Source organism: Pseudolysinimonas kribbensis, assembly GCF_030161895.1.
Classification (GTDB): domain Bacteria; phylum Actinomycetota; class Actinomycetes; order Actinomycetales; family Microbacteriaceae; genus Pseudolysinimonas; species Pseudolysinimonas kribbensis.
This window is the reverse complement of record NZ_BSVB01000001.1, coordinates 1,679,377-1,791,311: the sequence shown is the minus strand read 5'-3', so window position 1 is coordinate 1,791,311 and position 111,935 is coordinate 1,679,377. Positions and strand designations below refer to the sequence as shown.

Here is a 111,935-nt window from a genome sequence, read left to right as displayed (position 1 = left end):
CCGGGTCAGGCCGTACCTCTCGAAGCCGCCGCGGAGCTTCGACGCGATGAGCGCGAGGGGGCTGCCCTCGGTCAGGTCGCCGTGCGCGTCGGCGCGGTCGAGGTCGTCGATCACCGGCAGCAGTGTGCGGATCACCTCGGCGATGACCGCGTCGCGATTCGCCTGACGGTCGCGTTCGACGCGGGTGCGGAAGTTCTTCAGCTCCGCCTCCGCGCGGGCCGCGCGCTCGCGGTACTCGCCCACGAGGTCGCGCTCGGCCTCGGCGAGCAGCGCCAGGTCGTCGTCGCTCAGCTCGACATCCGCGTCCTCGGCCTGGACCAGGTCCTCCGCCGACTCCACGTCGGCGGGGGACCCGTCCTCGGCCTGCGGCTCACGGACGTCGCCCGTCTCGGGGTCCACCCTCCGCTTGTCGCGGAAGCGGGGCTCCTTCTCGTGCTCGTCCTTGTCGGCCATCTACTTCTTCGGCTCCTCGTCGTCGACGATCTCGGCGTCGACCACGTCCTCGTCGTTCGACGACGCCTCCGGCTCGGCGGTCTCGCCGGCCCCGGCCTCCGCGGCCTGGCCGCTCTGGTAGATCGCCTCGCCCAGCTTGGTCTGCGACGTGTTGAGCTTGTCGAACGCGGTCTTCACGGCCGCGTCGTCCTCGCCCTGCAGCGCCGTCTTGAGCGCGTCGACGTCGGCCTGCACCTCGGTCTTCACGTCATCCGGCAGCTTGTCGTCGTTGTCCTTGATGAGCTTGTCGATCGAGTACGCGAGCTGCTCGGCGTTGTTGCGCACCTCGGCGCTCTCGCGCCGTGCCTTGTCCTCCGCCGCGTGCTCCTCGGCCTCGCGCACCATGCGCTCGATGTCCTCCTTGGGGAGGGACGAGCCGCCGGTGATCTTGATGGACTGCTCCTTGCCGGTGCCCTTGTCCTTCGCGGAGACCTCCACGATGCCGTTGGCGTCGATGTCGAAGGTCACCTCGACCTGGGGCACGCCGCGCGGCGCCGGCGCGATGCCGGTGAGCTCGAACGTGCCGAGCGCCTTGTTGTCGCGCGTGAAGTCGCGCTCGCCCTGGAAGACCTGGATGGCGACCGACGGCTGGTTGTCATCGGCGGTCGTGAAGGTCTCGCTGCGCTTGGTCGGGATGGCCGTGTTGCGCTCGATGAGCTTGGTCATGATCCCGCCCTTGGTCTCGATGCCGAGGCTCAGCGGGGTCACGTCGATCAGGAGGACGTCCTTGCGCTCGCCCTTCAGCACGCCGGCCTGGAGGGCGGCGCCGACGGCGACCACCTCATCCGGGTTGACGCCCTTGTTGGGCTCCTTGCCGTCGGTCTCCTTCTTGACCAGCTCGCTGACCGCGGGCATGCGGGTGGAGCCGCCGACGAGCACGACGTGCGCGATGTCGGCCACCTTGATGCCGGCCTCCTTGATGACGTCCTGGAACGGCTTCTTGGTGCGGTCCAGGAGGTCGGAGGTCATCTGCTCGAACTGGGCGCGGGTCAGGGTCTCGTCGAGGTTGGCCGGGCCGTTCTCGGTGAGCGACAGGTAGGGCAGCTGGATGCTCGCCGACATGCTCGACGAGAGCTCCTTCTTCGCCTGCTCCGCGGCCTCCTTGAGGCGCTGCAGGGCGATCTTGTCCTTCGAGACGTCGACGCCCGTGGTCTCCTTGAACTTCTTGATGAGCCACTCGACGACCCGCTGGTCCCAGTCGTCGCCGCCGAGGCGGTTGTCGCCCGCGGTCGAGCGCACCTGAATGGTCGAGAAGTCGTCGTCCTTGCCCACCTCGAGCAGCGAGACGTCGAACGTGCCGCCGCCGAGGTCGAAGACGAGGATGAGCTCGTCCTCCTTGCCCTTGTCGAGGCCGTAGGCGAGCGCCGCCGCGGTGGGCTCGTTGATGATGCGGAGCACGTTGAGGCCCGCGATCTCGCCGGCCTCCTTGGTGGCCTGGCGCTCGGCGTCGTTGAAGTAGGCCGGCACGGTGATGACCGCGTCGGTCACGTCCTCGCCGAGGTACTGCTCGGCGTCCCGCTTGAGCTTCTGCAGGATGCGCGCCGAGATCTCCTGCGGCGTGTACTTCTTGCCGTCGACCTCCGCCTTCCAGTCCGTGCCCATGTGGCGCTTGACCGAGGCGATGGTGCGGTCGACGTTGGTGACGGCCTGGCGCTTCGCGGTCTCGCCGACGAGCACCTCGCCGTCCTTCGTGAAGGCCACCACCGACGGCGTCGTGCGGAATCCCTCCGCGTTCGCGATGACGGTCGGCTCGCCGCCCTCGAGGACGGAGACGACCGAGTTGGTGGTGCCGAGGTCGATACCGACGGCTCGTGCCATGTTCTTGCTACTCCTCAGGTTCGTGGTGTCCGGAGTTGAGCCGGACCGCATCAATTCTGCGACCTGTGGATAACCGCTGTCAAGTCGAGTTGAGTCGAGGTCGCTCAAGTTCTTCAACGGCCGGCCGCCGCACTTCCTTCCCGCCGAGGGGGCCGGATGCCAGGATGGCCGCATGGATGACGCAGCGCTGCCCGTCCCCGAGCCGCACGCCCGCCGGTGGTGGCAGGTGATCGGATCGCTGCCCATGGCGGTGACGCTCCTGGTGGCCGTGAACGCCGCCGACATCCTCCTCGTCGCACTCGGCAACATCACCGACTACGGCACGAACTTCGCCTTCGTGCAGCACGTGCTCTCGATGGACACGACGAACCTCGGCGGCCGGCCGGGCGTCGGGCTCGACCCCGACATCATGTGGCGCGCGATCACCGACCCGGCGGCGTGGAACGTCGCCTACGTCGCGATCATCGTGTGGGAGTCGGCGGCCGCCCTCGTGCTCATCCTGGCGACCGTGCTCCTGATCGCCGGCATGGTGCGAGGCGAGTTCCGCACCGCCCGCTCGGTCTCGAGCATCGGCCTCCTGATGCTCGTCGCGCTGTTCTTCGGCGGCTTCATCGCCGTCGGCGGCGAGTGGTTCGGCATGTGGCGCTCCACGCAGTGGAACGGCCTCGACGCCGCGTTCCGCACCGGGATGCTCGCAGCCGTCACGCTCATCCTGATCCACGTGCCGGTGGCCGGCTGGTCACGGCGTTCCGGTACGGTGCGCGCATGACGACGGAACTGGTCCGCGGGCTCGACCTGCAGCGCGGCACACGGGTGCCAGGACGGCGCATCGTCGCCTGGGCCTTCTGGGACTGGGGCTCGTCGGCGTTCAACGCCGTCGTCACCACCTTCGTCTTCACCGTCTACCTGACGAGCACGAAGGGCTTCGGCGAGACCGACGTCACGTCCTCGGTGCTCGGATGGGGGATCGGGCTGTCCGGACTCGTGGTCGCGCTGATCGCACCCGTGACGGGCCAGCGCTCCGACGGATCCGGGCGGCGCAAGTTCTGGCTCGCGGTCAACACCGCCATCGTCGTCCTGTGCATCGCGGGGCTGTTCTTCGTCTCGCCGAGCCCCGTGCTGCTGTGGCTGGGGGTGGGCCTGCTGGCCGTCGGAACGGTCTTCTTCGAACTCGCCGCCGTGAACTACAACGCGATGCTCGTGCAGGTCTCGACGCCCCGGACGGTCGGCCGGGTGAGCGGGTTCGGGTGGGCGATGGGCTACTTCGGCGGGATCGTGCTGCTGCTCATCCTCTACTTCGGCTTCATCCACCCGGACGTCGGCCTCTTCGGCGTGACGAGCGCGGAGGGGCTCGCGGTGCGGGTCTCGATGCTCCTGGCCGCGCTGTGGTTCCTCCTCTCCGCGCTGCCGGTCCTGCTCGCCGTGCCGGAGTACCACGTGCCCGGGCAGGTGCAGCGCCCGCGGGTCGGGTTCTTCCGCTCCTACGCGGTACTCGGCCGTGACGTCGCGGCGCTCTGGCGCGAGAGCCGTCGGACGGTCTGGTTCCTGCTCGCGAGCGCCATCTTCCGCGACGGCCTCACGGGCGTCTTCACCTTCGGCGGCGTCCTCGCCGCGGGCACCTTCGGGTTCTCGGCGGGCGAGGTGATCATCTTCGCGGTCGCGGCCAACGTCGTCGCGGGTCTCTCGACCCTCGTCGTCGGGACCCTCGACGATCGCGTCGGGCCGAAGCCGGTGATCGTCACCGCGCTGATCGGCCTGCTGGTGAGCGGGCTCGTCGTGTTCTTCCTGCACGACGGCGGTCAGATCGTCTTCTGGACCGCCGGGCTCGCACTGTGCCTCTTCGTCGGGCCCGCGCAGTCCGCGAGCCGCACCTTCCTGTCGCGCCTCGTGCCGGCCGGCCGCGAGGGCGAGGTGTTCGGTCTGTACGCGACGACGGGACGGGCGGCGACGTTCATCGCGCCGAGCCTGTTCGCGCTCTGCATCACCATCTTCGGCCACCAGTACTGGGGCATCATGGGCATCCTGCTCGTGCTGGCCGTCGGGCTGGTGATCCTCATCCCCGTGAAGTCGCCCGACCGGGCGCCGGCCGAGATCAGCGGATCAGCGCCCACCAGATGAGCAGCAGCGTCACGAGGAACCCGGTGGCGTAGTTGATCCAGAGGAACCGGCGCCAGCCCCGGTTCGCGCTCGCGGCATCCGCGTCGCTCACCGACCACCACGGCGCGACGTTCGCGGCGTAGGGCAGGGCGAGGAACGCGGCGAGCGGTCCGGGCCAGGGGGTCGCGAGCAGCAGCGCGCCCGCCGCGACGTAGAGCACGAGGGCGAGCCGGACGGCGCAGCGCGTCCCGATGACGGTCGCGACGGATCCGATGCCGGCATCCCGGTCGGCCTCGATGTCCTGCACCGCGCCGAACGCGTGCGACGCGCAGCCCCAGAGGACGTACCCGGCGAGGAGGGCGGCGAGCGGCCAGGTCGGCGTGGCCCCGGCGAGCGCGAGCCCGAACACCGCGGGACTGACGAAATGCGTGGCCGAGGTGAGCGAGTCGAGGAACGGGCGCTCCTTGAACCGCAGCCCGGCGACCGAGTACGCCACCACCGCGAACAGGCTGATCGCGAGCACCAGGTCGCTGACCCACGAGCCGACGACGACGAGGTAGACGACGAACGGCAGGGGCAGCAGGGATGCCGTCCACAGGGTCGCGCGGTGGTGGGCCGGCCGCAGCAGTGCGCCCTCGACACCGCCCTTGCGCGGGTTGCGCAGGTCGGACTCGTAGTCGAACACGTCGTTGATCCCGTACATCGCGAGGTTGTACGGGATGAGGAAGAAGACCGTGCCCACGACGAAGGTCGCGTCGAGCCGGCCGCCGCCGCCGCCGCCGCCGCCGAGGAGATAGGCGGCAGCGAACGGGTAGGCCGTGTTGACCCAGCTGAGCGGGCGGCTGGCGACCAGGAGCGCGCGGATCACGGCGCGGGCCTCCGCCGGGGGCGAGCAGCGACCAGAGCGACGGGAGCAGCACGACGGCGGCCAGCGCGTACGCGAAGTCCTCGATCGGCATGACGCCGAGCCGGATGCCGCTGATGCGGTCGGCGTCGTACGCGACGATCCCCGTGCCGACGATCACGTTGTCGAACACGGCGGTCAGCAGCACGAGCGGGATCGCGGCCAGGCCGACCGCGCGCCACCGGGGCGCCCGCCGCGCGAGCCCGGCGGCGAGTGCGACGAGCGCGACGGCGCAGAGGAACGGGAGGTTCAGGAGGAGGTACGTCATTCGTTCCCTCGTTTCCCGACGGCCGAGACGGCCGTCGGCGCTGACGCCGCGGCGAAGGCCAGAAACGGCCTTCGCTCCAAGCGGAGCACAGCGCGTAGGCGTTCATCGTCGTGTAGCACAGCAGCGCGAGGAAGAGGACCTCCTCCACCGGCAGGCCCGGCGCGAGCAGCACGCCAGTGACGATCGTCGCGTGCCCGGGGAAGAACACGCCGAGACCGATCCCGGCCAGGTCCCAGACCAGGAAGAACGCGACGCCGGCGGCGAACACGATCGCGGCCCGCAGCGGCGCGCGCCGGAAGAAGAGCCGGAAGCGCAGGTCGAGCACGACCATCCCGGCCAGTCCGACGAGCAGCCCGCCGAGGTAGAGGAGGGTCATCGCAGCGGCTCCGGCAGCGGTCCGGCGCTCGTGTCGCCGCGCAGGCGCTTGACCACGAGCTCGGCGCTGATGAGGCACATCGGCAGTCCGACGCCGGGGATCGTCGAGGAGCCCGCATAGAACAGGTTCGCCACCGTGCGACTCGCATCCCCGGGCCGGAAGAACGCGCTCTGCCGGAGCGTGTGCGCGAGCCCGAGCGCCCCGCCCCTCCAGGCGTGGAACTCGCTCTCGAAGTCGGCGGGCCCGATCGTGCGCCGCACGACGACGCGCTCGGCGAGATCGTCGATGCCGGCCCACGAGCCGATCTGCGCGATCACCCGGTCGCCGAGCGCCTCCAGGAGCGCGGCGCCCTCGCCGTCGACGCCGCCCCGGCCGAGGCAGGGATCGGCCGGTAGCGGCACGAGCACGAAGAGGTTCTCCGCGCCCTCGGGCGCGACCGTCGGGTCGACGCCCGACGGCTTGCACACGTACAGCGAGGGGGTGTCGGGGATGCGCGTCGGGTCGTCGAAGATCGCGGCGAAGTTGGCATCCCAGTCGCGCGAGAAGAAGAGGGTGTGGTGCTGCAGCTCGGGCAGTTCGCCGCGCACCCCCAGCAGGATGAGCAACGCGCTCGGCCCGGGGTTGCGGCGGCGCCAGGCGCGATCCGGATGCGTGCGGTGCGCCGCGTCGAGCAGTCGCGTCTCGGTGTGGTGCAGGTCGGCCGCCGAGACGACGGCGTCGACGTCGAGCCGCGCGCCGTCGGCGAGGTCGACCCCGGTCGCCCGGCCGCCGTCGACGCGGATGCGCACGACCTCCGCCCCGGTGCGCACCTCGACGCCCTCCGCCTCGGCGAGCCCGGCGATCCGGTCGATGATCGTGCGGAACCCGCCGAGCGGATAGCGCACGCCGTCGGCGAGGTCGAGGTAGCTCATGAGCGAGTACAGGCTCGGTGTCGTGTCGGGCGCGGCGCCCAGGAAGACGGCCGGATAGCCGAGGATCTGCCGCAGTCGGCGATCCCGCACCGTGCGGCGGGTGAGCGCACCGAGCGGCTCGAGCAGCAGCCGGCTCAGCCGGGTGCTCTTGCCGAGCACGCCGCCGCCGAACACCGGGCCGAGCCGCACGAACGTCGTGTAGAGGAAGTGCTCCTTCGCGATCGCGTAGAGCTCGGCCGAGCGTGCCAGGTACGCCCGCAGGCGGGCCCCGGCTCCGGGCTCCTCCCGCTCGAAGACCGCGACGTTCTCCTCCGCGTCCGCGTGCAGATCGAGGGGATCGGCATACCCCTCGGCGTAGACGCGGTAACCGGGATCGAGTGGCACGAGGTCGAGCTGCTCGGTCGCGCTCGTGCCGAGCAGCCGGAAGAAGTGGTCGAACACCTCGGGCATGAGGTACCACGACGGCCCGGTGTCGAAGCGGAAGCCGTCGCGCTCCCACAGGCCGACGCGGCCGCCGACGGCGTCGTTCTTCTCCAGCAGCACGAGCTCGTGCCCTCGCGGGCGAGCAGGGCGGCCGTCGCCAGGCCGGCGATCCCGCCGCCGATGACCGCGATCCTCACGCGGACCTCACCGCAGCGCCGCGACCGCGGCGATGCGCAGCTTCACCGGATCGGGCACCCGCACGCGCGACACGAGCAGCGCCGGCGCCGGGGTCGCCCGCAGCCGGCGCGACAGCTCCGCGAACAGCCCGTGCGCGAGCGCGACCGCGCGGCGCGAGTTCGCGGGCAGCCGCGGGATGGCGCGGGCCGCGACGGCGAGATCGGTGTCGATGTCGTCCAGCAGCCGCACCTTGTCATCCTCGCCGAACGTCGCGGGGTCGACGCCGGGGAAGTAGCTGCGGCCCAGCACCTGGGCATCGGCGTGCAGGTCGCGCAGGAAGTTGACCTTCTGGAAGGCGGCGCCGAGCGCGCGGGCGCCGTTCTCGAGCTCCGCGCGCTCGGCCTCGCCGCGGGCCGGACCACTGTGGGCGCGATCGTCGGCGAGGAAGACCCGGAGGCACATGAGCCCCACCACCTCCGCCGAGCCGTAGATGTACCGGGCGAGACTCTCGGCGTCGTGCGAGCTCTCGTGCAGGTCGGTGCGCATGGAGGCGAAGAACGGCGCGGTCAGGTCGCGGCCGAAGCCGGCGAAGCGTGCGGTGCGCGCGAATGCGTGCACGACGAGGTCGCTGCCGTAGCCCTCGGTCACGGCACGGTCGGTCTGGGTCTCGAGGCCGTCGAGCAGCCGCTCGGCGCCGTCACGCCCGAGGCCCGCCTCGGTCGCGGCGCCGTCGACGATCTCGTCCGCCACCCGGACGAGCGCGTAGATCGCCTCGACGTGCGGGCGCACGCGGGCGCCGAGAAGGCGCGACGCCATCCCGAACGACGTCGAGTACCGCCGGATGACGAGCGCCGCCGCCTGCTGCGCGACGTCGTCGTAGAGCCCGAGCCGGGGCGAGCCGTCGCCCCCGCGGTCGCGGCGGTCGGCCGTCACGCGCGGCGCGCCAGGACGGCGTCGGCGATGGGGTGCAGCTCGGTGCGCAGGGCTACCGGCACGTGCGGCTCGAGCAGGCGCGAGAGCGCGCGGTTCGCGTAGTAGCGGGCGAGCCCCTCGGCGAAGCCGCGCGCGCCGACCGCTTCGAGGTGCCGGCGCAGGCGCTCGGCGCCCTCCTCGGTGAGATCCGGATCGCCGAACAGGGGCGCGACCTCGTGCCACCCCTCGAGCGCGCTCGCGTACGCGATCAGCACCGTGCGCTTGCCCTCGCGCAGGTCGCCGACGACGGTCTTGCCGGTCTCGGACTCCTGCCCGAACACGCCCAGCAGGTCGTCGACGACCTGGTAGGCGATGCCGAGGTCGCGGCCGAACTCGGCGAGCGTGGTGATCGTCTCGTCCGGCGCGCCGGCGAGGATCGCGCCGGCCTGGAGCGGGCACTCGAACGAGTAGACGGCGGTCTTCAGGCGCTCCATCCCGAGGATCTCGTCGACGCCCGGCAGCTCGGGCATCCAGGCGAAGTCGACATCGATGAGCTCGCCCGCGGCGCTCGCGAACAGGGCGTCGTCCATGACCTCGAGCAGGCGCGCGCGCATCTCGTCGCCGACGCCGCTGCGATCGACGAAGCGGTAGGCGTTGAAGAGCGCGAGGTCGCCGGCGATGACCGACGCGCTGAGGCCGCGGTGCTCGGCCACGGCATCCGGAGCGCCCGCCGCGCGCGCCGCATCGCGGTAGCTGCCGGCGATGTTCGGGGCGCCGCGGCGCACGAAGTCGTGGTCGATGACGTCGTCGTGCACGATGAGCGCGGTGTGCAGCAGCTCGAAGGCGGCGCCGATGCAGGCGGCCGCCTGCAGGTCGAGGCCGCCGAGGGCCTGGTACGCGGCGAGCACCATCCGGGGACGGAAGCGCTTGCCACCGACCGTGTTGGCCTCGAGCCGGTCCCAGAGCCGCACGTATTCGGCGCCCAGCGGCTCCGCGCGGCGCCTGGTTACGCTGAAGAACCGCGCCAGCACGGCATCGACCCGCGACTGGTGCTCGTCGGCCACGGCCGTCGGACCGCCGGCGGACCCTAGACGCGCGGCATCCATCTAGAAAGACTAGCGATCGACATGTCGACCCCCGATGGGTTCCTCAGCGTTCCCGCAGCCAGCACCGGCGACCCCGAGGCGGGCGAGCTGGTCGTGCTCGTGGATGCCGACGGCACCCCCACCGGGACCGCGCGCAAGTCCGCCGTGCACGGGCTCGCGACGCCGCTGCACCTCGCGTTCTCGTGCCACGTGTTCGACGCCGGCGGCCGGGTGCTGATGACCCGGCGCGCGCTCGGCAAGCTGACCTGGCCGGGCGTCTGGACCAACTCGTTCTGCGGGCACCCCGGACCCGACGAGACGATCCCGGATGCCGTGCGGCGTCGTGCGGTGCGCGAGCTCGGTCTCGAGCTGGGGGCCCTCGATCCCGTGCTGCCGGACTTCCGCTACCGCGCCGTCGACGCATCCGGCATCGTCGAGAACGAGATCTGCCCGGTCTACCGGGCCGTGGTCGAGGTGGATCCGCGCCCGGCCGTCGACGAGGTCGCGGAGTGGGCGTGGGTCGGGTTCGACGACCTGCGCGCCGCCGTCGCCGCGACCCCGTTCGCGTTCAGCCCGTGGCTCGCGCTGCAGCTCGCGGCCTGGCCCCGCCTCCTCCCCTAGCCAAAAACGCCCAGTGCCATCGCCCGGAAGTGGGCGTTTTGGCTAGGGACGGTCAGGTGCCGGAGGCGCCCGCCTCGGAGGACCAGACGTCGGCGCGATGGAAGTTCTGGAACGACCGCGAGGCCGTCGGGCCGCGCTGGCCCTGGTAGCGCGAGCCGTACGCGCTCGTGCCGTACGGGTTCTCGGCCGGCGAGCTGAGCCGGAAGAAGCACAGCTGCCCGATCTTCATCCCGGGCCAGAGCTTGATCGGCAACGTGGCGACGTTGCTGAGCTCGAGCGTGACGTGCCCCGAGAATCCGGGGTCGATGAAGCCGGCGGTCGAGTGGGTGAGCAGCCCGAGCCGGCCGAGCGAGCTCTTGCCCTCCAGCCGCGCGGCGATGTCGTCGGGCAGGGTGACCAGCTCGAACGTCGAGCCGAGCACGAACTCGCCCGGGTGCAGGATGAACGGCCGATCGTCATCCACGTCGATCAGCCGCGTGAGCTCCGGCTGGTCCTCGGCGGGGTCGATGAACGGGTACTTGTGGTTGTCGAACAGCCGGAAGAACCGGTCGATCCGCACGTCCATGCTCGACGGCTGGATCATGCCCAGGTCGAGCGGGTCGAGCCCGATGCGCCCCGACTCGAGTTCGGCCTTGATGTCCCGGTCGCTGAGCAGCATGGGTCGAGGCTAGCCGAGCGGCGTCAGTGCGATGCCCGCTCCGTCGGACCGTCATCGCCGGCGCGTCGGGTGGCGAAGGCGAGCAGCAGGACGATGCCCAGCAGCACCGCGATCCCACCGGCACCCAGCAGTCCCGTGACCGGGATGTCGGCCCCGCTCTCGGCGAGGGCGGCGGGGGCGGTCGCCGGGGCGATCACGATCGTCAACGGCACGAAGGTCGGGTCGTCGACCGCGACGGTGAACGAGGTGGTGCCCGCCGCGGTGGGCGTGCCGCTGATGACGCCGGAGGCGGAGAGGGTGAGCCCGTCCGGCAGCGAGGAGCCGTCGGCGAGGGCGAACGTGTACGGGGCGCCGAGCCCACCGGAGGCCTGCAGCGTCGTGCTGTACGGCTGACCGACCGTCCCCTGCGGAAGGACGCTCGGGGTCACGACGAGCGGCGGCTGGCCGAGCTCGACGGCGCCGATGTCGCATCCGGAGCCCTGCAGGCGGGGCTCGCCTCGCTGGTCGGTCGCGTCGGATGCGCATCCGGCGGTGCCCGAGGGGATCCTGTCGACCGCGTCGCCGGTCTTCGCCGGGAGCCGGGTCTTCGTCGGGCCGCCGTTCTCGGCGAGGTTCGCGAGCGAGGCCGTTCCGCCGCTGATCGAACCGGTCGCGGAGAAGCCGCACGACGCCGTGTCGGAGAGGTTGTATCCGCCGTCGCCGACGGTGCCCGAGCAGTTCGGCGCGACGTTGTCGCCCACGATGGTCGCGGTCAGCGTGAGCGAGCCGCCCTGACCGGTCTTCGTCGCCCCTCCGGAGGGGATCGCGTCATCCTGACCCGGCTCGGTCCCCGCGATCGTCGACGCGCTCACGCTCGCCGTGCCCGTCTCGAGGACGAGCACGCCCTGGCCGGTGTTGCCGTCCAGCGTCGACCCGGTGACCGTCGCCGCGCCGCCGGGGAGCACGAGGACCGCGGCACCGTAGTAATCGGGCACCCCGTCGGAGAACGGATCGGTGTTGCTGATGGTGGAGTCGGTGACGGCCACGGTCGCCGATGCGGCGGCGGCCACGGTCCCCGCTCCGAGGTTGCCGTCGAGCGTGCTCGTATCGATCGTCGCCGAGCCGTTCAGGACGACTACGCCGCCGCGGGCGTTGTCGTCGACCGAGCTGCGCACGAGGTGCGCGCTCGCGTCACCTTCGACCAGGATGCCCTCGTCGAGGTTGCCCGACACGGAGGAGTCCTGGACCGTCGCGCTCGCCGACGTGCCCGTCACCCGGAGGCCCTCCTCGTCGTTGTCCACGACCGTGCTCGCCTCCAGCACGAGCGTCGCGGCGTCGACGGAGACTCCGCTGGCGCCGGCGACGTGCGAGACATCCAGCGACCCGATCGTGACGTCCGGAGCCCCGTCGGTGTCGGTGCCGTCGATCGTGATGCCCGCATCCGCACCGTCGCCGGTGACGCTCGTGCGAGACGCGCCGCTCGTGCCCGCGCCCAGCAGGGTCAGCGACATCCGGATCTGCACGCTCTCGTCGTAACTGCCGGCACCGATGTGGATGGTGTCGCCGGAGTCCGCCTGCAGCACCGCGTACTGGATCGTCCGGCACGGCGCACTCGCGTCGGTGCAGTCGTTCTCCGCGTCGCTGCCGGAGACCGCCACATAGCGATCGGTGCCGGCGGCGGCGGCGGGAGCGGCCACCGCGAGGCTCATGCCGATCGCCGCGGCGAGGAGCACGGCCAGCCCCGCCGCACGACCCCTCGACGATCCTGCACTCACGTTTCGACGCATGCTGCCGCCCTTCGACTCGCCCGGCACCTTATCGCGAACCGTGCGCTCGCCGACAGGAGATCCTGCCGTCGGCCCGGCCGGGGCATGTAGTCTCGATGACTGAGCGCGGCCCCCGGGGCGCGTCGTGCGGATGTAGTTCAATGGCAGAACTTCAGCTTCCCAAGCTGATAGCGCGGGTTCGATTCCCGTCATCCGCTCCACGTCAGTCGTCCGTGCGACGGCCCGGCCTAATATGTTGTTCGTGACAACATACACAGCGACGGACCGGCTCGTCGCCGACCTGATCGAGAAGCACGACGACGTGCGCGCGCAGTTCGCCGGGGAATGGATCCGGTACCGGGACTCGCCCGCTCTGCAGGAGCTGTCGTGGCACGCACAATCGACCTGCGCCCGCATCAACGCGCTCTTCTACGACGACCCGGACGAGGCGCGCCGGCTCTTCCATGAGCTCATCCCCGGTGCCGGCGCCGGCATCGACTTCCGGCCCCCTTCCGCCTCGACTACGGCGTCGGCCTCACCATCGGCGACCGCACCTTCATCAACAAGGACTTCCTGGTGACCGGAGGCGATCGCATCACCATCGGCAGCGACTGCCTGATCGGTCCGCGCTGCAGTGTCTACACGCCGAATCACGCCGAGGATCGGGAGCGGCGCCTCGAGGGCTGGGAGCGCGTCAGCGCCATCACCATCGGCGACAACGTCTGGATCGGCGGCTCGGTCACGATCCTCCCCGGGGTCACGATCGGCTCGGACAGCATCATCGGCGCCGGGTCCGTCGTGACGCGCGACATCCCGGCCGGGGTCGTGGCGGTCGGCAATCCCTGCCGTCCGGTGCGACCGATCGCGTCGTCGGCCTAGCGGAACCCGGCCGCGCGGAGGGTCACGTCGTCGCGGCCGCCAGCTCCGCGGCGATCCGGCGCACGCCCATGTCGACCTCGGCGAACGACGTGCTGAGCGGTGACAGCCCCAGCCGGATGCCGTCGGGGCGCCGGAAGTCCGGGATCACCCCCGCCCTCCACAGCGTCGCGATCAGTTCCGGGAACGCCGGGTGGTCGACTGTGATGTGCCCACCCCGCAGCGCCGGCTCGCGCGGTGTCGCGAGCGTCGCACCCCGTGGCGCGAGCAGCTCGTCGGACAACTCGATCGCCAAGCCGGTCAGCGCCAGCGACTTCGCGCGGATGGCGTCGATGCCCGCCTCCTCGATCAGGTCGAGCATCGCCACCATCGGCAGCATCGCGAACACCGGGGGCGTGCCGCTGACGAAGCGCCGGATGCCGTCGGCCGGCGCGTAGTCCGGGCCCATCACGAACGGGTCGCGGGCGCCCATCCACCCCTGGATCGGCTGCGACGCGCGCTCGATGAGCTCGGCGCTCACGTAGAGGAAGGCCGGCGAACCGGGACCGCCGTTGAGGTACTTGTATGTGCATCCGGTCGCGAAGTCGACCCCCACTCGTCGAGCCGGATCGGCAGCGCACCGACCGAGTGGCAGAGATCCCAGACGACGAGCGCGCCGGCCTCGTGCGCCGCCGCGCTGATGCCCGGCACGTCGGCGACGTAGCCCGAGCGGTAGGCGACGTGGCTCAGCACCACGGCCGCGGTGTCGCCGGTGAGCACGCCGCGCACGTCGTCCACCGTGACCCCGGATGCCGGGTCCGGGTCGAGCCAGGCGATCGACGCGCCGCACTCGGCCGCGATGCCCTGCACGACGTAGCGATCGGTCGGGAAGTTGCCGCGATCCACGACGATCGTGCGCCGCCCGGGCTGCGCGGCGAGCGCCGCCCGGATCAGCTTGTACAGGCTGACCGTCGTCGAGTCGCCGACGATGGTCTGTCCCGGCGCGGCGCCCAGCACGACGCGGCCGAGGCGATCGCCGAGCGTGAGCGGCTGATCGAACCAGCCCTCGTCCCAGCCGCGGATGAGCCGCTCGCCCCACTCGTGCTCGACGAAGCGCGTGAGGCGCTCGGGCAGGTCGCGCACCGGCCGGCCGAGCGAGTTGCCGTCGAGGTACAGGATGCCGGGGTCCTCGGTGCCGACGAAGCGCGCCCGATACGCCGCGAGCGGATCGCTCTCATCGAGCGCCGCCGCATCCCGGGCGGCCGCGCTCACGACGCCTCGATCTGGGTGCGCAGCGCGAACAGCTCGGGGAAGAACGTGAGGTCGAGGGCCCGTCGCAGGAAGTCGACGCCGCTGGACCCGCCGGTGCCCTGCTTGAAGCCGATCGTGCGCATGACGGTGCGCATGTGCCGGAATCGCCAGAGCTGGAAGTTCTCCTCCAGGTCGACGAGCTCCTCGCACGCCTCGTAGACGTCCCAGTGCTCGTCGACCTTCTCGTAGATCCGCGCGAGCACGTCGCGCAGCTCCGGGTCGAAGACGTGCGCGACCGTCACGTCGCGCTCGAGCAGTCGCTGCGGGATCGGCACCCCGCGCCGGGCCAGCAGCCGCAGGAACTCGTCGTACAGGCTCGGGGCCTCGAGCGCCTCCCGCAGCATCTCGGCGTTCTCGGGTTCGCCGCGGAACACCTCGAGCATCCGGGCGTTCTTGTTGCCCAGCAGGAACTCGACGGCACGGTACTGCGCCGACTGGAATCCGGATGCCTTGGCCAGGCTGTCGCGGAACTGCACGTACTCGGTCGGGGTGAGCGTGGCGAGCACCGACCACTGCTCGATCATGGAGCGCTGGATGTGCTTGATCCGCGCGATCTTCTTGAGCGCGTCCTTGAGGTTGTCGCCGGCGAGCGCGGCGCACGCGGCCCGCAGCTCGTGCAGCACGAGCTTGAGCCAGAGCTCCGTCGTCTGGTGCTGGATGATGAACAGCAGCTCGTCGTGATGCTCGGGTCGGCTGAGCGGGTGCTGCGCCCCCAGCAGGGTGTCGAGGTCGAGGTAGTCGCCGTACGTCATCTTGTCGCGCAGGTCGGTGACGAGCGTCGCCTCGAACTCGCGCGTGTTCGACTCGGTCATGGGCCCACTGAATCACACGGAGTCGATGCACAGCAGCGGTCGCCTCACGCAGCTCGTCGAGCACGGCGACGCTAGCGTGGGCACATGGCGGGCGCGTTCGCGGGACTGACGGCGGTCGTGACGGGCGGATCATCCGGCATCGGAGCCGCGATCGCCGAGCGGCTGGCCGGCGGCGGTGCCCGCGTCGCCGTGCTCGACCGCGATCCGGACCGTGCTGCGGACGGCGTGCTCGCGGTCGCGGCCGACATCTCCGACGACGCGTCGGTCCGCGCCGCGATCCAGCGCGTCGTCGACGAGCTCGGCGGCATCGACATCCTCGTCAACAACGCCGGCATCGGCGCGCAGGGCACGGTCGCCGACAACCCGGATGACGAATGGGCGCGGGTGCTCGACGTCAACGTGGTGGGCACCGCGCGGGTGAGCCGCGCCGCCCTCCCGGCGCTTCGCGCATCGCGGCACGCGGCGATCGTCAACATCTGCTCGATCGTCGCCACGGCCGGTCTGCCGAATCGCGTGCTGTACAGCGCGTCGAAGGGGCGGTGCTCGCCATGACGCGCGCGATGGCCGCGGACCATCTGCGGGAGGGGATCCGGGTCAACTGCGTCCACCCCGGCACCGCCGACACCCCTGGGTGGGACGCCTCCTCGCCGATGCGGATGATCCCGCAGCCGAGCGCGCGGCGCTCGAAGCACGGCAGCCCCACGGCCGGCTCGTCTCACCGGACGAGGTCGCCGAGGCGGTGGCCTACCTCGCCGATCCGCGCAACGGTTCGACCACGGGCGCGAGCATCGCGGTCGACGGCGGCATGCAGGAGCTGCGGCTGCGGCCTGCCGGCAGCTAGCCAGCCCGGCGGCGCCGGCCTCACGCGCTTCGCCAGTACTCGCCGTCGGGGTAGCTGAAGCGCTGCACCGACGCGTCGTGCATCTCGGCGCTGTATCCGGGCGCGCTCGGCAGCACATAGGCGCCGTCGTGCACGATGCACGGATCGACGAAGTGCTCGTGCAGGTGGTCGACGTACTCCGTGACCCGGTCGTCGAGGCTGGCCGAGACGGCGACGTAGTCGAAGATCGACAGGTGCTGGACCAGCTCGCACAGCCCCACGCCGCCCGCGTGCGGGCAGACCGGCACTCCGAACTTCGCCGCCAGCAGGTACACGGCGAGGATCTCGTTGACGCTCGCGAGCCGCGCCGCGTCGAGCTGGCAGAAGTCGATGGCCTCGGCCTGGAACAGCTGCTTGAACAGCACCCGGTTCATGCCGTGCTCGCCGGTCGCGACGCCGATCGGATGCACGGCGCGGCGGATCGCGGCGTGGCCCAGGATGTCGTCCGGGCTCGTCGGCTCCTCGATCCAGTGCGGACGGAACGGCGCGAGCGCCCCCATCCATTCGATCGCCTCCGGCACGTCCCAGACCTGGTTCGCGTCGATCATGAGCTTCGCGTCCCAGCCGATGACCTCGCGTGCGATGCCGAGGCGCCGCACGTCGTCGTCACGGTCGGCGCCCACCTTGAGCTTGACGTGCCGGTAGCCGGCGTCGACCGCGTCCTGCAGCAGGCGGCGCAGGGTGTCGTCGTCGTAGCCGAGCCATCCGGCGCTCGTCGTGTAGCAGGGGTAGCCGGTGCGTTCGAGCTCGGCGATCCGACCGGCGCGGGTGGGCTCCTTCGCCGCGAGCAGCGCGATCGCCTCGTCGCGCGTGATCGCGTCGGAGAGGTAGCGCAGGTCGGCGACGTCGACCAACTGCTCGGGCGTCATACCGGCGAGCAGGCGCCAGAGCGGCACGCCCGCGACGCGGGCCGCGAGGTCCCACATCGCATTCATGACCGCGGCCATCGCGAGGTGTTCGACGCCCTTCTCCGGTCCGAGCCAGCGCAGCTGGGTGTCGGACGACAGCTCGCGGTACACGGCGCCGAGGTCGGCGACGGCCTCCTCGACCGAGCGGCCGACGAGCGGCAGCGCGCGCTGTCGGGCGGCTTCGGTGCACAGGTCGTTGCCGCGGCCGATCGTGAACGTGAAGCCGTGCCCGCGCAGTGCCGGGTCATCGGTGTGCACCACGACGTAGGCCGCCGAGTAGTCGCCGTCCTTGTTCATCGCGTCGGAGCCGGCTGCCGTGAGCGAGGTCGGGAACCGCACGTCGTGCGTGGTGACGGCGGTGATCGTGGTCATGCGGAATCCCGTCGGGATGGTGGGCGGTGCCCTCATCGTATGGTCGCCGCATACGATCGGTGCAGCGAGCGACGACGACGCGGAGACCCATGGAGATGCCGACCGGATGAGATCGCCCAACCGCCTGCTCGGCACCGTGCTCGGCGCGGTGCACCTCGTCGTCGGCGTGGCCGGCTTCTTCGTGCCCGGATCGACCAGCTTCTTCGATCGGCACGGCGGCCTGCTGTTCGGGCTGCTGCGCGTGAACCCCGCGCTCGACGTGCTGCACGTGCTCGTCGGCGCCGCCCTGCTGCTGGCGGCGCTCACGCGGCTTCGCGCCGCGAAGGCGGTGAACACCATCGCGGGGCTGATCTTCTTCGTCGTCGGCGTCGCCGGACTGTTCATCGTGGGCAACGGCGCCAACGTGCTCTCGCTGAACGGCGACGACAACGTTCTGCACTTCGCGAGCGCGGCGATCCTGCTCGCCGTCGGCCTCGGGGTCGACCGCGACGTGCACACCCCCGTCACGGGCTGACGTGGTCGGCCGGATGCTGGCCGGGCTCGCCGCCGTCGGCGCGGGCCTCATCCACCTGGCGTCCGCCATCGGATCGCCGCCCGCGGTCGCCGCGGTCGTGGCGGTCATCGGCGTGGCCGAGCTCGGCTGGGGCGTCATCGCCGTCGCCGGGCGCGGCATCCCGCTGCCGAACGCGGCCCGGGTCGGCGCGCTCGTGCCGGTCGTGCTCTGGGTGCTCGTGCTGCTCGTCGCCGGACCCGCGCAGCTCGGACCGTTCACGAGCGCGCTGCGACTGGCCCCGATGCTCGCGGCGAGCGCGCTCGACCTCGTGGTCGTCGCGTGCGTCGCGGTCGTCGGCCGCCGCGCGGCCACCCGGCGATCGCCCTCGCGCGGTCCGGCAGGCGGCCGCGGCGCCGTGATCGCCCTCGCGCTGTGCGGCGCCGCCATCGCCGTGCTCACCGCGGCCGCTCTCGGCGCGACCGAGGTCGGCGATCAGGCGCGCACCGGCACGGGATTCTTCGCTCCGCACCAGCACTAGGCGGGTCGTTCAGGCCGAGATCGCCTTGATCGCCGTCGCGCCCGCCATGAACTCGCGCACCCGGTCGTCGACGATGATGTCGCTCGGGCGCAGCGGCCGCGTGAGGTACAGGCCCTCGAGGGCGGTGATCCGGCTGAGGGCGACGTAGGTCTGGCCGGGTGCGAAGCTGCGCGATCCGAGGTCGACGATGGCGCTGTCGTAGGTCTTGCCCTGCGACTTGTGAATCGTGACCGCCCACGCGAGCCGCAGCGGGAACTGCGTGAACTCGGCCACGACGTCCTTGTGCAGCGTCTTGGTCGCGGGCGAGTAGCGGTAGCGGTAACGCTCCCAGGTCGCCGGGCGCACCTCGTGCCGATCGCCTGCGACGTCGACCGCGACGGTGCCCTCGCCGATCTTGGCGACCTCGCCGATCGTGCCGTTGACCCAGCGTCCCTCCGCGCCGCTGTCGTTGCGCAGGAACATCACCTGCGCGCCCACCTTCAGCTCGAGCCGCTCGTCGGCCGGGTAGGCGCGGCCGGAGAACTCGCCCTCGATCTCGGCGACCGCCGACAGCGCCCGGCCGGGCAGCCGCCCCAGCGCGGTCGCGTTGATCCGGTTGACGGTCGCGTTCGTCGTCGCGAGCGTGATGGCGCCCTCGGTCGGCGCCGGGCGGGCTCCCGTGTCGTTGAGCACCTTCGCCATCTCGGCCGTGACCGCGCCGTGCCGCACCGCCGTCAGCAGCCGCTTGAACTCCAGCTCGTGCTGGCGGTGGATGGTCTGCAGCTCGAAGATGCGCAGGTCGGTCTCGTCCCACACCCGTGCGTCGAAGAACCATGCCGAGCGGTACCGGTCGGCGAAGTACGCCTGCTCGTCGGGGTCGCCCGGCACGGGCGCGAGCTGGAACGGGTCGCCGAACAGCACGAGCTGCACGCCGCCGAACGGCTCGTGCGGTCGCTGGCGTGCCTGCCGCAGCGCCCGATCCATCGCATCGAGCAGGTCGGCGTTGACCATCGAGACCTCGTCGACGACGAGGGTGTCGATGGAATTCAGCAGCTTGCGCAGCGGCTCGCCCTGCTCGATCGGGTGGTCGGCGATCACGCCGGTCGGCAGCCGGAACAGCGAGTGGATGGTCTGCCCGCCCACATTCAGCGCCGCCACGCCCGTCGGCGCGCAGATCACGATCTGCTTCGAGGAGTGCGACGCGAGGTGCTCGAGGAGGGTCGACTTGCCCGTGCCCGCGCGGCCGGTGACGAAGATGTGATCGCTCGTCGTCTCGATCCGCGCGTAGACCGCCGCCTGCTCCTCTGAAAGCTCCGGGACGGCCACCGCGTCAGGTTACCTAGGATTCAGGGGTGCGACGGGTGGTGCTGCGGTGGGTGGCGGCATGCGCGGCCGTCGTGCTCGTCGGGGTGGGATCGGTGGCGGTCGTGATCGCCGTCGGATTCGGTCCCGGCTCGTTCGTGACCACCTACCTCGACGCGCTCGCCCGGCGCGACGCCCCGAGTGCGCTCTCGCTGCCGGGGGTGGATGCCGCGGGCGGCAATCCGGCGCTGCTCACGTCGGCGGCGCTCCCGGGACTGCACGACATCCGGATCACCGACGACGTCGAGCACGACGGCGGCGTTCACCGCATCACCGCGAGCTGGACCTCGAACGACACCGCCGGGCAGTCGACCTTCGAGGTGGAGCGGATCGGCACGCGGTTCGGCGTGTTCCCGGTGTGGGGTTTCGCCGAGAGCCCGGTGGCGCGACTCTCGCTCGACGTGCGCAACTCGCGCGAGGTGACCGCCGGAACGCAGCGCGTGCACACCCCCGGCGTGGGTCCGCACGAGTACGCGGTGCTCGTGCCCGGCGACTACCGGTTCGTCGAGAGGACCGCGCTGCTGGTCTCCACGGAGCGGCCCGTGCTCGCCGACACGGTCGGGCAGCGGTTCGGGGCGACGATCGACGTCGAGGCCTCGCGCAAGCTCGTCGACCTGGTGTCGACCCAGGTGAACAAGCTTCTCGACCGCTGCGCGACGCAGAGGGTGCTGTTCCCGGCCGGATGCCCCTTCGGGCAGCAGATCGAGAACCGCGTGACCGGCACTCCCGCCTGGTCGATGAAGCGCTACCCCGACATGCGGCTGGTGGGGGCGGGAGACGACCGCAGCTGGACGATCCCGCAGGTGCCGGGCACGGCGCATCTGAAGGTGCCGGTGGAGTCGCTCTTCGACGGATCGGCGTCGACCTTCGACAAGGACGTGCCGTTCACGATCCGCGCCACCGTGCGCGTGAGCGGCGACGGCGAGCTGACGATCCGCGACGTGCAGTGACCGGCCGGCTCGGCGCTCAGCCCTGACGGGCGCGCTGCGCGAGCATCCGGTTGTACTCCTCGAGCTCGACGTCGCCGTCGCGGTCGGCGCGACGGTCGCGGCGCTTGGCCTCCCGCTCGTCGCTGCGGCTCCACAGGATCGCGACGCCGATGGCGAGCAGGACCGTCGGGATCTCGCCGACGCTCCACGCGATCCCGCCGGCCGCCTGCTGATCCTCGAGCGGTGTGGCGCCCCACGTGCGCCCCATCGCCCCGTACCAGTCGGCCAGCAGCAGGCCCTGGTTCGAGATGAGCGCGAGTCCGAAGAAGGCGTGGAACGCCATCACGATCAGCAGCAGCATGAGCCGGATCGGGTACGCGGGCCGGCTCTTGACCGGGTCGATGCCGACGAGCGTCTGGATGAAGAGGTACCCGACGATCAGGAAGTGCAGGATCATCCACTCGTGCCCGACGTGATCGATCGTGGCCCAGCGGAACAGCGGCGTGTAGTAGAAGACCCAGAGCGAGGTGATGAACAGCCCGCCGGAGACGAGGGGATTCGTGAGCACGCCCGCGGCCTTCGAGTGCACGGCGAGCAGGATCCACTCGCGAGCCCCCGGCTGCCGTCGTCGCGCCGGTGGATGGCGCGCGCCGCGAGCGTCACGGGCGCCGAGAGCACGAGCAGGAGCGGCACGGCCATGGTCAGCAGCATGTGCTCGAGCATGTGCACGCTGAACAGGTACTGCTCGTAGACGTTGCTGACGCCGCAGGTCACCCAGAACAACGACCCCATGCCGGCCAGCCAGAGCACGGTGCGGTACCAGGGCCACCGGTCTCCGCGGCGCCGGAGCCGGAGAACCCCCACAGGTAGAAGACGACCCCGAAGCCGATGATGAGCACCCAGAGCAGGTCGAAGTTCCATGCGGTGAGGTACTTCAGCGCGGTGATCGGCGGCGGCAGCGGCGTCCCGGTCAGGATCGCCGCCGGGCTCGCGTCGTCGTTCTGGCTCTGCGCGACGGCGACCACGGGCGGCGCCGACACCGCGAGGCCGGCGGCGACGCCGGAGGCGATCCCCATGAACGCCAGCTCGGCGGTCGCCATGATCCAGAAGAACCGGCGCTGCGCGGTGCGGCGCAGGCGATCGATGAGCACCCGGCGCTGGAAGACGCCGAACAGCCCGAGCGCGCCGAGGGCGGCGACCTTGAGCAGCACCAGGACGCCGTACGGCGTGAGCAGCGCCTCCCACGTGCCGACGCGCAGCTGCGCGCTCACGGTGCCCGAGATCGCGACCACGATGAAGCAGACCAGGGCGATCGTCGAATAGCGCTCGAGCACCGGGACGAGGCGGTCGGCATCCACCCGGCCCGTGGCGGCCGTCCTTCGCTCCCGCCAGCCGATCGTCGCGAGCACCAGCAGTCCGCCGATCCACAGGCTCGCGAAGATCACGTGCAGCCAGATCGCCGTGATCGCCGCCTCGTGCGTCGACGAGTCGCCCGCGTGACCCTGCTCCTCGAGCGGGATGAGGCCGAGCACGGCGAACGCGGCGACGAACACCAGGGCGGTCTGGGATCGCACTGCGAAGCACAGGACCGTCACGACCGCGCCGACGAGCACCGTCGTCAGCCACGCGCGGCCGGGGATGTTCTGGGTGAGATAGTCGCCGAGGCCGACGCCGAACCGCTGCCCGAGGTCGGGCGCCTTGCCGGTCTGGGAGGAATAGGAGAGCACGCTGCTGACGGCGGCCGCGATCGTCCACACGGCCGCCCCGGCCGCCGCGACATCGAGTGCGCGGCCGTAGCGCTCGTCGCTCGACGCGAACGCGAAGACGGCGATCGCGAGGCCGCCGATCGCCGTGGCGATCCCGAGGTCGAGCACGACCTGCGCGAACGGCACCCCGAACCGCACGGCGACGCCGGGGTCGAGCGCGATCGGCGCGTCCGCGCCGTGCCCGATCGCGAGCGCGACGAGAAGTGCGCCGAACGCGACGAGGATCAGGACCGCGGGAGAGACGATCCGCGCGACGCGGAGCATGAGACCAGGCTAGGCCCGGCCGGATGTGAGCGGGTCGAGTGGTGCCGCGCCGGGGCGGGGAACGCGAAAGGCGCCGACCCCGGGGGATCGGCGCCTCACGAGTCGCTTACTTGGCGGCGGCCTTGAGCTTCGAGCCCGCGGTCACCTTGACGCCGTAGCCGGCGGCGATGTGGATCGCCTCGCCCGTGGCGGGGTTGCGCCCCTCGCGGGCGGCGCGGTGGGTGCGCTCGACGGCGAGCCAGCCCGGGATCTGCACCTTGGTGCCCTCGCCGACCGACTTCGCCAGGACGCTGAACAGCGAGTCGACGATGCCGGAGACCGTGGCCTGGCTCTGTCCGGAGTCGGCAGCGATGGCGGCGACCAGATCGGTCTTGTTGAGTGACTTGTCAGCCATGGGATGTCCTCCTCGGACCTCGTATTCGGAACGACCCGGTCGGCGTCGCCGCCGTCGGGCCGAGCACGAAGGTACCAGTAGTTCCCCGTGATTCCGGGGATCTTCGCGGTGTGGGGAGGTTCCTCTTTACCAGCTCGACTTGGTGATGCCGGGGAGCTCGCCGCGGTGCGCCATGTCGCGGAACCGCACACGGGAGATCCCGTACTGGCTCAGCACGCCGCGGGGGCGTCCGTCGATGGCGTCGCGGTGACGCAGACGCACCGGCGACGCGTCGCGCGGGAGCTTCTGCAGGCCGACGCGAGCGGCCTCGCGGCTCTCATCGCTGCCGTTCGGGTCGACGAGCTGCTTCTTCAGCTCCAGCCGCTTCGCGGCGTAGCGCTCGACGATGACGGCGCGCTGGTCGTTCTTGGCGATCTTGCTCTTCTTGGCCACGCTTTAGCGCTCCTCTCGGAACTCGACGTGCTTGCGCACGACCGGGTCGTACTTCTTGAGGACCAGACGGTCCGGGTCGTTGCGGCGGTTCTTGCGGGTCACGTAGGTGTACCCGGTGCCGGCCGTGGAGCGCAGCTTGATGATCGGACGGACGTCCTGTGCCTTCGCCATGTCAGATCTTCTCCCCGCGAGCCAGGATGTCTCTCACGACCGCGTCGATGCCGCGGGCGTCGATGACCTTGATGCCGCGTGCGGACACGTTGATCGTCACCTTCCGCCGCAGCGACGGCACGTAATAGGTCTTGCGCTGCACGTTCGGATCGAACCGGCGCTTGTTGCGACGATGCGAGAACGAGATGCTGTGGCCGAAACCGGGAACGGCTCCGGTCACCTGGCAGACGGCTGCCATGATTCCTCCATATCGGGACGACGCGAATCGTCCGGCTACCGTGCCGCGGCTGGATTCCTCCAAGACCACGGCACCCAAGGTCACTTGTCGGCATGCGGATCCGGGGTGGCCCCGGTCGCACACAAGAAGCGCCCTCGCGGGCACAACCTCTCGATCGTACCCGATGCCGGGCTGGTCCGTCACCCGCCGTCAGTAGGGTGACCGCATGGCATCCGCTCCGCGTCCCTGGCGCGCGCTCTGGGCGCTCGTCGTCGGGTTCTTCATGATCCTCATCGACTCGACGATCGTGAGCGTCGCCAACCCCAGGATCCTCGAGGGTCTGCACACCGACATCGACTCGGTCATCTGGGTCACGAGCGCCTACCTGCTCACGTACGCGACCCCGCTGCTCATCACCGGGCGCCTGGGCGACCGGTTCGGGCCCAAGAACCTCTACCTCGTCGGGCTCACGATCTTCACGCTCGCCTCGCTGTGGTGCGGCCTGTCGGGCGATATCGGCTGGCTCATCACGGCGCGTGCCGTGCAGGGCCTCGGCGCAGCGCTCATGGCGCCGCAGACCATGGCGGTCATCACCCGGGTGTTCCCGGCGGAGCGCCGCGGCGCCGCGATGGGCGTCTGGGGCGCGGTCGCCGGCGTCGGCACGCTCGTCGGGCCCATCGTGGGCGGCCTCATCGTCGACGCCCTCGGATGGCCGTGGATCTTCTTCGTCAACGTACCGATCGGCGTCGTCGCCTTCGCGCTCGCCGTGATCCTGGTGCCGAGGCTCGAGATGCACCCGCACCGCTTCGACCTGCTGGGCGTCGTGCTGAGCGCCGTCGGGATGTTCCTGCTCGTGTTCGGCATCCAGGAGGGCGAGCGCTACGACTGGGGCACGATCGCGGGGCCGATCTCGGTCTGGCTGCTCATCATCGTCGGCGTCGTCGTGCTCGTCGCGTTCGTCGTCTGGCAGCGGTTCAACCGCGCCGAACCGCTCCTGCCGCTGCGCCTGTTCCGCGATCGCAACTTCGCGCTCGCCAACATCGGCATCACCGCCGTCGGCTTCACCGTGACGTCGTTCGCGCTGCCGCTGGTCTTCTATCTGCAGCTCGTGCGCGGCATGACGCCGACCCAGTCGGCCCTCATGTTCGCGCCCATGGCCGTGTCGATCTTCATCTCGCCGTTCACGGGCCGCGCGCTCGACCGCGTGCACCCGCGCACGATCGGCGCGGTCGGCATGGTGCTGCTGGCGCTCTCGCTCGTGCTCTACGCGGTGCTGCTCACACCCGATCAGTCGGTCGGCGTGCTCCTGATCCCCGCGTTCGTGCTCGGGATCGCGCAGGCCGGCATCTGGGCTCCGCTCTCGGTGAGCGCGACCCGCAACCTGCCGCTGAACCTCGCCGGCGCGGGCGCGGGCGTGTACAACGCGACCCGGCAGGTCGGCGCGGTGCTCGGCAGCGCCTCCATCGCCGCGCTCATCCAGTCCCGGCTCGTCGCGGACCTGCCCGCCGCGGCGGGCGGTTCGGTGTCGCAGGCCGGGTTCGGCGGGGGCGCGCTGCCGGCCCCGTTGCACGACGGCTTCACGGCGGCCATGGCGCAGAGCATCCTGCTGCCGGCCGCCGGCGCGATCATCGCCTTCGTCGTGGTTCTGTTCCTGGTGCGACCGGGCGGTCCGGCGCCGGTGCCCGTGCCGGCGACCGCACCCGCTGCTCAGCCGGTGGACGAGGCGCGCGCCGCGGAGCACTCCGCGCAGTAGCCGAACACGTCGACGACGTGCTCGGGCTCGGTGAACCCGTTCGCCGCCGCGACCTCGCGGGCCCAGGTCTCCACCGGGTCGGCCTCGATCTCCACCGCCCGGCCGCAGCGCCGGCAGATCAGGTGGTGGTGATGCCGCCCCGGGGTGCACGCGCGGTAGAGCGACTCGCCCTCCTGCTGCAGCGAGTCGGCGTCCCCTCGGTCGCGAGGTCGGCGAGGGCACGGTACACGGTCGCGAGCCCGACCTCGGATCCCTGCTCGCGCATGGTCTGATGCAGCGACTGGGCGCTCACGAAACCCGCGGTGTCGCCGAGGGCCTCGCGCACGGCCTCGCGCTGCCAGGTGTTCCGCTTCATGCGAGCCTCCGCTCCCTGCGCCTCACGGTACGCCGCGCACCCGCGAGCCGGCAGACCAGGTAGATGAGGAACGAGATCGTCGTGACGTAGGGGCTGATCGGCACGCTGGCCCCGAGGGCGAGCAGGATGCCGCCGACGAGCGACACCACCGCGAACGCGGTCGAGAGCACGGGCACCCAGACGGGCGACGCCGAGATGCGCAGGGCCGCCGCCGCGGGGGTGACGAGGATCGACAGCACGAGAAGCGCGCCCACGATCTGCACGCTCACCGACACGGCGAGCGCGAGCAGGAGCATGAAGACCAGCGAGAGCGCGCGCACCGGAACGCCGCGGGCGGCCGCGACCTCGGCATCCACGCTCGCGAACCCGAGCGGACGCCAGACGACCGCGAGGCCCGCGAGCACCACGACGGCGATCACGGCGAGCGAGCCGAGACGCGGGTCGTCGACCGCGACGATCTGCCCGGTGAGCAGGCCGAACTTGTTGGCATCCCGCCCGGGATACAGGGCGAGGCACAGGATGCCGAGGCCGAGGCCGAACGGCATGAGCACCGCGGTGATCGAGTTGCGCTCGCGGGCGCGGGCACCGAGCACCCCGATGATCGCGGCCGCGACGACCGACCCGACGAGCGACCCCGCGACGACCCCGATCCCGAGCAGCAGCCCCGCGGCCGCCCCCGCGAAGGAGAGCTCGCTGATGCCGTGCACGGCGAAGGCGAGGTCGCGCTGCACGACGAAGACCCCGATGAGGCCGCCGACCAGGCCGAGCAGGATGCCGGCGTACACGGAGTTCTGCAGCAGCTGCAGCAGGTCGCCGTAGTCCGAGAAGTCGAAGAGGGTCGACCACCAGTCGGTCGTCAGGAGCGCGCTCACGGCAGATCCGCCCCGTGATCGTGCTCGTGCTCGTGCGCGTGGGTCTGATCGGGAGCGCCGACGATGATCACGCGCCCCCGGGCGCGCACGACATCGACGGGCGCGTCGTAGAGCTCGCTCAGCACGTCGCTGCGCAGCACTTCGTCGGGCGTGCCGACCCGGAACCGGCGGCCGGCGAGGTAGAGCACCCGGTCGACCATCCCGAGCACCGGATTGACGTCGTGCGTCACGAACAGCACCCCGAAGTCGCGCGCGCGGCGGGTGCGATCGATGAGCTCGCTGACGACACCTTGAGCGCGCAGGTCGAGCGAGAGCAGCGGCTCGTCGCACAGCAGCAGGCGCGGATCGCCGGCGAGCGCCTGCCCGATCCGCAGTCGCTGCTGCTCGCCGCCCGACAGGCTCGCGACCGGCACGCGCGCGTAATGCGCGGCGCCGACCGCGTCGAGCACCTCGTCGACCTTCTCGCGCCGGGCGCGGCTCGGCCATCCGACGCCCCAGCGGTGCCCGTCCAGCCCGAGGCCGACGAGGTCGCGGCCGCGCAGCGGCGTGCCCTCATCGGCGAGGCGCTGCTGCGGCACGTAGCCGATGCGCCGATCACCGTGGCGCAGCGGCTCCCCGAGGAAGGTCGCCGACCCGGCGCTCAGCCGGTGCTGGCCCAGGATCGCCTTGAGCAGGCTGGTCTTGCCCGACCCGTTCGCGCCGAGCACCGCCACGAACTCGCCCGGGGCGACGTCGAGGTCCACGCCGCTCCACAGCACGCGACCGCCGAGGGTGAGCTCGGCGGCGCGGAGGGACAGCAGCGGGGGCGTCATCCGGTGACCGCCTGGGCGATCGCGGCGAGCACGCCCTCCTGCCACTCGATGTAGTGCAACCCCTCCGGCAGCGTCTCGGAGACCGGCACGGCGGGCACGTGATGCTTCTTCGCGGCGGCGAGCACGGCCTCGGTCTGCGGCCCGCCGGTCTGCACGTTGTACACGAGCACCTTCACCCTGCCGTCGGCGTACTGCGCGAGCGTCTGCTGCAGCACGACCGGGGCGACGTCGGTGCCGTCCTCGATCGCCTTGCTGAAGGCGGGCGGCGTCACGATGTCCATCTTCAACGCCTGGAGCACGTAGTCCGGCACGGGCTCGGTGATGCCGGCGCCGACGCCGGTCGTCGATGCCGCGAGCGTCGCCTCGGAATCCTCGAGCCGGGTCAGCTTCTGCTGCAGCGCCTCGGCGCCCGCGCTGTACGCGCGGGCGTGCTTCGGGTCGGCGGTGTGCAGCGACGCGGCGATCGCGTCGACGACCTTGGACATGGTCGGGTAGTCGTACCAGACGTGCTCGTTGAGGTCGGCGCCGGAGAAGCCGGACAGCTTCACAGCGTTCACCACGAACGCCTTCGTGTTCTTGGAGGCCTTGAGCATCGTGTCGACGAAGTCGTCGTAGCCGCCGCCGTTCTCGATCACGACCTTCGCCCGCGAGATCGCGAGCTGCGTGCGGGCGTCGGCCTGGTACTCGTGCGGGTCCTTGTCGGGATCGTCGATGATCGACGTGACCGTGACGTGCGCGCCGCCGATCGCCTTCGCGATGTCGCCGTAGACGTCGGTCGACGCGACGACCGGCACGGTGCCCGCGGCTCCGGAGGCGGAGGCGGCGGCACCGCCGCTGCATCCGGCGAGTGCCGCGAGCACGGCGAGGGCGGCGAGTGCGGCGAGTGCGCGTCGGGGCATGCGGACGACCCTAGCCGCTATTGATAATCATTGTCAAAACCCGCGCGTCCGCGCGGTGCCCGACCGACCCAGCCATAGCGATCGGCGCGACCGCGCTCGTGCCGATCGCGGAGCGACCCGCGCCGCAGCAGCGGCGGCGCGGTCAATCGAGCAGCAGCGCGGGCTCCTCGAGCACCGAGGCGATGTCGGCCGTGAAGCGGCTCGCGACATCCCCGTCGACGACGCGGTGATCGAAGCTCGCACCGACGGTCGTCACGAACTCGGGCCGAACGACCCCATCGACCACCCACGGCTTCTGCTTGAGCGCGCCGAGGGCGACGATGCCGACCTCGCCCGGATTCAGGATCGGCGTGCCGGTGTCCATGCCGTAGGAGCCGAGGTTCGTGATGGTGACGGTGCCGTTCGCCATGTCGGAGGGCTGCGCCCGCCCTCGCGCGCCATGATCGTGAGCTGCTCGAGCGCCTTGGCGAGCTCGAGCAGCGACATCGACTGGGAGTCCTTGATGTTCGGCACGATGAGTCCGCGCGGCGTCGCCGCCGCGATGCCGAGGTTCACGTAGTGGTGCACCACGATCTCCTTGTCGGTCCACGTCGAGTTCACCGTGGGATTGCGCTGGCAGGCCCAGATCACGGCCTTCGCCATCACGAGCAGCGGGCTGATCCGGATCCCCGCGAACTGCGGCGACTTCTTCAGTCGCTGCACGAGCTCCATGGTGCGCGTCGCGTTGACGTCGGTGAAGACGCTCACGTGCGGCGCCGTGAACGCGCTCGAGACCATCGCCGACGCGATCGCCTTGCGCACGCCCTTGACGGGGATGCGCTCCTCGCGATCGGTCGGCCACTCCGGTGTCTGCAGGTTCTGGAACACGCTGGCCTGCTGCGCGTGCCGGATGACGTCGTCGCGCGTGACCTCGCCCCCGAGCCCCGTGCCCGAGACCGTGGCGATGTCGACCTCGAGGTCCTTCGCGAGCCGGCGGATCGGCGGCTTCGCGATGACGGAGCCGACGGTGGAGGGGCCGGATGGGCGGCGCGGCACGGCGCGCTGCGGGTCCGGCGCGGCGGGCGCACCGTTGGCGGGCTTGCGACGGCGCGAGGCCACGTGGCCTCCGGTCCCGTAGCCGACGAGCACGGCGCCGCCGACCTCGCCGGGCACCTCGGGCGCCGTGGGAGCCGGTGCGGCGTCCGCGGCGGGTGTCCCCTCGGGCCGGTGCACGCGACCGCCGCCGATCGTGGTCATCGTGTCGGCGACGACTCCGAGGGTGTCGCCCTCGTTGCCGGGGGCCTCGAGCTCGATCGTGCCGCCCGCGGAATCCACCCGGATGATGGGGGCGCCGACCTCGACGGTCGCGCCCTCCTCGGCGAGCAGCTCGGTGACGGTGCCGGCGAACGGCGACGGCAGCTCGACGAGCGACTTCGCGGTCTCGATCTCGACGAGCACCTGGTTGACCCGCACCTGGTCGCCGGGCGCCACCTTCCACGAGACGATCTCGGCCTCGGTGAGACCCTCGCCGACGTCGGGGAGCGGGAACTCTGACTGCGCCATCGTCGGTCCTCTCAGTAGGCCAGCACGCGGTCGACGGCGTCGAGCACGCGGTCGGCGTCCGGCAGGAACACCGCCTCGATCTTGGCGGGAGGGTACGGCACGTCGTACCCGGTGACCCGCAGCACGGGTGCCTGGAGCGAGTAGAACGCCCGCTCGGTGATCGTCGCGGCCAGCTCCGACCCGATGCTCGCATTGCCGGGCGCCTCATGCGCGACGACGACCCGGCCGGTCTTCTGCGCCGACTCCACGATCGGCCCGTAGTCGATGGGCGAGAGGGAGCGCAGGTCGATGACCTCGAGGCTCGTGCCCTCCTCCGCGGCGATCTCGGCCGCCTGCAGCAGCGTCGCGATCATCGCGCCGTGCCCGATCACGGTGGCATCCGATCCGGTGCGGATCACCCGGCTCGCGTGCAGCGGCGCGGCCGTCGCCTCGCGATCGACCTCGCCCTTCTGCCAATAGCGGCTCTTCGGCTCGAAGAACAGCACGGGATCGTTCGAGGCGATCGCCTGCTGGATCATCGTGAAGCCGTCCTGCGCGGTCGCGGGACTCACGAGCCGCAGGCCGGGGGTGTGGGCGAAATACGCCTCGGGGCTCTCGGAGTGGTGCTCGATCGCGCCGATGTGGCCGCCGTAGGGCACCCGGATGACGACCGGCATCTGCAGGAGACCCTCGTGCCGCGCGGTCATCTTCGCGAGCTGCGTCGTGATCTGGTCGAACCCGGGGAAGATGAAGCCGTCGAACTGGATCTCGCACACCGGCCGGTAGCCGCGCATGGCCAGGCCGATCGCCGTCCCGACGATGCCCGACTCGGCCAGCGGCGTGTCGAGCACGCGATTCTCGCCGAAGGCGTTCTTCAGCCCCTCGGTCACACGGAAGACCCCGCCGAGCGTGCCGATGTCCTCGCCCATGAGGAGCACCTTGTCGTCGGCGGACATGGCAGCGTGCAGGCCGGCGTTGATGGCCTTCGCCATCGTGAGGCTCTCGATCACGCCCGGGCCTCCCGGGCCTCATCGGTCTCGCCGAACGACGCCTCGTAGGCGGCGAGCCACTCGCGCTGCGCCTCGATGACCGGGTGTGGCTCGCTGTACACGTGGGCGAACATGCTCGCCGGCTCGGGCACGGCGAGCTCGAAGATGCGCGTGCGCAGATCGGCCGCGGCATCCTCCGCCTCGGTCGCGACCTCCGCGAAGAACCCGTCGCCGACGCCGCGGGAGCGCAGGTAGTGCTCGAACCGGGTGATCGCGTCGCGCTCGCTCCAGACGTCGACCTCGTCGTCCTCGCGGTACTTGGTCGGGTCGTCGCTGGAGGTGTGGGCGCCCATCCGGTAGGTCATGGCCTCAATGAAGCGCGGCCCGCGGCCCCGCGCGCCTCATCGAGCGCGATGCGCGTCGTCGCGTACGCGGCGAGCACGTCGTTGCCGTCGATCTGCAGCGACGGGATGCCGTATCCGGCCGCCCGCTCGTACAACGGCGTGCGCGACTGCCGCGAGACCGGCACCGAGATCGCCCACTGGTTGTTCTGCAGGAAGAAGACCTGCGGCGTCTGATAGCTCGCGGCGAACACCATCGACTCGTGCACGTCGCCCTCGCTGCTGGCGCCGTCGCCGTAGTAGACGATCACCGCCTGGTCGCTCTCCGGATCGCCGCTCGCGATCGCGCCGTCGAAGCGCAGCCCCATGGCGTATCCGGTCGCGTGCAGCGTCTGCGAGCTCAGCACGATCGCGTAGAGGTGGAAGTTGCCGTTGGCCGCCGCGTCCCAGCCGCCGTGGCTGTTGCCCCGCAGCTGGCGGATGATCTCGAGAGGGTCGAGCCCGCGGATCCGGCCGACGACGTGCTCGCGGTACGACGGGAAGATGTGGTCCTGCGGCCGGGCAGCGTAGCCCGAACCGACCTGGGCGGCCTCCTGCCCCATGCTCGGGATCCACAGGGCGAGCTGACCCTGTCGCTGCAGGTTGCCCGCCTCGAGGTCGAATCGCCGGATGACGACCATCTGCCGATGGAAGTCGAGCAGCTGCTGCTCGTCGAGGGCGTCGATGACCGGCAGGTACCGCTCGGTCGCCTCGCTTCGGAGAAGGGTCCCCTCCGGCGAGAGCAGTTGGACCGTCGCCGACTCCTGGGACATGGTGACCACCCTATCCGCGGTGTTCAGGCCCCTTCTCGGAGCATTGCGACAACCTCCGCGGCCGACCGTAGGAGCGGATCGACAGATGCCTCCTCGCCGATCGACACCCGGATGCCGTCGGGCGCGAAGACCCGCGCGACGATCCCGTGGCGCTCCAGGATCTCGGCGGCGCGGGGGTGTCGTCGCCGGCGGCCAGCCAGACGAAGTTGCCCTGCGGCTCCGGGACGTCCCAGCCGGCCGATTGCAGGCCGTCGCGCACCCGGGTTCGGCGCTCCACGATCGCGTCGACCCGATCCCGGAGCTCGCCCTCGTGATCGAGCGCGGCGAGCGCGGCGCGCTGGGCCGGCTCGGTGACCGACAGCGGGATCGCGGCCGAGCGTGCTGCGTCGAGGATGTAGGCGGGTCCGGCCGCGTAGCCGACCCGCAGGCCGGCGAGCCCGAACGCCTTCGAGAACGTGCGCAGCACGACGAGGTTCGGGTACCGGTCCAGCAGCGACAGGCCCTCGACCGCGTGCGGGTCGGTGACGAACTCGCGGTAGGCCTCGTCGAGCAGCACGAGCACCGTCTCGGGCACCCTCGCCATGAACTCCTCGAACTCGGCGGTCGTGACGATCGTGGAGGTGGGATTGTTCGGCGTGCAGACCAGCACCGCCCGCGTGCGGTCGGTGATCGCCGCCGCCATGGCATCGAGGTCGTGCCGCCCGTCGGCCAGCACCGGTACGGTCACGCTGGTCGCTCCCGCGACCGTCACGAGACCCGGGTACGCCTCGAACGACCGCCAGGCGTAGAGCACCTCGTCGCCGGCACCGGCGGCCGCCGAGATCAGCTGCTGCAGGATCGCGACCGACCCCGCCCCGACATGCACCTCGTCGATCGAGACGCCGATCCGCTCCGCGAGACGCTCGCGCAACGCGACCGCGGCGCCGTCCGGGTACCGGTTGATGCTGGCTCCCGCGATCGCCTCGAGCACCGCCGGATGCGTCTCGAACGGATTCTCGTTGGACGACAGCTTGAACGCGTCGGGTGCGGCCGGCCGACCCTGCCGATACGGCACGAGCGCGGCGATCTCGGGACGGAGGATCACGGCCACGCCATGAGTTTAAGCGCCACGGCTCTGCCCGTTCCGCCGGCGGGGCCCTCGCGCCATGATGGGGTGCATGGGACGCCTCCTCCTCCGCCTGCTCATCTCGGCGCTCGCCCTCTGGCTGACGACGCTCATCATGAGCCCGCACGTGTCGATCAAGTCCTATGACGCCGACCCCGGGAACGTCTTCGCCTACATCGTGACCCTCGTGCTGGTCGCGCTCATCTTCGGCATCGTCAACGGCGTCATCGGCGGCATCATCCGCGTCGTCGCGTTCCCGCTCTATGTGCTCACGCTCGGTCTGATCTCGCTCGTGGTCAACGGGCTGCTCCTGCTGCTGGTCGCGTGGATCAGCAGCCTCCTCGGCTTCGGTCTCGCCGTCGAGAGCTTCTGGTGGGGGTTCTGGGTGCGATCATCATCGGCGTCATCAGCTGGCTGATCGGCATCATCGTGCGACCGTTCACGCGCTCGGTCGAGCGGCGCTGAGCCTCGCCGCCGGTCATCCTCCGCTCCCGTCGCGTCGGACGGCGTGATAAAGGGATGCCGTGATGGTCGATCCCGGCCGCCGGGCGTAGTCGCCGGCGAAGTCGTCGAGAGCCCGGGACTGGGCGCGCACGTCCTCGGAGCGGGCCGCGTCGATCGCCTGTGCCGTCGCGGCGTAGGCGACCCGCTGATGGCCCGGCGCCGCCTGATCGGTGGGCATCGTCGACGGATCCGCATACACCGTGCGCTCCACCTGCAGCAGATGGTGATCGGTCTGCGGTCCGGCCAGCGCCGGGATGAAGTCCTCCCGGTTGCGCACCGCCATGCCCTGGACGCCGTCCGGCAGCACCACGTTGCCCGACGGTGCGCCGAAGGTCTGCAGGCCCACGGCGTTCCAGTCGCCATCCGCCGCGATGCGGGCCGCGACCATCCCGCCCTGCGAGAACCCGACGAGCTGCACCTGGCTGGCGTCGGTGATCCCCGCATCCCTCATGGCGAGCTCGGTGGCGCGGATCGAGGCGACGTCCTCCCCGCCGACGCCGCCGACGTTGCTCGCCATGTCCCACGGCTCGCCCTCCGGCCGCGGGTCGAAGGTCTCGGTCGGTCCGACGTAGACGACGAACCGATCCGGCGATCCCGGCGCCGTGTACCGCTCGATGCGCACCTGGTCGCCCTCCGGCACCCGCTCCAGCCGCTGCGTCGCGCCGGAGGGTGCCGTGTCGACCCGTTGCCGGTCGACCCGCTGCACGTCGACGGGCGACTCCTCGAGCAGCCCGAGCCGTGGGCCGATCGCCATCAGGGCGTCGGCACTCGTCGCCATACCGGTCCGTCCGGTCGCGCCGAGCGCGACCGCGATCACCGGCGGGACGCCGGCGGCGGTCAGCATGCCCTCGTCCATGCCGTCCGCCACTCCGCGCACCGCCGCGACGAAGGTCGGATTGCCGGTCAGCTGCGGGTGCTGCTCGAGGAATCGCGCGAGGGCCGCCGGGTCGAGCTTGCGTCCGGTGAGCGCCTCGCCGCCGGCGATCCCGGCCAGGGCGCCGAGCACGAGCGCCGGGCCGCCGAAGAGGGCGCCCATCCGGAGCTGGGTGCCGAGCAGGGCACCGCCGACGCCCGCGAGTGCGTCGAACAGACCGTTGGCATCACGGCTCGCGGCGCTGTAGCGCTCGACGGCACGCGTGAGCCCGTCGTGCAGCCGCTCGGCCGTCGAGATGGCGGCGCGCAGGGCCTGCTCCACGGCGCCCAGCGGCGGGGCGTGGGGCACGAGCTCGGCGCGATGGATGGCGGCGAGGCCGTGCCGCAACCGCGAGGTCAGCGCGGCCGCCTGGGCGATGGCGGCCCGCATCCCATCCGTCGCGACGGTCGTCGAACCGGCCGCGGTCACGACGAGCGGACCCCGAGCTGCGGCGTCGGCGCGAAGTGCGACGCATCGGGAGGCGGCGGCTGGTTCGTGCCGGGCGCCAGCGGGGGCAGCAGTCGATCCGGCCCCGGGTCCGCGGGCCGCACCGGCGTGAGCGGCGACGTCGCGTGGTCCGGCGAGGGAGGCGGCGGGATCACGATGCCCCCGACACCCGCGCGCGGGCGCGATCCAGCTCGCCGAGCAGCACGGTCAGCCGCCCGCGCAGCTCGGATTGGAGCTGATCGCACGCCTGTGACGCCGGTCCGAGCCAGTCGCCGCTCGCCACGCGGGGCGGGTCGACGACCGCCGCCGCCACGTCGTCGACCACGGGTGAGAGAAGTCGGAAGAGCTCGGCACGTGCGTCCGGTTCGGACGGAAGCGGGATGACCATGGCTCGATCGTGGCGAGCGGAGCACCCCGCCGGGCCGCGCGGGACCCGATGCGGGGAGCACGGCGCGGGTCCGGATGCTGTGCAGGGGAGTCCGCCCCCGCGAAGATGGGGATGCGCACCCGCGACGGCGACCCGATCGCCGCCTTCCGCGTGTGCTTCGTGTGCACGGGCAACATCTGCCGGTCGCCCATGGCCGAGGCGGTGCTGCGCTCGCTCATCACGTCGCACGGCTACGAGCAGCGGCTGCAGGTCACGTCCGCGTCGACCGGCGATTGGCACGTCGGCGAGCGTGCCGACGCACGCACGATCGCCGCGCTCGCGGCCCGCGGCTACGACGCGTCGTCGCATCGGGCCCGGCAGTTCGAGGTCGACGAGTTCGCCCAGCACGATCTCGTGCTGGCCTTCGACCGCGGCCAGGAGCGCATCCTGCGCGGCTGGGCGACGAGCGACCTCGACCAGGGCAAGGTGCAGCTGCTGATGACGTTCGACCCCGATGGATCGGGCACGATGGACGTGCCGGATCCGTACTACTCCGATGCGGCGATGTTCGACGGCGTGCTCACGATGATCGAGCGCGCGACGTTCGCGCTGTTCCGGCAGCTCGAGCCCGGAATCCGACAGGGAGTCTCATGAGCCCGCTTCCTCCGCAGCCGATCAGCCCGCTCGACGGACGCTACCGGGCGGCGGTGGGCGGGATCGGGGAGCACCTCTCCGAGGCCGCCCTGAACCGGGCGCGCGTGCACGTCGAGGTCGAATGGCTCATCGCCCTCGCCGAGCGCCGCATGTTCGGTGCCGCGCCGCTCGACGACGCGCAGGCCGCGGCGCTGCGGGAGTTCGCGTCCGGATTCGGCGAGCCCGAGATCCGGGAACTCGCCCGCCTCGAGGCGACCACCCGGCACGACGTCAAGGCGGTCGAGTACCTGGTGCGCGCCCGGCTCGCCGAGCTCGGTCTCGACCGCGTCGCCGAGCTCACCCACTTCGCGTGCACGAGCGAGGACATCAACAACCTCGCCTACGCCCTGACGATCGGCGCCGCAGTGCACGAGGTGTGGCTGCCCCGGGCGCAGGAGGTGCTCGCCGCGATCGAGGAGCGCGCCCGTGCCGAGCGGGCGACGCCGATGCTCGCCCACACCCACGGACAGCCCGCGACCCCGACGACCTTCGGCAAGGAGCTCGCCGTCTTCGCGGCGCGGCTCGCGCGCGCGCTCGACCGCATCGACGACATCGAGATCCTCGGCAAGTTCAACGGCGCGACCGGCGACTACGCGGCCCACGTCGCCGCCGATCCGGATGCCGACTGGGAGTCGATCTCGCACGCGTTCGTCACCGGTCTCGGGCTCGTGTGGAACCCTCTCACCACCCAGATCGAGTCGCACGACTGGCAGGCCGAGCTCTATGCCGCGATCGCCCACGCCAACCGGATCCTGCACAACCTCTGCACCGACGTGTGGACCTACATCTCGATGGGCTACCTCTCGCAGATCCCGCAGGCCGGGGCGACCGGGTCGTCGACGATGCCGCACAAGATCAACCCGATCCGCTTCGAGAACGCCGAGGCCAACCTCGAGCTCTCGACCGCGCTGCTCAACTCGCTCGCCGCGACGCTCGTCACCAGCCGGATGCAGCGCGACCTCACCGACTCCACGACGCAGCGCAACGTCGGCGTCGCGCTCGGCCACTCGCTCCTCGCGCTCGACAACCTCGCCCGCGGGCTCGGCGAGGTCGCCGTCGACCGGGAGGCGCTGGCCGCCGACCTCGACGTCAACCAGGAGGTGCTGGCGGAGGCGATCCAGACCGTGATCCGGGCCGAGGTCGTCGCCGGACGCAGCACGATCTCGGATCCCTACGCCCTGCTCAAGGACCTCACGCGCGGGCACCGCCTGACCGCCGAGGAGCTGCGCGCGTTCGTCGAGCGTCTCGACATCGGGGACGTCGCGAAGCAGCGCCTGCTCGCCCTCACCCCCGCGACCTACACCGGGATCGCCGAGAGGCTCGTCGACCACCTCGAGTGACGACGCACGCCGCGGTCAGTGCCCGCTGGGGCGCTCGTCGTCGCGGTGCTCGTCGTCGCCGTGCTCGGCATCCGGTCGCTCGTCCTTCGGCACGACGGCCAGCAGCAGCATCGCCGTCACCACGAGGGCGACCACGAACGCGATACCGGCCCATTCGAGGGCGGTGAGCCACTCACGGGTGCCCATGACGACGATCGCGCCGACGAAGACGCCGATGATCGCGGCCACGACCACGAGCTCGGCGGGGCGCAGACGCGTGCCCAGACTCGGTTTCGCATTCACGTGCGGTCCTCCTCCTCCGGTTCGACCGGGGTTCGCAGCGACACCGCGGAGATGCCCTGCAGGACCCCCACGACGATCCCCCAGGCGCCGAGGAGCCCGACCAGCACGACCGAGGCGGTCAGGGTGCCGGTGATCCGTTCGATGCCGCCGAGGCTCTCGCGGTAGCCCGGCGGGACCACCAGGAACGCGAGACCGAGCGCCAGCGTGAGGGCACCGGTCAGGACCCAGTCCCGCGCCCCGCGGTCGACGCGGCGCGCGCGCAGCCCCGCCACGAGCTCCAGGGCGCCGGTCAGGATGCCGAACGCGCTGACGATCCCGACGAGCGCGATCACGTCGCCGCCGCCCGCGGCCGACGACAGCGCCACGAGACCCGAGATCCCGGCCACGAGCGTGACCGCCGCCTGGACGAGGAAGGTTCCGCGCACCGCGCGACGCAGCACCAGGAGCGCGCCGGCCAGGAGCAGGAGGCCCGCGACGACGCCGAAGACGCCGAACGCCACCAGTCCGAACCGGGCGGAGTGCCCTCCGGTGAAGGTGATCGCCAGCCCGAGGACGAGCGCGAGGGCGGCACGGGCGGCCGTCAGCATCCACGCCGCGACGCGCGGCCGATGCGGGGCGACGGCGGGCGCGGCGGACACGATCCTCAAGTGTACGGACGTGCCGCTGGGGGTCGGCCGCGAGGCCGGGCGTCCCGGTGCTCTAGACCCGCGACATGTCGCTGAAGCGCGAGTACATGCCGCTGAACGCCACGGAGATGGTGTCCTGCCGGCCGTTGCGGTGCTTCGCCACGATGAGGTCGGCCTCGCCGGCGCGCGGGTCGTCGCGCTCGAGGCCGGTCTCGCGGTGCAGCAGGATCACGATGTCGGCGTCCTGCTCGAGCGAGCCCGATTCACGCAGGTCGGACAGCGCGGGCTTCTTGTCGGCGCGCGCCTCGGCGTTGCGGTTGAGCTGCGAGAGCGCGACGACCGGCACGTCGAGCTCCTTGGCCAGCAGCTTGAGCGCCCGCGAGAACTCGCTGACCTCCTGCTGGCGGTTCTCGACCTTCTTGCCCGAGGTCATGAGCTGCAGGTAGTCGATGATGACGAGCTTGAGTCCGACGCGCTGGCTGAGGCGCCGGCATTTGGCCCGGATCTCGACGAGCGTCATGTTGGGGCTGTCGTCGATGAACAGCGGCGCGTCGGCGATCTCTCCGCGCGTGTTGGCCAGCCGCGCCCAGTCGCGCGGGTCCATGTTGCCCTTGCGCAACGTGTGCATCGGGATGGAGGACTCGGCCGCGAGCAGGCGCGTCGCGATCTCGCTGCGCCCCATCTCGAGCGAGAAGAACAGGGTCGGCATCTTCTTCGTGATGGTGGCCGACCGCGCGAAGTCGAGTGCGAGCGTCGACTTGCCGAGTCCGGGGCGGGCGGCGACGATGATCAGCTGGCCGCCGTGCAGGCCGTTGGTCAGCTCGTCGAGGTCCGCGAACCCGGTGGGCACCCCCGCCATCTCGCCGTCGCGTCCGCTCGCCAGCTCGATCTCGTCGACCGCGGTCTGGATCGCGTCGACGAGCGGCACGTAGTCCTCGGCCTCGACGCCGCCGGTCACGCCGTAGATCTCCGCCTGGGCGTTGTTGACGAGATCGACGACCTCCTCGCTGGCGTAACCCATCTGCACGATGCGCGTGCCCGCCTCCACCAGGCGGCGCAGCACCGCCTTCTCGGCGACGATCGATGCGTAGAAGCCGGCGTTGGCGGCGGTCGGCACGAGGGCCGTGAGCGTGTGCAGGTACTCGGCTCCGCCGGCGCGCTGCAACTCCCCGCTCTTGGTGAGCTCATCGGTGACGGTGATGACGTCGGTGGGCTCGCCGTGCGAGTACAGGGTCAGGATCGCGTCGTAGACGAGCTCGTGCTTCGGGATGTAGAAGTCGACGCCGCGGACGGTCTCGATGACGTCGGCCACCGCGTCCTTGCTGAGCAGCATGCCGCCCAGAGCGCTCTGCTCGGCGAGCAGGTCGTGCGGCGGCGTCCGCTCGCCCTGCCAGGCCTCGCGCTCGGCGCGCTCCCCCGGTCACCGGCAAGACCGAGATGGGCGATCGACATCGGGCGTTCCCTCCTGAGCTCATGCTGACGCCACCGACCATCCCAGCGACGACCGACACACGGGGGCGCGCTCGGCGATCCCGCCCCCGCGGGAGGTCGACCTGATCGGCGACGCCTCAACGTAGGGAGGCGCGGGCGAGGGGGACAAGCCGACCCTGTGGATAGATCTGTGCAGAATCGGCGCGAAACGCCGCACGTCGTGTGAAGAAGATGTGGACTCAGCTGTGGGAACTCGGCGATCTGTTCGTGTTCACACCTGTCTGACCAGGCATTTCGCCGTTCTCCCCCTGTGTGGAGAAAGAGGCCTACACCGCCGCTTGAAGCTTTGCCTCTTGACAAGTCGGCTGTGGACGGGTGAGCTCCGGACGACGCCGAAAGTGCAGAGCGGCGTCCCCCGGATGGGGGACGCCGCTCGCGATGTGACGGGTCTACTTCGCGGCCACCACGTCGAGGGTGATGGCGGCGACGACGTCCTCCCGCAGACGCACCGACGCCTCGTGCCGGCCGACGGCCTTGATGGGTGCGGCGAGCTCGATGGTCCGCTTGTCGATGCTGCCGATACCGGCAGCCGACACCGCATCGGCGATGTCCTCGGTCTTCACCGAGCCGAACAGGCGCCCCTCGCGACCGGCCTTGACGGTCAGCCTGACGGTCGTGTCCTCGAGCTTGGCCTTGAGCGACTGGGCCTCCTCGAGGGTCGCCAGCTCGCGCGCGGCGCGGGCCGCCTTGATCTGGTCGATCTGCTTCTCCCCGCCGCGGCTCCAGGCCACGGCGAAGCCCTGCGGGATGAGGTAGTTGCGGGCGTACCCGTTCTTGACCTCGACGACGTCACCGGCCGAACCCAGGCCGGAGACCTCGGAGGTGAGGATGAGCTTCGACATCCGTATCTCCTATCGTCCCGAGCCCGCGTACGGAAGGAGCGCCATCTCGCGCGCGTTCTTGACCGCGCGGGCGATGAGACGCTGCTCCTGCACGGAGACGCCGGTGATGCGACGGGCGCGGATCTTGCCGCGCTCCGAGACGAACTTGCGAAGGGTCGCGACGTCCTTGTAGTCGATCACGCCGACCTTGATGGACTTCGCCGGAGCGGCGTTCTTGCCGCCCTTGGGAACGCGCTTGCGGCGATCCCCGGTGCTCTTACCTGGCATGTGCTGTTGCTTTCTCTCTGCCCTGATCCGCGGATCAGAACGGGGTCTCGTCGTTGTAGTTCGCGCCGGGCGTGCTCCACACGTCGTCGGAGCCTCCGCCGGTCGAGCCGCTCGCGGCCCACGGCTCGTCGGCGACCGCGCCCTGCGGGCGTCCGCCGCCGGCCGCGCCACCCGCGCCGCCACCGGAGCCGCCCGAGGTGCGCGTCACCTGCGCGGTCGCGTAGCGCAGGCTCGGTCCGATCTCGTCGACCTCGAGCTCGATCGCGGTGCGCTTGTTGCCGTCGCGGTCGTCGTAGGAGCGCTGCCGGAGGCGGCCGGTCGCGACGACGCGGCTGCCCTTCGTCAGCGAGCCGGCCACGTGCTCCGCGAAGTCGCGCCAGCAGGACGCGCGGAGGAACAGCGCTTCGCCGTCCTTCCACTCGTTGGCCTGGCGGTCGAACGTGCGCGGCGTGGATGCGATCGTGAAGTTGGCGACGGCGAGCCCGCCCTGCGTGTAGCGCAGCTCGGGGTCGGCCGTCAGGTTGCCCACGACGGTGATGATCGTCTCGCCCGCCATGGCCTACTCGGCCTTCTCGTCCGCGGCGGCTGCGGCGGGCGCCGCGGGCGCGACCGGTGCGGCGGGCGCCTCGGCGGCGGCCTTGGCCGGCGCCTTCGCGGCGGCGGCGGCCTTGCGCTCGGCGCGCTTGGCCTCGTCGGCGGCGTGCGCGGCCACGCGGGCCACGGCCTCCTCGGCGCGCAGCACCTTCGTGCGCAGCACGGCCTCGGACAGCTTCAGCTGACGGTCGAGCTCCTGGGTCGCCGCGGACTCCGCGGTGAAGTTGACGACGGCGTAGATGCCCTCGCTCTTCTTCTGGATCTCATAGGCCAACCGGCGGCGTCCCCAGATGTCGACGTTGTCGATCGTGCCGCCATCGTTGCGGATGACGTTGAGGAACCGATCCAGGCTGGGGGCGACGGTGCGCTCATCGATCTCGGGATCGAGGATGACCATCAACTCGTACTGGTGCGTCACTAACCCACCTCCTCTGGACTAGAACGGCTGCAGACGATCTGCAGCAGGAGGGTATTGACACGGTCCGGCGCGGGCGGAGCCCGGCGGACAACCTGTCGAGTATAGGCGCCCGAGCGCGGTGTTAGCGAGCCGAGTACCACGCGCGAAGGCGGCGCTCCGCCTCCGCGGGGTCGAGCGGACCCTCGTCCAGGCGGGTCTCGAGGAGAAATCGGTACGCCTGACCGATGACAGGCCCCGGCCCGAGGTCCAGGATCCGCATGATCGCTTCGCCGTCCAGATCGGGCCGGATCGCCGCCAGCTCCTCCTCCTCGGCGAGCGCCGCGATCCGCTCCTCGAGGTCGTCGTAGGCGAAGCCGAGCCGGTCGGCCTTGCGGCGGTTGCGGGTCGTCACGTCGGCGCGCGAGAGGATGTGCAGCCGTTCGAGGAGGGGGCCGGCATCCCGCACGTAACGACGCACCGCGGAGTCGGTCCACGCACCGTCCGCGTAGCCGAAGAAGCGCAGGTGCAGCCGGATGAGCTCCGAGACGGCCTTGACGACGGCGTTGTCGAAACGCAGCTCGCGCAGTCGCTTCGCCGCCATCCGGGCGCCGAGCGCGTCGTGGTGGTGGAAGCTGACCGCTCCCCCGGCTCGATCACCCGGGTCGCCGGCTTGCCGATGTCGTGCATCAGCACCGCGAGCCGCAGCACCAGGTCGGGGGCGTGCCCGCGGGCGCGCTCGAGCTCGATCGCCTGCTCGAGCGCCGTGAGGCTGTGCTCGTAGACGTCCTTGTGCCGGGCGTGCTCGTCGATCTCGAGCCGCAGGGCCGGAACCTCGGGCAGTACGAGGTCGGCGAGCCCGGTGTCGACGAGCAGCCGGATGCCGGTCACGGGCCGCGAGCTGAGCAGCAGCTTGGTGAGCTCGTCGCGCACCCGCTCCGCCGAGACGATCCCGATGCGATCCGCCAGGCGCTGGGCGGCCGCGAACGCCTCCGGGTCGAGCTGCGCGCCGAGCTGCGCCGCGAATCGCGCCGCGCGCATCATCCGCAGCGGGTCGTCGCCGAACGAGACCTCCGGCGGCGACGGCGTGCGCAGCCGGCCGGCGAGCAGGTCGTCGAGGCCGCCGGTCGGGTCGACCAGCCGCGGCTCCGGGCCGGGCGCGAGCACGAGCGCCATCGCGTTCATGGTGAAGTCGCGGCGCACGAGGTCGCCCTCGAGCGTGTCGCCGAAGGCGACGACCGGCTTGCGGGACTCGCCCGAGTAGGCGTCGCTGCGATAGGTCGTGATCTCGACGGTCGCGCCGCCGAGGCGCGCGCCGATGGTGCCGAACTCGCGGCCGACGTCCCAGTGCGCGTCGGCGAGCGGCGCGACGATCGCGAGGATCTCGTCGGGCCGAGCCGACGTCGTGAGGTCCAGATCCGACAGCTCGCGGTCCAGGAACGCGTCGCGCACCGAACCGCCGACGAGGGCGAGCTCCTGCCCGGCCGCGGAGAAAGCGTGGGACAACCCGGCGAGTTCCGGGGTGGATGCCAGCCCCCGCAACCGCTCCACGGCCGCCGCGACGCTCAGCATGGCCTCCATGCTCCCACAGCGGGCGAGGCCGATCGCGAGCGGCGCCCACCCCTGCAGCGGAGGTCCGCGCGAGGCGCGACTCCTACAATCGGGGTCATGTCCCCGGCGCTCGGAACGGCTCAGGCGTGCGCCTGATGCGCGGTGCCGGCCGATCCTGGGTCGCCGGCCTCGCCGCCGCCGGCGTCCTCGTCGCCGCGCTCGGCGGTCTCGGACCCGCCACGGCCGCGGGCCTGCGATCGGGTGCCGCGGGCGACGATCCCTCGGGCTCCTCCCCGGCCGAGCTGGCATCCGGGCGCACCCTCACGCCGGGCACGGGACCGGTCTCGATCGCGGTGATCGTGCCGATCACGATGCCGTCGAGCACCCGCGGAACCGGCCTCATCTCCGCCGACACGCTCGCCACCGACACGGGCCCGGCCGGCGTGCTCACCCGCCAGCTCGACGCTGTCAGCGGCACCGCCGCCGTGCTGGCGATCGATCCGATGATCGTCGCGTCGATCCGGGTGCTCGGCACGGCGGCGCCGGCGTCCGCGCGCGCCTGGCTCGAGCGCCTCGAGGCGCTGCCGAACGAGATGTTCCCGCTGGCATACGCCGACGCCGATCCCGGAGTCCTCGCCCACGCCACCGGGGGCCTGGCGCTGCTCGACCAGCTCGACTTCCGGTTCGCGATCGACCCGGGCCGCTTCGGGCCGGCGGCATCGCCCTCCGCGACGCCGACGCCGAGCGGGAGCCCGAGCGGCGGACCGGCGCCGCACGCGACGCCGACGACCCCCGCTGGCCCCCGCCCCTCCCGACGGATGCCGACGTGCTCGCGGGCGACTACGTCACGACCGATGTCGCGTGGCCCGCGCCCGGAACCGTCTCGACCGCCGACCTCGGTCCGCTGCGCGACGCCGGGTTCCACTCGGTCCTGCTGAGCTCGCGCAACGTGTCGGCGACGACGACGGCACGGGTGCGGCTCGACGGGATCGACGGTCTGATCAGCGACGACGGGCTCAGCGAGATCGCCCGGCAGGCGGTCGAGTCGCTCGGCGACGCCGCGCTCCAGCAGGGCCTGCAGCGCCTCGACACCGCGCTCGACGGCATGGCCGCGGTCGCCCCGGGCCGGTCGGTGATCGCGACGCTGGACCGCGGGTGGTCGGTCGGCGCCACGCATGTGCACGAGCTGCTGCAGAACATCGACCAGGAGTCCTCGGCGCAGTCCGTCGGGCTGGCGGCGGTGCTCGCCGGCCCGGCCGCCGATGCGAAGGTCGTCGACGGATCGGTGCCCGCCGCCGGCGCCGCACTCGTGGGCGAGGTGGTCGGCACCGTCGCCCCCGAAGCGGCGTTCGCCACCATCGCCGGGGACCAGGCCACGAAGATCACCGCACCACGGCGACTCCAGCTGCTGTCGACCATGTCGGTCGCGTGGGTCGAGTCGGCCACCGGATGGGCCGAGCGCCTGCAGAGCTACCTCGCGTCATCGTCCGCTCTGCTCGCGAAGGTGAAGATCGTCCACGGCAGCAGCGTGCTGGTCACGGCCGCCAATACGACCATCCCGGTGACCGTCAGCAACGCGCTGTCGGTGCCGGTCACGGTGCTCGTGAACGTCGCACCCCGCCGGGCGACCCTGCACGTCGGCGGCGCCGATGTCCAGCTCAAGATCGAGCCGGATGCGACCGCCCGCGCCCTGGTGCCCGCCCAGGCGATCAGTCCGGGAACCGTGCTCGCGACCATCTCCCTGCACAGTGCCGCGGATCCCTCGGTGGCGATCGGGGCGCGCGACACGATGACGGTCAACCTCCGCCCGTCGTGGGAGGGCATCGGCACCGGGGTGATCGTCGTGCTGCTCGCGCTGGTCTTCGGCGGCGGCATCGTGCGCCAGGTGCTGCGGCGCCGCCGGAACCGTGCGGCGAGCGTCGACAACGACGACAAGGCCCCGGGCGACGACGACCCGGGCGACGGCCCTGCCACGGACGCCGCTCCGGATGCCGCGCCCCACGACCCCGGGTCCCGGACGTGACCGCCCCGCCCCCGCTTCCGGGCTCCCCGGCGGCGCCGCCCGCGCGCATGGGCCGTGCCTCGGCGCTGCTCGCCTCCGGCACGATCGTGTCGCGCGTGCTGGGGTTCCTGAGCGCCTTCGCGCTGACCACCGTCATCGGTCTGAACAACCAGGGCGCGAACGCCTTCGCCGTCGCGAACACGCTGCCCAACAACATCCTGCCGCTCGTCTCCGGCGGACTCCTCAGCGCGACCCTGGTGCCGGCGATCGTCCGCGCCGCCCGCCACGCCGACGGCGGTGACGTGTTCGTCAGCCGGTTGATCACGCTCGGGACCACCGCGTTCCTCGTCGTCACGCTCGTCGCCGTCGGGCTGGCGCCCGTGCTCGTCGGGATCTACACCGCGGGCGGCGGCGGCAACGCGCTCGCCGGCGCCGGCGTACAGCTCACCCTGGCGATGTCGTTCTGGTGCCTGCCGCAGCTGTTCTTCTACGCCCTCTTCGCCCTGCTCGGCGAGGTGCTGAACGCCCGCGGGGTCTTCGGGCCGGTCACGTGGGTGCCGGCGATCAACAACATCGTCGTCATCGCGAGCCTCGTGCTGTTCTGGGCGCTGTTCGGCAACGACCACGTCGAGCGAACGGCCGGCACCTGGACGCCCGCGCAGGTCGCCGTCCTCGCCGGCGGCGCCACGCTCGGGGTGATCGTGCAGTGCATCGCACTCGCGTTCTTCTGGCGTCGCACGGGCCTGCGATTCCGCATCGACTTCCGCTGGCGCGGGCTCGGCACGGTGGGCCGGATCGGCGCGTGGACCTTCGGCATGGTGCTCATCAGCCTGGTCGCGGGCATCGTGCAGACCAACATCGCGCTGACCGCGGGAGCAGACGACGCGTCCGCCGCGGTCCTGAAGACGGCGTGGCTCATCTACGTGCTGCCGCACTCGATCATCGCCCTGTCGATCGCGACCGCCTACTACAGCCGGATGAGCGCCCACGCCCGCGACGGACGCCTCGCCGACATGCGCGCGGATGTCTCGGCGTCGCTGCGGCAGATCGGCCTGCTCGTGACGGGCGCCGCGGTCGCGCTCGCGGTCGCCGCCGTCCCGTTCGCCGCCTTCTTCTCGCACACCCGCGGCGAGCTCACCGGCACCGCCTTCGTGCTGCTTGGGTACCTGCCCGGGCTCGTGCCGTTCGGCATCCTGTACGTGCTGCAGCGCGCGTTCTTCGCCCTCGCCGACACCCGCACGCCGTTCTGGATCCAGCTGCTGCAGGGCGTGCTGTTCTGCGGGCTGGCATGCACGATGCTCGCGGCGCCGGGCGAGTGGGTCGCGGCCGGCATCGCGCTCGCGACGACGGTCGCGGGCTTCGTGCAGACGCTCGTCTCCGCCCTCGTGCTGCGGCGCCGGATGGGCGGGATCGACGGCGGTCGGCTGCTGCGCCGTCTCGGCGTGTTCGCGCTCGCCACCATCCCGGCCGCGCTGGTCGGCCTGGCCGTGCTCGCTGCGCTGGGCGGCCTCGACCTGTCGCAGGGGATCGCCGCGGGTCACGGATTCGCCGCCGGTCTCGGATTCACCGCCGCCTCACGGGGTGCAGCCTTCGTGAGCGTCCTCGTCGTCGGCGGGGTCACCGCCCTCGTGTACCTCGCCGTGCTCGCGGCGCTCCGGGTGCCCGAGCTGCGCGACCTGCTCGCGCCGGTGCGCCGGATCCTGCGCCGGGGATGAGCCGGGGCGCGGGAACATCCCGTGCCTACGATGTGTTGTACTCCCCAGCACTACGGAGGCTTCCATGCGGCAGGTCATCATCATCGGCTCGGGCCCGGCTGGCTACACGGCGGCGATCTACGCCGCGCGCGCGAATCTCAAGCCGCTCGTGATCGCGAGCTCGGTCGACTTCGGCGGCGAGCTCATGAAGACGACCGAGGTCGAGAACTTCCCCGGCTTCCCCGACGGCATCATGGGGCCGGACCTCATGATCCAGATGCAGAACCAGGCCGAGCGGTTCGGCGCCGAGATCGTCTACGACGATGTCGTGGAGCTCTCGCTCGCGGGCGAGGTCAAGACCGTGAAGCTCGGCAACGGCGACGTGCACGAGGCGCTGACCGTCATCTATGCGACGGGGTCGGCGTATCGCAAGCTGGGTCTCGAGGACGAGACGCGGCTCTCGGGCTACGGCGTCTCGTGGTGCGCCACCTGTGACGGCGCGTTCTTCCGCCAGAAGAAGGTCGCGGTCGTGGGCGGCGGCGACTCGGCGCTCGAGGAGGCCACCTTCCTCACCCGGTTCGCCGACGTCGTGTACCTCGTGCACCGTCGCGACGAGCTGCGCGCCTCCGTCGCGATGCAGGACCGCGCGAAGGCGGATCCGAAGATCCGGTTCGTCTGGAACAAGGAGGTCGCCCACATCTACGGCGACGAGAAGGTCACCGGCGTGGGCCTGGTCGACACGGTCGACGGGTCGGAGACCACGCTCGACGTGAGCGGTCTGTTCGTGGCGATCGGCGCCGACCCGCGCACGCACCTCGTGCACGGCCAGCTCGATCTCACGCCCGAGGGGACGATCGCCGTGCAGGGCCGCACCTCCAAGACGAATCTGCCGGGCGTCTTCGCGGCGGGCGACGTCATCGACCCCACCTACAAGCAGGCGGCGACCGCGGCCGGCTCGGGCGTCGTGGCGGCCCTCGACGCCGAGCACTACCTCGCGGCCCTGCCGAAGGAGCTGCTCGCCCGGGCCGAGGGCGGCTCCCGTCGCCGTGCCGGCCTGACGATCGCCGACCGGAATACGGACGCCGCCGGCGGCGTTGTCTCAGCAGGTTCGTTTCAGGAAGAAGGACAGATGAGTGCCAAGGAAGTGACCGACGCGACCTTCGAGGCCGACGTCCTGCAGTCCGAGAAGCCGATCATGGTCGACTTCTGGGCGGAGTGGTGCGGGCCGTGTCGCGCGGTGTCGCCCATCCTCGACAAGATCGCGGAGGAGAACTCCGACAGGCTCCAGATCGTCAAGCTCAACGTCGACGACAATCCGGAGACCGCGATGAAGTACGGCATCACCTCGATCCCCGCGATGAAGGTGTTCAAGGGCGGCGAGGTCGTCAAGACCGTCATCGGCGCCAAGCCCAAGCCCGCCCTCGAGGCGGACCTCGCGGAGTTCCTCGCGTAGCCAATCCGGCATCGGCGGCCTCGTCCCCTCTCGGGGGCGGGGCCGTTTGGTCGTTGGCGGCTACCCTGGGTCGGGTGACCCAGCAGCAGGGCAACAACCTCGACCCCTGGTACGACAGCTACGCCGAGCGCACCGCCGGCCTCGCCGCCTCCGAGGTGCGCGCCCTGTTCGCCGTCGCCAGCCGGCCCGAGGTGGTCTCCTCGCCGGCGGTATGCCGTACGTCTCGGCCCTGCCCCGGCAGCTCGTCGAGACCGCCGTGGAGCGCACGGTGCGCGAGCACGGTCCGGTCGCGCTGCAGTACGGATCGGGTCAGGGGATGCCGCGCCTGCGCGAGCAGATCCTCGAGGTCATGGCGCTGGAGGGCATCCGGGGCAGCGTCGACGATGTCGTCGTGACCACCGGATCGCAGCACGCGCTCGAGCTGATGGCGAAGCTCTTCCTCGATCCCGGCGACGTCGTGATCGCCGAGGGACCGAGCTACGTCACGGCGATCACCGTGTTCAAGAGCTTCCAGGCCGAGATCGTGCACGTCGAGATGGACGAGGGCGGTCTCGTGCCCGAGGCCCTGCGCGCGACGATCGTGCGTCTTCGCGAGGCGGGCCGTCGCATCAAGCTGCTCTACACGGTGCCGTCGTTCCACAACCCGATGGGCGTGACCCTCAGCTGGCAGCGCCGCATGGAGGTGCTCGAGATCGCCCGGGACGCCGGCATCCTGGTGCTCGAGGACAACCCCTACGGACTGCTCTACTTCGATCAGGCGCCCCCGCAGGCGATGCGCTCGATCGAGGAGGACGGCGTCGTCTATCTGGGCACGTTCTCGAAGACCCTCGCTCCCGGCCTCCGGGTCGGCTGGGCCCTGGCGCCGCACGCGATCCGCGAGAAGCTCGTGCTCGCCAACGAGGCGGCGGTGCTCTCCCCGAGCTCGTTCTCGCAGCACGTCATCTCCGAGTACCTCGACACGGCCGACTGGCGCGGTCAGATCGACACGTTCCGCGGCGTCTACCGCGAGCGCCGCGACGCGATGCTCGCCGCGCTCGCCGAGCACCTCCCCGGCCTGCGCTGGACGGTGCCGAACGGCGGGTTCTACGTGTGGCTGCGCCTGCCCGAGCAGCTGGACTCGAAAGCGATGCTGCCCCGCGCCGTGAAGGAGCTCGTGGCGTACACGCCCGGCACGGCCTTCTACGCGGACGGCGGTGGGCGCGACGCCATGCGGCTCTCGTTCTGCTACCCCACTCCGGATTTCATCCGCGAGGGCGTCCGACGTCTCGCCGCCGTCATCAGCGGCGAGCTGACGCTGCTCAACGAGTTCGCGCAGACCCAGCCGCTGCCGGCGCACCCCGAGCGACAGAGCGTGCTGCCGCCCAACGTCGGCTGACCCGGAGCCCTTCGCCATGACCGAACTGCACCGCGTCGTCGTGCTCGCGGGCGGCATCTCGCACGAGCGCGACGTGTCGCTGCGCTCCGGCCGTCGCGTCGCCGACAGCCTCCTCGAGCACGGGCTGCACGTCGAGCTCGTCGATCCGGATGCCACCCTCCTCGCCGCGCTCCGGGCCGACCCGCCCGACGTGGTCTGGCCCGCCCTGCACGGCGCGAGCGGGGAGGACGGCGCCCTGCGCGGGCTGCTGGAGTTCCTCGGCATCCCGTTCGTCGGATCGCTCTCCGACGCGGCCCGCCTCGCGTGGGACAAGCCGACCGCCAAGGCGATCGTCGCCCGCGCCGGGGTCGCCACCCCGAGGTCCATCACGCTCGGGCGCGACGCGTTCCGTGAGCTCGGCGCGAACGCGGTCTTCGAGGCGATCGCCGACGAGCTCCCGGTGCCGCTCGTGGTCAAGCCCGCGCGCGGCGGCTCGGCGCAGGGCGTGACCATCGTCGAGGACCGCGCCGGGCTGCCGCGCGCGATGGTGGACGCCTACACCTATGGGGATGTCGCGCTCGTCGAGCAGCGGATCACCGGCACCGAGATCGCGATCGGCATCATCGACACCGGCGACGGCCCGGTCGCCCTGCCGGCGGTCGAGATCGAGCCGCTCTCGGGCGTCTACAGCTTCGAGGCCCGCTACAACGCGGGTGAGACCCGCTTCTACGTGCCGGCGCGCATCGACCGGGGCGTCGCCGCGGCCGCAACCGAGGCCGCTCTCACCGCTCACCGGGCGCTGGGGCTCCGGCACCTCTCCCGGGTCGACCTCATCATCGACGGCGCCGGGACCGCCTGGTTCCTCGAGGCGAACGTGCTGCCGGGTCTCACCGAGACCTCGCTCCTGCCGCAGGCGCTGGAGGCGGCCGGGCACGATCTCGGCTGGGTCTACGCGGAGCTCGCGCGCGCAGCACTCCGCTCGTAGCATCCGCGGTGGCGGTCGCGCAGTAAGAAAGACCGAGGCACGTAACCGGCATTCCCAGTTATCCGCCGAAGCCGTCTTCGCCGAGCTCCCCGAGAATACGGTTGAGGTCGCCGACCGTCGCGAACTCGATGGTGAGCGTGCCCTTGCTCGCCCCGAGCGCGATCCGCACCCGGGTGTCGAGCCGATCGCCGAGGCGTTCCGCGATCTCGTCGAGCTGACCCTGACGACGACCCTTGGTCGGCTTCGGCGCCGCGCCCGGTCTCGTCGGCTTCGTGAGCGACACCGCCGCCTCCGCCGCGCGCACCGACAGGTCCTCGTTGACGATCTTGTCGGCGAGCCGCTGCATGGCATCCGGCTCCCCCGCGGCGAGGATCGCCCGCGCGTGACCGGCGCTCAGGACGCCCGAGGCGACGCGGCGCTGGATCGGCTCCGGCAGCCGCAGCAGCCGCAGGGTGTTCGTGATCTGCGGACGCGATCGCCCGATCCGCGTGGCCAGTTGCTCCTGAGTGATGCCGAAGTCCGCGAGCAGCTGCTGGTAGGCCGACGCCTCTTCGATCGCGTTCAGCTGAGCGCGATGCAGGTTCTCGAGCAGAGCGTCGCGCAGCATGGCGTCGTCCGCCGTGTCGCGCACGATGGCGGGGATGCTCGGCAGCCCGGCGATCTTGGTCGCGCGCAACCGGCGCTCGCCCATGATCAGCTCGTAGTGCGCCTCGCCGGCCCCCGCGTCGGAACGGGGCCGGACCACGACCGGCTGCAGGACGCCGAACTCGCGGACCGAGACGACGAGCTCGTCGAGCGCCTCCTGGTCGAACTCCGTGCGCGGCTGCTGCGCATTGGGAACGATGTCGGCGGGATCCAGGCTGACGAGCCGCGCGCCGGGGACGTTGACCAGACCGTCCGCGGTGTCCGCGGCGAAGAACACGTCGACCGGCCGCTCGGTCGAGGGTCGCCGACCCTGCTCCTCGGCGGTCGGGATCAGGGCACCGATCCCGCGGCCGAGGCCGGTGCGCTTCGCGGCAGCCATCAGCGGCCTCCTCGTCGGGCGATCTCGGCCGCCGCCTCGCGATACGAGAGCGATCCAGGCGAGTTGGCGTCGTAACTGATCACACTCTGGCCATAGCTCGGGGCCTCCGAGATCCGCACCGACCGCGGGATGAGCGTGTTGAGCACCTGCTCGGGGAAGTGCTGGCGCACCTCCTCGACCACCTGGTTCGCCAGGTTCGTGCGCGAGTCGTACATCGTGAGGAGGATCGTCGAGACATCGAGGGCCGGGTTCAGGTGGTGCTGGATCAGCTGGATGCTGTTCAGCAGCTGGCTGAGCCCTTCCAGCGCGTAGTACTCGCACTGGATGGGGATGAGCACCTCGCGCGCCGCGACGAACGCGTTGATGGTCAGCAGCCCGAGCGAGGGCGGGCAGTCGATGAGCACGTAGTGCACGTCGTGATCGAGCAGGTACGCGTCGAGGGCGCTGCGCAGACGCTGTTCGCGGGCCACGAGTGAGACGAGTTCGATCTCGGCGCCCGCGAGATGGATGGTCGCCGGTACGCACGTCAGGCCGGGGAACTCGGGGCTCGACTGCACGACATCCGCCAGGGGCACGTCGCTCACGATGACGTCGTACACGCTCGCGGTCTCCGACCGGTGCTCGACGCCGAGCGCCGTGGACGCGTTCCCCTGCGGATCCAGGTCGATCACCAGCACCTTCGCACCGGATTGCGCGAGCGCCGCCGCGAGGTTGACCGTGGTGGTCGTCTTGCCGACGCCGCCCTTCTGGTTCGAGACCGTGATGATCCTCGTCGCCTCCGGCAACGGGAGCACCTGCTCGGCGAGCAGCGTGCGCCGGCGGGCGATGTCTGCGACCTCGGAGGCGAGGGGCGTTCCCCCATCGAGTCGTTCGCCGCTCACCGGGCTCCGTCCGTCGTCATTCGTCGAGGTTTCACGTGAAACACCGCGGTCCGGGTCGCCCGCGGAACCAGACAACTGTACCCGCGTGCTTCGACCGGCAGCCGCGGCCGTCGTCGTCCGGTGGAGGCCCGGTCCTGTGGGAAAGGAGTCATCCCACGCTCGCTCGGAAGACGCGGGTCGTCTCGGTCCCGAGCCCGGCGCCGAGCTCGAGCACCTCGACGTCACGCAGCCGAGCCGCCGCGATCGCCTTCCGTGCCGCGGTCAGCTCTTCCGCCACACGGGCGCCCTTCATGAGGAGCAGCTCGCCCTCCGCCCGGACCAGGGGCGCGGTCAGCGGGATGAGGGTCCGCAGAGCCGCCACCGCCCGCGCGGTGACCTGGTCCAGCGCGAGGTCGCTGATGTCCTCGGCGCGCGCCCTCAGCACCTCGACATTGGCGAGCCCGAGCCGCTCGGCCTCGTCGCGCAGCCATTCGGTGCGCCGCTCCATCGGTTCGATGAGCACGATGTGCACGTCCGGCCGGGCGATCGCGAGCACGATGCCCGGCAGGCCGGCGCCGCTGCCCACATCTCCCACCCGCCCGGGACGAAGGAGCGGGGCGAGCAGGACGCAGTTGAGAAGATGCCGGCTCCAGAGCCGGGACAGCTCCTGCGGCCCGATGAGTCCCAGCTCCTCGCCACGACGAGTCAGCTGTCCCGCATAGCTCCGCGCCCGCTCGATCCCGGCCCCGAACAACTGCGCCGCGACAGCGGGCTCCGGCTCGGATTCCGGCGCCGATGTTTCACGTGAAACGCCCCGGTCGGGCAGGTGGGCCGACATGCCGCGTCAGGCGCGGGTGATGACCGTATGCCGGTCGCGACCCTCGCCCTCCGACTCCGACACGAGGCCCCGCTCCGCAACCAGATCATGCACGATCTTGCGCTCATAGCTCGACATCGGGGGAGCGAGGCGGATGCCGCACCCTCCTCGAGGCGCGCGACCGCGCGGTCCACGAGGGCGGCGAGCTCACCCGCGCGCGTATCGCGGGAGCCGCCGATGTCGAGGATCAGACGCGAGAACCGGCCCGTGCGGTTCTGCACGGCGAGCCGGGTGAGTTCCTGGACCGCCGCCACGGTGTCCGGCTTCGACAGCACGCTCAAGTCGGAGCTGTCGGAGGCGGTCACCGAGACGTAGGCGCGACCGGAGCGAGCGTCGATGTCGATGTCGCCGTCGAGGTCGGCGATGTCGAGCAGCTCCTCGATGTAGTCCGCGGCGATGTCGCCCTCGTCGATGAGCTCCTGCTCGGAGGGCTCCGCCGACGTGCTCGGTCCGGCCGGCTCCTCCGCCCACGTCTCGGCGAGCTCGGCCTGCTCGGCGGTGTTCATCGCCTGGTCGTCAGTCGGCTGCATCGCCGACTGCTCCTGCTGGGTCGCATCCGACATCGTCAGCGGCCGCCCTTCTTCTTGCGGTTCTTGCTCGTCGGCTGCTGCCGCTGAGTGGTCTCCCGTTTCGGCGCGGCGCTCGGGCCGTCCGCAGCGGCCTCGAGGGCGATGCCGCCCGGTCCGTCCGGGTCCTCCCCGCGGGCAAGCGCACGAGCGTGCGCCTTCCGGGCGAGTCGCGCCTCCCGAGCGAGGGCGGCCTCACTGCCGGGGGTCGGCAGGTTCCGGATGACGAGGTACTGCTGCACGAGCGTCCACACGTTCGAGGTCAGCCAGTAGAACATCGCGCCGATCGGGAAGGCGAAGCCGGAGAAGATGAAGATGAGCGGCAGGACGTAGAGCAGCATCCGCTGCTGGCGGTACATCGGGCTCGCCTTGGTCTCCGGCGACATGTTCTTGGACACCAGCTGGAGCTGCGTGAAGAACTGCGAGCCCGTCATGAGCACGACGATCACCGCGGCGATGATGACCACGACCCATTCGGTGCCCCACGCCGTCTGGATGCTGTCCTTCAGCGGCGCGACGCCGAACAGGTTGGCGCGGTAGAGGCTTTCGACCAGGTCCTTGGAGAACAGGCCGACGCCGGCGTGGAAGTGCCCCTGGGCATCAGGCTTCGCCTCGTTGAGCGTCGGCAGCAGGCTGAAGAAGACCGGCATCTGGATCAGCAGCGGGAGGCAGGAGCTCAGCGGGTTGGTACCCGCCTTCTTGTACATCTCCATGGTCTCGCGCTGCATCGCCTCGCGGGAGAACTGGTCGCGCTTGCCCTTGTACTTGTCCTGGATCTTCTTGAGCTGCGGCGCGATCTCCATCATCTTGCGCTGGCTCTTGATCTGACGGACGAAGACCGGGATGAGCGCAGCCCGGACGATCACGGTCAGACCCACGATGGAGAGCACCCAGGTCAGGCCGGCATCGCCGTCCATCCCGAACACGTTCTCGAAGACCCAGTGGAACCCCACGAGGATCGCCTCGATCACCCACTTGATGGGCGTGAGGACCGTGCCGATCCCGTTGATGATGCCGTTGAGGTCCACGTGTCAGCCCTTTCCGTGGCCCGTCGCGACGACGAAGCCGAAGTCCGTGATGCGGTAGCGCGGCACCCGGCGCTGGGGAACGTCGTCGACGCCGCCCTTCGCCCAGGGGTGGCAGCGAGCGATCCGCCAGGCGCCCAGGGCGACGCCCGCGATCACCCCGTGCCGCTGGATCGCCTGCAGAGTGTATGCGGAGCAGCTGGGGTAGTACCGACAGACGTCCCCGTACAGCGGAGAGATGACCGCCCGGTACCCGCGCAGGATGAGCACGCAGGCGTTGCGCGGCAGCAGCCAGAGGAACTCGAGCACGATCATCGCGCGAGCTCCGCCCGCATCCGGCCCGACAGCTCGCTCCAGCTCAATTGCGCCGAGCCCGGCAGCGCCCGCACCACCACGTCCTCGCCGGCGCGCCCGGCATCCACCAGCTCGCGCCCGACCGCGCGCATACGGCGACGCAGCCGATTCCGCTCGACGGCGCCACCGACGGCCCGGGAGACGATGAACCCGAAACGCAATGGTTGGCCGTCGCGGGCGAGTCGGTAATAGACGACCTCAGGCGTGGCGTGCCGACGGCCCCGACGGACGGCGGCGCGGAACTCGTCCGCCGTGGTCACGCGATTGGCCTTGGCGAGCACCGCGAATCAGGCGGAGAGCTCGCTGCGCCCCTTGCGACGACGGGCGGCGAGGATCGCGCGGCCGGCGCGGGTGCGCATGCGCAGACGGAAACCGTGCACCTTGGCACGGCGCCGGTTGTTGGGCTGGAAGGTTCGCTTGCTCATGCTGATATCTCCGGAGATCCGGCCATCGAAGCGACCGGGAAAGAACGTGGACGGCGACCAGCCGTCGTGGTCAACTGATTAAAAGTAGGGCGTCCGGCCCGGTCGGTCAAACGCGGGCAGGCACAAACCTCTATTCTCCACAGCCTGGGGAATTCTGCTTGCTCGCCACGCCCGTGCCGGAACTAAGGTTGTCGTCAGCCGCCCAGGGGGAAAGCGGTCACGCGGCGTTCCTCCACAACGGCGCGCGCAGGGGATAACCCTGTGGAGAACATGACGCCCCGAAGCGAGACGAGCGCGATGACCGACACCGCCGATCCGACCCAACGGCTGTGGAGCACCGTTCTCACCCAGCTGGACTCGGACGAGCGGATCACGCCGCAGCTGCACGGCTTCATCAACCTCGTGGAGCCCAAGGGCGTGCTCGCCGGAACGCTCTATCTCGAGGTGCCGAACGAGCTCACGCGCGGCATGCTCGAGCAGCGCATCCGCGTTCCCCTCCTGAACGCGCTCACCTCCTCGACGACGACCAGGAGGTCTCCAACTTCGCGATCGTCGTCAATCCCGAGATCCAGCCCTCTGTGCTGCAACCCGCCCCCGACCCCGGACCGTTCGAGTCGGCGTCGGTCGACGCGACGCCGACTCCTCCGCCGCTCGACGCCGGTCGGCGCGGGGACTCGCGCCTGAACCCGAAATACAACTTCGACAACTTCGTCATCGGCGGATCCAACCGGTTCGCGCATGCCGCCGCCGTCGCCGTGGCCGAGGCGCCGGCCAAGGCCTACAACCCGCTCTTCATCTACGGCGACTCCGGGCTCGGCAAGACCCACCTTTTGCACGCCATCGGCCACTACGCCGAGCGGCTCTACCCCGGCATCCGGGTGCGCTACGTGAGCTCCGAGGAGTTCACCAACGACTTCATCAACTCGATTGCCAACAACCGCGCCTCAGCCTTCCAGGCCCGCTACCGCGAGATCGACATCCTGCTGATCGACGACATCCAGTTCCTGCAGCGCGCGGTGGAGACGCAGGAGGCGTTCTTCCACACCTTCAACACACTGCACGATCACAACAAGCAGGTCGTGATCACCAGCGACGTCGCTCCGAAGCACCTCACCGGCTTCGAGGACCGGATGCGGTCGCGCTTCGAGTGGGGCCTCATCACCGACGTGCAGGCGCCCGACCTCGAGACGCGCATCGCGATCCTGCGCAAGAAGGCGCAGAGCGAGAAGCTCCAGGTGCCCGACGACATCCTCGAGTTCATGGCGACGAAGGTCTCGTCGAACATCCGCGAGCTGGAGGGGACCCTGATCCGGGTGACCGCCTTCGCGAGCCTGAACCGGACGCCCGTCGATCTCCAGCTCGTCCAGACCGTGCTGAAGGACATCATCACGCTCGACGAGGACAACGTGATCTCGCCGGTCGACATCATCAACCACACTGCCGACTACTTCAAGCTCACCGTCGACGACCTCTACGGCTCCAGCCGGTCGCAAGCGGTCGCCACCGCGCGCCAGATCGCGATGTACCTGTGCCGCGAGATGACGAACCTCTCGCTGCCCAAGATCGGGCAGCTCTTCGGCAACCGCGACCACACGACCGTCATGTACGCGAACAAGAAGATCAGCGAGCTCATGAAGGAACGGCGCTCGATCTACAACCAGGTCACCGAGCTGACGAGCCGGATCAAGCAGAACCAGCGCTACAACAAGCTCTGAGGGCTGCCCCCGATCGGGGGCCTGGACATCCGCGACCGGATCGCGCTGATTGCACAGATTGTGCATAACCTGTGGAAAACGCCGAGCCGCCATGCGGACGACTTGTTGATGGCGCGCCGTCGCGCTGTGGAATCCGGCCGGTCGGGATCGCCCGCCATCGCGCCGACCGCCCCCTCGTCCACGCCCAGCCCACATCTCACACGCGTGTAGTTCCCTGCTGCGGCCTGACGATCGGACCGTTGTCCACAGTGCCCACAGGCGTTAAGAGGATTAAGACCTCTTCTTCCCTCTCTCCGGGCCACAACCTTCCCCATGCCCACCGGGCCGCCGCTCTTGCTGTGCCAGGATCGGAGTGGGAGTATCGACGCCCGCCCGTCGTGACGACAAGGAGTCGCCTTCGTGAAGTTCCAGGTCAACAGGGACGTCTTCAGCGAGGCCGTGTCGTTCGCCGTTCGTCTGCTTCCGCAGCGCACCACCCAGCCGATCCTCAGCGGCATCCTGCTCGAGGCATCCGACGGCGCGCTGGTGCTGTCGTCCTTCGACTACGAGGTCTCCTCCCGCACCGAGGTCTCAGCGGATGTCGAGGAGCCGGGCACCGCACTCGTCTCCGGTCGACTGCTGGCCGACATCGCGAGCCGGCTTCCGAACGCCCCCGTGCAGTTCTCGACCGATGAGGGCCGGATCGCCGTGCGGTGCGGCTCCGCCAAGTTCACGCTGCTGAGCATGCCCGTCGAGGAGTATCCGACGCTGCCCCAGGTCGACGAGCGCACGGGCGTGGTGCCGGCGGAGGAGTTCGCCGACGCCGTGGCCCAGGTCACCGTCGCCGCCTCCCGCGACGACGTGACCCCCGTCATCACGGGTGTGCAGCTCGAGGTCGGCGAGACCTCGCTCTCCCTGGTCGCGACCGACCGCTATCGCGTCGCCGTTCGCGACATCGACTGGGATGGCGGAACCACCTCCAGCGCCGGCACGGCGGCGCTCATCCCGGCCCGCACCCTCTCCGAGGTCGGCAAGACGTTCGCCCACAGCGGCACGGTCGCGGTGTCGATCGTGCGCGGCGACGACCGCGAGCTCATCGCATTCAGCGCCGACAAGCGCACCGTCACCTCCCTGCTCATCAAGGGCAACTTCCCCCGGTGAAGCGCCTGTTCCCGGAGCAGGTCGACAACTACGCGGTGCTCACCACCTCCGAGCTCATCGAGTCGGTGCGTCGTGTGTCACTCGTCCTGGAGCGCGAGGCCGCGTTGCGGTTCAGCTTCTCGATCGACGGACTGGCTCTCGAGGCGGCGGGGTCGGAGCAGGCCCAGGCGCAGGAGACGATCGAGGCCCACCTGCACGGCGAGGACACCGTGGTCTCGCTCAAGCCGTCGTTCCTCCTCGACGCGTTGCAGGCAGTTCACTCGGAGTTCGTGCGGATCTCGTTCACCAAGACCGAGAATCCCAACAAGCCGGGGCCCGTGCTCATCACGAGTCAGTCGTCGAAGGACCAGCCGGGCGCGGACAACTACAGGTACCTGCTCCAGCCGAACCTGCTGCTGCGCTGACCGACGTCCCGCCGGCCGCTTCATCCACCGCCGAACTTCAGGGAGAAGTCATGCACATCGGACTCGTCGGACTCGGCCGGATGGGCAACAACATGCGCCAGCGGCTGCGCGATCACGGCATCGAGGTCACCGGTTACGACCCGAACCCGGCGGTCACGGATGTTCCCGACCTCGCCGCCCTCGCCGCTGCTCTGCCCACCCCGCGCGTCGTGTGGGTCATGGTGCCCTCGGGCGCCGTCACCACGAGCGTCATCAACGACATCGCGGCGGTGCTGGAGGACGGCGATCTGGTGATCGACGGGGGCAACTCGAAGTACACCGTCGACAAGCCGCACGCCCACAAGCTCGGGGAGAAGGGCATCCACTTCGCGGACTGCGGTGTCTCCGGCGGGGTCTGGGGTCTGGCCAACGGCTACGGGCTGATGGCCGGCGGCGACAAGGCCGACATCGAACGGGCCATGCCCGTCTTCGACGCCCTGCGTCCGGAGGGCCCGCGCGAGGAGGGATTCGTCCATGTGGGCCCGGTCGGCGCCGGGCACTACGCGAAGATGGTGCACAACGGCATCGAATATGCCCAGATGCAGGCGCTCGCCGAGGGCTACGAGCTCATGGATGCCAACAAGGACCTGATCCACGACGTCGCGGGGGTCTTCGAGGCATGGCAGCGGGGCACCGTGGTGCGCAGCTGGCTGCTCGAGCTGCTGGTCAAGGCGCTCAAGGCCGACCCCGAGTTCCAGGACATCCGTGGATACGTCGACGACTCGGGTGAGGGCCGCTGGACCATCCAGGAGGCGCTGGATCACGCGGTCCCGCTGCCGACGATCAGCGCGTCGATCTACGCCCGCTTCGTCTCGCGGCAGACGGACTCCCCCGCGATGAAGGCGGTCGCCGCCCTGCGCAACCAGTTCGGCGGGCATGCGGTGAAGGCCGCCGTGGACGGCGCCGGCTCGTGACGGACCGCGGGACGTGATCGTCGCGCACCTCGGTCTGACCGACTTCCGCAACTACGCCGCGGCCGACCTCGAACTGGCCGGCGGTCCGAACGTCTTCGTCGGGCGCAACGGGCAGGGCAAGACGAATCTCGTCGAGGCCCTCGGGTACCTCAGCACGCTCGGATCGCATCGGGTCTCGACCGATCAGGCCCTCATCCGCACCGGGAGCGATGCCGCGATCGTCCGTGCGCGGCTCGAGCACGGCGGCCGCGATGTGCTGATCGAGCTGCAGATCAACCGTTCGGGTGCGAATCGCGCCCAGGTGAACCGGGTCGCGACCAAGCCGCGCGAGCTGCCGCGGTACATCACGACCGTCCTGTTCGCGCCCGAGGATCTCGTGCTCGTGCGCGGTGAGCCATCCGCCCGCCGCCGGTTCCTCGACGAGCTGCTCGTGCAGACCGCGCCCCGCTTCGCGGGGGTGATCGCCGACTACGAGCGCGTGCTCAAACAGCGCAACTCGCTTCTCAAGTCCGCGCGCGGGGTGCGGAACCCGGAGCTCTCCACCCTCGAGCTGTGGGACGAGCGTCTGGTGGAGCTGGGTGCCGAGATCATCGACGCGCGCGCCGATCTCACTCAGCGACTCGCGCCCGAGGTGGCGGCCGCGTACACGCGGATCGCCGGTGACGAGCACCGCGCCGAACTCGGCAACGCGCTCAGCATCCTGTCGGATGCGGTGGACGAGGAGGTGAGCGACCCGGCGAGCGCGCGACTGGAGCGGCCCGCGATCGCGGAGGCGTTCCGCGCGGCACTGGTCCGGTTGCGCCGGGCGGAGCTCGAGCGCGGGCTCACGCTGGCCGGCCCGCATCGCGACGATCTCGTGCTCATGCTCAACGGCCTTCCGGCCCGCGGGTACGCCAGTCATGGTGAGTCGTGGTCGTTCGCGCTCGCGCTGCGGCTCGCGTCGGCCGCCGTCCTGCGGCTCGACTCGCCGCTCGGGGATCCGATCATCATCCTCGACGACGTGTTCGCCGAGCTCGACGAGACCCGGCGCGGGCAGCTCGCCGCCGCGGTCGGCGAGTACGAGCAGGTCCTCGTGACCGCCGCTGTCGTCTCCGACGTGCCGCCCGAGTTCGCCGGCCGAATGGTGCGGATCGAGGCCGGGGCGGTGCTGGAGTGATCCGCCGGGCCGAGGAGGGCGAGCCGGTTCCCGAGCACGTGGCGGTGTTCCGTCATTTCCGCGATGTGTTCGGTGAGCCCGGCATGCGCGGCGCGGACGCCCGGCGCCGTCGCCGCGCGGCACGCGAGGAGGGCACCGTGCCGTACGGTCCCGGACGCGAACCCCGAGGCATCCTCGACGTCGTGGACGATCTCACCTCCTCGCGTGGCTGGGAGTCCCCGCTCGCGGAGGCCGTGCTGCTGGCGTCGTGGGGCGACATCATCGGCGCGGACAACGCGGCCCACACCACACCGATCGCGATCGAGCAGGGATTGCTCACCGTGCGCTGCGAGTCGAACAGCTGGGCCACCCAGCTGCGCAGCATGCGCATGCAGGTCGTCGCCAAGATCGAGGAGCGACACCGCGCGGCCGGCATCTCCGATGTTCGGTTCATCGGACCGGACGCCCCCTCGTGGAATCACGGTCTGAGAAAGGTCCCAGGGCGCGGTCCACGCGACACCTACGGCTGACAGGGCAAATCAGGTAGACGAACGCCCGAAAGGCCCTCAGATCGGCGCGCAACCCGATTTCGGGACCCCCACTGAGGTAGAATCGGAAGACCGTCGCGGCCACTTCGCGCGCGGTCCGATTCCCCGGCAGGAGCCACCGCCTCGATGTCCTCCACTTCTCCGAGCACCACGTCCGACGACTCGTATGGCGCATCCGACATCCAGGTGCTCGAAGGGCTCGAGGCCGTGCGCAAGCGCCCCGGGATGTACATCGGATCCACCGGCCCGCGCGGCCTGCACCACCTCGTGCAGGAGATCGTCGACAACTCGGTCGATGAGGCGCTCGCCGGCTACGCGACCCACATCGAGGTGACGATCCTCCCGGACGGCGGCGTTCGCGTCGTCGACGACGGTCGCGGCATCCCGGTCGACGAGCACCCCACCGAGAAGACCTCGTCGCTGCAGGTCGTCATGACGATCCTGCATGCGGGCGGAAAGTTCGGCGGCGGCGGCTACGCGGTGTCCGGCGGACTGCACGGCGTCGGCAGCTCCGTCGTCAACGCGCTGTCCAAGCGACTCACGGTCGAGGTGCGCCGTCAGGGCTACGTGTGGACGCAGTCCTACACCGACGGTGTTCCGGATGCCCCGGTCGCCCGCGGCACGACGTCGACCGAGACCGGCACGACGACCACGTTCTGGCCGAGCGCCGACATCTTCGAGACCGTCGACTTCGACTATGAGACTCTGCGCACCCGGTTCCAGCAGATGGCGTTCCTCAACAAGGGCCTGCGGATCGCGCTGACCGACGAGCGCCCGGCCGAGGAGGGGTGGACGGCGAGCAGCGCTCCGACGTCTTCTTCTACGAGCGCGGCCTGGTCGACTACGTGGAGTTCCTCAACTCGGCCAAGAAGACCGAGGTCATCCATCCCGAGGTCATCGACTTCAACGCCGAGGACACCGAGCGCACGATGTCGCTCGAGGTGGCCATGCAATGGACGAACGCGTACTCCGAGTCGGTGCACACCTACGCCAACGTCATCAACACCCACGAGGGCGGCACGCACGAGGAGGGATTCCGCGCGGCGCTCACGACCCTCGTCAACCGCTACGCCCGCGAGAAGAACCTGCTCAAGGAGAAGGACGAGAACCTCTCCGGCGACGATGTGCGCGAAGGGCTGACCGCGGTCATCTCGATCAAGCTCGCCGAGCCGCAGTTCGAGGGTCAGACCAAGACCAAGCTCGGCAACACGGAGGCGAAGTCGTTCGTGCAGCGGGTGGTCGGGCAGGAGCTCGGCGACTGGTTCGAGCGCAACCCCACGCAGGCACGCGACGTGATCCGCAAGGCGATCCAGGCGGCCACCGCCCGCATTGCCGCGCGCAAGGCGCGCGAGCAGACCCGGCGCAAGGGTCTGCTCGAGGGCGGCGGCATGCCCGGCAAGCTCTCCGACTGCTCGAGCAAGGACCCGTCGCGCAGTGAGATCTTCCTCGTCGAGGGCGACTCGGCCGGCGGCTCGGCCAAGACGGGGCGCGATCCGGAGACGCAGGCGATCCTGCCGCTGCGGGGCAAGATCCTGAACGTCGAGAAGGCACGGCTCGACCGGGCCCTCGCCAACGCCGAGATCCAGGCCATGATCACCGCCTTCGGAACGGGCATCGGCGAGGACTTCGACGGCGAGAAGGCGCGCTACCACAAGATCGTGCTGATGGCGGATGCCGACGTCGACGGCCAGCACATCACGACGCTGCTGCTCACGCTGCTGTTCCGCTACATGCGGCCGCTCATCGAGATGGGCTACGTCTACCTCGCCCAGCCGCCGCTGTACCGATTGAAGTGGACGAACTCCGACGACGAGTACGTGTACTCGGATCGCGAGCGCGACGCGCTGCTGACCGCGGGGCTCGCGGCGGGCAAGCGGCTGCAGAAGGACAACGGCGTGCAGCGATACAAGGGCCTCGGCGAGATGAACCACCAGGAGCTGTGGGAGACCACGATGAACCCCGACACCCGCACGCTCGGTCAGGTCACCCTCGAGGATGCCGCCATCGCGGACGGGATCTTCTCCACGCTCATGGGTGACGACGTCGAGCTGCGCCGACAGTTCATCCAGCAGAACGCCAAGGACGTCCGCTTCCTGGATATCTGACAAACAGACATCTGAGGACACCGGACGAGGGGACACGCATGACCGACACCACCGGAACCGACATCCCGGCGCCGGGAGGCCGCATCGAGCCGGTCGATCTCCAGCTCGAGATGCAGCGCAGCTACCTCGACTACGCGATGAGCGTCATCGTCGGGCGCGCCCTGCCCGACGTGCGCGACGGCCTCAAGCCCGTGCATCGCCGCGTCATCTACACGATGTACGACGGCGGCTACCGACCCGACCGCGCCTTCTCGAAGTGCACCCGCGTCATCGGCGACGTCATGGGGCAGTTCCACCCGCACGGCGACTCGTCGGTGTACGACGCCCTGGTCCGGCTCGTGCAGCCGTGGTCGCTGCGGTATCCCCTCGCGCTCGGACAGGGCAACTTCGGCTCCCCGGGCAACGACGGCGCCGCCGCGCACCGGTACACCGAGACCAAGATGGCGCCGCTCGCCATGGAGATGGTCCGCGACATCGACGAGAACACCGTCGACATGCAGGACAACTACGACGGCCGCACCCAGGAGCCCATCGTGCTCCCGAGCCGGTTCCCGAACCTGCTGGTCAACGGATCGGTCGGCATCGCGGTCGGCATGGCCACCAACATCCCGCCGCACAATCTGCGCGAGGTGTCGGAGGCGGCGCTGTGGGCGCTCGAGCATCCGGATGCCACCAAGGAGGAGCTGCTCGAGGCGATCATCGCGCGGGTGAAGGGCCCCGACTTCCCGACCGGAGCGCAGATCCTCGGGGTGAAGGGCATCCACGACGCCTACCGCACCGGACGCGGCTCCATCACGATGCGTGCGGTCGTCGACGTGGACGAGCACCAGGGGCGCACCCGGCTCATCATCACCGAGCTGCCCTACCAGGTGAACCCCGACAACCTCGCGGTCAAGATCGCGGAGCTCGTCAAGGACGGCAAGATCGGCGGCATCGCCGACATCAACGACGAGACCTCGGGTCGCACCGGTCAGCGCCTGGTCATCACGCTCAAGAAGGACGCCGTCGCGAAGGTCGTCCTCAACAACCTGTACAAGCACACGCAGCTGCAGGAGAACTTCGGCGCGAACATGCTCGCGATCGTCGACGGCGTGCCGCGCACTCTCGCGATCGACCAGTTCATCTCGTTCTGGATCGAGCACCAGATCTCCGTGATCGTGCGGCGCACGCAGTTCCGCCTCGACAAGGCGGAGGCCGACGCCCACATCCAGCGCGGCTACGTCAAGGCGCTCGACGCCCTCGACGAGGTCATCGCGCTGATCCGCCGCTCACCGGACGTCGACGAGGCGCGGCAGGGGCTCATCAAGCTGCTGGACGTCGACGAGGCGCAGGCCGACGCGATCCTCGCCCTCCAGCTGCGCCGCCTGGCCGCGCTCGAGCGCCAGAAGATCCAGGATCGCCTGGCCGAGCTCGAGAAGGAGATCGCCGGCTACCAGGCGATCCTCGCGAGCGAGGTCATGCAGCGCGAGATCATCACCGCGGAGCTCGGCGAGATCGTCGCCAAGTACGGCGACGAGCGGCGCACCACGATCCTGCTCGGGTTCGACGGCGACATGAGCGTCGAAGACCTGATCCCCGAGGAGGAGATGGTCGTCACCATCACCCGCGGGGGCTACATCAAGCGCACCCGCAGCGACAACTACCGCTCGCAGCATCGCGGGGGTCGCGGGGTGAAGGGGCGCAGCTGCGCGCCGACGACGTCGTCGAGCACTTCTTCGTGACGACGACCCATCACTGGCTGCTGTTCTTCACGACCGCCGGCCGGGTCTACCGCGCGAAGACCTACGAGATCCAGGAGGCCGGCCGTGACGCGAAGGGACAGCACGTCGCCAACCTGCTCGCCCTCCAGCCGGAGGAGGAGATCGCCCAGGTGCTCGCGATCCGCGACTACTCCGCCGCCGACTACCTCGTGCTCGCCACCCGCGGCGGGCTCGTCAAGAAGACGCGCCTGACCGAGTACGACACGAATCGCACGGGCGGCATCATCGCCATCAATCTGCGCGAGGGCGACGAGCTCGTGTCGGCGATGCTCGTGTCGCAGGGCGAGGAGATCCTGCTGGTCTCCCGGAAGGGTCAGTCCCTGCGATTCTCGGCGACCGACACGGCGCTGCGGCCGATGGGACGCTCGACGTCGGGCGTCAAGGGCATGGACTTCCGCGCGGGCGATGCCCTGCTGTCGGCCTCCGTCGTGAGCGACGAGGGCTTCGTGTTCGTCGTGACCGAGGGCGGCTACGCCAAGCGCACCTCGGTCGACCAGTACCGGGTGCAGGGTCGCGGCGGGCTCGGCATCAAGGTCGCGAAGCTCAGCGAGGACCGCGGCGATCTCGCCGGCGCACTCATCGTCGACGAGAGCGACGAGACCCTCGTCGTCCTTGCCAGCGGCAAGGTCGTGCGCTCGGCGGTCGCCGAGGTGCCGGCGAAGGGCCGCGACACCATGGGGGTCGTCTTCGCGCGCTTCGACGACGAGGATCGGATCATCGCGATCGCCCGCAACAGCGAGCGCAACCTCGAGGCGGCTGAGACCGACGACGAGGCCGTGCCCGGCGCTCAGGAGGAGACCGGTACGGTAGAGGGCGATTCCGCGCCGGTGGAGTCGTCTGATGGAGAGGATCAGCCCGGAGCATGAGCAGCGTCGCCGAGAAACTCCAGCGCAAGGACTCCCGCAGCGTCTCCAACCGGCAGGTGCGCCTGCGCCTGGTCTACGTCGACTTCTGGTCGGTCGTGAAGCTGTCGTTCCTCATCTGGCTCTGCCTGGGGATCGTGCTCATCGTCGCGAGCCTGCTGATCTGGGTCGTGCTGTACTCGACGCACGTCTTCGACCGGCTCGACGGGGCGCTGCAGGACATCCTGAACGACAAGTCGTTCTCGATCACCGACTCGTTCGGCCTCAGCAAGGTGGCGCTGTTCACGTTCGTCGTCGCGATCCTCGACACCATCGTCGGCACGGTGCTCGGGGCGATCGCGGCACTGCTGTACAACCTCAGCGTGCGCTTCACCGGCGGTGTCCTGGTGGGATTCCAGAACAACTGACGCGATCGACTACAGTAGGCAAGGCCCTTCGGGGCATGGGGCTATAGCTCAGGCGGTTAGAGCGCTTCGCTGATAACGAAGAGGTCCCAGGTTCAAGTCCTGGTAGCCCCACTGTGCTTGTCGGTGCGCCGCCGCTTCTGCGGCGCACGCCGCTCCGCCGGCCGCGCGCGGGCGCCCGGCTACGCTGGGTCGGTGCGCCGCCGCTCCTGCGGCGTGCTGCCGCTCCGCGGCACGAGCGCGGTCGCGCCGCTTCGCTGGAGAGCTGCCGGAGGTGGGAATGAGTCGCGACCCGATCCCGGAGCCGGCGATCAGTGTGGTGCCGGAGGGCGATGCGGTGCTCGAGGGCGCGATCCGGGAGGCCGGCGGCCGGGTCGTGCCGCTGTCGGCCGAGACGGAGGGTATCGTCTGCGGACACGGTCGCGCCGCTCACGATGCGCTCACCGACGCGCTGTCGGCCTGGGCGCAGGTGCGCTGGGTGCAGCTGCCGTCGGCGGGCATCGAGGCCTACGCGCACCTGTTCGGCGACGGCGATCGCGACTGGACCTGCGCGAAGGGCGCATACGCGGAGCCGGTCGCCGAGCACGCCCTCCTGCTGATCCTGTCCTGCCTGCGCGACCTGCCGCATCACGCCCGCACACGCACCTGGCTCACCCCGCGCACCGGTCGCTCGCTGTTCGACCGTCGCGGCGTGATCATCGGCGGCGGCGGGATCGCGACGGAGCTGCTCCGGATGCTCGCCCCCTTCCGCGTGAGCACCACCATCGTCCGCCGCAGCCCGGTTCCGGTCGCAGGCGCCGACCGCACCGTCACGGCGGACCGCCTCGACGAGGTGCTGCCCGAGGCCGACGTCGTGGTGGTCGCCGCGGCGAGCACCGCCGAGACCGTCCGGCTGCTCGACGCGCGCCGGTTGGCGCTGCTGCCGCCGGAGGCCGTGATCGTCAACATCGCCCGCGGCCCGCTCATCGACACCGACGCGCTCGCCGACGCGCTGGCGGCGGGCCGGCTCGCGGCCGCCGGGCTCGACGTCACCGACCCCGAGCCGCTGCCCGACGGGCACCCGCTCTGGAGCGAGCCGCGTTGCGTCATCACCTCGCATCACGCCGACACCGAGGACATGATGTCGCCGCTGTACGCGCGTCGCGTGCGCGAGAATGTGCGCGCCCTTCGCGACGGGACGCCGCTGGTCGGCGTCGTCGATCCGGTCGCGGGATACTGACGCGCGCACCGGGTACGGTGGATGCCGCGGGGCCTTAGCTCAATTGGTAGAGCGCCTGCTTTGCAAGCAGGAGGTCAGGGTTCGATTCCCCTAGGCTCCACTCCCCGGCTCAGGTCGTGATCGCGCCCTGCTCCGTTCGCCGCCGCGGTCGGCGCACGAGCACGACGACCAGAAGCGCGGCGACCAGCAGCCAGGCCGCGACGCCGACCCACACCCACACGGCGGCGAGATCCTGCAGGAACCGGACATGGATCGCGCGACCGAGCGTGACGGAGGCGACCGCGTACATCCCGAGCGGGAACACGACGCTCCACAGGCCGGGCTCGTATCCCCAGGAGTGGCGACGGATGACGTGCCGCCAGACGCCGAACAGCACGAGCGCCGGGATGAACCAGGTGCCGAACGCCCAGAGCACGACGGCGAGGCCCGCGACGAAGCCGTGCATCTCGGCGACCAGGCCGAGCCGGTCATGCGCCGGAAGGGTCAGGATGCCGGCGGCGGCGCGCACGCTGATCGCCGTCGCGCCCATGAGGATCCAGTAGGTGGGGCCCATCTCCCGGGGCGTCGTCTCGATGAGGAACAGCCGCAGGAAGATGATGACCACGAGCACGAGGTAGAGCACGACGCCGACGCTCCAGAACATGACCGCGCCGGCCTCGAGCAATTCGGTTCCGAGCGGCCACGGCAGCTCGGGGGCGATGGCGGCCGCGAGCACGGCGACCGATTGCGTGCCGACGACCCAGATCAACCAGGTGCCGGTGATCTCGCGCAGCCGGGGGCGGTTTCCCGCCAGGACGATGGAGCACAGCAGCCCGTAGGTCAGCACCACCCAGATCAGGAACGCCACGACGCCGAGCACGAGGGCGACGAGCCACAGCCCGTGGACCGCGAGCGCCGTGCCGAGCACGTTCCCGGCGGCGACGACGGTGAAGTACCCGACGGCGCTCGAGGGGGCCGTGATCGACGCGAGCGTCCGACCCGGGAAGAGCGCGGCGCGGGCGGCATACGCGGCGAGCAGTAGGACGAACCCGACGGCGGTGGCCACGAGCAGCACGAGGGCGAGGACCGGATGCCCGAGCAGCCGGCACCCGATGGAGACGATGCCGGTCGCCATGACGAGGGCGAAGGACCCGGGAGCGAGCGTCGCCAGCCACGCGGACGGACGACGCTCCGGCATCGGCTCGAGGCCTCGACCAACCACCGGGGCTCCCTCCGACTCCGTCTCATTGAAGCACTCGACGCGCGATCGACCAGCGCGAGCCTCGCGCGCCGAATGTCCGTGCCCCCTACACTGGCCGCGTGAGCGAGGACATCCGCGAGGTCGCCCGGAAGCGCATCAAGGCCCGACGCGACTTCTGGTACATGATCGCCGTCTTCATCGTGGTCTCGATCCTGCTGATCGCGGTGTGGGCGTTCACCGGCTCCCACGACTACTTCTGGCCGATGTGGCCGCTGTTCGGTTTCGCCATCGCGACCGTGTTCTCGGCGCTGTCGGTATTCGGGCCCACCTCGCGTCCGATCTCGCAGGACCGGATCGACGACGAGGTGCGCAAGCTGGGCGGCGACCCGCGCGCCTGACCGCTCTCAGAACCGGCGCGTGAACGGGAGCGGCTTGCGCATCCGGATGAGCAGCAGCAGCGGCACCACGATGTAGGGCAGGTTGAACGCGAGGAACACCGCCGGGTTCGGCGTGTGCTCGCCGGGGCCGCCGAAGAACTCGACGCCGAAGATCGGGATGCCGGTCATCGCGATGATCATCGTCGCGTAGATGACCGACGGCAGCTGGATCCAGTTCCAGCGCTTGACGATCGAGATGATCAGCAGCACGTAGAAGATCACATAGACGAAGGCGGACGTGCCGCTGATGAACCGCAGCCAGAGGGGGTGCGACTGGTAGAGCGGGTCGAAGTTCGACGCGTACCAGAAGTTCCACTGCACCAGGATGTTCGGCGAGTCCGCCACCTGATCGAGCCCGAGGCCCTCGACCGAGTCGCTGATGATGCACGTGACGATGAACACGCTGAAGATGACCAGAAAGAAGATGTCGATCGGTCGTGCGCGCAGCGGCAGGTTCTTCACCCGCCGGAGCCTAGCGAATGCGGCGGGAGAAGCTAGTCATCCTCGCCGATGTCGGCAGCGCCGACCTCGCCCAGATCCTCGATCCAGAGGTCGTCGTCCGCACGCAGGGTCTGCCAGGCGGCGTAGAGCACACCCGCGACCGCGACCGCGCCGATGCCGAGCGCGATGTAGCGGCCGACCGGAGTCTTCTTCTTCACGGGGAGGGGGTCACCTTTCCGATGCGGTCCGTGACCGAGGCTGCCTTGCGCACGACGTCGCGCACGCGGGGATCGCGGGTCGCCTCGAGCACGGCCAGGGCCGAGCCCACGGCGCCGGAGACGGCCGGCAGCATGTCATGGCTGATGCCGTGACGCGCGGAGGCGACCGCGGGACGGATGCGGTCGTCGTAGGCGGAACGCACGCGCGGCCCGACCTCTTCGCGGGCGTAGTTGCCCGCCTGCCGACGGGCCTCCCGCAGCACGGTGCTGGCGTGGTCGATCGCCTCGCGCTGCTCCTGCCACAGGTCTTCGGCCGAGCGCCGGAGACGCTTCAGCTCCTTCTGACGCTTGCGGGAGAGAGCCATGGTGACCTCCGTCCGTGGGATGCCGCCGCGGCGGCCGGTGCACCCATCCTGGCATGGGGGCCGACGGCCACGCTCCACCGCGCCTGGACATCCGCTCCGAGCATCGTCGGAGCCCGCATGACACAATCATCACCATGCCAGCCCCCACCGCGGTCGCGACTCTGCACACCAACCACGGCGACATCAAGCTCAACCTCTACGGCAACCACGCACCGAAGACGGTCGGCAACTTCGTCGGCCTCGCCACCGGGGCCAAGGAGTGGACCGACCCCGAGACGGGTCAGCCGACGAGCAAGCCCTCTACGACGGCGTGATCTTCCATCGGATCATCCGCGACTTCATGCTCCAGGGCGGCGACCCGCTCGGCAAGGGCATCGGCGGTCCGGGGTACCAGTTCGATGACGAGATCCACCCCGAGCTGAACTTCAACGAGCCCTACGTGCTCGCCATGGCGAACGCCGGCATTCAGATGGGGCGCGGCACCAACGGGTCGCAGTTCTTCATCACCACCGCGCCCACCCAGTGGCTGCAGGGCAAGCACACGATCTTCGGCGAGGTCGCCGACGACGCGTCGAAGAAGGTCGTCGACGAGATCGAGGGCGTGTCGACCGACGGGCGCGACAAGCCGCTGGACGACGTCGTCATCCAGAGCGTCGACGTCACGCCGGTCTAGCGGCCACCCCATGAGCGGGGTCGGCCCCGAGGTGGATGCCTCGGTCTGCTACCGCCATCCCGACCGCACCAGCTGGACGCTGTGCGAGCGGTGCGGCCGCACGATCTGCCCCGAATGCCAGATCCTCACGCCGCAGGGCGTGCGGTGCCCGACGTGCATCGAAGAGCTCGGCGGCTCGGTGCAGTGGACCCCGGCCTCCGGTCCGCGGCCCGCACCCAAGCCGGTCAAGCGCAAGCGGGTCCGCGTCCGCTCCGGCGCCGTTCTGGACGACCGTCCGGCCTGGCAGCGCGTCGCGCTCGGGATGCTGCGCCCCGGCGACGAGAGCCCGGTCATCAGCTGGGCGACGGCGGCGATCGCGACGGCGGTGTGGCTGGTCGGGCTCTTCACCCCGGTGCTGAGCCTGTGGCTCGTCGCCCTCCCCGGCCTCGGCTGGCAGGTGTGGCGCTTCGTCACGGCGTCGATCGCGAGCGCGCCGGGGGCGAGTCTCGCGGGGGTGCTCAGCTTCGTGCTGAGCGTGCTCGTGTTCCTGCTCACGGCCCCGCTCGCCGAACGACAGCTCGGGCGACGCCGTTTCGTCGTCGTGCTGCTCGCCGCCGGGATCGCAGGGGCGGCCGCCGCGGTCATCGTGGGCTACCCGGGATACGGCCTGTACGGCATCATCTACGGCCTGTTCGGCGCGACGCTGATCCAGGTGTGGTCCTCACCGGGGCTGCGCACCCAGCTGCTCGTGATGATCGGCGTCTACGTGCTCATCACGCTCATCCTCAGCCCCGCCCTGCTGCCGGCGATCGTCGGCGGCATCCTCGGGGGTACCGGTGCCGCCTTCATCGAGCGCCGCTTCGAGGAGCACCGCAGCCGGCGCGTGCCCTACGGCCTCATCGCGGGCGGGCTCGCCGTGCTCGTCGTCATCGCGATCGTGCGAGGGCTGCTGTGAGCACCCCCGCGCCGCTCGAGGAGACCCAGTCGGCGACCTGCTACCGGCATCGCGACCGGCAGAGCTTCATCCACTGCCAGCGCTGCGGCCGCACGATCTGCCCGGACTGTCAGACGCCGGCGCCGGTCGGCGTGCTCTGCCCCGAGTGCATGCGTGAGGGCCGGGCATCCGTCGCGGCGACGCGCGCGGGAGGCCCCGGCGGCTACGCGCGCCGGCTGCTGCCGCAGGGCGTGCCGGTCGTCACCTACGTGATGATGGCCCTCTGCCTCGTCGTCTACATCGGTCAGCTGGTCAGCGGCGGGCTCGTGACCAACGCCGGCGTGCTCGACCCGCGGCTCGTGGCGAGCGAGCCGTGGCGGATGATCACCTCCGCCTTCCTGCACTCCCCGCAGTCCTTCCTGCACATCCTCTTCAACCTCTACGCCCTGTTCATCTTCGGGCCGGCGCTCGAGCGGTTCCTCGGCCGGTTGCGCTACCTCGCGCTGTACCTCGTGACGGCTCTCGGCGGGAGCGTCGGTGTCGTCCTCGTCTACCAGCTGTGGGTCGTCTCGGGTCACGCGTCGGCGCAGTGGCTCGGCACTCTGCTCTCGCCGTCCTCCGCGCTCGGCGCCTCGGGCGCGATCTTCGGCCTGCTGGGCGCGATCATCGCGCTGCGCACGGCGATGGGCGTGCAGTCGATGCAACTGCTCATCGTCGTCGTCGCGAACCTGGCGATCAGCTTCTTCGTGCCGGGCATCGCATGGGAGGCCCACCTCGGCGGCCTGCTGACCGGGCTCGCGATCGGCTACGTGTTCCTGCGCACGAGGCGCAATCGGCCGCGCTCGGTGCAGGTCGCGATCGTCGCGGGCATCGCGATCCTGCTCGTGCTGATCACCGTCGCGTGCGTGGTCACCGAACGAGCGCAGTACTTCTAGAGCGACCTATCCACAGGCTCGTCCACAGTGTGGACGAATGACAGCGGTGTGATTCAGCGCCAGCGGGTCGTCATCAGGAAGCCGATGAACATGATCCCGAAGCCCACCAGGATGTTCCAGTTGGCCAGCTGCGGAATCGGCCACTGCTGGTTGCTGAGGTAGAAGACGATGATCCACGCCAGCCCGACCAACATGAAGCCGAACATCACCGGGCGGAACCACACCGGGTTGGGTGCGCTCTCACCCCGGGTCTCGTCCGAAGGCTCGCTCTTGCTGCGGGTCGTGGGTCGGGCCATGCCCGCAGTGTAGTCGACCGTTCTCCCAGCCGGCGGCTGCCGCCTGCGCCGTATGATGCAGCACATGACCGAGCCCGAGGGGACGGCGCCCCGGCCCAGCGGGCCGCCGCGCGCCCGAGGAGAGGACGTCGATCCACCGGCGTGCGCAGCGCGAACGGCCGGCCGCGGCGCCGCATCTCCGTCGTCGGCGTGCTGGGCGAAGTGCTCATCACGGCCGGTGTGCTCGTGCTCATGTTCCTCGGCTGGCAGCTCTGGCTGCAGGACATCATCGTCGGGGGCCAGCTGCACGATCAGGCGCTCCAGCAGTCGCAGAAGTGGGATGCCACCAAGGCGAACACCAAGCCGGCCAGCTCCACGACCATTCCGGTCGCCAAGGCCCCCGCGAACGCGCAGCGGTTCGCGAACCTGATCGTGCCGCGCTGGAACCAGGCCGGTCAGCCGTTGTACGTGCGGCCGATCGCGCAGGGCGTCGGTGCCTCCGCCGTGCTCAACAAGAACAACCTCGGCCACTACCCGACCACGCAGATGCCGGGCGACGTGGGCAACTTCGCGATCGCGGCGCACCGCTCCGCGTACGGCGGCAACCTGCACCTCATCCACCAGCTGCACGTCGGCGATCACATCTACGTCGAGACGATCGACGGCTGGTACCAGTACTCGTTCCGCAACCTGCAGTACGTGCAGCCCACCGAGGTCGGCGTCATCGACCCGGTGCCCGAGGTGCCCGGTGTGCAGGCCGTCGACCGGATGATCACGCTCACGAGCTGCAACCCGTTCTATTCGACGGCCGAGCGCATCATCGCCTACGGCGACTTCGACAAGTTCATCCCGCGCGACGACGCGAAGCCGGATCACGGGGCGCCCGCCGAGATCGCCGACGTGTACGAAGGGAAGAAGTGATGTACGCGGCCCTGTGGCGAGTGCTCCCCGGGCCCTGGTGGGTGCGGCTGCTGATCGTGCTCGTCGCCGTGGCGGCGATCATCGCGGCCCTGGTGTTCTGGGTGTTCCCGTGGGTGCAGACCTTCGTCGCCCCGCAGGACGTCACGGTCCGCACCTCGCACTAGCGGGCGGGTCAGCCGCCCGAGCAGTAGGTGATCGTCACGGCCGACTTCTGCGGCACCTCGCCGATCGCCGACTGCGCCGTCACGTTGCCGCCGGAGCACGAGCCGTCGGCGACCAGCTTGACCTGCAGCTGGTAGTCGGGGCCGCTCAGCAGATCCCGCGCCGCCGTGAACGACTGCCCTCGCTGATCCGGGGCGTTGACGTTGCCGGTGGAGACGATGAGGTTGACCTTCTTGCCCTCGGGCACCTGCACACTCGTCGTCTGGATGCCCTCGAGGCCGTCGACCTGCGCGCCGACGACCGCTCCCTTCGCCACGGACGGCGAATCCTGCGACCGGATCTCGCCGACGACCAGGCCGGCGGCCTTGATCGCGGTCTGCGCGTCATCCTGCGTCTTGTAGACCAGCCCCGGGAGCGTGACGGTCGCGGGACCCGTCGAGACGACGACCTCGACCTGCTGACCGGGCACCACCTTCGTGCCGGCCTTCGGGGTGAGCGAGATCACGTGGTCCGGCTGGATCTTGTCGCTGGACTGGGTGACCTCGTTCACCTTGAGGTTGGCCTTCTCGAGCTTCTTCTCGGCCGCGCCCTTCTCGAGCCCGATCACATTCGGGACCTCGGTCTGCGCACCGGCGCCCACGAGGTTTTGCGGGGTGAGGCTGAAGACCCAGACGAGGGCCGCGACGACGATGACCGCCATCACCGCGATGCCGCCCCAGATCCAGGCGACCGGTGGCCGGCTCTGGGTGCGCGGGGCGGAGTCGTTGCCGTCCTCCGCTAGGCGGCGAAGGGTCGCCGACGACGCCGCGGTGGAGTTCGGGCTGACCCCGAACAGGGTGGCGTTGAAGTCGTCACCCGCGGGAACGCGATCGGGCACCTTGCCGGTCGAGGCGATGTCGAGGTCGGCCTTGAAATCCGAGGCCGACTGGAAGCGCTCGTCCTTGTTCTTGGCGAGCGCGCGCATCACGACCGCGTTCAGCGCCGGTGAGATCGAGGGATTGAGCGAATGAGGCGGGACGGGCGCTTCGCTGATGTGCTGGTAGGCGACGGCGACCGCCGTATCACCGCGGAAGGGCGGCCGGCCGGTGAGCAGCTCGTACAGCACGACGCCGGTCGAGTAGAGGTCGGTGCGCGCATCGATCGCGTCGCCGCGGGCCTGCTCGGGCGAGAAGTACTGCGCCGTGCCGAGGATCGCGCTGGTCTGGGCGATCGTCGCCGACGAGTCGGAGATCGCCCGGGCGATGCCGAAGTCCATGACCTTGACCTGGCCGGACGGCGTGACCATGACGTTGCCCGGCTTGATGTCGCGGTGCACGACCCCGCGCGGTGCGAGTACTCGAGCGCGGTCAGGATGCCGTCCACCAGCTTGACGGCCTCGGCCGGCGGCACGGGGCCGCGGGCGATGAGGTCCTTGAGGAGGGTGCCCTCGACGCGCTCCATGACGATGAACGGCACCTGCACCTCGATGCCGCTCGCCTCGCGCACCGTCTCTTCGCCGGCATCGAAGACGCGCACGATCGTCGGGTGCGCCATCCGGGCCGCGGACTGGGCCTCCTGCCGGAACCGGGTGCGGAACGACGGGTCGTTGGCGAGGGAGGGCTTCAGCAGCTTGACCGCGACCTGCCGGCCGAGGCGGGCATCCGTGCCGGCATACACGTCGGCCATGCCGCCGTGACCGAGCAGCGCCCCCAGCCGGTAGCGTCCGGCGATGATGCGGACGTCGGGAGTCACCTCCTGATCGGTCACGCGTTCCTCCTCGACGTCCGCATCAGTGTAATGGGACGTTCCTCCGCGTCCGTCGCGTCGCGTCAGCCGATCGGGATGTTGAGCGGACTCGACACGGCCGACTGCAGGCCGGCCGATCCGCAGCTGGCCTGGTAGGTCACCGTCGCCGAGGTGGCGGTGGTGCTCAGCTCGATGTCCACGCTCTGCGCCGTCTTGTCGACGGTGTTGCCGGACGGGATCGTGTAGCCGCTCGCGTCGCCTCCGTTGAAGACGTAACCGGAGAGGGGAACCCGGAGGGGCAGCTGGTGTACGGCGTCCAGGCGATCGTGATGGTGCCGTGCTGCGGCCCCGCGGGGGCGGTCGCGGCCGACGGAGCCGGAGCGCCCGGGTACGGCCCGTAGACGTAGACCTTGATGGTCTTGCCCTTCTCCACGTTGCCCGTCGGGTTCAGTCCGGAGACCTTGCCCTCGTCGTTCGGGGTGGTCGCGGCGGGGCCGTCCTGCCGGTCGACGGCGTAGCCGAGGACGCCCAGGGCCGCGGCCACCTGGTCGTAGGGCTTGCCGACGTAGTCCTCCTCGTTGATGAGGTGCGACGTGGCCGTCGGGGTGGGGGTGGGGGTCGGCGTCCTGCTCTGGGTGGTGTGCGACGAGGTCGGCGCCGCCTGCCCGGTCGGCCGGATGAGCAGCACGATGATGATCGCGATGAGCGCGACCGCGAGCACCGAGACGATCGCGATGAGCGGCCAGGTCCACGGATTGCGGCGCCGGATCGTCTGGGTGGTGGGGCCCGGGGTCGCGACCGCGCCGACCGCGCCGGCCGCGGCGCCGGCCGGCAGCAGCCGCGTGGCCGCCGAGGTGTCGGCGGCGAACGAGGAGACCGGGTCGTGGCCGGCGACACCCGGGACGGCGGCGACCGCGCCGGCGACATCCCCGCGGCGCAGCGCCTGGGCGGCCCGGGCGAGGTGTGCGGCCGTCGCGGGCCGGTCCTCCGGGCGCTTCGCGATGCAGGCGTAGACCAGGTTGCGCACCGGCTCGGCGATCGTGACCGGCAGCTCCGGGGGCGCCTCGTTGATCTGCGCCATCGCGATGGCCACCTGCGACTCGCCCGTGAAGGGCCGGCGGCCGGCGAGGCTCTCGTAGGCGACGATCCCGAGCGAGTAGATGTCGGTCGCGGGGAGGCGGGATGCCCGCTCGCCTGCTCCGGCGACAGGTATTGGACCGTGCCCATCACCTGGCCGGTCGCGGTCAGCGGCACCTGGTCGGCGATCCGGGCGATGCCGAAGTCGGTGATCTTGACCCGGCCGTCGGGCGTGATCAGCAGATTGCCGGGCTTGATGTCGCGGTGCACGAGGCCGGCCTGGTGCGCCGCCTGCAGGGCGGATGCCGTCTGCGCGACGATGTCGAGCACCCGGTCGGTGGGCAGCACGTGCTCGCGCTCGAGGATCGAGCTGAGCGCCTCGCCGGGCACGAGCTCCATGACGAGGAACGCCGAGCCGTCCTCCTCGCCGTAGTCGAAGACGTTCGCGATGCCCTCGTGGTTGACGAGCGCGGCGTGCCGGGCCTCGGCGCGGAAGCGCTCCAGGAATCCGGGGTCGCCGAGGTACTCGTCCTTGAGGATCTTGATCGCGACGGTGCGACCGATCACGAGGTCGGTGGCCTGCCAGACCTCGCCCATGCCGCCGATCGCGATGCGGTTGCCGAGCTGGTACCGGCCACCGAAGGTGAGGCCGCTCGTGGGTCTCATCTGCTCAGCACCGCCTCAATGACCTTCTTGGCGATCGGAGCCGCGAGGGTGTTCCCGAAGCCGGCCTTGCCGATGCCGCCACCGTTCTGCACCACGACCGCGACCGCGACCTGGGGATCGTCCGCCGGGGCGAAACCGGTGAACCAGAGGGTGTACGGCAGCTGATTGTTCGCGCCGTTCTGTGCTGTGCCGGTCTTGCCCGCGACCTGAACTCCACTGATTCTTGCATTGCTCGCGGCACCGTTGTCGACGTTGTTGACCATGAGTTGCGTCATGGTCGCGGCGATGTCGGGGCTGACGGCCTGTCCGTAGCGCTCCGGGGCGAAGTCCTGCTTGGTCGTCAGGTCGGGATTGGTGATCGACTTCACGAGATTCGGCCGCATGAGCTCGCCGCCGTTGGCGATCGCCGCCGAGATCATCGCCATCTGGAGGGGCGAGGCCCGGTCGTCGCCCTGCCCGAAGCTCGAGAGCTCCTGGCGGGCGGGATCGCCGTTGGTCGACGGGTAGACGCTCGGCGTGACCGGCATCGGGACCGTCAGGTTCTTGTCGCCGAAGCCGAATGCCTTCGCTTGGGTCGCCACCTTGTCGTAGCCGAGATCCTTTCCGAGCTGGGCGAACGGGATGTTGCAGGAGTACTGCAGCGCCGTCTTGATCGAGGCGGTGTCGGCGCCGCCGCACGAGCCGCCCTCGGAGTTCGTGATGTAGGTGTTGGTGCCGCTCAGCTGCAGGCGGGGAGGGTTGGGGAAGGTGCTGTCCGGCGTGTACCCGTTGGCGAGAGCCGCGGAGGCCACGACGAGCTTGAACGTCGATCCGGGCGGATCGAGCCTGCCGGCGATCGCCCGGTTGATGAGCGGGTCGCCCGAGTCGTGGAGCAGCTGGTCGTAGGTCGCGATGACCTTCTTGGTGTCGTGGCCGGCGAGCACGTTCGGATCGAACGTGGGCTTGGAGACCATGGCGAGGATCGCGCCGGTCTTCGGCTCGAAGGCGACGACGGCGCCCGTGTAGTCGCCGAGCGCGTCCCACGCGGCCTTCTGCACCTTCGGGTCGATCGTGAGCGACACCGACGCGCCCTCGGGCTCCTTGCCGGTGATGATCGCGTTGACCTGGTCGAAGAACTGGTCGCTGCCGGTGCCGCTGAGCTCCTGGTTCTCGGCGCCCTCGATGCCGGTCGATCCCTGGTTGAGGGTGAAGTATCCGGTGACCGCCGAGTACAGCGGGCCGTCGGCGTACAGCCGCTGGTACTTGTAGGCGTCGTTGACGGGCACGGACTGGGCGATGGGCGTGCCGTCGACCAGGATCGCGCCGCGCTGGGTCTGGAAGCTCGCGTAGAACTCCCGCACGTTGCGCGGATCGGCCTTGAGGTTGGGCTGCTGGAAGACCTGGATGATCGTCGCCGACCCGAACAGGGCCAGGAACATGATGAGCACCACGATGCTGACGCGGCGCAGCTCCTTGTTCATCGGGCTCCCCTCGCGGTCGGGCCGCCGAGCGCCGTGCCGGCCGCGGGGGTGTCGACGACCCATCGCGGCTGGCTGCGCACGGAGTCGGACAGCCGCAGCAGCAGGGCCACGATGATCCAGTTCGCGACGAGCGACGAGCCGCCCGCCGCCATGAAGGGCGTGGTCAGACCGGTGAGCGGGATCACCCGCGTGATGCCGCCGATGACGATGAAGGTCTGCAGCGCCACGACGAACGACAGCCCGACCCCGAGCAGGCGGCCGAAGTCGTCCTGGCCGGTGAACCCAATGCGGAAGCCGCGCGAGACGAACAGCAGGTACAGGGCGAGGATCGCGAACACGCCGATGAGGCCGAGCTCCTCGCCGAGGCTCGCCATGATGTAGTCGCTCTGCGACAGCGGGGTGATCTGCGGCCGGCCGCGGCCGAGGCCCGTGCCGATGAGGCCTCCGTCGGAGAGTCCGAAGATGCCCTGCACGAGCTGGTAGCTGCCGCCCGGCTTGTCGTAGTTGGTCTTCGAGAAGGCGTCGAGCCAGGAGTCGATGCGACCGCCGACGTACGCGAGCGCCCGGCTGGCCGCGAAGGCGCCGCCGACGAACAGGATGAGACCCAGCACGACCCAGCTGAAGCGGCCGGTCGCGACGTAGATCATCACGAGGAACAGGCCGAAGTAGAGAAGGCCGGTGCCGAGGTCGTGCTGGAACACGATGACCGCCATCGCCGCGAGCCACACCACGACGATCGGGCCGAGGTCGCGGACCCGCGGCAGCCGCATCCCGAGCAGCCGGCGCCCGCCGATCGCGAGCGAGTCGCGGGCGGTCACGAGATAGCCGGCGAAGAAGATCGCGAGCGCGATCTTCGTGAGCTCACCCGGCTGGAAGCTGAAGGGCCCGATGCCGATCCAGACCCGCGCGCCGTTCACCGTCTTGCCGATCAGCGGCAGCATCGGCAGCAGGAGCAGGGCGAGCGCGACGAACATCGCGATGTAGCGGTAGCGCTGCAGCACGCGGTGATTTCGGATGACGAGCACCACGACGAGCGCGATGACGATCGCCATCGCCGACCAGACGACCTGCTTGACGCCGTTGGCATCCCAGCCCGTCCAGCCCTTGGCGATGTCGATGCGCGTGATCTCGGCGATGCCGAGCCCGTTGAGCAGGGTCGCGATGGGCAGCAGGAACGGGTCGGCGTCCGGCGCGACCACGCGCAGCGTGACGTGCACGGCGAGGATCAGCAGCGCGAGCACCGCCTCGAGTAGCATCATCGTGCCGCCGACGCGTCCGAGGGTGCCGAGATCGACGAGGGCGAGCGCGCCGCCGGCGAGGAGGAACGCCCCGACCAGCAGGACGAGCTCGAGATTGCGGCGGCGGGCCGGGGTGCGCAGCCGGATCCGGATGGTCTCGGTGAGCGTCGTGTGCGGCGACGCCTCCTCCGGCGCCGCGGCCGCCGGCACCGGATGGGCGCTCGCGGCGCTCACTGCTGATCGCCCGCCTGATTGGAGAGCCGGTCGACGATCGCCAGGGCGTCGCGCAGATCGTCGGCGCCGAGCGTGTTGCGAACGCTCTCGCGGTAGAACGCGGGGAGGTCGGCGACCTCGATGGTGGTCGTCTGGTAGACGCTCGAGAGGTGGATCGGGCCGATGTTCTGCTGCACCCCGCGGAAGACCGCGACCCGGCCGTGGTCGACGCCGACGTAGTAGCGGGACTGGGTCCACTGGTAGCCCACGACGACGGTCGTCACGATGACGGCGATCGCGAGGACGACGACGACGAGCCAGGTGATGCGCCGGCGCATCGCGCGGCGGCGGTCCTCCTGGATGAGCTCCTCGAGATAGCCCTCGCGCTCGGGCTCGAAGTGCGCGTCCTCCGGCTGGCTCGCCTTGAGCGGGTGCAGCAGCAGTGTGGGCAGGCGGATCGGCCGGCGCGCGCTCTCGCCCTCGAAGCTCAACGGCGCGGCCGCCGAGCCCACGAACAGGTGCTGCGGCGCCGGATCGTCGGAGTCGCCGATGTCGACGACGATCACCGTGACGTTGTCGGGCGCGCCGTGATCGAGGCTGTCCTTCACGAGCCGGTCGGCCGCGGCCTGCGCGCTCGTGGTCGACTGCAGTGCGGCGGCGATCCGCTCGTCGCTGACGTAGCTCGAGAGTCCGTCGGAGCACAGCAGCCACCGGTCGCCGGGGCGCGTGTCGAGCACCTTCGTGTCGATCTCGGGGGCGGCATCCACATCGCCGAGCACGCGCATGAGCACGGAGCGGCGGGGGTGGACCGCCGCCTCCTCGGGCGTGATGCGCCCGGAGTCGACCAGCCGCTGCACGAACGTGTGATCGGCGGTGATCTGCTCGAGCGTGCCGCCGCGCAACCGGTAGATGCGCGAGTCGCCGATGTGCGCGACGACGATCTGGCCGCCGACGAGCACGATCCCGCTCGCCGTGGTGCCCATGCCGGTGAGCTCGCTGTGCTCGAAGACCGTCTCGGCGAGCAGGAGTTCGCGGCGATCAGCGCCGACTGCAACGCGAACTCGGCGTCGTGCGGGGAGGAGTACGTCTGGTCGGCCTCGGCGACGCGTTGGGCGACGATCGCGGAGGCGACATCGCCGCCGGCATGGCCGCCCATGCCGTCGGCGACGAGGAAGAGGTGGGAGCCCGCGTAGGCGGAGTCCTGGTTGTTGCTCCGGATCCTTCCGACGTGCGAGACGGCCGCGCTGGAGGTCGTGGCCACCGGACTACCGCCGGAGCTCGAACGTCGTGGTCCCGATGGTCACCGGCACGTTCGGGGGATCGGGGTGGGAAGGGTCACGCGCACTCCGTCGAGGAACGTGCCATTGGTGGAGTCTAGGTCTTGGACCACCCACTGGTCGTTCCAGAGCATGAGCCGCGCGTGGTGCGTCGACGTGTAGTCGTCGCGGATCACGAGGCCGGATTCGCTCGAGCGCCCGATCGTCAGCTGCTCGGCCGGCAGGTCGATCGCCATGCCCTCACGCGGCCCGCTCGTGATCACGAGACGCTTCGGCGTCGTGTCGTCGGCGAGGGCGGCTGCCGGCGGACGGGTTCGGTGACGGCGGCGGTGGCGGCCGCCGGGGGCGCGGCGGTCGCCGCGACGGCGGGGGCCCCGGCACTCGCCGGAGGCGGCATCCGGCGCACGCGCTGCCCGAACAGGTCGGAGCGCAGGGCGAACACCACGACGAAGACGAACACCCACATCAGCAGCAGGAACCCCAGCTGCAGCACGAGCAGCGTGAGGCTGCTGGCGTTCATCGACCGCCCTCGCGCCGGACGTCGGCGTACTGGTCGGGCGACGCGGACTGGGCGAGCACCCGGAACACGATACGGGTGCGGCCGATCTCGATGACCGAGTCGGGCGGCAGGGCGACCTTCGTGACCCGCTGCCCGTTCAGGAGGGTGCCGTTCGTGGAGCCGAGATCGTCGAGCTCGGCGCGGCGCCCGTCCCAGAGGATCTGGGCGTGATGCCGGGAGGCGCCGGTGTCGTCGAGGGTGACATCGGCATCCGACCCGCGGCCGATCACGCTGCGCCCCTTGTGCAGCGGGAACCGCTTGCCGCCGATGTCGAGCACCGGATTCCAGGACACTTCGCCCTTGAGGTTGGCCGAGTCGATGCGCAGCACGCCCGCGGTGAGGGCGTCGTCGCGCTGGAGCGTGATCGAGATGCCGCCCGCGAACGAGTAGCCCTGGGCGACGGCGTGCTGCTGCACCAGCTGCGTGAACTCGTCGATGAGCGCCGGACCGAGCCCCGTCATCCGGGCGTAGTCGTCGGCCGACAGCCGCACCGTGAAGTCGTTGGGCACCAGGATGCGGTCGCGCGCGACCACCGCGGCGCGGGTGTCGAGCTCGCGGCGCAGCGCCGAGGTGATCTCGAGGGGCTGCAGACCGCTCTTGAAGGTCTTGGCGAAGGCGCCGTTGACGACGCGCTCCAAGCCCCTCTCGAAGCTGTCGAGAATCCCCACGGAGTCTCCTCCCGATCGGTAGACCGAATGCTACCGACCCAATCCGGGAGCGCCAGGCCGGAGTTCAGCCGGTTCGCACCTGGATGGTAATGTCGCCTGGTTGATCGCGACGGAGCGATCTCACGCGCGAGTGGCGGAATTGGCAGACGCGCTGGCTTCAGGTGCCAGTGCCCGCAAGGGCGTGGGGGTTCAAGTCCCCCTCGCGCACATCGATGGATCGTCGTGACGACCCTCCTCCTACCGGCTGAGCTCCAGTCGGCGATCGGACCCCACGAAGCCGAGCCGGCGGTAGAACGGCAGCGCGCCCTCGCTCGAATGGACCGTGAACTCCGTGACGCCCCGGCGGCCGGCCTCGTCGAGGAGCAGGCGCACCAGGCGCTCACCGATCGCCTGGTTGCGCAGGCCGGGCCGCACGTAGACGCTCTGCACGTCGCCGGAGAGCCGCAGGCGTTCGTGTGCGTTGGGCACGCGCTCGAAGACCGCGAGCCAGGCCATGCCGACCGGCTCGTGCCCGGCGGTCGCGATGGTGCACAGGTAGCGCTCGCCCTGGCGGCGCATCCAGTCCCCGAGGTGCGCCGCGAAATCCGGGGCGGCGGCGGGCGGAGCCGGTGCGGGCGGAGGCGACCATTCGAAACGGAGTTGCGTGAGCTCCGCCGCATCGACGGGCGACGCGAGACGGACGACGACGGTCATGACTCCCCTTCTCTCCGACGGCGAGCAGCGCGGCGGCCGGAAAGTGCAGGAGCCCGTCGGCGCCGGTGAGGTCGCCGGTCCGGATGCGGTACGCGCTGCGGATGCCGCGCCGGATGCCGTCGTCGTTCGCGCGATAGGTCGTGCCGATCGTGCCCGCACCCCCGGCGACCCCGGCCCAGAGGTCGTCGGCGGCGATTGCGAAGTCCCACTCGAGGGTGCGGCCCACGACATCGTGCAGCCCCGCCTCGGTGAGGGCCGCGGCCAGGCCGGGCCCGCTGCGGTCGAAGTCGAGCTCCGGCGAGAGGGTCGTGCCGGGCGGGCTGACGGCCCCGGCATCCCGGACGATGCCCGACCACAGGCCGTTCAGCTCGGTGCGGCGGCGCGGCCAGATCGTGATCGCGACGGTGCGGCGGGCGACGCGGGCGAGCTCGGCGAGGGCGGCGCGCGGGTCGTGCGTGTGGTTCACGACGAAGTTGGCGGTGACGGCGTCGAAGGCGCCGTCCGCGTGCGGCAGGTGCGGCAGCGTCGCCTGGCGATACCGGATGCCGCCGCCGAGCGACGCGGCGAGCGCGACCATCGACGGCTCCGCGTCGCCCGCCTCCACGCGCCAGCCGCGGGCGGCGGCCGCGCGGGCCAGGCTGCCGGGACCGGTGCCGACGTCGAGAAGCGTCCCGTAATCCGGGCGCTCGATCGCGTCGAGGAGCGGCTCGATCGTGCCGGCGCACAGGTGCGCGAAGGAGGCCGCGTACGCGTCCGCGGTCCCGTCCCATTCGCCCGGCACGCCTCTCACGCTAGCGAGCGGAATGGCGCCGGTCCGCCGCCGGTTGCACCGGGCATGAGCGAGAAGGTCACGATGTACGGCGCCGACTGGTGCAGCGACTGCCGGCGTACCAAGGCGCAGCTGGATGGGCTGGGCGTGGCCTACGACTACATCGACGTCGAGGCCGACGCCGCGAGCGCGGAGGCCGCGCAGCGCATCTCGGGGCGCATCAACATCCCGGTCGTGGTCTATCCCGACGGGTCGCACCAGGTGGAGCCGAGCAACCCCGACGTCGAGGCGAAGCTGCAGGAGCTCGCGATCGTCTAGGTGTCCGCGCCGGACGGCCGTCGCCAATAGCATCTGAGAGATGCGATGGTGGCGACGCCGGCGCGCGGACGTCGGCACCTTCAAGGCGCCTGCGCCCCTGCCCCCGGCGACGCTCGACGACCTCGTCGCCGACGGGCTGCTCATCGCCGAGTCCGCCGCCCGGATGACCGTCAAGAACGAGGTGATCCTGCGGGCGGTGCGCGACCGCGCCGACTACCGGCCCGAGTTCGCCCGGGCGATCGCCCGTGAGGAGCTGCGCCGGCTCGCGGTCGAGAGCCGGGCCGACGCCCGTCGCCTCGACGAGGAGCGCGCCCGCGCTGAGGACCGCACGGGCAAGGCGTCGCACCAGGCCGACTACCGCGAGGGCGATGTGGGTCACCTGACCCGGCGCAGCGAGGCCCTCGTCGCGCTCGCCGACCGCCTCATCCGCCTCTCGGCCGATGACGCGCACCTCGACGCGCTCGTGGACGAGGCCCGGCGTCAGGCGTGGGACGAGGTTGGCGACAGCATCGCCGAGCGCACCGCGACGGCGTGGTCGCTCGGGAGCCGGCTCTCCGCCGCGGAGCGGGCCCGGCGCGTGGCGCTCGTCGTCGACGACCTCCGTGAGCTGCGGAGGCTGGGCGGCGGTTAGGCGACCCGGGCGGAGCTCAGCCCGGCGCGCGCGGCCCGGCCGACCTCGAGCAGGGTGTCGCGCATGCGCTCCAGCTCGGACAGGTCGATGCCGAGCCGGTCGATGATCGTCGGCGGCACGGCGAGCGCCTTGGTCCGCAGCGCGGTACCGGATGCCGTGAGCGCCACCGCGAGCGCTCGCTCGTCATCGGGGTTGCGCTTGCGTTCGAGCAGGCCGGCCGACTCGAGGCGGCGCAGCAGCGGACTGAGGGTGGCGGGCTCCAGCGACAGCCTGCGGCCGAGCGAGCGGACGCTCTGCGGGCTCTCCTCCCAGAGCGCGAGCATGACCAGGTACTGCGGATGGGTCAGCCCGAGCGGCGCGAGCACCTCGCGGTAGAGGGCGACGACGTCGCGCGCGGCCGTGACGAGCGCGAAGCACACCTGGCGGTCGAGGGCGAGCAGGTCGGCGGAGGGAGCGGTCGTGGGCACGATGCAAGCATAGTGCGCTAATCGTTAGTACACTCATTGTTTGTGGACACACGAATCCGCTGGTGGGACCGCCTCAACCGCGCCGTCTTCCCCTTCATGGGGCCCGCCCAGCTCGGCCCCGGGCGCGGCGGCGAGCGGCCGCCGGCTCCGCGCCTGACGACCTGCCCGATCTGCGGCGCCGAGATGAGCGACCACATCGTGCAGCGCACGAGCGACCAGCACACGCCCACGCGGCTCGTCTGCCCCTAGGACGAGAGCGGTTCCGGCCGGGCGCGCGGGCATCCCGTCGCGCACCCACCTTCCGAAATGCAGGATCGGGGGATGGCGGATCGCGGTGGCGGCGCGCTCGCCTCGACCGGTACCGCCCGCGTCTCCTGCATTTCGGAAGAAGGAACGGAAGAAGATGCACGAGGCAACGGGACGAACGAGGGATGAAAACGGACGGGCGGCGGCTACCAGTTCGTGGGGCGCGCCTGCGTCACGCGCAGATCGAGCAGCGGCACGGCGCGGTCGGCGGCCTGCTCGACGCGCTCGCGCAGCGAATCCGACGCGATGCGGTAGTCGGCGAAGTCGCCGTCGCTGCCGTAGACGCCGAGGGGCAGCGTGAGCGCCTGGAAGAACCCGAACAGCGGCCGCAGCTGGTGCTCGATCGTGAGCGCGTGGCGCTCGCTGCCCCCGGTGGCGGTCAGCAGCACCGGGGTGCCCACGAGCGAGTACTGGCCGACGAAGTCGAACAGGTGCTTGAACAGGCCGGTGAACGACGCCCGGTAGACGGGGCTGCCGACGATCAGGAGGTCGGCGTGCTCGATCGCGTCGATCGCGTCCTGCGCGGCGGCGGGCATCGTGTCGCGGCGCAGCGACCCGGCCAGCAGCGGTCCGAGCTCGGAGACCTCGATCACGCGCAGCTCGACGTCGCGGCGGGCGGCCACGGCATCCGCCACCGAGCGCACGAGCACCGAGGTCTTCGACGGCGACTGCAGGCTGCCGGAGACCGCGACGACCGAGCGCGGACGGTCCTCCAGCACGGCGGTCATGCCCCGACGCTAGGGCGGTGCCCGCGGGCGGTGCACATCGCATGACGCCGCGTTGCCGCGTGTGACGTTTCCTTTCACGGCGGCTGGACGCCCCGCACGCGCGCGCGACAGGATGCCGCCCATGTCGCCGCAGCCCACGTCCCCCGGCAGATCCGGTTCAACGCATTCGACATGAATTGCGTCGCCCACCAGTCCTCCGGCATGTGGCGCCACCCGCGCGACCGGTCGGCGAGCTACAACACGCTCGAGTACTGGACCGAGCTCGCGAAGCTGCTCGAGCGCGGCACCTTCGACGGCATCTTCATCGCCGACGTGCTCGGCACCTACGACGTCTACGGCGGCACGAACGAGGCCGCGATCCGGCACGGCGCCCAGGTGCCCGTGAACGATCCCCTGATGGTGATCCCGGCGATGGCGCTCGTCACCGAGAACCTCGGGTTCGGCGTGACCGCGGGCACGGCCTACGAGCACCCGTACCCGTTCGCGCGCCGCATGTCGACGCTGGATCACCTCACCAAGGGCCGCATCGGCTGGAACGTCGTCACCGGCTACCTGCCGAGCGCCGCGCGCAACATGGGCGCCGAGGACCAGCTCGAGCACGACGACCGCTACGACCACGCCGACGAGTACCTCGAGGTGCTCTACAAGCTGTGGGAGGGGTCGTGGGAGGACGACGCCGTCGTGAAGGACCGCGAGCGCGGCGTCTTCACCGACCCGAGCAAGGTGCACGAGATCGGACACGAGGGCCGGCACTTCAAGGTGCCCGGCATCCACATCTCGGAGCCGTCGCCGCAGCGCACGCCGGTGATCTACCAGGCGGGCGCCTCGAAGCGCGGGATGAGCTTCGCCGCCGAGAACGCGGAGGCGATCTTCGTCGCGGCGCCGACCAAGGAGACCCTGAAGTCGACCGTCGCGCGCATCCGGGACGCTCTGGAGACGGCCGGCCGCGACCGCTACGCCGCGAAGATCTACACGCTGCTCACGATCGTGACCGACGCGACGCCCGAGAAGGCGCAGGCCAAGTGGGAGGACTTCCAGAGCTACGCCAGCGAGGAGGGCGCGCTCGTCTTCATGTCCGGGTGGATGGGCATCGACCTCTCCACGTACGCGCTCGACGAGCCGGTCGGCAACGTGCCCTCCAATGCGATCCAGTCGGTCGTCGCGAACTTCGTCGAGTCGGCCGAGGAGCACGGCCAGGAGTTCACCGTCGGCGACATCGGCCGGCATGGTGCCATCGGCGGCCTCGGTCCGTACATCGTCGGGTCGGGCGAGCAGATCGCCGACCAGCTGCAGGAGTGGGTGGAGTTCACCGACGTCGACGGCTTCAACCTCGCCTACGCGATCACCCCCGGCACGTTCGAGGACGTCGTCGAATTCGTGATCCCGGTGCTGCGTGAGCGTGGCGTCTACCCGTCGGAGTACGAGGCCGGCACGCTGCGCCAGAAGCTGCATGGCCGCGGTGACAAGCTGCCCGCGGAGCACAAGGGCGCGTCGTACCGGTACGACGCGGCCAAGGGGCGCTCGCCGGCTAGGTCGTCACCGTGATGGTGTGGTAGCCGGTCGCGCCGTCCGGCACCACGTCGGCCCTCGCCGCGGTCTGCAGCTCGCCGTCGGCACCGCGGGCGCGCACCGCGATGGTGTGCGACCCGTGCTCCGGATGCCAGGGCAGCCGCCACTGCACCCACGTGTCGGCCGAGATCGGCGTCGAGAGCTCCGCGGTCTGCCACGGCCCGCCGTCGATGCGCACCTCGACCGACCGCACGCCGACGTGCTGGTGCCACGCGACCCCGGCGACGACGTAGCCGTCCTTCTGCTTGCGCACCACATCGATACGCGACTCGAGCTTCACCGGACCCTTGGCCGACCAGCCCTCCTGGGTCCAGTACGCGGCCGCCTTGTCGTAGCGGGTCACCTCGAGCTTGACCACCCACTTGGTCGCCGAGACGTACCCGTACAGCCCCGGCACGACCATCCGCACCGGGAACCCGTGCTCCGGCGGCAGCGGCTCGCCGTTCATGCCGACCGCCAGGATGGCCGCGCGCTGCGGATCGGTGAGTGCCTCGATCGGGGTCCCGGCGGTGAAGCCGTCCTGGCTGGAGGACAGCACCATATCGGCGCGCGGTGACGGGCCGGCCCGCTCCAGCAGGTGCCGGATCGGATAGCCGAGCCAGCGCGCGTTGCCGATGAGGTCGCCCCCGACCTCGTTCGAGACGCAGGCGAGCGTCGCGTAGCTCTCCTCCAGCGGCAGCGCGAGCAGCTCCTTCCAGGTGAGGGTGATGTCGCGCTCGACCATCCCGGTGATCACGAGCCGCCACGAGTCGGGATCGATCTGCGGCACGGCGAGCGCGGTGTCGATGCGGTAGAAGCTGCTGCTGGGCGTGACGATGCGGGCCAGGCCCGGGATGCCGAAGTCGGCCCCGGCGGGCACGGCCGGCGCGGCCACCGCGGGCATCGGCAGCTTGAGCGCCATGCGCACCGCGGACACCGTGCGCGAGCCCGCCTCCAGTGCGACGCCGCCCGCCGTGGCGAGCGCGCCGGTCACGGCGGCGCCGACGGCCCAGCCCACGAAGAGACGCCGGCTGGGATCGGGCGCCGCGCCGCCGTCGGGCGCGGGGTCGGGCGCCGCGCGCTCCGGCATCCGGCGCACGAGCACGCCCAGCAGGACGATGCCGATCAGGCCGGCGGCGACCGCCGGCACCGGGTCGAGCGCACCGGGGTGCGCGCGCGTCGCCGCGGCGATCACGCCGAACACCGCGGCGGCGCCGATCAGCACGCGTCCGAGCGGGGGCGGCGCACCTCGATCACGCCAGCGAGGGCCGCGAGGATCGCGAGCGCCACGCCGACGCCGACGAGCAGGGCGCCCTTGTCGTCCTTGCCGAACAGGCCGATCGCGAGGTGCTTCGACCAGGCCGGGGAGGCGTCGATCAGGAGGAGCCGACGACCACGAACGGCCCCGCGGTTGGGGCGACGATCGCCGCGATCAGCTGGGCGATCCCGAGCGCGGCGCCCGTGGCGACGAGCCCGGCCAGCGACGGCAGCACCCAGCGCCACCGGCGCGTTCGTTCCATGGCCGGAGCATAAGACGATCGGCTCGGCGCTCGCCGGGTGGGGCGGTCGACCGGGCGGAACTACACCTAGAGCAGTTTGCGCTCGAGCGCCCACGCGGTGAGCTCGTGGCGCGAGGAGAACTGCAGCTTGCGCAGCACCGCGGACACGTGCGTCTCGACCGTCTTGATCGAGATGTAGAGCTCCGCGGCGACCTCCTTGTAGGCGTAGCCGCGCGCGATGAGCCGCATGACCTCGCGCTCGCGTGCGCTCAGCCGATCGAGCTCGTCGCTCGACTCGGCCTGCTCGCCCTGGGTCGCGCCGAACGCGTCGAGCACGAACCCGGCGAGGCGCGGCGAGAAGACGGCGTCGCCGTCGGCGACCGAGCGCAGCGCCCGCACGACCTCGTCGCCCGAGCTGCTCTTGGTGATGTAGCCGCGGGCGCCGGCACGGATCACACCGACGACGTCCTCGGCGGCATCCGAGACGCTGAGGGCGAGGAAGCGCACGTCGCCCAGCAGGTCGCCGCAGCGGCGCAGCACCTCCGCACCGCCGCCGTCGGAACCGGGGAGGTGCACGTCGAGCAGCACGACGTCCGGACGCAGCTCGTGCGCCATCCGCACGGCCTCGTCGGCGGTCGCGGCCTCGCCCACCACCTCGACGCCGTCTCCGAGCTCGGCACGCAGGCCGGAGCGGAAGATCGAGTGGTCGTCGACCAGCAGCACCCTCATCGCGCGCCCTCCGTCGCCACGGCGAGCGGCAGCGACAGCCGCACCTCGGTGCCGCCGCCGTCGCTGCGCACCACCGCCCGGCCACCGGCGCGCTCCATGCGGCCGACGATCGACTCGCGCACGCCCATCCGGCTCTCGGGCACGTCCGTGGTGTCGAAGCCCGCCCCGCGGTCGCGCACGTAGAGCTCGACCCCGCCGTCGGCGACCTCGAGATAGACCGAGACGTCGCCGCCCGCGTGGCGGGCCGCGTTGAGCATCGCCTCGCGCGCGGCCCCGATGAGGGCGGCGCTGCGCACCTCGGTCGCATCGCCGACCGTGACGACGTCGAACCGGGCCGGGTGAGCGAGCTCCAGTTCGCCGGCGATCGTCCGCAGCTCGGTGGCCGCGTCGCCCGCGAACGGATCCGTGCCCGCGAACAGCCAGTCGCGCAGCTCGCGCTCCTGGGCCCGCGCGAGCCGCGCCACCTCGCTCTGCGGTCCCGCGCGGTGCTGGATGATCGCGAGGGTCTGCAGCACCGAGTCGTGCAGGTGGGCGGCGATCTCCGCGCGCTGCGCCTCGCGGTCGCGTGCGCTGCGCTCGGCTCCGAGCTCCGTCCACAGGTCGGCGATCCGCGGCACGATCAGGATCACCACGCCCACCATCGCGATGAGGACGCCGAGGATCACGGCGACGGGATTCGCCGGCGACGGCAGCAGCAGCACGCCCTCGACCACGAGCACCGCGCCCGCCACGATTCCCACGATGCGCCGGTACCGGTCGTCGTAGGCGGGGTCGGCGCGATCGAGCACGAGGCTCCAGGCGACGGCCGCGGCCGCCAGCGCCGCACTCGGCACGGCACTCGACACCAGCGGTTCGACGAGACCCGTGCGGGCGGTGCCGATCGCGACGACCGCCGCGACGCCGGCCAGGCCGACCAGGATCGCCGCGCCGGGGACGGCGCGGCGCACGCGCGGCGCGTCCTCGTCGGCGAGCGGCACGAGCGCCCACAGCCAGAGGTAGAGCAGGATGCCGCCCCCGCCCAGCAGCGCGAGCACGATCGCGAGCACCCGCACGGCACTCGCCGACCAGCCCACGTGCCGCGCGACGGCGGCGCACACCCCGGCCAGCAGCATCCGCCGCGGACGCCGGAGCGCGGGGCGGAGGGCGACGGCCGCGGTCATGCCCCGATCCAAGCACGGGCGGCGGAGCCCCGGCCGGAAGTCAGGGTCGGATCAGGGGAACACCCCATGGAGCGCCGCGCGCATCACCGCGAGCATCGAGACATGGCATCGAAGAGTGTTCCGCCGCCGGCCGAGCCGGAGGCCGAGGAGACCGCGAGCGGCGAGGCGCCGCGCGATCCGCGGTTCTTCGCCTGGATCCGCACCCTCGGCCTGGTCCGGCGCACCGGATGGCTGGGCGGGGTCTGCGCGGCCATCGCCGATCGCACCCGGCTCGACCCGATCCTCGTCCGCGGCATCGTCGTGGTCCTCGCCGTCCTGGGCGCGCCGATCGTGCTGCTGTACGCGGCGGCGTGGTTCCTGCTGCCCGACGAGAAGGGCGCGATCCACGCGCTGACGCTGGCCCGCGGGCGGGTCGAGAGCGCGGTCGTCGCGATCGCAGGACTGACGCTGCTCTCCTTCCTGCCGCTGACCCAGGGATTCTGGTGGGCGGGGGCCGCGTACTGGGGCGAGCCGGACTTCGGGGCGTCGGCCGGGCGGATCCTCTGGACCCTGCTCGTCATCGCGGTGGGCATCGTCGTGATCGTCTGGCTGGCGCGCCGGGCGGAGCACCCCGACATCCGGAGCGTCCCGGCGACCACCGATGACAAGCCCGAGACGGTGCCCGGTGCGCCCCCGCCGAGTTCGCCGGTCCGTCGACCCCGCCGGCCGAGGGCGACGCGGAGCTCGCCGGCTGGCGGGTGCAGCAGGAGCAGTGGCGGCACCAGCGGGCGGCATGGTCGGCTCAGCAGAGCGCCGACGACCGTGCCCGTCGCGCCGCCGAGCAGGCGGCCAGGGCGCAGGAGCGCGAGGCGCGCCTGGCCGCACGCCGGCGCCGCGAGCCGTTCGTCGGCGGCGCGGTCATCGGCCTCGTCTTCGGCCTCGCGGTCGTCGCCGGCTGTGCGGTCGGGCTGACCGCGGCCGTGCTGCACCCGGATCGCGCGGTCGGCTGGACCGCCGGCCTCGGCACCGCCGTGGTGGTCTTCGGTCTCGCCCTGGCGGTCGCGGGTGTGTTCCGCCGACGCGCCGGCGGCCTCGCAGCGCTCGCCGTGCTCGCCCTGGTCGGCGCCGCGCTCACCGCGCCCCTCGTCGTGAATCGCACCCTCGTGCCCTTCGTGGGCTACTACGGCATCGACACGACGCACGGCGGCCGGTACGCCCGCGTCTTTGGACCCACGGATCTCATCGTCGGTGAGGCGCACCGGCCTGCCGGCACCACGATCGATCTCTGGCAGCGCACGGGAGACGTGCGCGTGGACATCGCGCCGGGCGAGACGGTACGCGTCGTCGCCTCGGTGGCCGCCGGTGACGTGCGCCGCGTCACGTGGAAGCTGGGCCGGCCCACCGACGTGCATCGGGTCGCGCCCGGCTCACGACGCGACGGGATCGCGCGCTACGACGTGACGTACGGTGCAGGAGATCCCGATGTCGTCATCCGGATCAGCCTCGAGAGCGGATCGATCGCGTTCGGCGCCAATCCCGACCTCGACGGGAGCGCCGAGAACCGGGGGACGTCCACCTCGGCGCCGACTCCCACCCCGTCCTCTCCCGCGACCGAAGGAGCACGGCCATGACCCGCCCCCGCCTGCGCACCGCCGCGATCGTCTGGGGCCTCGTGCTCGCCGCGCTCGGCGCCGGCGTCGCGTGGCTCGTGCTCGAGCCGCACCGGATCGCCGCGATCGGCCTCCGCGTGCTCGAGGCCCGGCCGGCCGACATCGCGATCGGCCTGGTCGGCGCGCTGCTGGCCGTCGGCGCCGTCATCGTCGTCGGGTCGGCCCTGAGCGTCGTGCATCGCGCGCAGGACCGCGCCCTCGAGCGCCGCCTGAGCATGCCCGCCGCCGGCGCACCGGAGGGCGAGCCCGACGATCGATAGCATCGGCGCATGCCGCCGCTCGCCAGCATCCTCGGGTTCCTCGGCGCGGCGCTCATCATCTTCGTGATCCCGGGGCCGAGCGTCCTGTTCGTCGTCGGCCGCTCGCTCGCCCTGGGCACGCGGGGCGGCCTGCTGAGCGACGTGGGCAACGCTCTCGGGATCGTGCCGCAGGTGCTCGCCGTCGCGTTCGGGATCGGGTTCCTCGTGCAGCAGTCGGTCGTGCTCCTGACCGTGATCAAGATCGCGGGCGGCCTGTACCTCGTCTATCTCGGCATCCAGGCGATCCGGCACCGCAACGCCCGGATCACGGACGACGAGACCCCCGTGGCCTGGTCGCCCTGGCGGCTCATCGGGCAGGGCTTCCTCGTCGGGATCACCAACCCGAAGGCGATCGTGCTCTACAGCGCCGTGCTGCCGCAGTTCCTCGACCCGCGGCAGGCCGCGATCCCGCAGCTGCTGATCCTCGGCGGGATGGGCGTCGTGCTCGGCTTCCTCTCCGACAGCGTGTGGGTGATCATCGCGGGCACGGCGCGGCAGTGGTTCGCGCGCTCGCCGCACCGGATCGCCCGCACGAGCCTCGTGGGCGGGGTGCTGATGATCGGTCTCGGCGGCACCCTCGCCGTGAGCGGGGTCCCCGGCATCCGGGTCTGACCCGAACCCGGCGCGCGGCTCGCGGGGCGGTGCGCGAGGAGATTCAGGGCGTGGGCATGCGGGCGTCGTACTCGCGGAACGGACGCACCACCCGCACGATCGTGGCGGCGGCCACGACGATCGCGAACCCGCCGAGCACCGGGGGAACCAGAGCGCGACGAGCGAGGCGAGGATGCCGGCGTAGAGGTCGCCGATGCGCGGACCGCCGGTGACCACGACCGTGAAGATGCCCTGGAGCCGGCCGCGCATGCCATCCGGCACGGCGACGATGAGCATCGTGCCGCGGAAGATCGCGCTCACCTCGTCGGCCGCGCCGCTGCCCGCGAGCGCGACGCCGGCGAGCACGAGGGCGACCGGGTTGACGTGCGCGAACGAGGAGGTCACCGTGCCGAACCACCCGGTCTGCATGGCGCCGATCACGAGGCCGAACGCCAGAATGCAGCCGCCGTAGACCATCACGGCGCGTCCGATCGCGACGCCGTGGCGATGCACATGGCCGACCGGCCCGCTGAACAGTCCCGCCACGAACACGCCGGCCGCGGCCGACGCCGTCAGCACCCCGACCGTGATGGCGCCGCCGCCGATCGCGAGCGCCGCCACCGCGGGGAACAGCGTGTACGGGCGGCCGAACCCCATCGCGATCACGTCGATGAGGAATCCGGAGCGGATGTTGGGGGCGCGTCGCAGGAAGGCGATCCCCTCGCGCAGCGACCGCCAACCGGGCCGCAGCGCGTCCTCCAGCGGGGTGAGGGAGGGCAGGCTCAGGATGCCGAGGAACCCGGCCGCGAACAGCACGGCGTCGACGGCGTAGGTCCACCCGAATCCGAACGCGGCGACGAGCACGCCGGCCAGCGCCGGCCCGACGGTGAGCTGCAGCCCGAATCCGATTCCGCCGAGCGCGTTCGCGGGCGCGATGTGCTCCGGCGGGAGGATCCGCGGGAACACCGCCGAGCGCGTCGTGTTGGACACCGTCGCGGCGATCGAGTTGAGGGTCGTGAGGAGGTAGAACTCCCAGAGCGCCGGCGCCGGACCCATCGCCGTCAGCACCGAGAGCGCGATGAGGCCGAGCGTCGTGACCCAGCCGACGAGCGAGCTGACGATGAGCACGATCCGGCGGTCGAAGGCGTCGGCCAGCATGCCGCCCCAGAGGCCCGCCACGACCATCGGCAGCAGCGCGATCCCGCCGACCAGCGAGACCGCAAGGGTCGACGCCGTGAGGTCGTAGATCTGCAGGCCGACCGCGACGACGGTCAGCTGCGCGCCCATCCCGGCGATCGTCGATCCGATCCACAGCCGGGCGAAGGCGCGCGAGCGCAGCGGGCTGAGATCGGCGAACCGGCGTCGCCTCGCGGTCGCGCTCGGCGACGCGGGAGGCTGGGGATCGGACACCGTGACCGAGATTACCGGCGGCGGGAATCGTTCCGCGGTGCAAGGGGTTGCCGCCTCCATGACCTCTCTCGATCTCGGGCCGCTCGTCCTCGGCGGCAACACCTTCGGCTGGACCTCCGATCGCGATCAGTCGTTCGCCGTGCTCGACGCGTTCGTCGCGGCGGGCGGCCGGGCGATCGACACCGCCGACGTCTACTCGCGCTGGGCGCCCGGCAACTCGGGTGGCGAGTCGGAGACGATCATCGGTGAGTGGCTGGCCTCGCGCGGCCGCCGCGACGACGTGGTCATCGCGACCAAGGTGTTCTCGCTGCCCGCGCGGCCGGGGCTCTCGCCCGAGAACGTCCGCGGGGCCGTCGACGACTCGCTGCGGCGCCTGCAGACCGACCGCATCGACCTCTACTTCGCACACCGCGACGATCCGGAGGTCGCCCAGGCCGACTACGTCGGCGTGTTCGACGAGCTCGTGCGGGAGGGCAAGATCCTCGAGGCGGGTGCCTCGAACTTCACGGCCGAGCGCCTGCGCAGCGCCGTCGAGATCGCGCGGTCCGCCGGGTTCGCGGGGTTCACCGTCGCGCAGGACCCGTACAACCTCGTGAACCGGGCCATCGAGTCGACGCTCGTGCCGACGCTTCTCGAGCTCGGCGTCGTCGAGACGCCGTACTCGGCGCTCGCGAGCGGGTTCCTCAGCGGCAAGTACCGCCCGGGCGTCGCGGTCGACTCGGCCCGCGCGGCGGGGGCGTCGACGCACCTCGACGATCCCGCGAACCTCGCGCTGCTGGAGCTGGTCGACACGATCGCGGCCGCGCGCTCCGTCAGCCCGGCGGCCGTGGCCCTGGCCTGGCTGCGCGGTCGCCCGGCGGTCGCGGCACCGATCGCGAGCGCTCGCACCCCGCAGCAGCTGACGGCGCTCGCCGAGTCGTTCGGGCTGGAGCTGAGCAGCGACGAGGTCGACCGCCTCGACGGCCGGATGGCGTCCACACTCACCTGAACCCCGGCCGGGAGCGGGCCCTTGGGGGAGCGGTGCGCACTCGCCCGGTGATACCGTCCGGCCATGTCGCGAATCGTGGCGGTGGCGCCTGCCCTGCCCGAGTACGCCTACACGCAGGCGGAGATCGCGGCCGAGATCGGCTCGCTCATCACCCACGACGCCGGCCGCCTCGCGGTGCTGTCGCGGTTCCATGCCGCGAGCGGCATCGGTCACCGGCACACCGTGCTGCCGCTGGAGCGCTACCGCGACCTGCACGGATTCGAGGAGGCCAACGACCTCTGGCTGAGCGAGGGCACCGCGCTCGCGGCGCGCGCCGTGGTCGCCGCACTCGACGCCGCGGGGCTGCGTCCCACCGACGTCGATCACCTGCTCTTCACCTCCGTCACCGGCATCGGGGTGCCGTCGATCGACGCGCGGCTCGTCTCGCGCATCGGCCTGCGGCCGGACGTCAAGCGCATGCCGTCGTTCGGCCTCGGGTGCGTGGCGGGTGCGGCGGGGCTGGCGCGGGTGCACGACTACCTGCTCGGGCATCCGGACGACATCGCCGTGCTGCTCTCGGTCGAGCTGTGCTCGCTCACGCTGCAGCGCGACGACGACTCGACCGCCAACTTCGTCGCCAGCGGCCTGTTCGGCGACGGCGCCGCGGCCGTCGTCGTGGCGGGAACGCGCCGGGCCGAGGCGCTCGGCCTGCCCGGCCCGGACATCGTCGACACCCGCAGCGCGCTCTACCCCGACAGCGAGAGCGTCATCGGCTGGGACATCGGCGGCACGGGATTCCGGATCGTGCTGACCGCCGCGGTCGCCCAGACGATCGACGCGAACATCGCGGGCGACGTCGAGCGGCTGCTCGCCAGCAACGCGCTCACCGGCCGCGACATCGGGGCGTGGATCGCGCATCCGGGCGGGCCGCGCGTGCTCGAGGCCTTCGAGAAGGGCCTCGGCCTCGACCGGGCCGACCTCGCGCCCAGCTGGCGCTCGCTCGACGCGGTCGGCAACCTCTCGTCGTCGTCGGTGCTGCACGTGCTGGCCGACGTCATCCGGCAGCCCGACGGAACGAATGGTCTGCTCTTCGCCCTCGGGCCGGGGGTCACGAGCGAGTACGTGCTGCTGAACTGGGCGGCCTAGGCGGGTGGGAACGGTCTCCGCGCTGCTGTTCACGGCGTTCGTCGTGCTCGTCGGATGCGAGCGCATCGTCGAGCTGGTCATCTCGCGTCGCAACGCCGCGTGGGCGTTCGCGCGCGGCGGCGTCGAGTCGGCCCGCGGCCAGCTGCCGTGGATGATCGCGCTGCACGTCGGGATGCTGGTGGGCGCCGTCGCCGAGGTCTGGCTGCTGGGTCGGCCGTTCATCCCATGGCTCGGCTGGCCGATGCTCGCCATCGCGCTCGGCTGCCAGTTCGCGCGCTACACGATGGTGCAGGCGCTCGGGCGACGCTGGAACACGCGCGTCATCGTGGTGCCCGGGATGCCGCCGGTCGCGGCCGGTCCGTACCGGTGGATGCGGCATCCCAACTATCTCGTCGTCGCGATCGAGGGCGTCGCGCTGCCGCTCGTGCACGCCGCGTGGATCACCGCGATCGCCTTCACGGTGCTGAACGCGGTGCTGCTGCTCGGCTTCCGGATCCCCGCCGAGAACCGCGCGCTGGAGCTAGGAGCGACGGCCATTTCTGGCCTTCGCCGCGACGCCAGCGCCGACGACCGTCCCGGTCGTCGGATGACGTGAGCGGGCACGTCCTCGTCGCCGGCGGCGGGCCGATCGGTCTGGCGGCGGCGATCGAGGCGCGGCTCGCGGGTTTCGACGCGACGATCGTCGAGCCGCGCCGCGGCGTCATCGACAAGGCCTGCGGCGAGGGCCTCATGCCCGCGGCGCCGCCCGCGCTCGCGCGGCTGGGGGTGACGCCGCGCGGAGTCCCGCTACGGGGCATCCAGTACCGCGACGGCAGCCGCGTCGTGACGCACCGGTTCCGCGGGGCGCCGGCGCTCGGCGTGCGCCGCACCGAGCTGCACGGCCGGTTGCGCGACCGGGCGGCCGAGCTCGGGGTGCGCACGGTCGAGGCGAGGATCGAGGAACTGCGACAGGACGACGCCGGGGTCGAGGCGGCCGGCATCCGGGCCGACTGGATGATCGCGGCCGACGGCCTGCACTCGACGGTCGCCGGGCTCGTCGGCCTCGATCGCGGTGCGCCCGCCGTGCGGCGCCGGTACGGGCAGCGCCGGCACTACGACCTCGCGCCGTGGACCGACCTCATCGAGGTGCACTGGAGCGCGCTCGGCGAGATCTACGTGACGCCGACCGCGGACGACGGCGTCGGCCTGTCGCTGCTCGCGCGGCAGGGGGTGCGATTCGACGACGCGCTCGAGGCGGTGCCGGAGCTCGCGGCGCGGGTCGCGGGTGCGACGCCGCGGAGCGGGCTGCGCGGGGCGGGGCCGTTCCGGCAGCGACGGGCCGGCCGGGTCGCCGGGCGGGTGCTGCTCGTGGGCGACGCATCCGGGTACGTCGACGCGCTCACCGGGGAGGGCATCCGGATCGGGCTGGCCGAGGCGCGCGTCGCCGTCGCGTCGCTCGTCGCCGGCGATCCGCACTCGTACGAGCGCGCCTGGCGCCGGGTCACGCGCGAGTTCCGGATGCTGACGGCGCCACTGGCCGCGCTCGCCGCGTCGCCGGCGCAGCCGCTCATCGTGCCGGCGGCGCGTGCGGCGCCGTTCCTCTTCCGCGCGGCCGTGGAGCGCATCGCCCGCTGACGCGGGTTGAGGAGCGACCGCCGCAGGCGGACGCGTCTCGAAACCCTCATCGCGCGGTGGGTTTCGAGACGCGTCGCGCTGCGCGCGGCGCTCCTCAACCCACGAGGCCGAGGAGGGTGCGCAGCTCGGCGGGATCGCGCGCGATGGCGATCGCCCCGGCGGACTCCGCGAGAGAGCCGTAGCCCCACGCGGCGAAGATCGTCGGCACGCCGTGCACGGCGGCGCCCTCGATGTCGTGCTCCCGGTCGCCGACCAGCACGGGCGCGCTCACGTCGAACCCGCGTTCGCGCAGACGCTGCAGGGCGAGCGCCACGACGTCGGCCTTCGCGCTGCGCCGCTCATCCTCGCTCGCGCCGGTGATGACGTCGAGTTCGCCGAGCAGCCCCTCGTGCTCGAGGATGGCGCGCGCGAGCGACTCCGGCTTCGAGGTCGCCAGCGAGAGCGGCACCCCCGCGGCGTGCAGCTCGCCCAGGAGCGCATCCACCCCCGCGTACACCGTCGCGTCGAAGACGCCGATCGTGCGGTACCGCTCGCGGTACACGGCCAGTGCGGCGCGGGCCTCGTCCTCCGGCAGTCCCGCGAGCTCGCGGAACGAGTCGAGAAGCGGCGGACCCACCCAGACGAGCATCTGGGCGGCAGTGGGCACCGGCATCCCGAGCTGTTCGAACGTCCACGCGAGCGTCGAGGTGATGCCGGGTGCCGAGTCGACGATGGTGCCGTCGAGATCCCAGAGCACGCACGAGAAGCGCGGCATCAGAACAGCCTCGCGTGGCCGGTCTCGAGGCCGCGCATGGCGTCGTAGTCGAGCACGACGCACCGGATGCCGCGGTCCTCGGCGAGCGTGCGCGCCTGCGGCTTGATCTCCTGCGCCGCGTACACGCCCGACACCGGCGCGAGTCGCGGGTCGCGGTTCATGAGCTCGAGGTAGCGCGTCAACTGCTCGACGCCGTCGATCTCGCCGCGGCGCTTGATCTCGACCGCGACCGAGCCGCCCGCGGCATCCCGCGCCAGGATGTCGACCGGTCCGATCGCGGTCATGTACTCGCGCCGCACGAGCGTGTAGCCCTCGCCGAGCAGCTCGATCTGCTCCGCCAGCAGGCGCTGCAGATCGTCTTCGACCCCGACTTCTGCAGGCCGGGATCGACGCCGAGCTCGTGCGACGAGTCGTGCAGGATCTCGTGGATCGAGATCACGAGCATGTCGGCGGTCTTCGCGTGCGTCACCCGCCACAGCTCGACGACGCCGGCGGAGGCGCGCTCCTCGTCGACCTCTTCGACCGCGAACGTCGCCGGCGGGCTCATCCAGTTCAGCGGCTTGTAGCTGAGCGAGTCGGAGTGCACGAGCACGGAGCCGTCGCCCTTCAGTACGAGCAGCCGCGTCGCGAGCGGAAGGTGCGCCGAGAGCCGGCCCGCGTAGTCCACGGAGCAACGGGCGATGACGAGACGCACCCCGCGAGTCTAGGTTCCCGGATCGGCGTCGTCCGGCGCCCGCGGGGTCGCGCCGCCGGGATCGCGAGGGCCGCGATCACGATGAGCCCGAACACGATCCAGAGCGCGTTGAGCACGCCGACGTGCTGACCGACGAAGCCGATGACCGGCGGCCCGACGAGGAACGCGCCGTAGGCGAGGGTCGCGACGACGCTGACCCGGGCGGCCGCCTTGGCGGGTTCGTCGCCCGCCGCCGAGATGCCCACCGGGAACCCGAGCGACGCCCCGAGGCCCCAGACGGCGATGGCGATGTAGGTGACCGCGGGCACCGGCACGAGGATCACGAGGGCGAGGCCGAGCAGTGCCGCGATCGCGGCGGCGCGCAGCGAGACGACGCGGCCGAGTCGGTTGATGAGCGGCACCCCGAGGATCCGCCCGACCGTCATCGCCGTCGCGAAGGTGCCGAAGGCGAGGGCGGCCTGACCGTCGTTGAAGTGACGGTCGTCGTGCACGCCGAGCGCGAGCCAGTCGTTCGCGGAGCCCTCGGCGAAGGCCATGCCGAGCATGACGACGCCGATGAGGAGGGTGCGCGGCTCGAGCCAGACCGACATGCGCTCGCGGAAGGTCAGGCGCGGCTCGTCCGCAGCATCCGGGTCGACGCGCGGGATGAAGCGGGTCGCGACGATCGCGCTGGCGACGATGATGGCGCCGATGACGGCGAAGTGCACGACCGGCGGGATGCCGGCGAACGCGGCGATCGATCCGAGCCCCGCGCTGATGACCCCGCCGAGACTCCACGCGGCGTGGAACCAGGGCATGATCGCCGTGCCGCTCGCGCGCTCCACGCCCGCGCCCTCGACGTTCATGCCGACATCGCAGATCGAGCTGGCCGCGCCGTAGACCAGGAGCGAGATCCACGCGACCGCGTACGATCCGAGCGCCGCGCCGAGGCCGATCCCGGCGACGCCGATGCCGCACGCCGAGAGCGTGATCGCGATCGTGCGCCGGCCGCCGAGCCAATGGACGATGTGGCTCGAGAGCAGCAGCCCGACGATGGCGCCGATCGAGGCGGCGACGATGAGCACCCCGACCTCGGCGACCGTGATGTGCAGCTCGTCGCGGATGGTGGGGGTGCGCGAGATGACGGCCGAGATGCCGAGGCCGTTGGTCGCGAAGATCGCGAAGACGGCGGTGCGCCAGGCGGTGACGCGAGGTGAGCGGGTGGTCGTCGCGGAGGCGGTCACGGCGGCGGCGGTCCTTGCGGTGGGGAGGGCGGTGTGCGAGGCGGACGAGGGGTCGAATCGTTTCGACTCGAATCGTTCCGAGTAGCGTATCCAGGCATGGAGGAGCGGGCAAGCCGTCCCACGCTCGCGGCCGTCGCGCGGCGGGCCGGCGTCGCGGCATCCACGGCCTCCCTCGTCTTCAGCGGCAGCGGACCCGTCGCCGAGGCGACGCGCGAGCGGGTGCTCACGGCAGCGCGCGAGCTCGACTACGGGGGCCCGGACCCCACCGCCCGGTCGCTGCGCCGCGGACGATCCGGGGTGATCGGCGTGGTGACCGAGGACCGCCTCGCCGAGACGTTCCGCGACCCCGTGAACGTCGCGCTCCTCGACGGCATCGGCGAGGAGCTGAGCGACGCGCGGCTGAGCCTCCTCGTGATCCCGATGGCCGGGGTCGGCGGTCCCGACCCGGGCGACGCGGCGATCGACGCCGCGATCCTCATCGGCTGCACGACCAACGTCGCCGACTCGGTCGCGTCGCTGCGGCGCCGCGGCGTGCCGTTCGTCGGCGTCGAGACCGAGCCGCTCGACGGCGTCACCGCCATCGACATCGACAACCGCGAGGCGTGCGCCGCCGCCGCGCGGCTCCTCGCGCGGCTCGGGCACCGGCGCGTGGCCGTGGTCACCCTGCCGCTCGACCCGGGTCGCCGGCGCGCCCCGCTCGACCCCGCACGGGAGGCGGCGTCGACGAGCTTCGTCGCGCGCGAGCGGCTGGCCGGGGTGCGCACCGTGTTCCCGGATGCGGGCGGCGTCTCGGCGGCATCCAGCGCGGTCGACGAGGGGATGATCGCCGGCCGCTCGCTGCTGGACGGCCCCGCCGCATCGCGCCCCACCGCCGTACTCGCGCAGAGCGATCTGCTCGCCGTCGGCATCGTGCTCGCGGCGGAGGAGCGCGGGCTGCGGGTGCCGGAGGACGTGAGCGTGGTCGGCTTCGACGGGATCGCCGTCGACGGACTGCTCTCGCGCGCCCTCACGACGCTCGCCCAGCCGGTGGAGGAGAAGGGTCGTGCGGCAGGCCGGGCGGTGCTCGCCGCGCTCCGCGGAGAACGGGCTCCCGACCGGCTGCTGCAGTGCGAGCTGCGCGTCGGATCGACGACCGGACCGGCCCCGGATGACACTAGCTTTCGCTAACTTCACAAACTTGTGAAAGAAGCGTATGGTCGCGCGCATGACCAATGCGATCGAGGCCGCCGGCCTCGTCAAGACCTTCGGCCGCACCCGAGCCCTCGACGGGCTCGACCTCTCGGTGGCCGAGGGCGAGGTGCACGGATTCCTCGGCCCGAACGGCGCCGGGAAGTCCACGACGATCCGCGTCCTGCTCGGCCTGCTCCGGGCACGCGGCGGGAGCGCCACCGTGCTCGGGCGCGATCCCTGGCGGGACGCCGTCGACATCCACCGCGACCTCGCCTACGTGCCGGGCGACGTCGCGCTCTGGCCGAACCTGTCGGGCGGCGAGAGCGTCGACCTGTTGACGCGGCTGCGCGGCGGTGCAGACCCGAAGCTGCGCGCCCGCCTGCTCGACGAGTTCGAGCTCGACCCGCGCAAGAAGGGGCGCAGCTACTCGAAGGGCAACCGGCAGAAGGTCGCGCTCGTCGCCGCGTTCGCGCGGCCCGCGAAGCTCTACATCCTCGACGAGCCGACCAGCGGGCTCGACCCCGTCATGGAGTCGGTGTTCCGGGCCCAGATCGAGCGGGTGCAGAGGGAGGGAGCGACGGTGCTGCTGTCGAGCCACATCCTGAGCGAGGTCGAGCAGCTCTGCCAGCGGGTGACGATCGTGCGCGCCGGCCGCGCCGTCGAGACCGGAACCCTCACCGAGTTGCGGCACCTGACCCGCACGAGCATCCGGGTGACCACGTCGGCGTCGCCCGACGAGCTGCGGCGGATCGAGGGCGTGCACGACCTGCAGCAGGAGGCCGGGGCGCTCGTCTTCGACGTCGACACCGACCGGCTCGACGAGGCACTCGCCGTGCTCACCCGGGCCGGCGTCAGCACGCTCACCGCGACGCCGCCCTCGCTCGAGGAGCTCTTCCTGCGGCACTACGGCGACCGGGTCGAGATCGAGCGCGAGGAGGAGGCGGCGACCCGATGATCCGCCTGCTCGCGCTGCAGCTGCGGCGCGACCGCCTGATCATGGCGGTCTGGATCCTCGGCACCGCGCTGCTCGCGTTCGGCAGCGTCGCGGCGATCGCGAAGGAGTACGGAACCCACGCCGAGCAGCAGAACGTGCTCCAGCTCGCGCTCGCGGCGCCGTCGGTGCTCGCGTTCCGCGGCACGCCGTCAGGAGCGTCGACCGGATCGATCATGTGGTTCGAGCTGTTCACCTGGCTGGCCGTCGTGATCGGGCTCATGAACACGTTCTTCGCCACGCGGCACGGCCGCGCCGACGAAGAGCTCGGCCGGCGCGAGCTGATCGGGGCGACGCCCGTGATGCGCTCGGCGCCGCTCGCCGCGACGCTCGTGTTCGGCGTGGTCGCGAACGTCGTTCTCGGCCTCCTGCTCGCGGGCGCGTTCGCCACCGGCAAGGTGGATGGCGCCGGTTCGCTCGCCGCGGGCGCGACGTTCGCGGTCACCGGCATCGCGTTCCTCGGCGTCGGCATGCTCGTGGGCGAGCTCGCCCCGACCGGCCGCGCCGCGAACGGGATCGGCGCCGCGATCGTCGTCGGCTCCTACGTCCTGCGTGCCGCCGGCGACACCGCCGGCACGCCGCACCTCGACTCCCTCACGCTCGATCCGGCGTGGCCGACGTGGGTCAACCCGATCGGCTGGGGCGAACAGGTGCTCGCCGGCACCGAGAACCGGTGGGCCCTCCTCCTGCTCGGGGTCGGCCTCGCGATCGTGGCCGTCGTCGCCGCCTTCGCGATCCACGCCCGACGCGACCTCGGGGCGAGCATCCTGCCCGACCGCCCGGGTCGCGCCACCGCGTCGCACGCCCTGGCGGGACCGTTCGGACTGGCCTGGCGGCTCCAGCGCCCCGCGCTGATCGGCTGGGGCATCGGCGGCGCCGTGCTCGGGCTCGCGACGGGATCGCTTGCGCAGGCGGCGGGTCAGATCACCCACTCGAAGGACCCGCAGGTGATCGAGACGCTCCGGCTCATGCTGCCCGGGGTCGCACCGAGATCCTGGATCTGCTGGTCGGCGTGCTCATGCTGCTGGGCGGGTTGCTCGCGGCCGCCGCCGGCGCGCAGGGTGCGCTGCGCCTCCGACAGGAGGAGGCGGAGGGTCGCGCGGAGCTGCTGCTCGCCGGTCCCGTCCCCGCTCGCGCGTCATGCTCGGCTCGGTGGTCGTCGCCATGGTCGCGGCGATCGTCATCATGGTCGCGGCCGGGTTCTTCGCGTGGCTGAGCTTCCTCGCATACGGCGACGGCGGTCCCGCGGCCCGGGCGTTCGGGCAGGCGCTCGTCGAGCTGCCGGCTGCCCTCGTGTTCGCCGGACTGGCGGCACTCGCGGTCGCCGTGCTGCCGCGCGCGGCAATCGCCATCGCGTGGGCCCTCTACGCGATCGGCGTCGGGATCGGGCTGCTCGGCCAGCTGCTCAAACTGCCGAAGGCCGTCATCCGGAGCAGTCCGTTCGACCACGTGCCGGCCGTGCCGTTCGACGACTGGGGGCCCACGCTGATCCTCATCGGGGTCGACGTCGTGCTCGCCGCGGCGGCGGTCGTGCTGATCCGTCGGCGAGACTTGTCGACATGACCGACCCGTTCGCGCGATTCGCGGAGAGGGTGGCGGACGCGTTCGCCACCCTCGGCTTCCCGCGGATGGCCGCGAACGTGGTCATGGCGCTCACCGTGAGCGAGGAGGGCCGGCTGACCTCGGCGCAGCTCTCCGAGCGGCTGGGGATCAGCCCAGCTGCCGTGTCGGGGGCGATCAAGTACCTGACGACGCTCGGGATGGTCGTCTCGTCGACCGTGCCCGGCACGCGCCGGCACATCTACCGGCTGCCCGATCGCCCGTGGTACGCGGCGTCGCTCGTGCGCCCGTCGGTCTACAGCGCGCTCGCCGACCTGGTCGAGCGCGAGGCGGTGCTGCTGCCCGAGTCGGAAGCCGGGGCGCGGGCCCACGAGATGGCATCGTTCCTCGCCTTCCTGCGCGACCGGATGCCGACCCTGCTCACCGAGTGGGAGGAGTCGCGGGGGCGCGGTTGACCCCTGCGGTCGTCAGCGCCGGGCCGTCCGTCCCCGGGCCCTCAGTGCCGGGCCCTCAGCTCCCGTACTTCGCGATGAGCGCGTCGAGCATCGCATCCTGCGCCGGGTCGATCCCGCCGCGCGCCGGGTCGGCGTCGTGCCAGCCGACCATCTCGGCGGCGCCGCGCCAGTACGGCGTCGTCGCCGTGTACTCCGGCACGAGCGCCTTGACCTTGCTGTTGTCGAAGAGCACCGAGTGCGCCTTGTCGCCGACGAGGCCCGGGCCCTCGTCGGGATAGTTCCGGGCGATCGCCTCGCTCGCGACGTGCACGAGCTCGGGCTCCGGGCGCCCGCGGCGCGGGCGATGATCTGGAAGATCTGGTTCCAGGTGAGCGCCTCGTCGCCCGTGATGTGGAACGCCTCGCCGAGGGCGCGACGGTTGCCGAGCAGCCCGACGAGCGCGACGGCGAGGTCGCGCGAGTGCGTGAGGTGCCAGAGGCTCGTGCCGTCGCCCTGGACCACGACGGGCTTGCCGGCGCGCATGCGCTCGATCGCGGTCCAGCGGCCGAAGATCGGCACGGAGTTGCGCGTGTAGGTGTGCGAGGGCCGGATGATCGTCATCGGGAACCCGGAGTCGCGGTACGCGGCGACCAGCAGGTCCTCGCACGCGATCTTCTCGCGCGAGTACTGCCAGAACGGGTTGCGCAGCGGCGTCGACTCGGTGATCGGCAGGCGCTCGACCGGCTTCTGGTACGCCGATGCCGACGAGATGAAGACGTATTGCCCGGTCCGCCCGCGGAACGTCTCGATGTCGGCCGCGACCTGGTCGGTGTGGAACGCGCGGAAGTTCACGACGACGTCGAACTCGCGGTCGCCCACGGCATCCCGGATCGACGCCGGATCGCCGGCGTCGCCGCGCAGCTCCTTCACGCCGTCGAGCTCCGGGGGCACCGGTGTCGTGCCGCGGTTCACGATCGTGAGGTCGTGCCCGCGGGCCAGCGCGAGCGCGCTCACCGAGGTGCTGATGGTGCCGGTTCCGCCGATGAAGAGCATGCGCAGAGTCACGATTTCGAGGCTAGTCCTGCGCGCGCGGCCCCGACGCTCCCGTCCACGCGACGCTCCCCGTCGACGCGACGCTCCCCGTCGACGCAACGCCCCCCGTCAAACGCAACGCCCCCCGTCAAACGCGATGCTCCCCGTCAACCCGACGCTCCCCGTCAACCCGACGCTCCCCGTCAAAACTTCAGGAGCCCGGCGGCGTGTTCGCCGTCGCGGGCACCGGATCGCCGTGGCCCTCCTGAAGGTTTGACGACGACGCGTCGTTCTAGGCTCGTGCGCATGACCGACGCGACCGCATCCGGCATCGAGACGACATCCGGGATCGAGACCGACGAGCTCGACCCCGCGATCCGCCCCCAGGACGACCTCTTCCGCCATGTCAACGGACGCTGGATCGACCGCACCGAGATCCCGGCGGACAAGGCGCGGTACGGCTCCTTCTACATCCTCGCCGAGCAGGCCGAGCGGGCCGTGCGCGAGATCGTCGAGCGGTCGCAGGATGCGGAGCCCGGCACCGAGGCGCGCAAGATCGGCGACCTCTACGCGAGCTTCATGGACGAGGAGCGCATCGAGGAGCGCGGATGGTCGGCGATCGCGGGCGACCTCGCGCAGGCCGACGCCGTGCACGACATCCCGAGCCTGCTGACGGCGCTCGGCGCGCTCGAGCGCAAGGGGGTCAGCGGATTCTTCCAGGCGTTCGTCGACAACGATCCCGGCGATCCGGAGCGCTACCTCGTCTTCCTCGAGCAGGCCGGCCTCGGGCTGCCGGACGAGAGCTACTACCGCGAGGAGACCTTCGCCGAGATCCGTGCGAAGTACCTCGCGTTCCTCGGCCGGATGTTCGCGCTCGCCGGCGTCGAGGCCGACGCGCAGGGAGTCTTCGACCTCGAGACCGAGCTCGCGAGACAGCACTGGGACAACGTGCGCTCGCGCGACAGCCAGGCGACGTACAACCCGATGCCGTGGGCGAAGCTGCTCGAGCTCGGCCCGGTCGCTGCCGGGGGCGCCGACCTGACCACCTGGCGGGATGCCATGGGCGTGCCCGCCGGATCGCTCGACGAGGTCGTCGTGCGCCAGCCGAGCTTCGTGACCGGCCTCGGCGCGCTGCTCGACGACGCGCACCTGCCGGCCTGGCGCGACTGGTTGCGTTGGCAGGTCATCCGGTCGTCGGCGCCCTACCTGCACCGCGAGGTCGTGCAGGCGAATTTCGACTTCTACGGCACGACCCTCACCGGTGCGCCGCAGCTGCGCGACAGGTGGAAGCGCGGCGTCTCGATCACCGAGGGGGCGCTCGGCGAGGCGGTCGGCCGCATCTACGTCGACGAGCACTTCGCCCCGAGCGCCAAGACGGCGATGGACGCGCTCGTCGAGCGGCTCGTCGACGCCTACCGCGACTCGATCACGGGCCTCGAGTGGATGACCGAGCAGACCCGGCAGCGCGCGCTCGACAAGCTCGGCAAGTTCACGCCGAAGATCGGGTACCCCGACCGGTGGCGCGACTACTCGTCGCTGCAGATCACGCCCGACGACCTCATCGCCAACATGCGCGCCTCGACCGAGTTCGAGTTCCAGCGCGAGCTCGGCAAGATCGGCCGGCCGATCGACCGCGACGAGTGGTTCATGACCCCGCAGACGATCAACGCGTACTACAACCCGGGGTTCAACGAGATCGTGTTCCCGGCCGCGATCCTGCAGCTGCCCTTCTTCGACGAGAACCGGGATGCCGCCGCCAACTTCGGCGCGATCGGTGCGGTGATCGGCCACGAGATCGGCCACGGGTTCGACGACCAGGGCTCGCAGTACGACGGCGACGGCCGCCTCACCAACTGGTGGACCGACGACGACCGCGCCGCCTTCGAGCAGCGCACCAAGGCGCTCATCGCGCAGTACGACGCGCTCGAGCCCCGGCAGCTGCCGGGCCATCACGTCAACGGCGCGCTCACGATCGGCGAGAACATCGGCGACCTCGGGGGCTTGAGCATCGCGTGGAAGGCGTACCTGCTGTCCCTCGACGGGGCCGAGCCGCCGGTCATCGACGGGCTCACCGCCGCCGAGCGCTTCTTCCTGAGCTGGGCGCAGGCCTGGCGGGCGAAGCTGCGCGACGAGGAGGCCCTGCGGCTGCTGTCGATCGACCCGCACTCGCCGACCGAGTTCCGGTGCAACCAGATCGTCCGTAACATCGACGTGTTCCACGCGACGTTCGGCACGACGGCCGACGACGCCCTCTGGCTTGACCCGGAAGACAGAGTGACCATTTGGTAGACGTCTCGACCGCTGGTGAGCGAAGTCAGCGCGTGCGCACCCCCGCACGCCCCGTCATCGCGCCGGATCCACGGTCGAGAACTTCAGCTCCAGCTTCACGGCGCTCGGCGGTCTCGCGTACGAGGGCGCGCGGGTGTCGGCCTCGGTCTCCGATCTCGACACCGGGCGCAGCCTGCTCGCGATCGACGAGCGGATCGTGCTGCCCACGGCATCCATCGGCAAGATCCTGCTGCTCATCGAGGTGTCGGCCCGGTTGAGCGAGCGCGAGGCATCCGCGTACGGGATCCTCGACAAGACCGCTCGGGATGCCGTGGGCCGGTCGGGCCTGTGGCAGCACCTGCAGGCGCCCGCCCTTCCGGTCGCCGACCTCGCCACCCTCGTGGGCGCGACCAGCGACAATCTCGCCACCAACGTGCTGCTGCGCCAGGTCGGTCTGCAGGCCGTGCGGGAGCGCACCGAGTCGCTCGGACTGCTGCGCACCGCGCTGCTCGACCTCGTGCGCGACACCCGCGGCCCCGACGACGCCCCGCAGCTCTCGGTGGGTTCGACCGCGGAGCTCGCCTGGCTGTTCGGCGCCCTCGCACGCGGCGAGGTGGTCGACAGCCTCACCTCCAGCCGCGTGCTCGGCTGGCTCTCGCTCGGCTCGGACCTCTCGATGGTCGCGAGCGCCTTCGGCCTCGATCCGCTCGCGCACCGCGGCACCGACCACGGCATCCTGCTCGTCAACAAGACGGGCACGGATGCCGGCGTGCGCAGCGAGGCCGGCGTGGTGCGCGGACCGCGGGCGGCGGTCGCGTACGCGGTGTCGGTGCAGTTCCGCGACCACGGCATCGCCGCGCGTCTGCGGGTGCGCGATGCGCTGCACACCGTCGGGCTCGACCTGCTGGAGTACCTGCACTGAGACGTGCCCCGGAAAAGTGGGAGTTGTCCTCACAAGTGCCGACTCGCTAGATTCAGCATCACCCGATGCGCGTTCCCCCGATGCGCACCACCGGGACGCCCCCCACGTCCCGTGTCCCCCCGCCGTTCCCGCGTACCCGCGCGGCATCGACGCCT

At 71.1% G+C, this 111,935-nt stretch carries 99 protein-coding genes, 4 tRNA genes and 30 pseudogenes (1 of these 133 running past the window's edge); 58 read left to right on the top strand and 75 right to left on the bottom strand.

Going from position 1 to position 111,935, the window contains the following annotated elements; genetic code table 11:
- Positions 1–453: the 5' portion of a nucleotide exchange factor GrpE gene (locus QQK35_RS10025; RefSeq protein ID WP_284254029.1), read on the bottom strand. The gene continues 168 nt to the left of window position 1, outside the view; the window shows 453 of its 621 coding nt (coding positions 1–453); it begins with the start codon at positions 451–453; the stop codon falls past the left edge of the window.
- Positions 454–2,310 carry a molecular chaperone DnaK gene (gene dnaK / locus QQK35_RS10020; RefSeq protein WP_284254028.1) on the bottom strand — a complete coding sequence of 619 codons (1,857 nt, stop codon included), beginning with the start codon at positions 2,308–2,310 and terminating at the stop codon, positions 454–456.
- 172 nt (positions 2,311–2,482) lie between these two features.
- On the opposite strand from dnaK, the gene QQK35_RS10015 reads away from it, so the two are divergent.
- Together QQK35_RS10015 and QQK35_RS10010 are read left to right on the top strand one after the other, a co-directional pair.
- Entirely contained in the window at positions 2,483–3,079 is a 597-nt protein-coding gene (locus QQK35_RS10015) for a DUF2165 domain-containing protein (RefSeq protein ID WP_284254027.1), read from the top strand.
- Positions 3,076–4,428 (top strand): MFS transporter, encoded by a 1,353-nt coding sequence (locus QQK35_RS10010; RefSeq protein WP_284254026.1) that lies wholly within the window; start codon positions 3,076–3,078, stop codon positions 4,426–4,428. The genes QQK35_RS10015 and QQK35_RS10010 overlap by 4 nt, the downstream gene beginning before the upstream one ends.
- Here the strand turns inward: QQK35_RS10010 and QQK35_RS10005 are convergent.
- The 7 genes and pseudogenes from QQK35_RS10005 to QQK35_RS09980 all read right to left on the bottom strand — a co-directional run bounded on the left by QQK35_RS10005 (position 4,403) and on the right by QQK35_RS09980 (position 9,484).
- On the bottom strand, positions 4,403–5,275 hold the full coding sequence (locus QQK35_RS10005) for a prenyltransferase (protein WP_284254025.1): 873 nt from the start codon (positions 5,273–5,275) through the stop codon (positions 4,403–4,405). The two genes, QQK35_RS10010 and QQK35_RS10005, sit on opposite strands and share 26 nt — an antisense overlap.
- 91 nt (positions 5,276–5,366) lie before the next feature.
- A pseudogene (locus tag QQK35_RS10000) lies at positions 5,367–5,579 on the bottom strand (lycopene cyclase domain-containing protein); the annotation flags it as partial.
- Between the two features lie 109 nt (positions 5,580–5,688).
- Positions 5,689–5,955 (bottom strand): annotated as a pseudogene (locus QQK35_RS09995) (lycopene cyclase domain-containing protein); the annotation flags it as partial.
- Positions 5,952–7,409, bottom strand: a complete 1,458-nt coding sequence (gene crtI, locus QQK35_RS09990) for a phytoene desaturase family protein (protein ID WP_348534924.1) — start codon at positions 7,407–7,409, stop codon at positions 5,952–5,954. The gene crtI and the pseudogene QQK35_RS09995, both read right to left, overlap by 4 nt.
- Positions 7,391–7,486 (bottom strand): annotated as a pseudogene (locus tag QQK35_RS20445) (NAD(P)-binding protein); the annotation flags it as partial. The gene crtI and the pseudogene QQK35_RS20445, both read right to left, overlap by 19 nt.
- 7 nt (positions 7,487–7,493) lie before the next feature.
- Positions 7,494–8,399: a phytoene/squalene synthase family protein gene (locus QQK35_RS09985; RefSeq protein ID WP_284254024.1), complete on the bottom strand. Its 906-nt coding sequence runs from the start codon at positions 8,397–8,399 to the stop codon at positions 7,494–7,496.
- Positions 8,396–9,484 (bottom strand): polyprenyl synthetase family protein, encoded by a 1,089-nt coding sequence (locus tag QQK35_RS09980; RefSeq protein ID WP_284254023.1) that lies wholly within the window; start codon positions 9,482–9,484, stop codon positions 8,396–8,398. The genes QQK35_RS09985 and QQK35_RS09980 overlap by 4 nt, the downstream gene beginning before the upstream one ends.
- Before the next feature lie 21 nt (positions 9,485–9,505).
- Between QQK35_RS09980 and idi the strand changes: the two genes are divergently transcribed.
- Positions 9,506–10,084: an isopentenyl-diphosphate Delta-isomerase gene (gene idi, locus QQK35_RS09975; RefSeq protein WP_284254022.1), complete on the top strand. Its 579-nt coding sequence runs from the start codon at positions 9,506–9,508 to the stop codon at positions 10,082–10,084.
- Between the two features lie 52 nt (positions 10,085–10,136).
- Here idi and dcd read toward each other — a convergent pair whose 3' ends face one another.
- On the bottom strand, positions 10,137–10,742 hold the full coding sequence (gene dcd, locus QQK35_RS09970; protein ID WP_284254021.1) for a dCTP deaminase: 606 nt from the start codon (positions 10,740–10,742) through the stop codon (positions 10,137–10,139).
- A 23-nt stretch (positions 10,743–10,765) separates the two neighbouring features.
- The gene (locus QQK35_RS09965; protein ID WP_284254020.1) at positions 10,766–12,496 is read right to left on the bottom strand and encodes a right-handed parallel beta-helix repeat-containing protein; all 1,731 of its coding nucleotides are present in this window, start codon (positions 12,494–12,496) and stop codon (positions 10,766–10,768) included.
- Positions 12,497–12,634: 138 nt separating this feature from the next.
- Here QQK35_RS09965 and QQK35_RS09960 point away from each other — a divergent pair.
- The 3 genes from QQK35_RS09960 (at position 12,635) to QQK35_RS09950 (ending at position 13,366) form a co-directional block, all read left to right on the top strand.
- Positions 12,635–12,708 (top strand) — tRNA-Gly (locus tag QQK35_RS09960).
- Positions 12,709–12,749: 41 nt separating this feature from the next.
- Positions 12,750–13,067, top strand: a complete 318-nt coding sequence (locus QQK35_RS09955) for a maltose acetyltransferase domain-containing protein (protein ID WP_284254019.1) — start codon at positions 12,750–12,752, stop codon at positions 13,065–13,067.
- Complete coding sequence (locus tag QQK35_RS09950) at positions 13,064–13,366, top strand: DapH/DapD/GlmU-related protein (protein ID WP_284254018.1); 303 nt, start codon at positions 13,064–13,066, stop codon at positions 13,364–13,366. The genes QQK35_RS09955 and QQK35_RS09950 overlap by 4 nt, the downstream gene beginning before the upstream one ends.
- Before the next feature lie 22 nt (positions 13,367–13,388).
- Here QQK35_RS09950 and QQK35_RS09945 read toward each other — a convergent pair.
- Positions 13,389–14,614: pseudogene (locus QQK35_RS09945) on the bottom strand (kynureninase).
- Positions 14,611–15,465, bottom strand: a complete 855-nt coding sequence (gene kynA / locus QQK35_RS09940; RefSeq protein WP_284254017.1) for a tryptophan 2,3-dioxygenase — start codon at positions 15,463–15,465, stop codon at positions 14,611–14,613. Before kynA ends, QQK35_RS09945 begins: the two are co-directional and overlap by 4 nt.
- 84 nt (positions 15,466–15,549) lie before the next feature.
- On the opposite strand from kynA, the pseudogene QQK35_RS09935 reads away from it, so the two are divergent.
- Positions 15,550–16,306, top strand: a pseudogene (locus QQK35_RS09935) (SDR family NAD(P)-dependent oxidoreductase).
- A gap of 20 nt (positions 16,307–16,326) precedes the next feature.
- Here the strand turns inward: QQK35_RS09935 and QQK35_RS09930 are convergent.
- Entirely contained in the window at positions 16,327–17,625 is a 1,299-nt protein-coding gene (locus QQK35_RS09930; RefSeq protein WP_284254016.1) for an enolase C-terminal domain-like protein, read from the bottom strand.
- A 106-nt stretch (positions 17,626–17,731) separates the two neighbouring features.
- Here QQK35_RS09930 and QQK35_RS09925 point away from each other — a divergent pair, with 106 nt between their 5' ends.
- A complete protein-coding gene (locus QQK35_RS09925) occupies positions 17,732–18,139 on the top strand; it encodes a DUF4383 domain-containing protein (protein WP_284254015.1) in 408 nt (135 codons plus the stop codon).
- Positions 18,140–18,152: 13 nt separating this feature from the next.
- The gene (locus tag QQK35_RS09920; protein WP_284254014.1) at positions 18,153–18,656 is read left to right on the top strand and encodes a hypothetical protein; all 504 of its coding nucleotides are present in this window, start codon (positions 18,153–18,155) and stop codon (positions 18,654–18,656) included.
- A gap of 9 nt (positions 18,657–18,665) precedes the next feature.
- On the opposite strand, the gene QQK35_RS09915 is transcribed toward QQK35_RS09920, so the two are convergent.
- Complete coding sequence (locus QQK35_RS09915; RefSeq protein ID WP_284254013.1) at positions 18,666–19,961, bottom strand: ATP-dependent DNA helicase; 1,296 nt, start codon at positions 19,959–19,961, stop codon at positions 18,666–18,668.
- Between the two features lie 26 nt (positions 19,962–19,987).
- Between QQK35_RS09915 and QQK35_RS09910 the strand changes: the two genes are divergently transcribed.
- Positions 19,988–20,947, top strand: coding sequence for a hypothetical protein (locus tag QQK35_RS09910; protein WP_284254012.1), 960 nt, complete (start codon positions 19,988–19,990; stop codon positions 20,945–20,947).
- Positions 20,948–20,963: 16 nt separating this feature from the next.
- Here QQK35_RS09910 and QQK35_RS09905 read toward each other — a convergent pair whose 3' ends face one another.
- From QQK35_RS09905 to rpmB, 7 genes and pseudogenes are all read right to left on the bottom strand, one after another.
- Positions 20,964–21,755: a cytochrome c oxidase assembly protein gene (locus tag QQK35_RS09905; protein WP_284254011.1), complete on the bottom strand. Its 792-nt coding sequence runs from the start codon at positions 21,753–21,755 to the stop codon at positions 20,964–20,966.
- Positions 21,713–21,847, bottom strand: a pseudogene (locus QQK35_RS09900) (hypothetical protein); the annotation flags it as partial. The pseudogene QQK35_RS09900 and the gene QQK35_RS09905, both read right to left, overlap by 43 nt.
- A 182-nt stretch (positions 21,848–22,029) precedes the next feature.
- A pseudogene (locus QQK35_RS09895) lies at positions 22,030–22,956 on the bottom strand (copper resistance D family protein); the annotation flags it as partial.
- A 106-nt stretch (positions 22,957–23,062) separates the two neighbouring features.
- Positions 23,063–23,350 (bottom strand): HU family DNA-binding protein, encoded by a 288-nt coding sequence (locus QQK35_RS09890; protein WP_284254010.1) that lies wholly within the window; start codon positions 23,348–23,350, stop codon positions 23,063–23,065.
- 126 nt (positions 23,351–23,476) lie between these two features.
- A complete protein-coding gene (gene rpsN, locus QQK35_RS09885) occupies positions 23,477–23,782 on the bottom strand; it encodes a 30S ribosomal protein S14 (protein WP_284254009.1) in 306 nt (101 codons plus the stop codon).
- 3 nt (positions 23,783–23,785) lie between these two features.
- Positions 23,786–23,953 (bottom strand): 50S ribosomal protein L33, encoded by a 168-nt coding sequence (rpmG, locus tag QQK35_RS09880; RefSeq protein ID WP_213503118.1) that lies wholly within the window; start codon positions 23,951–23,953, stop codon positions 23,786–23,788.
- Position 23,954: 1 nt separating this feature from the next.
- Complete coding sequence (rpmB, locus tag QQK35_RS09875) at positions 23,955–24,191, bottom strand: 50S ribosomal protein L28 (RefSeq protein WP_284254008.1); 237 nt, start codon at positions 24,189–24,191, stop codon at positions 23,955–23,957.
- A gap of 205 nt (positions 24,192–24,396) precedes the next feature.
- On the opposite strand from rpmB, the gene QQK35_RS09870 reads away from it, so the two are divergent.
- Complete coding sequence (locus QQK35_RS09870; RefSeq protein ID WP_284254007.1) at positions 24,397–25,923, top strand: DHA2 family efflux MFS transporter permease subunit; 1,527 nt, start codon at positions 24,397–24,399, stop codon at positions 25,921–25,923.
- Here QQK35_RS09870 and QQK35_RS09865 read toward each other — a convergent pair.
- From QQK35_RS09865 to QQK35_RS09830, 8 genes and pseudogenes are all read right to left on the bottom strand, one after another.
- Positions 25,878–26,278 (bottom strand): annotated as a pseudogene (locus QQK35_RS09865) (Fur family transcriptional regulator). The gene QQK35_RS09870 and the pseudogene QQK35_RS09865 overlap by 46 nt on opposite strands.
- Positions 26,275–27,150, bottom strand: a complete 876-nt coding sequence (locus QQK35_RS09860) for a metal ABC transporter permease (protein ID WP_284254006.1) — start codon at positions 27,148–27,150, stop codon at positions 26,275–26,277. The pseudogene QQK35_RS09865 and the gene QQK35_RS09860 overlap by 4 nt, the downstream one beginning before the upstream one ends.
- Positions 27,147–27,962 (bottom strand): metal ABC transporter ATP-binding protein, encoded by an 816-nt coding sequence (locus tag QQK35_RS09855; RefSeq protein WP_284254005.1) that lies wholly within the window; start codon positions 27,960–27,962, stop codon positions 27,147–27,149. The genes QQK35_RS09860 and QQK35_RS09855 overlap by 4 nt, the downstream gene beginning before the upstream one ends.
- Entirely contained in the window at positions 27,959–28,861 is a 903-nt protein-coding gene (locus QQK35_RS09850) for a metal ABC transporter solute-binding protein, Zn/Mn family (RefSeq protein WP_284254004.1), read from the bottom strand. Before QQK35_RS09850 ends, QQK35_RS09855 begins: the two co-directional genes overlap by 4 nt.
- A 142-nt stretch (positions 28,862–29,003) precedes the next feature.
- Positions 29,004–30,403: pseudogene (locus tag QQK35_RS09845) on the bottom strand (dihydrolipoamide acetyltransferase family protein).
- Positions 30,404–30,414: 11 nt separating this feature from the next.
- Positions 30,415–31,374, bottom strand: coding sequence for an alpha-ketoacid dehydrogenase subunit beta (locus QQK35_RS09840; RefSeq protein WP_284255668.1), 960 nt, complete (start codon positions 31,372–31,374; stop codon positions 30,415–30,417).
- Between the two features lie 14 nt (positions 31,375–31,388).
- Positions 31,389–32,524 (bottom strand): annotated as a pseudogene (locus QQK35_RS09835) (thiamine pyrophosphate-dependent enzyme).
- 10 nt (positions 32,525–32,534) lie between these two features.
- Positions 32,535–33,614, bottom strand: a complete 1,080-nt coding sequence (locus tag QQK35_RS09830) for a histidinol-phosphate transaminase (RefSeq protein ID WP_348534923.1) — start codon at positions 33,612–33,614, stop codon at positions 32,535–32,537.
- A 67-nt stretch (positions 33,615–33,681) separates the two neighbouring features.
- Here QQK35_RS09830 and QQK35_RS09825 point away from each other — a divergent pair, with 67 nt between their 5' ends.
- A complete protein-coding gene (locus QQK35_RS09825) occupies positions 33,682–34,047 on the top strand; it encodes a phage holin family protein (protein WP_284254003.1) in 366 nt (121 codons plus the stop codon).
- Positions 34,048–34,107: 60 nt separating this feature from the next.
- Here the strand turns inward: QQK35_RS09825 and QQK35_RS09820 are convergent, their stop codons facing one another.
- Positions 34,108–35,475 (bottom strand): hypothetical protein, encoded by a 1,368-nt coding sequence (locus tag QQK35_RS09820; RefSeq protein WP_284254002.1) that lies wholly within the window; start codon positions 35,473–35,475, stop codon positions 34,108–34,110.
- Between the two features lie 169 nt (positions 35,476–35,644).
- The gene (locus QQK35_RS09815; protein ID WP_284254001.1) at positions 35,645–35,881 is read right to left on the bottom strand and encodes a hypothetical protein; all 237 of its coding nucleotides are present in this window, start codon (positions 35,879–35,881) and stop codon (positions 35,645–35,647) included.
- A 111-nt stretch (positions 35,882–35,992) separates the two neighbouring features.
- On the opposite strand from QQK35_RS09815, the gene QQK35_RS09810 reads away from it, so the two are divergent.
- A complete protein-coding gene (locus QQK35_RS09810; RefSeq protein WP_284254000.1) occupies positions 35,993–36,514 on the top strand; it encodes a low molecular weight protein-tyrosine-phosphatase in 522 nt (173 codons plus the stop codon).
- Positions 36,511–37,893, top strand: coding sequence for an adenylosuccinate lyase (gene purB, locus QQK35_RS09805; RefSeq protein WP_284253999.1), 1,383 nt, complete (start codon positions 36,511–36,513; stop codon positions 37,891–37,893). The genes QQK35_RS09810 and purB overlap by 4 nt, the downstream gene beginning before the upstream one ends.
- 15 nt (positions 37,894–37,908) lie before the next feature.
- On the opposite strand, the gene QQK35_RS09800 is transcribed toward purB, so the two are convergent.
- The 8 genes and pseudogenes from QQK35_RS09800 to QQK35_RS09765 form a co-directional block, all read right to left on the bottom strand.
- Positions 37,909–38,175, bottom strand: coding sequence for a hypothetical protein (locus QQK35_RS09800; protein WP_284253998.1), 267 nt, complete (start codon positions 38,173–38,175; stop codon positions 37,909–37,911).
- Positions 38,172–38,813 (bottom strand): DUF308 domain-containing protein, encoded by a 642-nt coding sequence (locus QQK35_RS09795; RefSeq protein WP_284253997.1) that lies wholly within the window; start codon positions 38,811–38,813, stop codon positions 38,172–38,174. Before QQK35_RS09795 ends, QQK35_RS09800 begins: the two co-directional genes overlap by 4 nt.
- A 61-nt stretch (positions 38,814–38,874) precedes the next feature.
- Positions 38,875–40,253: pseudogene (gene dnaB, locus QQK35_RS09790) on the bottom strand (replicative DNA helicase).
- Positions 40,254–40,681: 428 nt separating this feature from the next.
- Positions 40,682–41,134 carry a 50S ribosomal protein L9 gene (gene rplI / locus QQK35_RS09785; RefSeq protein ID WP_284253996.1) on the bottom strand — a complete coding sequence of 151 codons (453 nt, stop codon included), beginning with the start codon at positions 41,132–41,134 and terminating at the stop codon, positions 40,682–40,684.
- Between the two features lie 9 nt (positions 41,135–41,143).
- Positions 41,144–41,401 (bottom strand): 30S ribosomal protein S18, encoded by a 258-nt coding sequence (gene rpsR, locus QQK35_RS09780; RefSeq protein ID WP_284253995.1) that lies wholly within the window; start codon positions 41,399–41,401, stop codon positions 41,144–41,146.
- 34 nt (positions 41,402–41,435) lie between these two features.
- A complete protein-coding gene (locus QQK35_RS09775) occupies positions 41,436–41,957 on the bottom strand; it encodes a single-stranded DNA-binding protein (RefSeq protein WP_284253994.1) in 522 nt (173 codons plus the stop codon).
- A gap of 3 nt (positions 41,958–41,960) precedes the next feature.
- Positions 41,961–42,392, bottom strand: coding sequence for a 30S ribosomal protein S6 (gene rpsF, locus QQK35_RS09770; RefSeq protein ID WP_425564960.1), 432 nt, complete (start codon positions 42,390–42,392; stop codon positions 41,961–41,963).
- 142 nt (positions 42,393–42,534) lie between these two features.
- Positions 42,535–43,961, bottom strand: a pseudogene (locus QQK35_RS09765) (CCA tRNA nucleotidyltransferase).
- A 134-nt stretch (positions 43,962–44,095) separates the two neighbouring features.
- Here QQK35_RS09765 and QQK35_RS09760 point away from each other — a divergent pair.
- The 7 genes and pseudogenes from QQK35_RS09760 to QQK35_RS09730 all read left to right on the top strand — a co-directional run bounded on the left by QQK35_RS09760 (position 44,096) and on the right by QQK35_RS09730 (position 51,428).
- Entirely contained in the window at positions 44,096–44,878 is a 783-nt protein-coding gene (locus QQK35_RS09760) for a P-loop NTPase family protein (protein ID WP_284253992.1), read from the top strand.
- Positions 44,767–45,963, top strand: a complete 1,197-nt coding sequence (locus tag QQK35_RS09755) for a DUF6049 family protein (protein WP_284253991.1) — start codon at positions 44,767–44,769, stop codon at positions 45,961–45,963. The genes QQK35_RS09760 and QQK35_RS09755 overlap by 112 nt, the downstream gene beginning before the upstream one ends.
- Positions 45,960–47,657, top strand: coding sequence for a murein biosynthesis integral membrane protein MurJ (gene murJ / locus QQK35_RS09750; RefSeq protein WP_284253990.1), 1,698 nt, complete (start codon positions 45,960–45,962; stop codon positions 47,655–47,657). The genes QQK35_RS09755 and murJ overlap by 4 nt, the downstream gene beginning before the upstream one ends.
- 64 nt (positions 47,658–47,721) lie before the next feature.
- A pseudogene (gene trxB / locus QQK35_RS09745) lies at positions 47,722–48,639 on the top strand (thioredoxin-disulfide reductase); the annotation flags it as partial.
- 126 nt (positions 48,640–48,765) lie between these two features.
- Complete coding sequence (gene trxA / locus QQK35_RS09740; protein ID WP_284255667.1) at positions 48,766–49,089, top strand: thioredoxin; 324 nt, start codon at positions 48,766–48,768, stop codon at positions 49,087–49,089.
- 65 nt (positions 49,090–49,154) lie between these two features.
- Positions 49,155–50,464, top strand: a pseudogene (locus QQK35_RS09735) (aminotransferase-like domain-containing protein).
- A 16-nt stretch (positions 50,465–50,480) separates the two neighbouring features.
- Entirely contained in the window at positions 50,481–51,428 is a 948-nt protein-coding gene (locus QQK35_RS09730) for a D-alanine--D-alanine ligase family protein (RefSeq protein WP_284253989.1), read from the top strand.
- Between the two features lie 58 nt (positions 51,429–51,486).
- Here QQK35_RS09730 and QQK35_RS09725 read toward each other — a convergent pair whose 3' ends face one another.
- From QQK35_RS09725 to rpmH, 8 genes and pseudogenes are all read right to left on the bottom strand, one after another.
- Complete coding sequence (locus QQK35_RS09725) at positions 51,487–52,452, bottom strand: ParB/RepB/Spo0J family partition protein (protein WP_284253988.1); 966 nt, start codon at positions 52,450–52,452, stop codon at positions 51,487–51,489.
- Complete coding sequence (locus QQK35_RS09720; RefSeq protein WP_284253987.1) at positions 52,452–53,333, bottom strand: ParA family protein; 882 nt, start codon at positions 53,331–53,333, stop codon at positions 52,452–52,454. The genes QQK35_RS09725 and QQK35_RS09720 overlap by 1 nt, the downstream gene beginning before the upstream one ends.
- Positions 53,334–53,481: 148 nt before the next feature.
- On the bottom strand, positions 53,482–54,150 hold the full coding sequence (gene rsmG / locus QQK35_RS09715) for a 16S rRNA (guanine(527)-N(7))-methyltransferase RsmG (protein ID WP_284253986.1): 669 nt from the start codon (positions 54,148–54,150) through the stop codon (positions 53,482–53,484).
- 6 nt (positions 54,151–54,156) lie between these two features.
- Positions 54,157–54,695, bottom strand: a pseudogene (locus QQK35_RS09710) (Jag family protein).
- Between the two features lie 59 nt (positions 54,696–54,754).
- Positions 54,755–55,783 carry a membrane protein insertase YidC gene (gene yidC / locus QQK35_RS09705; RefSeq protein ID WP_284253985.1) on the bottom strand — a complete coding sequence of 343 codons (1,029 nt, stop codon included), beginning with the start codon at positions 55,781–55,783 and terminating at the stop codon, positions 54,755–54,757.
- 3 nt (positions 55,784–55,786) lie between these two features.
- The gene (gene yidD, locus QQK35_RS09700; RefSeq protein WP_284253984.1) at positions 55,787–56,095 is read right to left on the bottom strand and encodes a membrane protein insertion efficiency factor YidD; all 309 of its coding nucleotides are present in this window, start codon (positions 56,093–56,095) and stop codon (positions 55,787–55,789) included.
- Entirely contained in the window at positions 56,092–56,394 is a 303-nt protein-coding gene (rnpA, locus tag QQK35_RS09695) for a ribonuclease P protein component (RefSeq protein WP_425564934.1), read from the bottom strand. Before rnpA ends, yidD begins: the two co-directional genes overlap by 4 nt.
- Before the next feature lie 27 nt (positions 56,395–56,421).
- On the bottom strand, positions 56,422–56,559 hold the full coding sequence (rpmH, locus tag QQK35_RS09690; protein ID WP_096382907.1) for a 50S ribosomal protein L34: 138 nt from the start codon (positions 56,557–56,559) through the stop codon (positions 56,422–56,424).
- Positions 56,560–56,856: 297 nt separating this feature from the next.
- Between rpmH and QQK35_RS20780 the strand changes: the two are divergent.
- From QQK35_RS20780 to QQK35_RS09635, 12 genes and pseudogenes are all read left to right on the top strand, one after another.
- A pseudogene (locus tag QQK35_RS20780) lies at positions 56,857–57,132 on the top strand (chromosomal replication initiator protein DnaA); the annotation flags it as partial.
- 83 nt (positions 57,133–57,215) lie between these two features.
- A pseudogene (gene dnaA / locus QQK35_RS09685) lies at positions 57,216–58,274 on the top strand (chromosomal replication initiator protein DnaA); the annotation flags it as partial.
- A 399-nt stretch (positions 58,275–58,673) separates the two neighbouring features.
- Positions 58,674–59,818 (top strand): annotated as a pseudogene (dnaN, locus tag QQK35_RS09680) (DNA polymerase III subunit beta).
- A gap of 50 nt (positions 59,819–59,868) precedes the next feature.
- The gene (gnd, locus tag QQK35_RS09675; protein WP_284253981.1) at positions 59,869–60,771 is read left to right on the top strand and encodes a phosphogluconate dehydrogenase (NAD(+)-dependent, decarboxylating); all 903 of its coding nucleotides are present in this window, start codon (positions 59,869–59,871) and stop codon (positions 60,769–60,771) included.
- Positions 60,772–60,784: 13 nt separating this feature from the next.
- Complete coding sequence (recF, locus tag QQK35_RS09670; protein ID WP_284253980.1) at positions 60,785–61,927, top strand: DNA replication/repair protein RecF; 1,143 nt, start codon at positions 60,785–60,787, stop codon at positions 61,925–61,927.
- On the top strand, positions 61,924–62,436 hold the full coding sequence (locus QQK35_RS09665) for a DciA family protein (protein WP_284253979.1): 513 nt from the start codon (positions 61,924–61,926) through the stop codon (positions 62,434–62,436). The genes recF and QQK35_RS09665 overlap by 4 nt, the downstream gene beginning before the upstream one ends.
- Before the next feature lie 144 nt (positions 62,437–62,580).
- Positions 62,581–64,559, top strand: a pseudogene (gene gyrB / locus QQK35_RS09660) (DNA topoisomerase (ATP-hydrolyzing) subunit B).
- Between the two features lie 38 nt (positions 64,560–64,597).
- Positions 64,598–67,185: pseudogene (gene gyrA, locus QQK35_RS09655) on the top strand (DNA gyrase subunit A).
- Positions 67,182–67,589: a DUF3566 domain-containing protein gene (locus tag QQK35_RS09650; RefSeq protein WP_284253978.1), complete on the top strand. Its 408-nt coding sequence runs from the start codon at positions 67,182–67,184 to the stop codon at positions 67,587–67,589. Before gyrA ends, QQK35_RS09650 begins: the two are co-directional and overlap by 4 nt.
- Before the next feature lie 37 nt (positions 67,590–67,626).
- Positions 67,627–67,700 (top strand) — tRNA-Ile (locus tag QQK35_RS09645).
- A gap of 166 nt (positions 67,701–67,866) precedes the next feature.
- Complete coding sequence (locus tag QQK35_RS09640; RefSeq protein WP_284253977.1) at positions 67,867–68,805, top strand: NAD(P)-dependent oxidoreductase; 939 nt, start codon at positions 67,867–67,869, stop codon at positions 68,803–68,805.
- A 28-nt stretch (positions 68,806–68,833) separates the two neighbouring features.
- A tRNA-Ala gene (locus QQK35_RS09635) sits at positions 68,834–68,905 on the top strand.
- A gap of 9 nt (positions 68,906–68,914) precedes the next feature.
- Here the strand turns inward: QQK35_RS09635 and QQK35_RS09630 are convergent.
- Complete coding sequence (locus QQK35_RS09630; protein ID WP_284253976.1) at positions 68,915–69,982, bottom strand: tellurite resistance/C4-dicarboxylate transporter family protein; 1,068 nt, start codon at positions 69,980–69,982, stop codon at positions 68,915–68,917.
- A gap of 122 nt (positions 69,983–70,104) precedes the next feature.
- On the opposite strand from QQK35_RS09630, the gene QQK35_RS09625 reads away from it, so the two are divergent.
- On the top strand, positions 70,105–70,383 hold the full coding sequence (locus QQK35_RS09625) for a 2TM domain-containing protein (RefSeq protein WP_284253975.1): 279 nt from the start codon (positions 70,105–70,107) through the stop codon (positions 70,381–70,383).
- Between the two features lie 6 nt (positions 70,384–70,389).
- Here QQK35_RS09625 and QQK35_RS09620 read toward each other — a convergent pair whose 3' ends face one another.
- The 3 genes from QQK35_RS09620 to QQK35_RS09610 are packed head-to-tail and all read right to left on the bottom strand — an operon-like array spanning position 70,390 to position 71,446.
- A complete protein-coding gene (locus tag QQK35_RS09620) occupies positions 70,390–70,884 on the bottom strand; it encodes an EXPERA domain-containing protein (RefSeq protein WP_284253974.1) in 495 nt (164 codons plus the stop codon).
- A 32-nt stretch (positions 70,885–70,916) separates the two neighbouring features.
- Positions 70,917–71,081: a hypothetical protein gene (locus tag QQK35_RS09615; RefSeq protein ID WP_284253973.1), complete on the bottom strand. Its 165-nt coding sequence runs from the start codon at positions 71,079–71,081 to the stop codon at positions 70,917–70,919.
- Positions 71,078–71,446: a hypothetical protein gene (locus tag QQK35_RS09610; RefSeq protein ID WP_284253972.1), complete on the bottom strand. Its 369-nt coding sequence runs from the start codon at positions 71,444–71,446 to the stop codon at positions 71,078–71,080. Before QQK35_RS09610 ends, QQK35_RS09615 begins: the two co-directional genes overlap by 4 nt.
- A gap of 134 nt (positions 71,447–71,580) precedes the next feature.
- Between QQK35_RS09610 and QQK35_RS09605 the strand changes: the two are divergent.
- The 3 genes and pseudogenes from QQK35_RS09605 to QQK35_RS09595 all read left to right on the top strand — a co-directional run bounded on the left by QQK35_RS09605 (position 71,581) and on the right by QQK35_RS09595 (position 73,967).
- Positions 71,581–72,119: pseudogene (locus QQK35_RS09605) on the top strand (peptidylprolyl isomerase).
- Positions 72,120–72,129: 10 nt separating this feature from the next.
- On the top strand, positions 72,130–73,053 hold the full coding sequence (locus QQK35_RS09600) for a rhomboid family intramembrane serine protease (RefSeq protein WP_284253971.1): 924 nt from the start codon (positions 72,130–72,132) through the stop codon (positions 73,051–73,053).
- Entirely contained in the window at positions 73,050–73,967 is a 918-nt protein-coding gene (locus QQK35_RS09595; protein WP_284253970.1) for a rhomboid family intramembrane serine protease, read from the top strand. Before QQK35_RS09600 ends, QQK35_RS09595 begins: the two co-directional genes overlap by 4 nt.
- Positions 73,968–74,020: 53 nt before the next feature.
- Here the strand turns inward: QQK35_RS09595 and QQK35_RS09590 are convergent, their stop codons facing one another.
- Entirely contained in the window at positions 74,021–74,263 is a 243-nt protein-coding gene (locus QQK35_RS09590) for a cell division protein CrgA (RefSeq protein ID WP_284253969.1), read from the bottom strand.
- Positions 74,264–74,404: 141 nt separating this feature from the next.
- Here QQK35_RS09590 and QQK35_RS09585 point away from each other — a divergent pair, with 141 nt between their 5' ends.
- Positions 74,405–75,163, top strand: a complete 759-nt coding sequence (locus tag QQK35_RS09585; protein ID WP_284253968.1) for a class E sortase — start codon at positions 74,405–74,407, stop codon at positions 75,161–75,163.
- Positions 75,160–75,327 carry a hypothetical protein gene (locus QQK35_RS09580; RefSeq protein WP_284255783.1) on the top strand — a complete coding sequence of 56 codons (168 nt, stop codon included), beginning with the start codon at positions 75,160–75,162 and terminating at the stop codon, positions 75,325–75,327. Before QQK35_RS09585 ends, QQK35_RS09580 begins: the two co-directional genes overlap by 4 nt.
- Before the next feature lie 8 nt (positions 75,328–75,335).
- Here the strand turns inward: QQK35_RS09580 and QQK35_RS09575 are convergent, their stop codons facing one another.
- From QQK35_RS09575 to QQK35_RS09540, 9 genes and pseudogenes are all read right to left on the bottom strand, one after another.
- Positions 75,336–76,025 (bottom strand): PASTA domain-containing protein, encoded by a 690-nt coding sequence (locus tag QQK35_RS09575; protein ID WP_284255666.1) that lies wholly within the window; start codon positions 76,023–76,025, stop codon positions 75,336–75,338.
- 285 nt (positions 76,026–76,310) lie between these two features.
- A pseudogene (locus tag QQK35_RS09570) lies at positions 76,311–76,990 on the bottom strand (protein kinase domain-containing protein); the annotation flags it as partial.
- A 244-nt stretch (positions 76,991–77,234) separates the two neighbouring features.
- Positions 77,235–78,793 (bottom strand): annotated as a pseudogene (locus tag QQK35_RS09565) (serine/threonine protein kinase).
- On the bottom strand, positions 78,790–80,253 hold the full coding sequence (locus tag QQK35_RS09560) for a peptidoglycan D,D-transpeptidase FtsI family protein (RefSeq protein ID WP_284253967.1): 1,464 nt from the start codon (positions 80,251–80,253) through the stop codon (positions 78,790–78,792). The pseudogene QQK35_RS09565 and the gene QQK35_RS09560 overlap by 4 nt, the downstream one beginning before the upstream one ends.
- Complete coding sequence (locus QQK35_RS09555) at positions 80,250–81,725, bottom strand: FtsW/RodA/SpoVE family cell cycle protein (protein WP_425564932.1); 1,476 nt, start codon at positions 81,723–81,725, stop codon at positions 80,250–80,252. The genes QQK35_RS09560 and QQK35_RS09555 overlap by 4 nt, the downstream gene beginning before the upstream one ends.
- Positions 81,722–82,965 (bottom strand): annotated as a pseudogene (locus QQK35_RS09550) (PP2C family protein-serine/threonine phosphatase). The gene QQK35_RS09555 and the pseudogene QQK35_RS09550 overlap by 4 nt, the downstream one beginning before the upstream one ends.
- A gap of 39 nt (positions 82,966–83,004) precedes the next feature.
- Positions 83,005–83,217: an FHA domain-containing protein gene (locus QQK35_RS20440; protein WP_431311805.1), complete on the bottom strand. Its 213-nt coding sequence runs from the start codon at positions 83,215–83,217 to the stop codon at positions 83,005–83,007.
- Between the two features lie 23 nt (positions 83,218–83,240).
- Positions 83,241–83,501, bottom strand: a complete 261-nt coding sequence (locus QQK35_RS20435; protein ID WP_431311804.1) for a hypothetical protein — start codon at positions 83,499–83,501, stop codon at positions 83,241–83,243.
- A complete protein-coding gene (locus tag QQK35_RS09540) occupies positions 83,498–84,208 on the bottom strand; it encodes an FHA domain-containing protein (RefSeq protein WP_284253966.1) in 711 nt (236 codons plus the stop codon). The genes QQK35_RS20435 and QQK35_RS09540 overlap by 4 nt, the downstream gene beginning before the upstream one ends.
- Positions 84,209–84,332: 124 nt before the next feature.
- Here QQK35_RS09540 and QQK35_RS09535 point away from each other — a divergent pair.
- Positions 84,333–84,415 (top strand) — tRNA-Leu (locus QQK35_RS09535).
- 30 nt (positions 84,416–84,445) lie between these two features.
- On the opposite strand, the gene QQK35_RS09530 is transcribed toward QQK35_RS09535, so the two are convergent.
- Both QQK35_RS09530 and QQK35_RS09525 read right to left on the bottom strand, forming a co-directional pair.
- Positions 84,446–84,901, bottom strand: a complete 456-nt coding sequence (locus QQK35_RS09530; RefSeq protein WP_344200442.1) for a GNAT family N-acetyltransferase — start codon at positions 84,899–84,901, stop codon at positions 84,446–84,448.
- Positions 84,902–85,319: 418 nt separating this feature from the next.
- A pseudogene (locus QQK35_RS09525) lies at positions 85,320–85,682 on the bottom strand (class I SAM-dependent methyltransferase); the annotation flags it as partial.
- Between the two features lie 54 nt (positions 85,683–85,736).
- Between QQK35_RS09525 and QQK35_RS09520 the strand changes: the two are divergent.
- Together QQK35_RS09520 and QQK35_RS09515 are read left to right on the top strand one after the other, a co-directional pair.
- A complete protein-coding gene (locus QQK35_RS09520) occupies positions 85,737–85,988 on the top strand; it encodes a glutaredoxin domain-containing protein (RefSeq protein ID WP_284253964.1) in 252 nt (83 codons plus the stop codon).
- A 40-nt stretch (positions 85,989–86,028) separates the two neighbouring features.
- The gene (locus QQK35_RS09515) at positions 86,029–86,619 is read left to right on the top strand and encodes a hypothetical protein (RefSeq protein ID WP_284253963.1); all 591 of its coding nucleotides are present in this window, start codon (positions 86,029–86,031) and stop codon (positions 86,617–86,619) included.
- Here QQK35_RS09515 and QQK35_RS09510 read toward each other — a convergent pair.
- Positions 86,616–87,089, bottom strand: coding sequence for a MarR family winged helix-turn-helix transcriptional regulator (locus QQK35_RS09510; RefSeq protein ID WP_284255664.1), 474 nt, complete (start codon positions 87,087–87,089; stop codon positions 86,616–86,618). The genes QQK35_RS09515 and QQK35_RS09510 overlap by 4 nt on opposite strands.
- Before the next feature lie 39 nt (positions 87,090–87,128).
- Here QQK35_RS09510 and QQK35_RS09505 point away from each other — a divergent pair, with 39 nt between their 5' ends.
- Complete coding sequence (locus tag QQK35_RS09505; protein WP_284253962.1) at positions 87,129–87,335, top strand: hypothetical protein; 207 nt, start codon at positions 87,129–87,131, stop codon at positions 87,333–87,335.
- 203 nt (positions 87,336–87,538) lie between these two features.
- Here the strand turns inward: QQK35_RS09505 and msuE are convergent, their stop codons facing one another.
- Entirely contained in the window at positions 87,539–88,120 is a 582-nt protein-coding gene (msuE, locus tag QQK35_RS09500; protein WP_284253961.1) for an FMN reductase, read from the bottom strand.
- Positions 88,121–88,270: 150 nt separating this feature from the next.
- Between msuE and QQK35_RS09495 the strand changes: the two genes are divergently transcribed.
- Complete coding sequence (locus QQK35_RS09495) at positions 88,271–89,665, top strand: LLM class flavin-dependent oxidoreductase (RefSeq protein WP_284255663.1); 1,395 nt, start codon at positions 88,271–88,273, stop codon at positions 89,663–89,665.
- On the opposite strand, the gene QQK35_RS09490 is transcribed toward QQK35_RS09495, so the two are convergent.
- The 4 genes from QQK35_RS09490 to QQK35_RS09480 form a co-directional block, all read right to left on the bottom strand.
- Entirely contained in the window at positions 89,649–90,893 is a 1,245-nt protein-coding gene (locus tag QQK35_RS09490; RefSeq protein ID WP_348534922.1) for a molybdopterin-dependent oxidoreductase, read from the bottom strand. The two genes, QQK35_RS09495 and QQK35_RS09490, sit on opposite strands and share 17 nt — an antisense overlap.
- A gap of 151 nt (positions 90,894–91,044) precedes the next feature.
- Entirely contained in the window at positions 91,045–91,188 is a 144-nt protein-coding gene (locus tag QQK35_RS19770) for a hypothetical protein (RefSeq protein ID WP_348534921.1), read from the bottom strand.
- A gap of 66 nt (positions 91,189–91,254) precedes the next feature.
- The gene (locus QQK35_RS09485) at positions 91,255–91,896 is read right to left on the bottom strand and encodes a response regulator (protein WP_284253958.1); all 642 of its coding nucleotides are present in this window, start codon (positions 91,894–91,896) and stop codon (positions 91,255–91,257) included.
- The gene (locus QQK35_RS09480; protein ID WP_284253957.1) at positions 91,893–93,056 is read right to left on the bottom strand and encodes an ATP-binding protein; all 1,164 of its coding nucleotides are present in this window, start codon (positions 93,054–93,056) and stop codon (positions 91,893–91,895) included. Before QQK35_RS09480 ends, QQK35_RS09485 begins: the two co-directional genes overlap by 4 nt.
- Positions 93,057–93,158: 102 nt before the next feature.
- On the opposite strand from QQK35_RS09480, the gene QQK35_RS09475 reads away from it, so the two are divergent.
- From QQK35_RS09475 to QQK35_RS09465, 3 genes are all read left to right on the top strand, one after another.
- Positions 93,159–94,007, top strand: a complete 849-nt coding sequence (locus QQK35_RS09475; RefSeq protein WP_284253955.1) for a PspC domain-containing protein — start codon at positions 93,159–93,161, stop codon at positions 94,005–94,007.
- Between the two features lie 655 nt (positions 94,008–94,662).
- A complete protein-coding gene (locus tag QQK35_RS09470) occupies positions 94,663–94,965 on the top strand; it encodes a hypothetical protein (RefSeq protein WP_284253954.1) in 303 nt (100 codons plus the stop codon).
- 9 nt (positions 94,966–94,974) lie between these two features.
- Positions 94,975–95,616 carry a LysE family translocator gene (locus QQK35_RS09465; RefSeq protein ID WP_284253952.1) on the top strand — a complete coding sequence of 214 codons (642 nt, stop codon included), beginning with the start codon at positions 94,975–94,977 and terminating at the stop codon, positions 95,614–95,616.
- A 216-nt stretch (positions 95,617–95,832) separates the two neighbouring features.
- On the opposite strand, the pseudogene QQK35_RS09460 reads toward QQK35_RS09465, so the two are convergent.
- Positions 95,833–97,065: pseudogene (locus QQK35_RS09460) on the bottom strand (MFS transporter); the annotation flags it as partial.
- Between QQK35_RS09460 and QQK35_RS09455 the strand changes: the two are divergent.
- From QQK35_RS09455 to QQK35_RS09440, 4 genes are all read left to right on the top strand, one after another.
- Positions 97,064–97,993: an aldo/keto reductase gene (locus QQK35_RS09455; RefSeq protein WP_284253951.1), complete on the top strand. Its 930-nt coding sequence runs from the start codon at positions 97,064–97,066 to the stop codon at positions 97,991–97,993. The pseudogene QQK35_RS09460 and the gene QQK35_RS09455 overlap by 2 nt on opposite strands.
- A 63-nt stretch (positions 97,994–98,056) precedes the next feature.
- Positions 98,057–99,118: a type III polyketide synthase gene (locus QQK35_RS09450; RefSeq protein WP_284253950.1), complete on the top strand. Its 1,062-nt coding sequence runs from the start codon at positions 98,057–98,059 to the stop codon at positions 99,116–99,118.
- A gap of 4 nt (positions 99,119–99,122) precedes the next feature.
- On the top strand, positions 99,123–99,713 hold the full coding sequence (locus QQK35_RS09445; protein WP_284253949.1) for an isoprenylcysteine carboxyl methyltransferase family protein: 591 nt from the start codon (positions 99,123–99,125) through the stop codon (positions 99,711–99,713).
- Positions 99,710–100,732, top strand: a complete 1,023-nt coding sequence (locus tag QQK35_RS09440; RefSeq protein ID WP_284253948.1) for an NAD(P)/FAD-dependent oxidoreductase — start codon at positions 99,710–99,712, stop codon at positions 100,730–100,732. Before QQK35_RS09445 ends, QQK35_RS09440 begins: the two co-directional genes overlap by 4 nt.
- Positions 100,733–100,826: 94 nt before the next feature.
- Here the strand turns inward: QQK35_RS09440 and QQK35_RS09435 are convergent, their stop codons facing one another.
- From QQK35_RS09435 to QQK35_RS09425, 3 genes and pseudogenes are all read right to left on the bottom strand, one after another.
- Positions 100,827–101,486, bottom strand: a complete 660-nt coding sequence (locus QQK35_RS09435; RefSeq protein WP_284253947.1) for an HAD hydrolase-like protein — start codon at positions 101,484–101,486, stop codon at positions 100,827–100,829.
- Positions 101,486–102,180: pseudogene (gene nucS, locus QQK35_RS09430) on the bottom strand (endonuclease NucS). Before nucS ends, QQK35_RS09435 begins: the two are co-directional and overlap by 1 nt.
- Entirely contained in the window at positions 102,093–103,493 is a 1,401-nt protein-coding gene (locus QQK35_RS09425; RefSeq protein WP_284255661.1) for an MFS transporter, read from the bottom strand. Before QQK35_RS09425 ends, nucS begins: the two are co-directional and overlap by 88 nt.
- Positions 103,494–103,499: 6 nt before the next feature.
- Between QQK35_RS09425 and QQK35_RS09420 the strand changes: the two genes are divergently transcribed.
- The 5 genes and pseudogenes from QQK35_RS09420 to QQK35_RS09400 all read left to right on the top strand — a co-directional run bounded on the left by QQK35_RS09420 (position 103,500) and on the right by QQK35_RS09400 (position 107,579).
- Positions 103,500–104,570 carry a LacI family DNA-binding transcriptional regulator gene (locus tag QQK35_RS09420; protein WP_284253946.1) on the top strand — a complete coding sequence of 357 codons (1,071 nt, stop codon included), beginning with the start codon at positions 103,500–103,502 and terminating at the stop codon, positions 104,568–104,570.
- A 37-nt stretch (positions 104,571–104,607) separates the two neighbouring features.
- On the top strand, positions 104,608–105,528 hold the full coding sequence (locus QQK35_RS09415) for an ABC transporter ATP-binding protein (protein ID WP_284253945.1): 921 nt from the start codon (positions 104,608–104,610) through the stop codon (positions 105,526–105,528).
- A pseudogene (locus tag QQK35_RS20775) lies at positions 105,525–106,442 on the top strand (hypothetical protein); the annotation flags it as partial. The gene QQK35_RS09415 and the pseudogene QQK35_RS20775, both read left to right, overlap by 4 nt.
- Positions 106,443–106,582: 140 nt before the next feature.
- Positions 106,583–107,127 (top strand): annotated as a pseudogene (locus QQK35_RS09405) (hypothetical protein).
- Positions 107,124–107,579 carry a GbsR/MarR family transcriptional regulator gene (locus tag QQK35_RS09400; protein WP_284253942.1) on the top strand — a complete coding sequence of 152 codons (456 nt, stop codon included), beginning with the start codon at positions 107,124–107,126 and terminating at the stop codon, positions 107,577–107,579. Before QQK35_RS09405 ends, QQK35_RS09400 begins: the two are co-directional and overlap by 4 nt.
- A 55-nt stretch (positions 107,580–107,634) precedes the next feature.
- On the opposite strand, the pseudogene QQK35_RS09395 reads toward QQK35_RS09400, so the two are convergent.
- Positions 107,635–108,611 (bottom strand): annotated as a pseudogene (locus QQK35_RS09395) (SDR family oxidoreductase).
- A 285-nt stretch (positions 108,612–108,896) separates the two neighbouring features.
- On the opposite strand from QQK35_RS09395, the gene QQK35_RS09390 reads away from it, so the two are divergent.
- Complete coding sequence (locus tag QQK35_RS09390; protein ID WP_284253941.1) at positions 108,897–110,879, top strand: M13 family metallopeptidase; 1,983 nt, start codon at positions 108,897–108,899, stop codon at positions 110,877–110,879.
- Between the two features lie 133 nt (positions 110,880–111,012).
- Positions 111,013–111,780, top strand: coding sequence for a serine hydrolase (locus QQK35_RS09385; RefSeq protein WP_284253940.1), 768 nt, complete (start codon positions 111,013–111,015; stop codon positions 111,778–111,780).
- Positions 111,781–111,935: the final 155 nt, after the last annotated feature.

Coding starts and splice junctions, on each gene's coding strand:
- dnaK (WP_284254028.1), bottom strand. CDS start 2,310: ATGGCACGAGCCGTCGGTATCGACCTCGGCACCACCAACTCGGTCGTC.
- QQK35_RS10015 (WP_284254027.1), top strand. CDS start 2,483: ATGGATGACGCAGCGCTGCCCGTCCCCGAGCCGCACGCCCGCCGGTGG.
- QQK35_RS10010 (WP_284254026.1), top strand. CDS start 3,076: ATGACGACGGAACTGGTCCGCGGGCTCGACCTGCAGCGCGGCACACGG.
- QQK35_RS09980 (WP_284254023.1), bottom strand. CDS start 9,484: ATGGATGCCGCGCGTCTAGGGTCCGCCGGCGGTCCGACGGCCGTGGCC.
- idi (WP_284254022.1), top strand. CDS start 9,506: ATGTCGACCCCCGATGGGTTCCTCAGCGTTCCCGCAGCCAGCACCGGC.
- dcd (WP_284254021.1), bottom strand. CDS start 10,742: ATGCTGCTCAGCGACCGGGACATCAAGGCCGAACTCGAGTCGGGGCGC.
- kynA (WP_284254017.1), bottom strand. CDS start 15,465: ATGACCGAGTCGAACACGCGCGAGTTCGAGGCGACGCTCGTCACCGAC.
- QQK35_RS09930 (WP_284254016.1), bottom strand. CDS start 17,625: ATGACCACGATCACCGCCGTCACCACGCACGACGTGCGGTTCCCGACC.
- QQK35_RS09925 (WP_284254015.1), top strand. CDS start 17,732: ATGAGATCGCCCAACCGCCTGCTCGGCACCGTGCTCGGCGCGGTGCAC.
- QQK35_RS09920 (WP_284254014.1), top strand. CDS start 18,153: ATGCTGGCCGGGCTCGCCGCCGTCGGCGCGGGCCTCATCCACCTGGCG.
- QQK35_RS09890 (WP_284254010.1), bottom strand. CDS start 23,350: ATGGCTGACAAGTCACTCAACAAGACCGATCTGGTCGCCGCCATCGCT.
- rpmG (WP_213503118.1), bottom strand. CDS start 23,953: ATGGCGAAGGCACAGGACGTCCGTCCGATCATCAAGCTGCGCTCCACG.
- rpmB (WP_284254008.1), bottom strand. CDS start 24,191: ATGGCAGCCGTCTGCCAGGTGACCGGAGCCGTTCCCGGTTTCGGCCAC.
- QQK35_RS09870 (WP_284254007.1), top strand. CDS start 24,397: ATGGCATCCGCTCCGCGTCCCTGGCGCGCGCTCTGGGCGCTCGTCGTC.
- QQK35_RS09855 (WP_284254005.1), bottom strand. CDS start 27,962: ATGACGCCCCCGCTGCTGTCCCTCCGCGCCGCCGAGCTCACCCTCGGC.
- QQK35_RS09850 (WP_284254004.1), bottom strand. CDS start 28,861: ATGCCCCGACGCGCACTCGCCGCACTCGCCGCCCTCGCCGTGCTCGCG.
- QQK35_RS09840 (WP_284255668.1), bottom strand. CDS start 31,374: ATGGCGAAGGCCATCAACGCCGGCCTGCACGCTGCCATGTCCGCCGAC.
- QQK35_RS09825 (WP_284254003.1), top strand. CDS start 33,682: ATGGGACGCCTCCTCCTCCGCCTGCTCATCTCGGCGCTCGCCCTCTGG.
- QQK35_RS09815 (WP_284254001.1), bottom strand. CDS start 35,881: ATGGTCATCCCGCTTCCGTCCGAACCGGACGCACGTGCCGAGCTCTTC.
- QQK35_RS09810 (WP_284254000.1), top strand. CDS start 35,993: ATGCGCACCCGCGACGGCGACCCGATCGCCGCCTTCCGCGTGTGCTTC.
- purB (WP_284253999.1), top strand. CDS start 36,511: ATGAGCCCGCTTCCTCCGCAGCCGATCAGCCCGCTCGACGGACGCTAC.
- rplI (WP_284253996.1), bottom strand. CDS start 41,134: ATGTCGAAGCTCATCCTCACCTCCGAGGTCTCCGGCCTGGGTTCGGCC.
- rpsR (WP_284253995.1), bottom strand. CDS start 41,401: ATGCCAGGTAAGAGCACCGGGGATCGCCGCAAGCGCGTTCCCAAGGGC.
- QQK35_RS09775 (WP_284253994.1), bottom strand. CDS start 41,957: ATGGCGGGCGAGACGATCATCACCGTCGTGGGCAACCTGACGGCCGAC.
- rpsF (WP_425564960.1), bottom strand. CDS start 42,392: ATGGTCATCCTCGATCCCGAGATCGATGAGCGCACCGTCGCCCCCAGC.
- QQK35_RS09760 (WP_284253992.1), top strand. CDS start 44,096: ATGCGCGGTGCCGGCCGATCCTGGGTCGCCGGCCTCGCCGCCGCCGGC.
- trxA (WP_284255667.1), top strand. CDS start 48,766: ATGAGTGCCAAGGAAGTGACCGACGCGACCTTCGAGGCCGACGTCCTG.
- QQK35_RS09730 (WP_284253989.1), top strand. CDS start 50,481: ATGACCGAACTGCACCGCGTCGTCGTGCTCGCGGGCGGCATCTCGCAC.
- QQK35_RS09725 (WP_284253988.1), bottom strand. CDS start 52,452: ATGGCTGCCGCGAAGCGCACCGGCCTCGGCCGCGGGATCGGTGCCCTG.
- rsmG (WP_284253986.1), bottom strand. CDS start 54,150: ATGTCGGCCCACCTGCCCGACCGGGGCGTTTCACGTGAAACATCGGCG.
- yidD (WP_284253984.1), bottom strand. CDS start 56,095: ATGATCGTGCTCGAGTTCCTCTGGCTGCTGCCGCGCAACGCCTGCGTG.
- rpmH (WP_096382907.1), bottom strand. CDS start 56,559: ATGAGCAAGCGAACCTTCCAGCCCAACAACCGGCGCCGTGCCAAGGTG.
- gnd (WP_284253981.1), top strand. CDS start 59,869: ATGCACATCGGACTCGTCGGACTCGGCCGGATGGGCAACAACATGCGC.
- QQK35_RS09650 (WP_284253978.1), top strand. CDS start 67,182: ATGAGCAGCGTCGCCGAGAAACTCCAGCGCAAGGACTCCCGCAGCGTC.
- QQK35_RS09640 (WP_284253977.1), top strand. CDS start 67,867: ATGAGTCGCGACCCGATCCCGGAGCCGGCGATCAGTGTGGTGCCGGAG.
- QQK35_RS09630 (WP_284253976.1), bottom strand. CDS start 69,982: ATGCCGGAGCGTCGTCCGTCCGCGTGGCTGGCGACGCTCGCTCCCGGG.
- QQK35_RS09610 (WP_284253972.1), bottom strand. CDS start 71,446: ATGGCTCTCTCCCGCAAGCGTCAGAAGGAGCTGAAGCGTCTCCGGCGC.
- QQK35_RS09600 (WP_284253971.1), top strand. CDS start 72,130: ATGAGCGGGGTCGGCCCCGAGGTGGATGCCTCGGTCTGCTACCGCCAT.
- QQK35_RS09590 (WP_284253969.1), bottom strand. CDS start 74,263: ATGGCCCGACCCACGACCCGCAGCAAGAGCGAGCCTTCGGACGAGACC.
- QQK35_RS09575 (WP_284255666.1), bottom strand. CDS start 76,025: ATGGCGGTCATCGTCGTCGCGGCCCTCGTCTGGGTCTTCAGCCTCACC.
- QQK35_RS09560 (WP_284253967.1), bottom strand. CDS start 80,253: ATGAACAAGGAGCTGCGCCGCGTCAGCATCGTGGTGCTCATCATGTTC.
- QQK35_RS20440 (WP_431311805.1), bottom strand. CDS start 83,217: ATGGCGATCGACCTGCCGGCCGAGCAGCTGACGATCGGGCGCTCGAGC.
- QQK35_RS20435 (WP_431311804.1), bottom strand. CDS start 83,501: ATGAACGCCAGCAGCCTCACGCTGCTCGTGCTGCAGCTGGGGTTCCTG.
- QQK35_RS09530 (WP_344200442.1), bottom strand. CDS start 84,901: ATGACCGTCGTCGTCCGTCTCGCGTCGCCCGTCGATGCGGCGGAGCTC.
- QQK35_RS09520 (WP_284253964.1), top strand. CDS start 85,737: ATGAGCGAGAAGGTCACGATGTACGGCGCCGACTGGTGCAGCGACTGC.
- QQK35_RS09515 (WP_284253963.1), top strand. CDS start 86,029: ATGCGATGGTGGCGACGCCGGCGCGCGGACGTCGGCACCTTCAAGGCG.
- msuE (WP_284253961.1), bottom strand. CDS start 88,120: ATGACCGCCGTGCTGGAGGACCGTCCGCGCTCGGTCGTCGCGGTCTCC.
- QQK35_RS19770 (WP_348534921.1), bottom strand. CDS start 91,188: ATGGAACGAACGCGCCGGTGGCGCTGGGTGCTGCCGTCGCTGGCCGGG.
- QQK35_RS09485 (WP_284253958.1), bottom strand. CDS start 91,896: ATGAGGGTGCTGCTGGTCGACGACCACTCGATCTTCCGCTCCGGCCTG.
- QQK35_RS09480 (WP_284253957.1), bottom strand. CDS start 93,056: ATGACCGCGGCCGTCGCCCTCCGCCCCGCGCTCCGGCGTCCGCGGCGG.
- QQK35_RS09475 (WP_284253955.1), top strand. CDS start 93,159: ATGGCATCGAAGAGTGTTCCGCCGCCGGCCGAGCCGGAGGCCGAGGAG.
- QQK35_RS09470 (WP_284253954.1), top strand. CDS start 94,663: ATGACCCGCCCCCGCCTGCGCACCGCCGCGATCGTCTGGGGCCTCGTG.
- QQK35_RS09465 (WP_284253952.1), top strand. CDS start 94,975: ATGCCGCCGCTCGCCAGCATCCTCGGGTTCCTCGGCGCGGCGCTCATC.
- QQK35_RS09455 (WP_284253951.1), top strand. CDS start 97,064: ATGACCTCTCTCGATCTCGGGCCGCTCGTCCTCGGCGGCAACACCTTC.
- QQK35_RS09450 (WP_284253950.1), top strand. CDS start 98,057: ATGTCGCGAATCGTGGCGGTGGCGCCTGCCCTGCCCGAGTACGCCTAC.
- QQK35_RS09435 (WP_284253947.1), bottom strand. CDS start 101,486: ATGCCGCGCTTCTCGTGCGTGCTCTGGGATCTCGACGGCACCATCGTC.
- QQK35_RS09420 (WP_284253946.1), top strand. CDS start 103,500: ATGGAGGAGCGGGCAAGCCGTCCCACGCTCGCGGCCGTCGCGCGGCGG.
- QQK35_RS09415 (WP_284253945.1), top strand. CDS start 104,608: ATGACCAATGCGATCGAGGCCGCCGGCCTCGTCAAGACCTTCGGCCGC.
- QQK35_RS09400 (WP_284253942.1), top strand. CDS start 107,124: ATGACCGACCCGTTCGCGCGATTCGCGGAGAGGGTGGCGGACGCGTTC.
- QQK35_RS09390 (WP_284253941.1), top strand. CDS start 108,897: ATGACCGACGCGACCGCATCCGGCATCGAGACGACATCCGGGATCGAG.